Annotated in this window: 106 protein-coding genes and 1 pseudogene (1 of these 107 running past the window's edge); 48 read left to right on the top strand and 59 right to left on the bottom strand. The window is 37.0% G+C overall.

The annotated features are described in order from the left end of the window. From J4N46_RS07740 to J4N46_RS07690, 11 genes are all read left to right on the top strand, one after another. On the top strand, positions 1–48 hold the 3' end of the coding sequence (locus tag J4N46_RS07740; protein ID WP_095900794.1) for a hypothetical protein. It extends 267 nt beyond the left edge of the window; only the last 48 of its 315 coding nucleotides appear in the window; its start codon lies off the left edge, out of view; the stop codon is at positions 46–48. 128 nt (positions 49–176) lie between these two features. After that, a complete protein-coding gene (locus J4N46_RS07735; RefSeq protein WP_208058834.1) occupies positions 177–911 on the top strand; it encodes an ABC transporter ATP-binding protein in 735 nt (244 codons plus the stop codon). 16 nt (positions 912–927) lie between these two features. Beyond that, complete coding sequence (locus tag J4N46_RS07730; protein WP_208058833.1) at positions 928–2079, top strand: ABC transporter permease; 1152 nt, start codon at positions 928–930, stop codon at positions 2077–2079. Between the two features lie 140 nt (positions 2080–2219). Beyond that, positions 2220–3338 carry an ABC transporter permease gene (locus J4N46_RS07725; RefSeq protein ID WP_208058832.1) on the top strand — a complete coding sequence of 373 codons (1119 nt, stop codon included), beginning with the start codon at positions 2220–2222 and terminating at the stop codon, positions 3336–3338. A 243-nt stretch (positions 3339–3581) separates the two neighbouring features. Continuing rightward, on the top strand, positions 3582–4598 hold the full coding sequence (locus J4N46_RS07720; RefSeq protein WP_208058831.1) for a quinone-dependent dihydroorotate dehydrogenase: 1017 nt from the start codon (positions 3582–3584) through the stop codon (positions 4596–4598). Positions 4599–4757: 159 nt separating this feature from the next. Continuing rightward, positions 4758–7211, top strand: coding sequence for an endopeptidase La (lon, locus tag J4N46_RS07715; RefSeq protein ID WP_208058830.1), 2454 nt, complete (start codon positions 4758–4760; stop codon positions 7209–7211). Between the two features lie 35 nt (positions 7212–7246). Beyond that, positions 7247–7909 (top strand): GTP cyclohydrolase I FolE, encoded by a 663-nt coding sequence (gene folE, locus J4N46_RS07710; RefSeq protein WP_009414588.1) that lies wholly within the window; start codon positions 7247–7249, stop codon positions 7907–7909. A gap of 202 nt (positions 7910–8111) precedes the next feature. Continuing rightward, entirely contained in the window at positions 8112–10187 is a 2076-nt protein-coding gene (gene pta, locus J4N46_RS07705; protein ID WP_208058829.1) for a phosphate acetyltransferase, read from the top strand. Between the two features lie 31 nt (positions 10188–10218). Next, positions 10219–11424, top strand: coding sequence for an acetate/propionate family kinase (locus J4N46_RS07700; RefSeq protein ID WP_208058828.1), 1206 nt, complete (start codon positions 10219–10221; stop codon positions 11422–11424). A gap of 398 nt (positions 11425–11822) precedes the next feature. Next, on the top strand, positions 11823–13214 hold the full coding sequence (locus tag J4N46_RS07695) for a type III PLP-dependent enzyme domain-containing protein (RefSeq protein WP_208058827.1): 1392 nt from the start codon (positions 11823–11825) through the stop codon (positions 13212–13214). Between the two features lie 102 nt (positions 13215–13316). Next, positions 13317–14264 (top strand): DUF4421 family protein, encoded by a 948-nt coding sequence (locus tag J4N46_RS07690; protein WP_208058826.1) that lies wholly within the window; start codon positions 13317–13319, stop codon positions 14262–14264. Here the strand turns inward: J4N46_RS07690 and J4N46_RS07685 are convergent, their stop codons facing one another. The 13 genes from J4N46_RS07685 to J4N46_RS07625 are packed head-to-tail and all read right to left on the bottom strand — an operon-like array spanning position 14265 to position 30044. Then, positions 14265–14942: a hypothetical protein gene (locus tag J4N46_RS07685; RefSeq protein WP_208058825.1), complete on the bottom strand. Its 678-nt coding sequence runs from the start codon at positions 14940–14942 to the stop codon at positions 14265–14267. A 2-nt stretch (positions 14943–14944) separates the two neighbouring features. Further along, positions 14945–15595, bottom strand: coding sequence for a hypothetical protein (locus J4N46_RS07680; protein WP_208058824.1), 651 nt, complete (start codon positions 15593–15595; stop codon positions 14945–14947). A 9-nt stretch (positions 15596–15604) separates the two neighbouring features. Then, positions 15605–15994: a hypothetical protein gene (locus J4N46_RS07675; protein ID WP_208058823.1), complete on the bottom strand. Its 390-nt coding sequence runs from the start codon at positions 15992–15994 to the stop codon at positions 15605–15607. An 8-nt stretch (positions 15995–16002) separates the two neighbouring features. Beyond that, on the bottom strand, positions 16003–17472 hold the full coding sequence (locus tag J4N46_RS07670; protein ID WP_208058822.1) for a hypothetical protein: 1470 nt from the start codon (positions 17470–17472) through the stop codon (positions 16003–16005). A gap of 10 nt (positions 17473–17482) precedes the next feature. Continuing rightward, entirely contained in the window at positions 17483–18886 is a 1404-nt protein-coding gene (locus J4N46_RS07665; RefSeq protein WP_208058821.1) for a hypothetical protein, read from the bottom strand. A gap of 24 nt (positions 18887–18910) precedes the next feature. Next, a complete protein-coding gene (locus tag J4N46_RS07660; RefSeq protein WP_208058820.1) occupies positions 18911–19897 on the bottom strand; it encodes a hypothetical protein in 987 nt (328 codons plus the stop codon). Positions 19898–19901: 4 nt separating this feature from the next. Then, the gene (locus tag J4N46_RS07655) at positions 19902–21218 is read right to left on the bottom strand and encodes a S8 family peptidase (RefSeq protein WP_009414577.1); all 1317 of its coding nucleotides are present in this window, start codon (positions 21216–21218) and stop codon (positions 19902–19904) included. A 12-nt stretch (positions 21219–21230) separates the two neighbouring features. After that, positions 21231–21722 (bottom strand): hypothetical protein, encoded by a 492-nt coding sequence (locus J4N46_RS07650; RefSeq protein ID WP_208058819.1) that lies wholly within the window; start codon positions 21720–21722, stop codon positions 21231–21233. A gap of 2 nt (positions 21723–21724) precedes the next feature. Beyond that, positions 21725–22438 (bottom strand): hypothetical protein, encoded by a 714-nt coding sequence (locus tag J4N46_RS07645; protein ID WP_208058818.1) that lies wholly within the window; start codon positions 22436–22438, stop codon positions 21725–21727. A 1-nt stretch (position 22439) separates the two neighbouring features. Further along, positions 22440–25211, bottom strand: a complete 2772-nt coding sequence (locus J4N46_RS07640) for a virulence factor SrfC family protein (RefSeq protein ID WP_208058817.1) — start codon at positions 25209–25211, stop codon at positions 22440–22442. Positions 25212–25213: 2 nt separating this feature from the next. Further along, a complete protein-coding gene (locus tag J4N46_RS07635; protein WP_208058816.1) occupies positions 25214–28246 on the bottom strand; it encodes a virulence factor SrfB in 3033 nt (1010 codons plus the stop codon). A 22-nt stretch (positions 28247–28268) separates the two neighbouring features. After that, positions 28269–29240: a DUF805 domain-containing protein gene (locus tag J4N46_RS07630; RefSeq protein ID WP_208058815.1), complete on the bottom strand. Its 972-nt coding sequence runs from the start codon at positions 29238–29240 to the stop codon at positions 28269–28271. A gap of 15 nt (positions 29241–29255) precedes the next feature. Further along, positions 29256–30044 (bottom strand): tetratricopeptide repeat protein, encoded by a 789-nt coding sequence (locus J4N46_RS07625; RefSeq protein WP_208058814.1) that lies wholly within the window; start codon positions 30042–30044, stop codon positions 29256–29258. Positions 30045–30899: 855 nt separating this feature from the next. On the opposite strand from J4N46_RS07625, the gene J4N46_RS07620 reads away from it, so the two are divergent. The 4 genes from J4N46_RS07620 (at position 30900) to J4N46_RS07605 (ending at position 37750) form a co-directional block, all read left to right on the top strand. Further along, on the top strand, positions 30900–32321 hold the full coding sequence (locus J4N46_RS07620) for an L-serine ammonia-lyase (protein ID WP_208058813.1): 1422 nt from the start codon (positions 30900–30902) through the stop codon (positions 32319–32321). Between the two features lie 201 nt (positions 32322–32522). Beyond that, entirely contained in the window at positions 32523–35072 is a 2550-nt protein-coding gene (locus J4N46_RS07615) for an ATP-dependent Clp protease ATP-binding subunit (protein ID WP_009414569.1), read from the top strand. Positions 35073–35084: 12 nt separating this feature from the next. After that, positions 35085–35840 carry a C40 family peptidase gene (locus tag J4N46_RS07610; RefSeq protein WP_208058812.1) on the top strand — a complete coding sequence of 252 codons (756 nt, stop codon included), beginning with the start codon at positions 35085–35087 and terminating at the stop codon, positions 35838–35840. Beyond that, complete coding sequence (locus tag J4N46_RS07605) at positions 35837–37750, top strand: ComEC/Rec2 family competence protein (protein ID WP_208058811.1); 1914 nt, start codon at positions 35837–35839, stop codon at positions 37748–37750. Before J4N46_RS07610 ends, J4N46_RS07605 begins: the two co-directional genes overlap by 4 nt. Here the strand turns inward: J4N46_RS07605 and J4N46_RS07600 are convergent. Next, a complete protein-coding gene (locus J4N46_RS07600; RefSeq protein WP_009414566.1) occupies positions 37733–38437 on the bottom strand; it encodes a CDP-alcohol phosphatidyltransferase family protein in 705 nt (234 codons plus the stop codon). The genes J4N46_RS07605 and J4N46_RS07600 overlap by 18 nt on opposite strands. Then, positions 38437–39282: an FKBP-type peptidyl-prolyl cis-trans isomerase gene (locus J4N46_RS07595; protein WP_208058810.1), complete on the bottom strand. Its 846-nt coding sequence runs from the start codon at positions 39280–39282 to the stop codon at positions 38437–38439. Before J4N46_RS07595 ends, J4N46_RS07600 begins: the two co-directional genes overlap by 1 nt. Before the next feature lie 90 nt (positions 39283–39372). Here J4N46_RS07595 and J4N46_RS07590 point away from each other — a divergent pair, with 90 nt between their 5' ends. Then, complete coding sequence (locus J4N46_RS07590; RefSeq protein ID WP_009414564.1) at positions 39373–39774, top strand: RNA-binding S4 domain-containing protein; 402 nt, start codon at positions 39373–39375, stop codon at positions 39772–39774. Positions 39775–39789: 15 nt separating this feature from the next. Here the strand turns inward: J4N46_RS07590 and J4N46_RS07585 are convergent, their stop codons facing one another. After that, positions 39790–42162 carry an alpha-ketoacid dehydrogenase subunit alpha/beta gene (locus J4N46_RS07585; protein WP_208058809.1) on the bottom strand — a complete coding sequence of 791 codons (2373 nt, stop codon included), beginning with the start codon at positions 42160–42162 and terminating at the stop codon, positions 39790–39792. 288 nt (positions 42163–42450) lie between these two features. On the opposite strand from J4N46_RS07585, the gene J4N46_RS07580 reads away from it, so the two are divergent. Genes J4N46_RS07580 through J4N46_RS07525 form a run of 12 tightly spaced genes read left to right on the top strand, consistent with a single transcriptional unit; the run spans position 42451 to position 52219 of the window. Further along, complete coding sequence (locus tag J4N46_RS07580; protein WP_009414561.1) at positions 42451–43062, top strand: fumarylacetoacetate hydrolase family protein; 612 nt, start codon at positions 42451–42453, stop codon at positions 43060–43062. A gap of 7 nt (positions 43063–43069) precedes the next feature. Beyond that, positions 43070–43804 (top strand): endonuclease I family protein, encoded by a 735-nt coding sequence (locus tag J4N46_RS07575; RefSeq protein ID WP_208058808.1) that lies wholly within the window; start codon positions 43070–43072, stop codon positions 43802–43804. 6 nt (positions 43805–43810) lie between these two features. Next, positions 43811–45703, top strand: a complete 1893-nt coding sequence (locus J4N46_RS07570; RefSeq protein WP_208058807.1) for a RecQ family ATP-dependent DNA helicase — start codon at positions 43811–43813, stop codon at positions 45701–45703. Between the two features lie 52 nt (positions 45704–45755). Further along, on the top strand, positions 45756–46577 hold the full coding sequence (folP, locus tag J4N46_RS07565) for a dihydropteroate synthase (RefSeq protein WP_208058806.1): 822 nt from the start codon (positions 45756–45758) through the stop codon (positions 46575–46577). Beyond that, on the top strand, positions 46574–47353 hold the full coding sequence (cdaA, locus tag J4N46_RS07560; RefSeq protein ID WP_009414557.1) for a diadenylate cyclase CdaA: 780 nt from the start codon (positions 46574–46576) through the stop codon (positions 47351–47353). Before folP ends, cdaA begins: the two co-directional genes overlap by 4 nt. 16 nt (positions 47354–47369) lie before the next feature. Then, positions 47370–48011 carry an SCO family protein gene (locus J4N46_RS07555; RefSeq protein ID WP_208058805.1) on the top strand — a complete coding sequence of 214 codons (642 nt, stop codon included), beginning with the start codon at positions 47370–47372 and terminating at the stop codon, positions 48009–48011. A gap of 59 nt (positions 48012–48070) precedes the next feature. After that, the gene (locus tag J4N46_RS07550; RefSeq protein ID WP_208058804.1) at positions 48071–49255 is read left to right on the top strand and encodes a molybdopterin molybdotransferase MoeA; all 1185 of its coding nucleotides are present in this window, start codon (positions 48071–48073) and stop codon (positions 49253–49255) included. Then, positions 49243–49590 carry a winged helix-turn-helix domain-containing protein gene (locus J4N46_RS07545; protein ID WP_009414554.1) on the top strand — a complete coding sequence of 116 codons (348 nt, stop codon included), beginning with the start codon at positions 49243–49245 and terminating at the stop codon, positions 49588–49590. Before J4N46_RS07550 ends, J4N46_RS07545 begins: the two co-directional genes overlap by 13 nt. Further along, positions 49556–50110: a molybdenum cofactor guanylyltransferase gene (locus J4N46_RS07540; RefSeq protein WP_208058803.1), complete on the top strand. Its 555-nt coding sequence runs from the start codon at positions 49556–49558 to the stop codon at positions 50108–50110. The genes J4N46_RS07545 and J4N46_RS07540 overlap by 35 nt, the downstream gene beginning before the upstream one ends. After that, entirely contained in the window at positions 50107–50682 is a 576-nt protein-coding gene (locus J4N46_RS07535; RefSeq protein ID WP_208058802.1) for a non-canonical purine NTP diphosphatase, read from the top strand. Before J4N46_RS07540 ends, J4N46_RS07535 begins: the two co-directional genes overlap by 4 nt. Positions 50683–50690: 8 nt before the next feature. Next, positions 50691–51371 (top strand): ABC transporter ATP-binding protein, encoded by a 681-nt coding sequence (locus J4N46_RS07530; protein ID WP_009414551.1) that lies wholly within the window; start codon positions 50691–50693, stop codon positions 51369–51371. Continuing rightward, positions 51368–52219, top strand: coding sequence for a glycosyltransferase family 2 protein (locus tag J4N46_RS07525; protein ID WP_208058801.1), 852 nt, complete (start codon positions 51368–51370; stop codon positions 52217–52219). Before J4N46_RS07530 ends, J4N46_RS07525 begins: the two co-directional genes overlap by 4 nt. A 6-nt stretch (positions 52220–52225) precedes the next feature. Here the strand turns inward: J4N46_RS07525 and J4N46_RS07520 are convergent, their stop codons facing one another. After that, a complete protein-coding gene (locus tag J4N46_RS07520) occupies positions 52226–53140 on the bottom strand; it encodes a GYDIA family GHMP kinase (RefSeq protein ID WP_208058800.1) in 915 nt (304 codons plus the stop codon). Between the two features lie 68 nt (positions 53141–53208). Between J4N46_RS07520 and pdxA the strand changes: the two genes are divergently transcribed. From pdxA to hemW, 6 genes are all read left to right on the top strand, one after another. After that, entirely contained in the window at positions 53209–54267 is a 1059-nt protein-coding gene (gene pdxA / locus J4N46_RS07515; protein ID WP_208058799.1) for a 4-hydroxythreonine-4-phosphate dehydrogenase PdxA, read from the top strand. Between the two features lie 6 nt (positions 54268–54273). After that, positions 54274–55161 carry a Ppx/GppA phosphatase family protein gene (locus tag J4N46_RS07510; RefSeq protein WP_009414547.1) on the top strand — a complete coding sequence of 296 codons (888 nt, stop codon included), beginning with the start codon at positions 54274–54276 and terminating at the stop codon, positions 55159–55161. 28 nt (positions 55162–55189) lie between these two features. Then, positions 55190–56152 carry a KpsF/GutQ family sugar-phosphate isomerase gene (locus tag J4N46_RS07505; protein ID WP_208058798.1) on the top strand — a complete coding sequence of 321 codons (963 nt, stop codon included), beginning with the start codon at positions 55190–55192 and terminating at the stop codon, positions 56150–56152. Positions 56153–56335: 183 nt separating this feature from the next. After that, complete coding sequence (locus J4N46_RS07500) at positions 56336–56869, top strand: hypothetical protein (protein ID WP_034556437.1); 534 nt, start codon at positions 56336–56338, stop codon at positions 56867–56869. Between the two features lie 8 nt (positions 56870–56877). After that, positions 56878–57423, top strand: coding sequence for a crossover junction endodeoxyribonuclease RuvC (ruvC, locus tag J4N46_RS07495; RefSeq protein ID WP_009414544.1), 546 nt, complete (start codon positions 56878–56880; stop codon positions 57421–57423). Positions 57424–57427: 4 nt separating this feature from the next. After that, a complete protein-coding gene (hemW, locus tag J4N46_RS07490) occupies positions 57428–58579 on the top strand; it encodes a radical SAM family heme chaperone HemW (RefSeq protein WP_208058797.1) in 1152 nt (383 codons plus the stop codon). On the opposite strand, the gene J4N46_RS07485 is transcribed toward hemW, so the two are convergent. The 12 genes from J4N46_RS07485 to J4N46_RS07430 form a co-directional block, all read right to left on the bottom strand. Further along, a complete protein-coding gene (locus tag J4N46_RS07485) occupies positions 58553–59014 on the bottom strand; it encodes a hypothetical protein (RefSeq protein WP_208058796.1) in 462 nt (153 codons plus the stop codon). The two genes, hemW and J4N46_RS07485, sit on opposite strands and share 27 nt — an antisense overlap. Further along, complete coding sequence (locus J4N46_RS07480; RefSeq protein WP_208058795.1) at positions 59007–60128, bottom strand: exonuclease domain-containing protein; 1122 nt, start codon at positions 60126–60128, stop codon at positions 59007–59009. The genes J4N46_RS07485 and J4N46_RS07480 overlap by 8 nt, the downstream gene beginning before the upstream one ends. 76 nt (positions 60129–60204) lie before the next feature. Beyond that, positions 60205–60552, bottom strand: a complete 348-nt coding sequence (gene rplS, locus J4N46_RS07475; protein WP_034556431.1) for a 50S ribosomal protein L19 — start codon at positions 60550–60552, stop codon at positions 60205–60207. A 155-nt stretch (positions 60553–60707) separates the two neighbouring features. Continuing rightward, positions 60708–61328: a 16S rRNA (guanine(527)-N(7))-methyltransferase RsmG gene (gene rsmG / locus J4N46_RS07470; protein WP_208058794.1), complete on the bottom strand. Its 621-nt coding sequence runs from the start codon at positions 61326–61328 to the stop codon at positions 60708–60710. Between the two features lie 16 nt (positions 61329–61344). Continuing rightward, a complete protein-coding gene (locus tag J4N46_RS07465; RefSeq protein WP_208058793.1) occupies positions 61345–62502 on the bottom strand; it encodes a class I SAM-dependent methyltransferase in 1158 nt (385 codons plus the stop codon). Positions 62503–62536: 34 nt separating this feature from the next. After that, positions 62537–63625: a magnesium/cobalt transporter CorA gene (corA, locus tag J4N46_RS07460; RefSeq protein ID WP_208058792.1), complete on the bottom strand. Its 1089-nt coding sequence runs from the start codon at positions 63623–63625 to the stop codon at positions 62537–62539. Between the two features lie 262 nt (positions 63626–63887). Then, positions 63888–64175: a YciI family protein gene (locus J4N46_RS07455; protein ID WP_208058791.1), complete on the bottom strand. Its 288-nt coding sequence runs from the start codon at positions 64173–64175 to the stop codon at positions 63888–63890. Between the two features lie 22 nt (positions 64176–64197). Continuing rightward, the gene (locus J4N46_RS07450; protein ID WP_208058790.1) at positions 64198–64878 is read right to left on the bottom strand and encodes an SDR family NAD(P)-dependent oxidoreductase; all 681 of its coding nucleotides are present in this window, start codon (positions 64876–64878) and stop codon (positions 64198–64200) included. 63 nt (positions 64879–64941) lie between these two features. Continuing rightward, positions 64942–66396: a lipopolysaccharide biosynthesis protein gene (locus tag J4N46_RS07445; protein WP_208058789.1), complete on the bottom strand. Its 1455-nt coding sequence runs from the start codon at positions 66394–66396 to the stop codon at positions 64942–64944. Between the two features lie 5 nt (positions 66397–66401). Beyond that, a complete protein-coding gene (locus J4N46_RS07440) occupies positions 66402–67751 on the bottom strand; it encodes a tetratricopeptide repeat protein (protein WP_208058788.1) in 1350 nt (449 codons plus the stop codon). Between the two features lie 50 nt (positions 67752–67801). Next, positions 67802–70144 (bottom strand): ATP-dependent helicase, encoded by a 2343-nt coding sequence (locus J4N46_RS07435; protein ID WP_208058787.1) that lies wholly within the window; start codon positions 70142–70144, stop codon positions 67802–67804. 86 nt (positions 70145–70230) lie between these two features. Continuing rightward, the gene (locus J4N46_RS07430; protein WP_208058786.1) at positions 70231–70722 is read right to left on the bottom strand and encodes a helix-turn-helix domain-containing protein; all 492 of its coding nucleotides are present in this window, start codon (positions 70720–70722) and stop codon (positions 70231–70233) included. Between the two features lie 529 nt (positions 70723–71251). Between J4N46_RS07430 and J4N46_RS07425 the strand changes: the two genes are divergently transcribed. From J4N46_RS07425 to J4N46_RS07410, 4 genes are all read left to right on the top strand, one after another. Beyond that, on the top strand, positions 71252–72319 hold the full coding sequence (locus tag J4N46_RS07425) for a M14 family zinc carboxypeptidase (RefSeq protein WP_208058785.1): 1068 nt from the start codon (positions 71252–71254) through the stop codon (positions 72317–72319). A 98-nt stretch (positions 72320–72417) separates the two neighbouring features. Then, a complete protein-coding gene (locus J4N46_RS07420; RefSeq protein WP_009414524.1) occupies positions 72418–72897 on the top strand; it encodes an Lrp/AsnC family transcriptional regulator in 480 nt (159 codons plus the stop codon). Positions 72898–73187: 290 nt separating this feature from the next. Further along, a complete protein-coding gene (locus J4N46_RS07415; protein WP_236013882.1) occupies positions 73188–74888 on the top strand; it encodes an McrB family protein in 1701 nt (566 codons plus the stop codon). Continuing rightward, a complete protein-coding gene (locus J4N46_RS07410; protein WP_208058784.1) occupies positions 74889–76157 on the top strand; it encodes a 5-methylcytosine restriction system specificity protein McrC in 1269 nt (422 codons plus the stop codon). Between the two features lie 3 nt (positions 76158–76160). Here the strand turns inward: J4N46_RS07410 and J4N46_RS07405 are convergent, their stop codons facing one another. The 19 genes from J4N46_RS07405 to bshA all read right to left on the bottom strand — a co-directional run bounded on the left by J4N46_RS07405 (position 76161) and on the right by bshA (position 97053). Beyond that, positions 76161–76754: a hypothetical protein gene (locus J4N46_RS07405; protein ID WP_236013881.1), complete on the bottom strand. Its 594-nt coding sequence runs from the start codon at positions 76752–76754 to the stop codon at positions 76161–76163. A 14-nt stretch (positions 76755–76768) separates the two neighbouring features. Next, positions 76769–77827: a Fic family protein gene (locus J4N46_RS07400; RefSeq protein ID WP_208058783.1), complete on the bottom strand. Its 1059-nt coding sequence runs from the start codon at positions 77825–77827 to the stop codon at positions 76769–76771. Between the two features lie 14 nt (positions 77828–77841). Continuing rightward, on the bottom strand, positions 77842–78282 hold the full coding sequence (locus J4N46_RS07395; RefSeq protein ID WP_208058782.1) for a GyrI-like domain-containing protein: 441 nt from the start codon (positions 78280–78282) through the stop codon (positions 77842–77844). Between the two features lie 821 nt (positions 78283–79103). Continuing rightward, positions 79104–80141 (bottom strand): hypothetical protein, encoded by a 1038-nt coding sequence (locus J4N46_RS07390; RefSeq protein ID WP_208058781.1) that lies wholly within the window; start codon positions 80139–80141, stop codon positions 79104–79106. A gap of 90 nt (positions 80142–80231) precedes the next feature. Further along, entirely contained in the window at positions 80232–81851 is a 1620-nt protein-coding gene (locus J4N46_RS07385; protein ID WP_208058780.1) for an ABC-F family ATP-binding cassette domain-containing protein, read from the bottom strand. Positions 81852–81940: 89 nt separating this feature from the next. After that, a complete protein-coding gene (nirK, locus tag J4N46_RS07380) occupies positions 81941–83377 on the bottom strand; it encodes a copper-containing nitrite reductase (RefSeq protein WP_208058779.1) in 1437 nt (478 codons plus the stop codon). An 87-nt stretch (positions 83378–83464) separates the two neighbouring features. Continuing rightward, complete coding sequence (locus tag J4N46_RS07375; protein ID WP_208058778.1) at positions 83465–84100, bottom strand: ATP-binding cassette domain-containing protein; 636 nt, start codon at positions 84098–84100, stop codon at positions 83465–83467. An 11-nt stretch (positions 84101–84111) separates the two neighbouring features. Next, positions 84112–84786: a molybdate ABC transporter permease subunit gene (gene modB / locus J4N46_RS07370; RefSeq protein ID WP_009416303.1), complete on the bottom strand. Its 675-nt coding sequence runs from the start codon at positions 84784–84786 to the stop codon at positions 84112–84114. Further along, entirely contained in the window at positions 84786–85544 is a 759-nt protein-coding gene (modA, locus tag J4N46_RS07365) for a molybdate ABC transporter substrate-binding protein (protein WP_208058777.1), read from the bottom strand. The genes modB and modA overlap by 1 nt, the downstream gene beginning before the upstream one ends. Before the next feature lie 26 nt (positions 85545–85570). After that, entirely contained in the window at positions 85571–86728 is a 1158-nt protein-coding gene (locus J4N46_RS07360; RefSeq protein WP_208058776.1) for a porin, read from the bottom strand. Positions 86729–86890: 162 nt separating this feature from the next. Then, entirely contained in the window at positions 86891–87883 is a 993-nt protein-coding gene (moaA, locus tag J4N46_RS07355) for a GTP 3',8-cyclase MoaA (protein ID WP_208058775.1), read from the bottom strand. Next, a complete protein-coding gene (locus tag J4N46_RS07350; protein ID WP_009416307.1) occupies positions 87873–88172 on the bottom strand; it encodes a hypothetical protein in 300 nt (99 codons plus the stop codon). The genes moaA and J4N46_RS07350 overlap by 11 nt, the downstream gene beginning before the upstream one ends. A 16-nt stretch (positions 88173–88188) precedes the next feature. After that, complete coding sequence (locus tag J4N46_RS07345) at positions 88189–88719, bottom strand: QcrA and Rieske domain-containing protein (RefSeq protein ID WP_208058774.1); 531 nt, start codon at positions 88717–88719, stop codon at positions 88189–88191. Between the two features lie 31 nt (positions 88720–88750). Further along, positions 88751–89326, bottom strand: a complete 576-nt coding sequence (locus tag J4N46_RS07340) for a 4Fe-4S dicluster domain-containing protein (RefSeq protein ID WP_009416309.1) — start codon at positions 89324–89326, stop codon at positions 88751–88753. A 60-nt stretch (positions 89327–89386) separates the two neighbouring features. Then, complete coding sequence (locus J4N46_RS07335) at positions 89387–91651, bottom strand: molybdopterin oxidoreductase family protein (RefSeq protein ID WP_208058773.1); 2265 nt, start codon at positions 91649–91651, stop codon at positions 89387–89389. Positions 91652–91719: 68 nt separating this feature from the next. Beyond that, positions 91720–92775, bottom strand: a complete 1056-nt coding sequence (locus tag J4N46_RS07330; RefSeq protein ID WP_208058772.1) for an MFS transporter — start codon at positions 92773–92775, stop codon at positions 91720–91722. Positions 92776–92927: 152 nt separating this feature from the next. Next, complete coding sequence (locus J4N46_RS07325; protein ID WP_208058771.1) at positions 92928–94253, bottom strand: MFS transporter; 1326 nt, start codon at positions 94251–94253, stop codon at positions 92928–92930. Between the two features lie 32 nt (positions 94254–94285). Then, a complete protein-coding gene (locus tag J4N46_RS07320; protein WP_208058770.1) occupies positions 94286–95767 on the bottom strand; it encodes an MFS transporter in 1482 nt (493 codons plus the stop codon). Positions 95768–95922: 155 nt separating this feature from the next. Then, on the bottom strand, positions 95923–97053 hold the full coding sequence (gene bshA / locus J4N46_RS07315; RefSeq protein WP_208058769.1) for an N-acetyl-alpha-D-glucosaminyl L-malate synthase BshA: 1131 nt from the start codon (positions 97051–97053) through the stop codon (positions 95923–95925). Between the two features lie 192 nt (positions 97054–97245). Between bshA and J4N46_RS07310 the strand changes: the two genes are divergently transcribed. Together J4N46_RS07310 and J4N46_RS07305 are read left to right on the top strand one after the other, a co-directional pair. Then, the gene (locus J4N46_RS07310; protein ID WP_208058768.1) at positions 97246–99417 is read left to right on the top strand and encodes an endonuclease MutS2; all 2172 of its coding nucleotides are present in this window, start codon (positions 97246–97248) and stop codon (positions 99415–99417) included. Between the two features lie 75 nt (positions 99418–99492). Beyond that, positions 99493–102009 carry a TonB-dependent receptor domain-containing protein gene (locus J4N46_RS07305; protein WP_208058767.1) on the top strand — a complete coding sequence of 839 codons (2517 nt, stop codon included), beginning with the start codon at positions 99493–99495 and terminating at the stop codon, positions 102007–102009. A 3-nt stretch (positions 102010–102012) separates the two neighbouring features. On the opposite strand, the gene J4N46_RS07300 is transcribed toward J4N46_RS07305, so the two are convergent. Then, entirely contained in the window at positions 102013–102672 is a 660-nt protein-coding gene (locus J4N46_RS07300; protein ID WP_208058766.1) for a class I SAM-dependent methyltransferase, read from the bottom strand. 121 nt (positions 102673–102793) lie between these two features. Between J4N46_RS07300 and J4N46_RS07295 the strand changes: the two genes are divergently transcribed. The 8 genes from J4N46_RS07295 to J4N46_RS07260 all read left to right on the top strand — a co-directional run bounded on the left by J4N46_RS07295 (position 102794) and on the right by J4N46_RS07260 (position 110049). Continuing rightward, positions 102794–103531, top strand: coding sequence for an electron transfer flavoprotein subunit beta/FixA family protein (locus J4N46_RS07295; RefSeq protein ID WP_208058765.1), 738 nt, complete (start codon positions 102794–102796; stop codon positions 103529–103531). Between the two features lie 25 nt (positions 103532–103556). Further along, positions 103557–104504, top strand: coding sequence for an electron transfer flavoprotein subunit alpha/FixB family protein (locus J4N46_RS07290; protein WP_208058764.1), 948 nt, complete (start codon positions 103557–103559; stop codon positions 104502–104504). Continuing rightward, complete coding sequence (locus J4N46_RS07285; protein WP_208058763.1) at positions 104504–105502, top strand: DHH family phosphoesterase; 999 nt, start codon at positions 104504–104506, stop codon at positions 105500–105502. The genes J4N46_RS07290 and J4N46_RS07285 overlap by 1 nt, the downstream gene beginning before the upstream one ends. After that, complete coding sequence (gldI, locus tag J4N46_RS07280) at positions 105499–106071, top strand: gliding motility-associated peptidyl-prolyl isomerase GldI (RefSeq protein ID WP_208058762.1); 573 nt, start codon at positions 105499–105501, stop codon at positions 106069–106071. The genes J4N46_RS07285 and gldI overlap by 4 nt, the downstream gene beginning before the upstream one ends. A 21-nt stretch (positions 106072–106092) precedes the next feature. Further along, positions 106093–107211: a peptidylprolyl isomerase gene (locus J4N46_RS07275; RefSeq protein WP_208058761.1), complete on the top strand. Its 1119-nt coding sequence runs from the start codon at positions 106093–106095 to the stop codon at positions 107209–107211. 60 nt (positions 107212–107271) lie between these two features. Further along, the gene (gene creD / locus J4N46_RS07270) at positions 107272–108594 is read left to right on the top strand and encodes a cell envelope integrity protein CreD (protein WP_208058760.1); all 1323 of its coding nucleotides are present in this window, start codon (positions 107272–107274) and stop codon (positions 108592–108594) included. 76 nt (positions 108595–108670) lie between these two features. Further along, on the top strand, positions 108671–109189 hold the full coding sequence (locus tag J4N46_RS07265; RefSeq protein ID WP_009416324.1) for an inorganic diphosphatase: 519 nt from the start codon (positions 108671–108673) through the stop codon (positions 109187–109189). A 71-nt stretch (positions 109190–109260) separates the two neighbouring features. Next, positions 109261–110049 carry a lysophospholipid acyltransferase family protein gene (locus J4N46_RS07260; RefSeq protein WP_009416325.1) on the top strand — a complete coding sequence of 263 codons (789 nt, stop codon included), beginning with the start codon at positions 109261–109263 and terminating at the stop codon, positions 110047–110049. Here the strand turns inward: J4N46_RS07260 and J4N46_RS07255 are convergent. The 10 genes and pseudogenes from J4N46_RS07255 to J4N46_RS07215 form a co-directional block, all read right to left on the bottom strand. Beyond that, the gene (locus J4N46_RS07255) at positions 110008–111153 is read right to left on the bottom strand and encodes an MFS transporter (RefSeq protein ID WP_208058759.1); all 1146 of its coding nucleotides are present in this window, start codon (positions 111151–111153) and stop codon (positions 110008–110010) included. The two genes, J4N46_RS07260 and J4N46_RS07255, sit on opposite strands and share 42 nt — an antisense overlap. A gap of 34 nt (positions 111154–111187) precedes the next feature. Beyond that, positions 111188–111661, bottom strand: coding sequence for a 23S rRNA (pseudouridine(1915)-N(3))-methyltransferase RlmH (gene rlmH / locus J4N46_RS07250; RefSeq protein ID WP_208058758.1), 474 nt, complete (start codon positions 111659–111661; stop codon positions 111188–111190). A 45-nt stretch (positions 111662–111706) separates the two neighbouring features. After that, positions 111707–112072, bottom strand: a complete 366-nt coding sequence (locus J4N46_RS07245; RefSeq protein WP_208058757.1) for a hypothetical protein — start codon at positions 112070–112072, stop codon at positions 111707–111709. An 11-nt stretch (positions 112073–112083) separates the two neighbouring features. Beyond that, positions 112084–112329, bottom strand: coding sequence for a hypothetical protein (locus tag J4N46_RS07240; RefSeq protein WP_208058756.1), 246 nt, complete (start codon positions 112327–112329; stop codon positions 112084–112086). Then, a complete protein-coding gene (locus J4N46_RS13010) occupies positions 112274–112531 on the bottom strand; it encodes a DUF5675 family protein (protein WP_394369235.1) in 258 nt (85 codons plus the stop codon). Before J4N46_RS13010 ends, J4N46_RS07240 begins: the two co-directional genes overlap by 56 nt. Before the next feature lie 209 nt (positions 112532–112740). After that, the gene (locus J4N46_RS07235) at positions 112741–113274 is read right to left on the bottom strand and encodes a hypothetical protein (RefSeq protein WP_088593065.1); all 534 of its coding nucleotides are present in this window, start codon (positions 113272–113274) and stop codon (positions 112741–112743) included. A 12-nt stretch (positions 113275–113286) separates the two neighbouring features. Next, positions 113287–113484 (bottom strand): hypothetical protein, encoded by a 198-nt coding sequence (locus J4N46_RS07230; protein WP_208058755.1) that lies wholly within the window; start codon positions 113482–113484, stop codon positions 113287–113289. 183 nt (positions 113485–113667) lie between these two features. Continuing rightward, the gene (locus J4N46_RS07225) at positions 113668–114183 is read right to left on the bottom strand and encodes a hypothetical protein (RefSeq protein ID WP_208058919.1); all 516 of its coding nucleotides are present in this window, start codon (positions 114181–114183) and stop codon (positions 113668–113670) included. 37 nt (positions 114184–114220) lie between these two features. After that, on the bottom strand, positions 114221–114886 hold the full coding sequence (locus tag J4N46_RS07220) for a hypothetical protein (RefSeq protein WP_208058754.1): 666 nt from the start codon (positions 114884–114886) through the stop codon (positions 114221–114223). Positions 114887–114900: 14 nt separating this feature from the next. After that, positions 114901–115343 (bottom strand): annotated as a pseudogene (locus J4N46_RS07215) (IS1595 family transposase); the annotation flags it as partial.

Here is a 115343-nt window from a genome sequence, read left to right as displayed (position 1 = left end):
GATTGTGATAAAGAATATAACGGAAATTGGTATTATTATTATAAATAAAAAGCACTCCTTCAATCGCTATCAATCCCCTTTATAAGTTGTCCCCTTTGGGATTGTTGGCAGTTGCCGAGTAAGTGAGAGGGGGCAATTTACTAATTTTCACATTTACTAATTTGCTAATTAATAAGATGACAGCCATAGAATGTAACAACCTCACTAAGCAGTTCGGCGACTTCAAAGCCGTAAACAACATTTCTCTTACTGTTGAAAAAGGCGAAATCTTCGGCTTCCTTGGTGCCAATGGCGCGGGCAAAACCACTGCCATACGCATCTTCTGCGGACTTTCCTATCCCACCTCAGGGCAGGCGCGTGTAGCAGGCTTCGATGTTTATACACAGCAAGAGCAGATAAAGAAGCACATCGGTTATATGAGTCAGAAGTTCTCGTTGTATGACAATCTCACCGTACAGGAAAACATCACCTTTTACGGGGGCGTCTATGGATTGAGTCGCAAGGAAATCAAAACCCGCAGTGCTCACCTTATCACCAAGCTCGGCTTGCAGGCAGAAGCCAATAAACTCGTAGGGTCGCTACCGCTGGGCTGGAAGCAGAAGCTCGCCTTTTCGGTAGCTATCTTCCACCGTCCCGAAATTGTGTTCTTAGATGAGCCTACCGGTGGTGTAGACCCTATCACACGTCGTCAGTTTTGGGATATGATATACGAAGCCTCCGCGCAAGGCATCACCGTATTTGTCACCACCCATTATATGGACGAAGCCGAGTACTGCAACCGCATCAGTATAATGGTCGATGGCAAAGTAGCAGCCTTAGATACCCCCACCCACCTCAAAAAACAATACAACACCCATTCAATGGACGAAGTTTTCTATCAGCTCGCCCGCAATGCAAAACGCAATGAATAACCCCGTGTAGGGGCGAATGGCAATTCGCCCTTTAATCCCTAAGAACCTAATTACAAACCCAATGAAACAGCTTATAGCCTTTATACGCAAGGAATTCTATCACGTATTCCGAGACCGCCGCACCTTGCTGATACTCTTCGGTATTCCCATAGCCCAAATACTCCTATTTGGTCAAGCCCTCAGCAGCGAGGTCAAGAACATCTCAATCGCAGTCCTCGACAAGGCGCACAACACCTATACACAGCAAATCCAAACGCAAGTCGCTGCAAGTCCTTATTTCAAGGTGAAAGAGCCCTTGCTCAATTACGATGAAATAGAAACCCAATTCAAGCGAGGCACACTCAAAGCCGCACTTCTCTTCCCTCCTGATTTTGGTAAAGACCTATACACGCCCCAAGGCACTACCCTACAACTCATCACCGATGGAGCTGACCCCAATACCGCCAAAACGGTAGAAAACTACCTCAATGCCATATTGCTCAGCTACCAGCAAACACTCAACCCTACGGCGCAACCTTCTTATCAGATAGTGGTAGAAAACCGAATGCTGTACAACCCAGCCCAAAATGGTTCGATGAACTTCGTTCCTGGGGTGATAGCACTCGTCTTTATGATAGTAAGCACTGCCCTCACCTCAGTAGCAGTTGTGCGCGAAAAAGAATTAGGAACTATGGAAATCCTTTTAGTATCCCCCTTCAACCCCCTAAAAATACTCATAGCCAAAGCCACTCCCTACCTGATACTCTCGCTTATCAACTTTACTGTGATACTCTTACTCTCGGCTTATATGCTCGAAGTACCGGTGCGAGGCAATTTGCTACTGCTTTATGCCGAAAGTACTCTGTTCATCATCATCTGTCTATCTTTGGGGCTACTTATATCCACCATAACAGCCTCACAACAAACGGCGATGCTCATCTCAATGATGGGGTTAATGCTCCCCACCGCCTTCTTTACAGGCTTTATGTTCCCCATAGAGAATATGCCCCTTGTTTTTCAAGGAATATCCAAAGTCTTCCCTTCCAGCTATTATTATAGTATCGTAAAAAAAGTAATGCTTAAAGGGCTCAGTTTTGGTTATGTATGGCAAGAAACCCTAATTCTTATCACAATGGCAATCCTATTTCTAAGCCTTGCAATGAAAAAGTTCAAAGTCCGTTTAGAATAAGTTAGTGTTTAGTTGTGAGTTCAAAGCAGTGAGTCCTCAGCCACTACCGCAATTTTCCCTCCAAACCCTAATGTAAAACTTTCAAACCCTAATGTCAAACTTTCAACCCCTAATGTCAAACAACTAAACACTAACCTCTAATGAATACATTAAGCTTTATCCTCCAAAAAGAATTTAAACAGATATTCCGAGATAAAACCATCTTGGCAATGATGTTTATAGCACCAATAATGCAGTTCATCATACTGCCACAAGTAGCTAATTTTGATGTGAAGAACATCAACCTCGTGTATATAGACCACGACCAGAGCCCCTATTCGCAACAGCTATTACAGAAGATAACCGCCTCGGGTTATTTCCGCCTTATCAGTGCCCCTTTCACTTATGCCGAAGGTATTACGTATATAGAAAAAGGCAAAGCCGATGTAGTAGTAGAAATCCCTACCGATTTTGAGCGCAATCTCGTGCGCGAAGGGCGCCAGTCCATAGGCGTATCGATAGATGCTATCAACGGCAGCAAGTCCAGCTTAGGAGGAGCCTATTTGGCACAAGTAATACGCGATTTCAACCAACAGTTGGCTATCAATATCAAAGCCCCCAAACCTCTTGCTCGTACAGCCCAAATAACAATGGCAAGCACCTCTTGGTACAACCCACTGATGCAGTACAAATACTACATTGTGCCCGGCATATTAGCCATATTGCTCACCATTATAGGCGGTTTCTTATCGGCACTGAATGTGGTTAAAGAAAAAGAAATAGGCACCATAGAGCAGATAAACGTAACGCCTATCAAGAAGTGGCAATTCATTTTAGGCAAGCTCATACCCTTTTGGGTATTAGGTACGCTGCTTTTCACCTTGGGGCTTACCCTGATGTATGTAGTTTATGGCATCGCCCCAGCGGGAAGTTTGCTCACCCTATACACCTTTGCTGCAATGTATCTTATTGCCATTCTTGGCTTTGGGCTGCTGGTTTCCACCTTTGCCAATTCGCAGTTGCAAGCAATGTTTATCGCCTATTTCTTTATAATGATATTCCTGCTAATGAGCGGTTTCCTTACCAATATAGAGAGTATGCCCGCTTGGGCAATGACAGCATCGCAATTCATTCCCGTTACCCACTTTGTAAAAGCAATGCGCCAAATAGTCTTGAAAGGCAGTGCGCTATGGGAATTGAAGGCAGAGCTATTATACCTTATGGGCTTCGCAGTAGCGCTCAACAGCTGGGCAATTTGGAATTATAAGAAAACAAGCTAATTTATCCTTCGCTTATCCTTCGCTCAACCTTCGCTTACCACAGGGGCAAAGCCGCACCAGCAAGCACTAAGCAAAGAAAACACATTAGCCAAAAAAATATTCGTCAAAAAAATTGTACAGAATAAAAAAAAAGCTGTATATTTGCACCATAAAAAAGAATTATCATTAAGTGTTAGTATGATTTTAGGTTAGAGAGGAGGCACAAGCCGTTTTTCTAACCTTTTTTATATGTAAATTGAGATTATGTACAAAACCATTATTCGCCCATTACTCTTTTCGCTCGACCCCGAAAAGGCGCACCATTTCACATTCAGCTATTTGAAATTCATACACAAAATACCCCTTGTGCCTGCCCTTATAAGAGCTATTTATAAGGTAGAACACCCCTCACTACACCGTGAGGTATTCGGCTTGCATTTCAAAAACCCCGTAGGATTAGCCGCAGGGCTGGACAAAGACGCCAAGCTATACCAAGAGCTCTCCAATTTAGGCTTCGGATTTATAGAGATAGGCACTATCACCCCTAAACCACAACCTGGCAATCCCCCCAAGCGGCTCTTCCGCCTAATAGACGACCAAGGTATCATCAATAGAATGGGCTTCAATAACGAAGGTGTAGAAGCAGCCGTAAAACGCCTTAAAAAGAATAAAAATGTGCTCATAGGTGGCAATATAGGTAAAAACAAAATTACCCCTAACGACCAAGCCGTGAATGACTATCTCATCTGTTTTGAACAGCTGTTTGATTACGTAGATTATTTTGTAGTGAATGTAAGTTCGCCCAATACCCCCAATTTGCGCACCTTACAAGAAAAAGAACCCCTACAACAGCTGCTCAGTACCCTACAACACAAAAACCACGAGCATCCCAAACCAAAGCCCATACTGCTAAAAATAGCCCCCGATTTAACCGATGAGCAACTATTAGATATTATTGAGATTGTACAAAATACCCACATCGCAGGTGTTATAGCCACCAATACCACCATTGGCAGACAGGGGCTACACTCGCCTGCACAAAACGAAACAGGTGGACTTAGTGGTAAGCCTTTAAGACAACGTGCCACCGAGGTAATCCGTTTTCTATCAGAAAAAAGTAACAAAGCCTTCCCAATTATAGGCGTAGGAGGTATTTTTAGCGAAGAGGATGCTATTGAAAAGCTGAACGCAGGAGCCTCACTGGTGCAGCTTTACACAGGCTTTATATACGAGGGTGCAGGACTTGTAAAACGCATCAACAAGCGATTGATAAGACAATAACCCCACCCTCTGCACAAATTGGCACAGCAATTGCAATATATATACCCAAGAAAGCATTTACATTAGTAAAATGCACAATATCAAACTAATAACTCAATAAAGCCAACAGTAACTAAAAAAAGCGACTGACATATTGGCATATCTTGATTCAATAAGACAATGAAAATAGAAAATTTTGACAGCTTAGTGATTAGCAATATGGATGAGAATGCAGAAATCATACCTCTTTTCCCAGAGGAAGATGAGCAAGAAGTATCACAACAAGCAATCCCACAGATACTTCCCATATTACCACTAAGAAATACCGTGTTATTTCCAGGAGTAGTAGCCCCTATCAACATAGGGCGTGATGCCTCGTTGCAGCTGATGAATGACGCTAATGACACCGATAAAACCATAGGTATAGTAGCACAATTAAATGAAGATACCGAAAACCCCACAAGTAATGACCTTTACAAGCTGGGAACAGTAGCCCGTATCTTGCGTATATTCAAGCTTCCCGATGGCAATGCTACTATTATCATACAAGGCAAAAAACGCTTTCAGATAGACCATATTGTAGAAGAAAAACCCTATATAAAAGCCGCTATTACCGAAGTAGCCGATATAAAACCCGAACCCAACGACAAGGAGTTTGAAGCCACTATCGAGTCGGTAAGAGAAATGGCTATCAAGATTATCCAAGAAAACCCCAATCTCCCTTCGGAAGCAGCCTTTGCTATCCGAAACATCAACAGCGATGCTTTCCTAATAAACTTCATATCAGCCAATATGAATGCTACAGTATTGGAAAAACAAGCAGTATTGGAAATAGATGAGCTTAAGGAACGCGCTACAGAGGTATTGAAATACTTGCATATAGATTTCCAAAGGCTTACGCTTCGCAACGAAGTGCAATCTAAAGCCCGTTTTGATATAGACAAGCAGCAGCGCGAGTACTTTTTGCAGCAGCAGATGCAAACCATTCAGAAAGAGTTGGGCGGAGCTTCATCAGAAGCCGAAATAGAAGAGCTACGCGCTAAAGCCAAAGATAAAAAATGGGACAAAAAGGTGAAAGACCTCTTTGAAAAGGAAATCACCAAAATGCAACGCACCAACCCCAATAGTCCTGATTATAGCATACAGCGCAATTACATAGAAACGCTTTTAGAGTTGCCTTGGAATGAATACTCTAAAGACAATTTTGACCTGAACCGCGCCCAAAAGATACTCGATAAAGCCCACTATGGCATAGATGAAGTAAAGCGCCGTATTATAGAATACTTAGCCGTACTAAAACTGCGCAACGATATGAAGTCGCCCATATTGTGCTTTTATGGTCCGCCAGGGGTAGGAAAAACCTCTTTAGGGCGTTCTATAGCCAAAGCACTCAACCGTGAATATGTGCGAATGTCATTAGGAGGCTTGCACGATGAAGCCGAAATACGCGGGCACCGCAAAACCTACATAGGGGCAATGCCAGGACGTATATTGCAGCTATTGAAAAAGGCAAAGACCTCCAACCCCGTATTTGTATTGGACGAGATAGATAAATTAGGCAATAATAATTACCACGGCGACCCCTCATCGGCAATGCTGGAGGTACTTGACCCCGAACAAAATAAGGAGTTTTATGACAACTTTTTAGAGATGGGTTATGACCTCTCTAAGGTATTGTTTATAGCCACTGCCAACGATTTATCTACCATACAGCCTGCCTTGCGCGACCGTATGGAGCTCATCAACGTAACGGGCTATACTATTGAAGAAAAAGCCGAAATAGCCAAACGACACCTCTTGCCCAAGCAGCTGAAAGAGCACGGAATGAAATCATCTGATATACAACTGGGTAGGAAAGAAATAGAGCGTATTATAGAAGGCTATACCCGCGAATCGGGGGTGCGCGCCTTGGAAAAAGAAATAGCCAAAGTGGTGCGCTACGGAGCTAAAAACTTGGCTATGGAAGAGGCTTACGACCCTAAAATATCTGTTGAAGATATAGAGAAAATATTGGGTGTACCGCATTTTGATCGTGATAAATACGAAGACAACGATGTGGCAGGTGTAGTAACAGGACTTGCTTGGACGAGTATGGGAGGTGAGATACTATTTATAGAATCGGCACTCTCTAAAGGCAAGGGGGTACTGAACATTACGGGCAACTTGGGGCAGGTGATGAAAGAATCGGCTACCATAGCCTTAGAATACATCAAAGCCAATGCCGAGCGCTATGACCTAAACCCTAAGCTCTTTGAAAACTACGATGTGCATATACACGTGCCAGAGGGTGCTACCCCCAAAGATGGGCCTAGCGCAGGGATTGCAATGCTCACTTCGCTAATGTCATTATTCACCCAAAAACGTGTGAAAAAGCACTTGGCAATGACCGGTGAGATTACCTTGCGTGGCAAGGTGTTACCTGTGGGCGGACTTAAAGAAAAGATATTGGCAGGAAAGCGTGCAGGCATCAAAGAATACATACTGAGCAAAGATAACAAAAAAGATATACAAGAAATAAAAGAAGAATACCTCAAAGGGCTTACCTTCCACTACGTAACCGATATGGAAGAGGTTGTGCGCTTGGCTATAACTTCGCAAGACGCAAAACATAAAAAAGTTTTTACCTTTGAATAATTATTTGTACCTTTGCCCCATTATAATAAAAAACGATGAAAGAAGAAGATATTTTAGGAGAGAATCATATAGCCACTTCGGCAGAAACGCCTTTAAGGGCTGATGCTTTTGAGAAAAGTGAGGCTGAAAAGATAACCGAAATAGAAGGACACGTGCGTGCTATATTACACACATTGGGTATGGATTTAACTGACGATAGCCTAAAAGGTACGCCCAAACGTGTAGCGAAGATGTTTGTAAAGGAGATATTTGGCGGCTTATTGCCAGAGCGCAGACCTTCGATGTCTACTTTTAACAACTCATATCACTACGGCGAAATGTTGGTAGAGAAAAACATAGTGGTTTATTCTACCTGCGAGCACCATTTATTACCTATAGTGGGGAGGGCACACGTGGGGTATATATCCAACGGAAAAGTGCTGGGACTATCTAAAATGAATCGTATTGTGGAATACTATGCCAAACGCCCCCAAGTACAAGAGCGCCTCACCCTGCAAATAGTGCAAGAGATGCAACGAGCTTTGGGTACTGAAGATGTAGCCTGCATTATTGATGCAAAACACCTATGCGTAAATTCGCGAGGGATAGAAGATATAGATAGCAGTACAGTAACGGCTGAATTTGGTGGAAAATTTAAAGACCCTGAAGTGAGAAAGGAGTTTTTAGAATACATCAAATTAGAAACGAGATTTCATTAGTGTAAATTTTTTTGTAGGATTTTATCCTTATGGGGTAAAATCCTATTTTTATTATAGAATAAGGGTATCGTGTGATAGCCAAGCCAGCGAATGTATAGCGCTGGGTATGTAACGGCAAAAAAAATAATCAATAATTATTTGACAATTAAACATTATTTTGTACTTTTGCAATCTATACACTAAAACAAGTAAAATTAGAACAATGAATAAGTCAGTTTACATTATCCCCGTAAATGCCCACAGTGGTAAATCGGTAGTGAGCTTAGGTGTATTGCAAATGATAATGCGCAATACATCAAAGGTAGGCTACTTTAAGCCTATTATTGAAAGCAAGTCTGAAAAAGATATGCTTATAGAAACAGTGTTGGAGCACTTTAAGCTCAATATGAGTTATGAAGAGACTTATGCTTATACACGTAAAGAGGTAATAGCCCTTAAGAACCAAGGAAATATTGGTGAAGTGTATGATACCATCATCAAAAAGTACAAAGCTTTAGAAGAAAAGTTTGACTTTGTATTGGTAGATAGTCCTGGTATTGTAGGTGATAGCAATTTTGATACTGACTTTAACGCTTCGGTAGCACAGAGCTTGAATATTCCTGTGCTGGTAGTGCTAAAGGACAATTTTGCTTCGGAAGACGAGCTACTAAACCAAGTGCAGGTACAATTAAATTCGATTTTAGAAAAAGATGTGCAAGTGCTTAGTGTGTTTATCAACAAGGCTAAAAATGCGACAGAGGCTACCCAAAGCAAATTGGAACAGAAATTTAAAGATATTACATTTACTGTAATTCCGCGCAAAGAGGAGCTTTCACGCCCTACGATTCGCGAAGTAGCCAAAGCTTTAAATGCTGAGTTTTTGTACAAAGGCGATAACATAGATGTTATTACCAAACGTACGCTTATAGGAGCAATGCAATTGCCTAACTATTTTGCAAACCTTACTGAAGATACTTTGGCGGTAATCCCTTCCGACCGTACTGACCTGATTACGGGCTCATTAGTAGCTAACTACTCCAACTATTCAAACATCAAAGGAATTGTGCTATACGGAAACTTTGAGCTTGACAAATCTATTCACAAGATATTGGAGGGTATTCAAAAAAATATCCCGATAATGATAGCCAAGAGCAATACTTTTGAAACGGCAAACCTTATAGGGGCTATCAATCCTCGTATTTACCCAGAGAACACAGAAAAGATAAAACTACTACTTCAGTTGTTTGACGAAACTGTAGATGCTGAAAAACTAAACAAGAGCATTTCTTCATTTAAATCGGAAACCATAACACCGCGAATGTTCCAATACAATATGGTACAGAAAGCACGCCAAGGGCAAAAACACATTGTATTGCCAGAGGGTACCGATGACCGTATTCTTACTGCTGCTTCACAACTTGCCGAAGATGAATTGGTATACCTTACTATCTTGGGCGACCCCGAAGCGATAAAAACACGTGCTACCAATATATTGGGCTTGAAATGGAACGAAAAACGTATCAGTATTGTAAATCCTGCTAATAGCCCTAAATATGAGGCGTATGCTGAGAAACTATACGAGCTTCGCAAGAGCAAAGGTTTAGAGCTTTCGCAAGCTAAAGATTTGATGCTTGATGCTTCGTACTTTGGTACGATGATGGTATTTGTAGGTGATGCCGATGGTATGGTATCGGGTGCGGTAAATACAACAGCACATACTATTCGTCCGTCATTACAGTTTGTAAAGACCAAGCCAGGGGTAAGCACTGTGTCGTCAGTATTCTTTATGTTGTTGCACGACCGCGTATTGGTGTACGGTGACTGTGCGGTAGTACCAAACCCAACTGCGGAACAATTGGCTGATATAGCTATCAGCTCTGCCGATTCGGCAATTGCTTTTGGCATAGAACCTAAGGTAGCACTCCTCTCCTACTCTTCTGGTAACTCAGGCAGTGGTGCTGATGTGGATAAAGTGCGTGAAGCTACCGCTTTAGTAAAACAACGTCGTCCAGAACTATTGGTGGAAGGACCTATACAATACGATGCGGCAGTAGATCCTAAAGTGGGTAAACAAAAGATGCCTAATTCGCCAGTAGCAGGACAAGCTAATGTACTTATTTTCCCTGACCTTAATACGGGTAATAATACTTATAAGGCAGTACAACGCGAAACAGGAGGTTTGGCAATAGGGCCTATGCTTCAAGGCTTGAAAAAGCCTGTAAACGACTTGAGCAGGGGGGCACTTATTCCTGATATTTACAATACGGTGCTTATTACAGCCATACAGTCGGAATTTTAATGAGCTTATAAATCAGAAATTATAAAAGAAAATGGAAATATTAATTATTAATTCGGGGAGTTCGTCTCTAAAATATCAGCTTATAGATTCTAAAACAGGAGAATCAAAAGCCAAAGGGATTGTAGACCGTATAGGTATTGAAGGTAGCTTGATAAAATATGTTGCGGTAAAAGACGGTAAAGAAGTAGAAAGGAAGAAAGAAGTGCCTATTCCTACTCACGAGGTGGGTATGAACTTGGTAACTGAATTCCTCACCGACCCTGAAGTGGGAGTTATTCATAATCCTGAAGAAATAAAAGGGGTAGGACACCGCGTGGTGCACGGGGGTGAAAAATTGGTGCAGCCTACTGTAATAGATGATGCTGTTGTGGAAGAAATCACACGTATTATCCCACTATCGCCTTTGCACAATCCAGGACACTTAGAAGGTATTCGCGTGGCGCGTAAGCTTTTTAATAAGGCTACTCACGTGGCTGTGTTTGACACTGCATTCCACCAAACGATGCCTCCTAAAGCTTTCCGCTATGCAATTCCTAATGAATACTACGAAAAGTATGGTATTCGTTCGTATGGTTTCCACGGTACAAGCCATAAGTTTGTAGATGCTGAAGCGCGTAAATACCTCAATAATCCGCATATTAAGAACATTACAATTCACTTAGGTAATGGGGCGAGTATGGCTGCTGTGAACCAAAACGGAGAGTGTATAGATACCTCAATGGGCTTAACGCCGCTTGATGGTCTTATTATGGGTACGCGTTGCGGACAGATAGATGCCTCTGTAGCGTTCTTTTTGGGACAAGAATTGGGATTGAGCTTTGAGGAGGTGAAAACTATCTTTAACAAGAAGAGTGGTATGCTGGGGCTTACAGGCTATTCGGACGCTCGTGATGTGGCAGCTAAATACCACGCAGGCGATGCAAACGCTCAGCTTTGTTACGAGATGTACGGTTATCGTATCCAAAAATTTATAGGAGCTTATACAGCTGCTTTAAACGGGTTGGATTCGATTGTATTTACAGCAGGTTTGGGCGAAAACGATGCTCTTACACGCTCATTTGCTTGTAGGAATATGGATTTCTTTGGTATCAAACTTGATGAGAAGAAGAATGAAGAACTAAATCACCCTAAAGCACCTGTAGAAATACAAGCTGCTGATAGCCGAGTGAAAATATTGATAATACCTACCAACGAGGAATTACAAATTGTAAATGAAATTGTAGGATTGGTAAAATAAATAACAAAACAGCAGAGATAGCGATGTCTCTGCTGTTTTTTCTTATAAAACTATCATATTTGATAAAGATTTTTTTAAAACATAGCTGTTAATTAAAAAATAATGACTACCTTTGCAGCCGTATAGTCGTAACGTTGTGTCTATATAACATATAACAATTTTTATAACTTTTAATTATTGAGGTTATTACAATGAATATGAACGATTACATCATATTTTTAAGTTATTTTCACTCTGCTCACACACGTGCACAACAGATTCGTTGCAAGGCAAAAAGCCTTTCACCTCTTCGTATTTGAAAAATCAGCATTAGGAAGTAATAGCATTTTGGGCAATGGTGATGACTGTTGCTCACACTTCGCAAAAACATTTACTATTATTTTAATTACGCTGAACAAATGAAAAATAAATATATCGACTTAATTGACCAAACCTACTATTTTCCTCAAGATGAATTTACCTTGGAGGGTGATGAACTTCGCTTTCACAATATTGACTTAATGGAGCTGGTACGCCAATACGGAGCGCCGCTTAAGTTTATGTATTTGCCGAGAATTTCGGAGAATATACAGAGGGCTAAAAAATGGTTTGAAAAGGCTATTAAAAAGCATAAATACAAAGGGGCGTACAATTACTGCTATTGTACGAAGAGTTCGCACTTTAAACACGTAATGGTGGAAGCACTGAAGAATGATATTCATATGGAAACGTCTTCGGCTTTTGATATTAACATTATTAATAACCTCATCAATGAGGGGCTTATCACTAAAGAAAAGCATATTTTATGCAATGGCTTTAAACGCGATGCTTATATAGATGGTATCGCTGACCTTATCAATCGTGGATATGAGAATTGTATTCCTATCATTGATAACTACGAGGAAATTAACCTTTTTGAGGAGAAAATAAAGGGGACTTATAGTATTGGTATTCGCATTGCTTCGGAAGAAGATCCTCGCTCAGAGTTTTATACTAGTAGGCTAGGGATTGGCTATAAGAATATAGTGCCTTTTTACAATCGTGAGATAAAAGATAACGCAAAAGTGCGGCTGAAAATGTTGCATTTCTTTATCAATACAGGGATTAAAGATAATGCGTACTATTGGAATGAGCTTTTGAAGTGTTTGCGCGTGTATATTCAGCTGAAAAAGGTGGCTCCTGAGCTGGATAGCCTTAATATAGGAGGTGGTTTTCCTATAAAGACTTCGCTGGCTTTTGAGTACGATTACGCTTATATGGTAGATGAAATTATCCGCCAGATAAAAATTACTTGTGAGCAAGAGAAAGTGCCTGTACCGAATATTTTTACTGAATTTGGAAGTTTTACGGTGGGTGAAGCTGGGGGTGCTATTTATGAAATTATGTACCAAAAGCAACAAAATGACCGTGAAAAATGGGATATGATAAATTCATCATTTATCACTACTTTGCCTGATACTTGGGCTATCAATAAGCGTTTTGTATTGTTGCCTATTAATCGTTGGAATGATGAATATGAGCGAGTGCTTTTGGGCGGACTTACGTGTGATGGTGATGATTACTATAATAGTGAGCAGAATATGAATGCTATCTACTTACCTAAGTATAACAAAAACAAGCCTTTATACATTGGTTTTTTTAATACGGGGGCTTACCAAGACAGTATTGGAGGGGTAGGTGGTTTGCAACACTGCCTTATTCCACAACCTAAAATTGTATTGATAGACAAAGATGAGAAAGGAAATATAGTATCTCGGCTTTTTATGGAACAACAAAAAGCTGAGGATATGCTGAAGATATTAGGATACTAAAACAATTGTTAATTGTCAATGATTTGTAAAAAGACTGTTCAGAGGAGTTTTGTTGGACAAGTGAGACTTTTTTGAACGGTCTTTTTATTACTAAAAGTAAGAATGATGAGAATATTCTTTTTCTTTTTGTTTGTAGGAGTATTATGGGGGCAGGAAAATGATATGAAGTACTACCAATACAATCTGTGGTTGCGTCCGTCTATCAATATGGATTATCTGAGATTGGAAGTAATAGAAGCACCTGAAAATGAAAGTTTAAAAAATAAGAAGTTATTGCCTAATTACCCTGTAAACTTAGGGTTTAGTATGGGGATTTACAATACGTTTGTAACGGTGGGATATTCTAAAAGTATCGTGCCACTACGAGATACTGATAAATATGGTAAGAGTAAGTTTTTTGACTTTCAGGTGCATTCATTTTTTAAAGAACGATTTCTATTTGACCTTTATTATCAGGATTATAAAGGATTTTATTATACAGATAAGGCAAATATAAGGCTACTGAACGATACTAAAATACACCAAATAGGCAGTGAACTATTATACTTTAGGAACTTGAAGGAAATAGCTTTGGAACAATTATTAAACCACGGAAAAACACAGTTTGGGACGGCTTTTGGGTGGTATATAGGTGGAGGACTTTACTATCACAAAATTGATATTCCTGCACTTTCGTATGTTAATAGCAATGAGGTATTTAGACATATACAAGCTGGCGTGAGTGTGGGGGTAACAGGTAATATTAACCTTACGGATAACTTTACTGCTTTTACCCTGATGGGAATAGGAGGTTATTTTGGAGGTGAGATGAAGCCACTTTCTAAAATGAAACTAAATGGTTATAACAATTTCAGACTATTGCTATCGGGGGTGTATACTAAAAAAGATTGGACTTTTATTTTTACGGTGCAAGAGAATAACAAACAGCTTTATTATAGAAAGAATGAACAAATAGACATCAATAGTAGTAATATTGAAATTAGCTGTATAAGGCAGTTTCGTTTTCAAACAAAATACCGAAATAGAGTAATGGAACTTTTAGGAATGTGATTATTTGGCTTCCCTAATAGCTTCTTTAACCACTTGGTCGTATAAGATATTTTTATTGGAGTAATTCTCTTTGTAATTCTTGAGTTCTTCTAATACTTTTTTTCGGTCTTCTTCAGTAAAATTTCTTCGGTTTAGCTTCCATTTTCTATATTGTGCTACAGCTTTGTGATAAGCTAGCTCATAAGCAGGAATATACTCATTGCTGCTATACAAATCTACCAATCGCAGCACTTCGTCAAATTTTAGGAAGGTAGTAAAGGCTTTTTTTATATCTCTCAGTTGGGAGTCGGCAGCTTCTTGGTTTTTTGTAGCTACAAAATCGGTAGCAGTAAGGGGGTATTGGGCTAATTTGTTTTTCAGTTCTTTTACTTTTTCTACATTGTTGCTATTAGGATTAGCTATATAGTTATCTATATTTTGGCGTAATACTTCAAGACGCTGAAAGTCAAAGTTAGCCACATCATCACTATACATTTTGCTTATAACGGCGTATTCTGATTCTATCCATATATACAACATTTTATTGTCTTGGCGCAACTCAGGAGTATTGAGCAAACTTAATACTTTTTGATAGTTTTTATTTTTATAGGCTTTAATAGCTTCAAATATAGTGTCATTGGATTGTGCCCATACGCTTGCCGAAAAGAGTATGCTTAAAAAAAGATATATGATTTTCATTATTATAAATAGTTATAATTGTTCCAACTATCATAATGATAGCGTAATTTTTCTTCCATTTCTTCTTTTATTGATTTTATGCTTTCAAAATGCTCAAATTTAGGATTGATTTTTAGTTTGCTCATAAGCTTATCGTACTCTTCTTTTGAAAACTGTGCTATTGGAGTATGGATAAAGTTGTCTATTTGTTTGGGTAGTATACTCGTATAGAAAACGTACCATTGCCAATCTTTCTTTACTTCATTCACACTTGGGTCATTGGTTTTGATGGTAGCCCAATGGCTGATGTATTTCTTAACCTCATTTTTATCTATAGGTTCTTTTTGTAGTATTTGAGCAACTATAAAAGCCGATCTTTGGCTATAATTATCCTTCAGGGTTTCCAAATAAGTATCTTTTAAATCTTTAGTGATATCACCTTGGTTGTAATACCCTGTAATTTCAATAAGTAAATTGTTATAATCTTGAGGGGTAACTTGTATGCTATCCAGATTACTTATGGCAGTTTCTATAGTTTCTTGTACCGAAGAAGCTTCGGCAGTACTTTTACTAATGGGGGAAGATGAGCTTTTTTCGGAAAACCAAGTATAGAGAGCCACACAGCCTATAGCTACTAAGGCTGTAAGCATAAAATAGAGCGTTCGTTTATTCATTTTGTATGGTTATTTTTTATTGTTTTTAGGGTCTTTAGGGGTACTTTTTTTATTGTCTTGCGGCTTGTTATCATTAGGCTTTTTAGCAGGAGCAGCAGCAGGTTGTTGTTTAGCTTTAGGAGCTTGTGCAGTAGCTTTTGGGGCTATTTGTACAGGAATAGCTTTCTTTGTCTTTTCTACTTTGGCAATACTGTCTTTTTGCTGTTTTATTTGCTTTTTTTGAGCTGCCAACTCTTCGTTTGCCTTTGCAATCAAATTATCTTTTTCTTTGATGATTTCTTCTCTACTGCTGATGATTTTCTGAGTTTCAGTATCTACATAGTAATAACCAGCAGCAAAGCCTATAGCTAAACAACCTATAACTACTGCAAGTGTGATATATAAACTTTTCTTATTCATTTTTCTTATTATTTTGTGGTTTTTGAATTTGTATTGGTAGTTTTTGTGGCTACATTGGTAGTTTTTGTAGTGGTATTATTTGATTTTATGGTATTTGTTGTTGTACTTGTAACTGTTTTTGTTGCAGTATTGTTAGGTAGTATTTGAAAGCTATTGAGTTCTTTCTTTACTTGCTCATATTTAGCTTCTTTTTCTTGTATTTTTTGCTCTATAGCACTTATATCTTCTTCAGATGTATTGCTGCGGTAAAAATATCCTATAATACCCCCTACAAGCAACGACAATAGAGCATAAAGCAATATATCAATAACAGGACTTTTCTTGTTATCATTGATGGTTTGCCCTCTGTTAGGCAGATGTATTGACAGCGTTTTTATATCGCTGTTTACAGTTGTTTTTTTCCCTGCCTGTCCCACGATAGTATATTCTATTTTATCGGTCGTAAGGGCGTATATTTCAAACTTTTTACCTGTAGGAATAGGGAGTTCTTCACCATTTACCCATAATTTAGCCAAAGCGTTTTCACTATTCTCTACTATGAGTTTGCGGGTAGAAAGTTTAGCTGTTATAGGTAATGGTATTTCTTTGCCATTTTTCAATGTATAGTACAAAGTATCAGTAGCAAGAGCATACAATTCAAAATACGGTTGAGGTTTAACGGCTGTGTTATTAATTTTTAGAGATGTGATACACTTATCAGCATCATCAATAATTATAGCAGTAGTTTTTAGCTCATTAGTACCTGTTAGTTCTCGCTTTTCTTGTTGTCCTTTCAGTTGAAAGTATAGTTTTGCCCCTTGTAATGACAAAAGTTGCTTAGCAAATACAGGAATAGCGGTATTTTCAAGCCAAAGTTTGTCTAAGGCTTTCTTTTCATCGTTTATTTGCCACTTTACTACGCTTAGAGGGTCTATAGAGTGCAAGTGAAACTCTGCCAAGAGCTTGCTATCAATATTAGTAGTAAAAAGATAAAGTTTTTCCACAAACTCATTGCGTTCATCGGCAAAGAGTGCTTCTAAATTTTCAGCAGTAGCTATAGCGTAGTAAGTACCTTTCCTGATACTTTCTATATCGAAGGTATAACGTTCCTTTTCTATGATAGCTTTTTCATTGATTTGGGTAAGCAGGTCGGTATATTCTTGTGAGGGGGTATTGTTTTGTATAAAAAGCTCATATCGCTGAGCAATAGTGAGCAGGCAATCCTTTACATTAGTGAGTTTATGTGCCGAAGAGATAAATAGCCGTACAGCATAGAACCCAGCGCGTTTTTCACGGTCTAAAGCACGCTTTATAAATGAATAACACGTCCATTTTTCATTTTTAGCAAATGAGAATACAGGGTTCTCGGTAATTTGCATTACTACGCTACGCTCATCGGTTAAAAATAGCTTGTTGTCTAATTGAGCTATAGCAGGGTTGCTGGTATATTCGGTATTAAGTCCCGCAAAGGTGCGTTGTATTAATAAATGTACTTTCATAGTGTTATGATTAAAAACGTCTTAAAAATTTACCTAAAAATCCGCCCTCATCTACGATAAAGCTATCCGATAGTATTTGAGCAATGATATTTTTAGAGTATTCGGGGTGGTATTCTCTCAAAATCTTATCATATACCACCTCTCCTATTGAAAAAGGAAATACCTTTATCTTAAACTTGTTATTTCCGCTCTCTTTAGCGTTGATACAGTTGTTTAATAAGTTTCTAAACTCTTCTTTTACGAACTCATCGGCTATGGTAAGGTCTGATTGTTGTGTGCCTATACGTTCTTTCTTAATAAGGTCAAACTTATTCACTACCAAATACACCGCATCGGTCTTTTCCAATATACGGTGTTTTCTGAACATATTCAGGATACTGATATAAATATCACTTTGGTTGTAATCATTGTGATAATCAGCATCAAGTCGCTTCATATGGTCTAAGGCATCAAGTACAAAGATAAGTATTTTTCGGTTGTTGTTCTTAATGTGATTTACAAAATCTTTTACCTCATCATTCTCCAAACCATTTTCAAATATCTTGGCATAGTTTTCACCGGGCACTTCCACTATATTCAGTGGGTGTGTCTTGTTTTTTTCGTCTTTTAGTGAGGTAGCAATATAGTTATATGAACCTGATACCGTACCTTTTGCCAAAATACCTTTTTCTAAGTCCGATGTAATTTGAGCATCGTATTTTTCGCCTTCAGTGTTATAAGAGTCGGGGATACTGATACCCGCTTTTTTAGCGTAGAACAACAAGCCCGATAACATTACCGATTTTCCAGAGGCAGGAATACCTACAAAAAATACATCGGTACGCCCTTTATCCATTGGGGGCAACTCATCTACTGTAAAAGCCTTTATAGGTCGTTGTTTTTGCCAATGTTTGAATGAGTTAATCAGCTTTTTATCTACTCCTGCAGCCTCTAAATCGTCATAGCTATAAAGGTTGCGGTTTAGACAGTCGCGTATGTCTTCAATCCCTACTTCCTCATTTATCACTTTCTGGATTTCAGTAGTTTTATTAGCAGGAGGAGGGGTGATAATAGTAGTAGCTGTGGTAGGAGGTGGTGGGATAACGGTTGTGTTTTGGAAAATAGAGTTCAACGAGGTATCAAATATAGAGCTCCCCGATGAACTTCCAAAAGGATCAAAACTATTAGTAGTGTTTGTTGCAAAAGGCGATGCCGGAGCTGATGTTGTTGTTGCTTGGGGTTCATTTTCAGCAGTCAACCCTTCACGCTGGCGTTTGCGCCTTTCTAGCTCCTTTACCTTAGCAATCTCTAAATTGTATTGTTTAAATTCTTCAATTGTAATGTCATTATTTATGACAAACTCATCAAGCTTATCTATTGAGAAAAAAACTTCATTACAACTGTTTAAAATTTGTCTCTTCCTTACCTTATCCATTGTGTATTCTATTTATATTTCTGATTAATATTCGGTAGCCCCACCTATGCTTGAAGGGGTAGATTCATTGTCGTATCTTCTTACTTTATAAGTAATAAAAGGTATTAGAATAACCAAGTGTATCACAACCACTATAAGTATAGGCAAAAACCAATTGGGAGGATATACCTTATTCAGCTCACTAAAGCTATTCAAAGGCAACTGATGACTATCCATTTGGAAAAGTACCATATCTTGATGCATAGGGAGTTCCTCTAATTTTTCATTCAGTAGCTTGTAACTATCTGTTACAAAATCATTAGTAGTGTTATAGTTTTTGGCAACTCCCAAGAAATTCCAATTCTGGAAGTCCTGTCTGCGCCTTTCAGCTTCAGCCTCTACCTCCTTCAGTATTTTTGTATTCTCACTTACCTTATTGCGTATAGGGCTTAGGTTAGATTCTACAATTGAAGATAGGTTAGCCAATGTAGCTATAGCCAATGTTTGGTTATCTATAACGTATTTCCCTATTTGTAAAGAATCCTGAGTATTTCCTTTGTATTTTTTGCCACTCTTCCGGTTTTTTACATACGCCCTTAGCTTATTAGTAAGTGCACTCTTGTAGTTTTGTAAGTCCTTAGAAGCTTCCTCTTCGTAAATAGTTGATATGCCTATTACTTTGTTGATTTTCTCATTTACTTCTGCTTGCACCTTAGGCTTTACGTTATTTTCTATATTTAGAAAATGAACCAATAGTACAAGACTGAATAATGACAACCCTATAAAAGGTAAAAACCAAAGTGTAGCTGCACTTTTATAATTTTTGCTCGCCATAGCTTGCTTTTTGTTCTTCAGTACCTGCATAATAGCATAATAAATCACTAATACTAAGACAGTAATAGCTAAACTTATAGGCATTTTACCGTCTGTTAAGTAAAGTAATGCAAAAAAATTAGCTGTAGATAAGAAAAATATAAATATTAGTGATATGATATCTACAAATGTAAAGTTATCTTGTTTAAACTCGGTCATAATGTTAGAATGTTTTGTTATATAGTATTGTTAATTGATTTTGTTGTACTGTATTTCTTTTCAGTTCTTCAATAATTTGTGTACTAGTATATTGCGGATATTTACTTTTTAAAGCCGCGATAAAAGCACTTACTATAGGGGCTGAAAAGCTCGTGCCTTGTAGTATTTCAGTCTGTTGATTAGGGCTTGCTACCTTTACGTTTTCTCCTTGGGCATAAATAGTTGTTAGTGTACCATAGTTAGAAAAATCTGATTTTTGGTCGTATTCATTCACTGCGCCCACTTTTATTGTATTTTCGGCACGTGCCATTGGGTCAAAGCCTGTGAGTATGCCGTCATTTCCTGCGGCTAACACAATAATTGTCTTATTGTTTTCGGCATACGAAAATAGCTCTTTCCAAAAACTTTCTTCATCTTTAGCTCCATTTTTTATATAATCCTTTTGATAAGTTTCAGGAATAACAGCTGCGGCGTCCAATTTAGCTCCTAATGATAGGTTCACCACATCGGCTTGCTGCTTAATAGCGTAAAGCACCCCTTTTATAATGTAAGTAGAACTCATATAACCATTGGCATCCGATACTTTTATAGGAATTAGCTGTGCCGTAGGTACTATGCCCTCTATATCGTTAAACCTGTTCCCTACAATTATAGAGGCTACTGCGGTGCCGTGATTGATAGCCGAGGGGTGCACATCACTACTATTGTCGGTTGCGTTATAAGGGTTTATCCATTTGCCTTTCAGTGAAGGGTGTTGCAAGTCAAAACCGTTATCTACAACAGCTACTTTTATATTATTAGCAGTTATTTTTTGTAGCGGATAGAGATTTTCTCTATTCATATAGCGGTTGGTGGTCTGCATATCAAAAAGTGCTTCGTCCCATACCAAAAGCGAGTAATTAGGCAGTTTCTGCTTTACTTCTTGTTTAAAGCCCTCGCGGTCTATCTCATTAGCTACTTTCAGTTGTATATAGTTAATAGTACTATCCACATAGTTTATTTTATATTGAATTGTATCAAATTTTTGTATAAAATCCTGTAAGAAGTGTTTGGTTTGGTAGGTAGTGTCTTTAATAGCCACATTCAGCAAGTCGGCAACTATTTGCCGCTTGCCGATAGTGTCTATAATAATCTTATCACGATCTATAGGCTTTATAGTGTAATAGTTATTGGGCAATGAAGGTAAGGCAGTTGTGGGCAACGATGCAGCATATCCTCCCTGTCCCATACGCTCTTTTAGTACAAATATCCAAAAGAGTATACTTATTACTAAAGCTATAAACAAAAAAAGATAATAATGAAATGGATATTTATGTTTCATAACTCAAAAAGATTATTCAGGGCAATTCACACGATAAGTCCACGCAGTACCGTCTTCGGGGGCTTTCATTTCTACAATACATTCTTGGGGTTTTCCTTGTTCGGCTTTATAAGCAAATTCTACAGTACCATAACCACTCACAAGGTCTGAAGTAGTAGCTACTACTTTGCCATCGTAATATACCGTAAGCTGGTCGGGTACATCATACATATCATACTGCACCACTACTCTACCCGATTGGCTACCCAATAAATGTGGGGTACGTGTAAGCCCCTGTCCTCCCGAATTTACTTCGGTATCACAATTCACAGTAGCTCCTTGTGCAGGTGGCATTGTAGGGGGTTCGTTATCCATAGGTGGTGATGGGGTAGTAGTTACAGGGGGCTGGTAATAGTTATTATTGCATTTTGGCTTCCATAATATCGCATAAATGAGTAATCCCAGCAATAGGAAGAACAACAAGTAGTATAACCACCAATAACGATAAAAGAATTTATTTTCCATAACTAAAAGATGAGTGATTTATAAAAGAAAACAATACAGATAAGCACTAATAGCACAATTAACAACCACCAATAAGTAGCTGCAAACTCCTTTAGAAACTCCAAAAAACCTCTTTTTTTCTCAGGCACTACAGCTTCGGGCTCAAAAGCTATTACAGGTTCAGGCTCTGGTAGTGGTTCGGGTTCGGGCTCTGGTTCAGGCTCTAATTTAGGGCTTGGTTCAGGTGCTACTTCAGGCTCTGGTAGTGCTTCAGGTTCTGGTTCGGGCTCCAATAGTGGCTCGCTTTCCTCTTGTATTGTAGGGCGTTGTATCTTGTCGTTGTTAAACTGCCACCCCCATACGATGCATATATCTTTCCCATTGCTGAAAAGCTTATTGTCTTCCTGACTGAAAACCTTTTGTAGCAACCCTGCCCAGTTCTTGTTATTAGGGTCATTGCTCTGTAATAATTGCCCTATATGCTGTTCCAATTCGTCTCTAAAAGCAAAATATTGCCTTTGAGCTTGTATATCTACCGTTTCCTGCAATCCCTGATAGGGCGAAAACCAATTTACTACATAGTTTTGTAAAATAGGCTTTGCTAGTATATTTCGGTATTTATTAGAAATCCGTGTCCTTATAAAATTATTCACCAATTCATAGGTATTGAAAAGGTGCTTATTGTCGTGTGATATAGGCACGAAGGTATCAGTCGTAAGGGTATAAAACTTGTTCATATCAAGATTTTTGAATTGGATATTCAGTATATTTTTCTATAAGTGCTTTCAATGCGCTGTTTTCAGCCTCATCATAACTCACAAAACCACTATTGATAAGCAATGAAATACGCAATAGCTCTAACCATCTACCATATTTTTCAAAAGCTATGGTATTTACATCCATTTTGCTATTGTCAAATAAACTTGCTATAGTAGCTTCATCAGTCATCGGTTCTTTGCCAAAGTATTGCAAAGTCTTATCTTTGTACATCTCTTTTATTTCACGTGCCTCTTCACTACTTACAAATTGCATATCAAAATTGTAAATAATATCATTTAGCAATAAAGCAAAAGTCTCTGCCATAAACACCTCTTCACCTTGTATCCCCTTAATCTCCGATACCATATTGTCAAATACCTTTACTAATTTTTCTACTACATTTCGCTTTTTGATGATAGTCTGGTAGTGCGACAATATCTCATCTATATGGCTTTTGCTAATGTTATACTGTGTGAAATCATCATAGCTATTTTGGCTTACTCTTTCATACCAATTATCCAGCAATAGCTGTGTGTAATACTCCGTTTTAGACTTTGTTTTAGTAGGCGTAAACAAGTCGCTTAGCTTTACATTGCCCAAAGCCATTTCCACCTCTTCCTTGCTGTTTAGCCACATATTTCGTTTTAGTATATCTACAGCTTCTTCCTCCGTAGTAGCTTGTTTTAGCTCAGGAAACTGATTGTATAACAAGGAAGCTTCACTTAGGCTCTCATTGGTTTGTTCTTCCACATCTATGATGAGGTGTTCATTTAGCAAATTGTACAAATCTATGGGGCTCACACTTAGTTGCTCTATAAACTTGATAAACAACGAATAATCACTATTGATAGCCCTATTAAACTGCATTTGAAACTGATTTACCAACTGCATATTCTTTGCCCTCATTAGCGTTATATCATCAGTATGCACGTATTTTACAAGCGTATTTTTTAAGCTCTCTATCGTTTGGTTCAGTATAGCTATATAATGGTTTATCTTTATTAGGTTGTTAGATACCTTGGCAAGATTTTCTACTATTAAGCCAGAACCATCTGCGTTCACTTTCGCTGCCGCATCCCACGAGCGTTCAGGGCTCTCAAAGTGTTTTTGTACAAAATCAAACTCTATGAATGATTTTCTCAAAGCATTCATAAAATCCACCCGCTCAGCACGCAAATTAGTTTCCTCTTTGTTTGTCTCAAAACCATCAAAGGTATGCTTAGAGTAGTTAAAATCACGTAGTAAGTACATATTCTTAAAATAAGGCGACTGGTTGCTCCAGTGGGTATGCCAATTGCGTGATTTAGTTACAATCTCCCCTTCAAAGATAGCATTAAAACGAGCTATCCATTTGTGATTTAAGTTAGTATAGTCCTGCAAATAGTTATTGTCGGCACCGTCTTTGTAATACAATTGTTCATTGAAAAAAGTATAAATAACAAATAGCGGAGGCACAGGAGCATTTGCCAATGCCAATGTTCGTTTTTCTTGTGTATCGCCTATATTTTTTGCAATCCAGTTGAATAATAAGTAGGATAGTTCGTTTATTTCCAACTGCTTGTCGTTATTACAGAACAATAGGTTATTAATACTGTAATCATCAGAATATTTGTTGAATAAATACGATACCTTTCCTCGTATGAGCATCTGTTTTTGGTTGTCTTCATTGGCAATACCATCTTCTTCAATTGCCAAGCGAGTACGAGCTCCTGGGAAGTCTAATAAATCCGAGTTTTCCAAGAAAGGTTTCGTTTGTATCAGCGCTTCAGGAATTGAAAAAATGAGCTCCATTATCAATACCGATAAGTAGTTAAGGTCTATACTCACTTCCTTGCCTGTATTGGTTTTTACAATAGTATCTTTGTGCACCTTATCAAGCAGTTTGATGCGCTCTACATCAAGAATAGCTCCTTCATCGCGCAATACCGTATTAAACTGCAAATAAGCCTCTGTAGCGTAATCCAAGCAATGCAGTTTTTCTATAATACTATTAAATATACGAGTTAGATGCTCGTTTTTGTTCCATAACACCTCAAAAATAGCACTCCATTGGGTATAGTCAAATTGAGCTATTAGCTTACTGATACGCTGAAAAAAGCGCGTTTCTACAAGTCCCTCAAAGAGTATAGTATGCTTTGAAAGATGATTGTCAAAGTAATCTTTAATTTCTAATATATCAAACTCTGTAAGCACTTCTTGTTTAGGACTCCCCTCTTGCAATTCATATCGCTTGATATGTGCTTCCAAATCGCGCTTAGAGATAAACGAAGTAATTTTCTTAAGGTCTAAAAAGAAAGCATCTAATATCACTATTAGTATGTCTTTAGCACTAAGCAGTCTTACTTTTAGTGGAAAATTAGGGTATTTTACCTCTTGTTGCACTGTAAAACGCGTTACCAAGCCTGTACTTTCCTTACCACCAGCAGGATTAATGCGTTGCAAAAAATCATAGGCTTCATTACCGTTTTGTATCTCAAAAGCTCGTTTTTCAGTGCTTAATAAGTTCTTTATAAGGTATGATTTCCCCACCTGGCTTGCCCCAAACAATGCCATTACGGGCTTAGAATCTATATTTTGTAGTATTTTGTGAAAAGTATTGCTGGCATACTTTAGTTGCAGTAATACCTCATTGCGTTCTTCATATTTCAAATTCTTTTCTACCCACTGCACACTCTGCCTTACCAACGTTTCTTTTTCGCCGATAAACTTCTTTATAAGGGCTATATCTTCTTGTGAATAATTGGTTCTCATAACTATTTTACATTTAAGATAAACTCACACTTATCCAACCAATAACCTTTCTCATCTTCAAGGGTTTGATAGTGCATACTAAAGTATTTGTTTAATTTCTCATTCCCTTCAGCATCTTCCACACTCTCTATTATTATCACCTCTTTGCTCTCGTCATAATCCCGTTCTATTTGCATTTTTAGCGGTAAATTTTGCCTTATAGCATTCTTCTCCACCTCTATCTGTCGCTGTATATAATCTTCCGTTTGTGAAGGATATTTGCGGCGTACTTGTGCGGCTACTTCCTCTTCATTGATGCGGATACTGTACAAATCGGCATAAGGGTAGTTTTTAGATAAAAACTTAGAATACCCAAAATGAAAAGGCAAAGTACTTACTTCCAATTCATTGGCGTTCTTTTTCGGCGATAATATTACCTCTTTCTCACTGTTGTTAGTACGTACAATATAATCAGCTGTAGAAATCAGCTTTTGTGTAATCTCTTTGGTTTCTATTTTTAGATCTCTTATTTTAAACAGCTTGCCAGCCATTAATGCTACGATAGCCCCTACACTCACCACCGTTTTAGGGTCGTTTATAAAACCATTGCCATCAGCAAAAGGATACCAACGCCCTATCCAATAGGTATTTAAGTTGATTAGGCAGCTTGGCGATATGGTAAGGTATTTCCTAAAGAGTGCTTCAAAACTCTTTAATGAAGCTGGCTTGCCCGAAAGTACTACAAAATCACATTGGTATTGATTGAAAACGACACATATTTGCCTTATAAGTGTATCAAATACCGAACTTACTATCGTATTTACCCTATCTGCACTTATTTTCCATTGCAAATCAAGCAAACTAAAACCAAAATGACGCTCAAAATACTTTAATAACTCAGTATTTTGAAATTTTCTACCTATAATCTCTTCAAAAGTTTTAGTTTCTATAGGTGTATCTGTATTATTAGCATTCTTTAAGTAAGCTAATGCTATAGGGATTGCCACTTGTTGTACAAAAGCTTGTCGTATTACCCTGCCTTTGTAACTGATGTTGTTAGCATCTTCCCCAAAAAAATTATTGAGCAATTCCGACATATTGTTTATACCCTGCCCTATTCCGTGGTTTTGTATCACCCCAGTACAGCCCGCATCGGCTTCCGTTTTCACTTCGCCCTCAATAATAATCTTTTGTATTAAATCCTTTAGCAAATCATCACCTGCAAATTTAAAGCTATCCCAAAACAGAGGCGTAGGCGTTAGCAAGTCACTGTCTTTACCATTTTCTTTTAGTTGATATTGGTTGATAAGTATATCAGTAGTACCTGCGCCAATATCCACCGATGCTATTTTTAGCGTATTTTTCCCTTTAAATAGATAGTTGTCTATCACATAGTTATTGCCTTTCAGTTTCTTTACTATCAGGCTGTATAAGAAAACAAATTGGCTACAACTCGCCTCGTCATAACTCCAATCCACACGATCTTCCAATTGCGATAACGTTTTCTTAATATCGTTGGTAGAAGGAATAATTTCTGGCTTTTCAAACCAATATTCCCTATAATCTTCGTCAAAATAATAGTTGGCGTAATTTTTTAGCAATTCGCAAGCCTCCTCAGCAGCTTGGCGCAATGCCACCTGTTCAGCTTGTATCATTGCCGTAGGGCACGATATAGTAATACGTTTTAATGAGCGCGGACGCATCATTTGTCCGTGTTCTTCTCTAAATTCAAATGAGTTTATCTGTGCATAGGCGTGTACCAATATCTCTAAAAACACAAATTTCATTAGTGATTTACGTGAGAATAATGGTTTAGACATAAACATATCATTTGCCCTTACCAGCTCTCCGTCTGTTTTTAGCTGATTGGTAATCCCATTCAGATATACCTTTTTGATGTTTTTATAATCTTTAGGGTTAAATTCCCATTCCCTTTCCGAAGGGCTATCGTCCCACAAATAGCGTTTAGGGCTCGAATTATGCGTTTTTAATTCGTATCCTAAGCTTAAATCGGTTACGGTGGCATTTATTAGATGTTCCGCCTCCCAGCCTATTCGTACCAAGCTGGGTACAGTAAACTTTTTATTATCAGATGTATCGTTAATGTCCCCAAATTTAGATTCCGAAAAAATAATATTCATAGGGAAAGGCTCGTCATACTGTTTGTCGGGCTCTGTATAATCTTGAATAATAAGCTTTTTTACACTTTCAAAATCAAAAGTGTTGTCGTCTTTATTCTCAAAAAGCAACGCACAAGTAGCCGAGTTACCCACATCTATTACCAAATCTACCTCTTTCTTCTTTGTCCTATCAGTAAATAGTTGTATTTCAGGCATATTCATTAGGCTGCCCAACCATTTCACAAAGAGCAGGTATTTAGCAATATATTGTTTGTAAGGCTTTTCGTAACGAAGGTCTTCATTTTTGCCGTAATATACATCCGATAGATAGTCGTTTATCCAAGCCGAAGCAAATTGAGGGTCGCAGAGTACATTAGCTATATTCAGTGTAGATTGTTCCAATTTAAACACGTTTTCCTCAATGTTTAAACTCAGTTGCGGACCTGTTTTATCGTATTCATTCTGTGCTAATAAAGTGTCTACAGCAATAATTACTTTAGCATTTGTAAGTTCATCATCACAATCTATAAACACCCGTACCCAATCAGTGGGGTAAAGCACATCTTTATTGATAGAATTATCTTTAAAATAAGGTAGTGGTATCCATTTACGTTGGAAAGCTTTTAAGGCTTTTAATAAATTGCCCTCCTCTTCAGCTACCAATACAGGCTGAAGATTTGATAAGTCCATATCTTCTTTTATTCGCCCATTTACAAAGTAGTCTCCTTCATAAAGTTGCTGCCACCTATAAAAAACAGTATCCCCTTGTTTAGTATACTTAAACAAAGGGTCAAGCACAAACTCATTTGTATTGTTATCAAAAGGCTCGTGGTAATAAATTTTATTTTCTGGCTTCTTCCCGAAATCCTTGTCTATCTCAGTTTTAAACTTTATATATTGTATGCCCGAATTGGCTATCAAAGAAATCCTTTTCATTGTGCATTAGTTATAGTCTTGTTTATATTATTAGTTTTGCATATTTTGGCCATTGTTGTCGGTAAGTATTGGCAGCTCCAGAAGGTACGTAAATAGCCTGAAGTGCTTGCTCATTGTAAGCAAAATCACCCTCCAATACCGGCGGAACACTTCCCTCAAAAGTAAGCGTTGCAGGACAATCTTGGCCAAATAAGTTTTCACCTACAAATGCTACTTTACTCGGGAAAAATATTGTTTGTAAGCTGCTGCAACCATCAAAAGCGTATTTCTGAATAGTAGTCAGCCCTTCAGGAAGTGTAATTTGCACAATATTATCACAATCGTAAAACACATCCTTGCCTATTGTAGTAACGCTTTTAAGCACAGGATCATTGTTCATCTTTATCATTTTAGATTGGTTATCAAACCATTTCATTAGCGTTTTTCCATCACTACTCAGTATGTAATAGTTAGCAGGAATAGCCTTAGCGGTAGTTGTAGTTGCAGGAGGTGGTGCATCTTCATCTTTCACATATTGTGATTGTTGTTCAGGATTGGTAGTATAATTTGTACTTTTTGTAGTTTTTTCAGTGGTTGTTTCATCGGGAGTAGTTTCTATCGTTGTAGCTTCTATAGTAGTGTTGAAAGTTTCAAATAAGTTTGCTCTACTTTTAGGGTCTTTGCCGTATTTGTTATCCCCTCTAGTGCCGTCAATAAGCGTAAGTATAAAAGGATTAAAGATAGGAATAATAGTTACCCAGCCTGTTATACCTATATCGTGGGCACGGCGCACCGATTGTATCATAAAGAATACAAAAACAGCAACAGTCCATATTCCTTGCAAGAATACAAAAACAGCAGCAGTCGTCCCTATTCCTTGCTGAAATAATCCAACAAAATCTGTAATAAAAAAATCTAAGATATAATTACCTATTTGATAACAAATATAAGTCAATACCCAGCACAACAAATAATGAGACCTCCTTAAACGACCTTTAGTAGAAAATAAATTCATAATTTAACATCAAGATTATCTATTAAACTTTTTTAAGTACTCACAAGCACGTGTATTATAATTCTTACACGACTTTTCTATCCAAAAAATAGCCTTAGCTTGTGATCTATCGGTACCTTTACCTTGTTCGTAGCACAATCCCAAGAGCATTTGCGCTTCTTTGTCTCCTTGCTGTGCCGCACGCTCATACCACCCTATCGCCTTTTCGTACGATTGGTCTACGCCTTTCCCTTGAAAATAACAATTACCCAAGTCGCGTTGGGCATCAATGTCTCCTTGCTGTGCGGCAAGTTCAAACCAAGCAACCGCTTCCTCGTCAGACTGTCCTACGCCTTGTCCCTTCAAGAAAGCATAGCCCAACAAGCTTTGCGCTTCACCATAATTTTGCTCAGCAGCTTTTTGCCACCATTCCACCGCTACTACATCCGATTGCGCTACGCCTTGCCCCTTGTAATAGCAAATCCCTATTTTCGTCTGTCCTTCAGCATATCCTTGGTTAGCAGCCCGTTCAAACCATTCAGCAGCTTTTTTGTATGATTGAGGTACCCCTTGCCCTTTGTAAATCAGTAGTCCTAATTTAGTTTGAGCTTTAGCGTGCCCTTTGTTAGCAGCACTTTCGTACCACATAGCCGCTTTTTGATATGATTGAGCTACCCCCGTCCCCTTCTCATAGCACAGTGCTAAATAAGCTTGAGCTTCGATATCCCCTTTGCTTGCCTTTGCTATAAGTGTTTTTATATCAGCATTTTGCGTATAACTTCTGATACATAACAAAAAGCAAAATAGCAATGTAATTTTTTTCATAGTATTGTTTTCTAATTAGTATTATTAATGAGATAGTAGCATTAAAAACAATATAATATGTTGCTATAAAAGTCTTATAATCTATTTTAATGCGGCAAAAATAAAACATTTTGACGAAACATACAATAGATAATAATTTTTTTTTATTCAAAGCATATTTTTTTTTATAAATTACTACCCAATCAATCAATTAAAATTTTATTACACTAAATTTGAGAATTATTATTTTTTCTCCTTTTTTTTTTCGCTGCAAAATTACGACTTTTTCCCCTATCACAAATAGCATATTTTGCCAAAATATATACATAATCAGACATTATTATTGCTCTTTTTTTAATTATTAATTTGCAAAATCTGCCATTACACCCTCTGCAATCCCTTATCCTATAACGGTTTTACACTGTCACCTGAATTCGTCAAAAGTTTGCAAACTCAGTTACACACCACACAGAGGTTGTCCGAAAAGTTTTAAAAGCACGATTACGACACACTTTGACAAACTTTAAGAGTTTGTCAAAGTTTATAAACTGATAATCAATCCTTTTTATTCATAAAACTTTTCTGTTACCCTTTTAATTCAAAATTCAAAATTCAGAATTCAAAATTAAATATATTGATAATCAATCCTTTTTATTCATAAAACTTTTCAGTTACTCTTTTAATTCAAAATTCAGAATTCAAAATTCAAAATTAAATATACAGATAATCAATCCTTTTTATTCATAAAACTTTTCAGTTACCCTTTTAATTCAAAATTCAAAATTCAAAATTAAATATATTGATAATCAGTATTTTTCAGTTTAATCATTATTTTGTACCTTTGCCCCCCGAAAAAGATAAAACTATAAAAATTATATGGAACAAATAAGTGTTTTCGATATGCTAAAAATAGGCGTAGGTCCTTCAAGTTCACATACTCTTGGTCCTTGGCGGGCTGCCGAAGCTTTCCTTAAAGAATTAAGAACTCATAACTACTTGCTCAAAACCAATCACTTGCGTGTAGACCTCTACGGCTCTCTTTCTCTCACAGGTAAAGGACATGCTACCGACCTTGCTACAATGCTCGGACTCAGTGGTGCCGACCCCGAATATGTACCTATTGAAAGTTTAGATGTTATCATTACAGCTATTACCAATAACCAAGAACTTTATTTAGGCAATGAACATATGATTAAATTTAATCCCAAAGAAGATATCGTCTTTAATCGTAACTTCTTGCCTTTCCACGCCAATGGTCTCTCTTTTACAGCGCAAGGCGATGACTTTAGTTATACCTCTACGTTCTATTCCGTAGGAGGTGGTTTTATTGTAAAAGAAGAACAAGAAAGAATTACTACCGATAATGTAAAAGATGTGCTTTTCCCCTTCCCTACCGATAATGCCAAAGAATTATTAGAACATTGCAACAACCAAGATAAAAAAATATCACAAATTGTCTATGAAAATGAAAAAGTATTGCGTAGTGAGGAAGAAATACACCACCAACTGATGCGCATTTGGAATACAATGCTGGAATGTACTTACATAGGCTGCCATACCGAAGGGGTACTACCAGGGGGGCTACACGTGCGCCGAAGGGCTTATAATATTCACAAAAATTTGATAGGGGTAGTAACCTATGACAGCCCTAAAAACTGGCTTAATGCCATCAAAAAAACAGATATAAAATTTAGAGAAATACTTAAATGGGTAAGTTGTTTTTCATTGGCAATCAATGAAGTAAATGCTTCTCTTGGGCGTGTAGTAACCGCTCCTACCAATGGTAGCGCAGGGGTAATACCTGCCGTACTGCTTTATTACCTCACCATAGAAAATCAAGAGGCTGGCGATGCCGAAATTATACAGTTTTTATTAGTAGCTGGCGAGATTGGCAGCTTGTTTAAAAAAGGAGCTACCATCTCAGCTGCTATGGGAGGGTGCCAAGCCGAAATTGGAGTTTCTTCAGCTATGGCAGCAGGGGCTCTTTGTGAGCTTTTAGGAGGTACAGCCGAGCAAGCGCTTATCGCTGCCGAAATAGCTATGGAACATCATCTTGGGCTCACCTGCGATCCTATCGGAGGTCTCGTACAAATCCCTTGTATAGAACGCAATGCAATGGGTGCTATCAAAGCTATCAACGCAGCCGAACTCGCCCTTGAAACCGACCCTAAAAATGTTAAAGTGCCCTTAGATAAGGTCATCGACACTATGTGGCAAACCGCAAAAGATATGAATTCCAAGTACAAAGAAACTTCTGAAGGTGGATTAGCCGTAGCTGTAAACATCGCTGATTGTTAGTCATTTTCTGATTGTTGAAAAATATTTTGTTTTAAACATTTCTATTGTATTATTTTTTTTACTACCTTTGCACAAATTCCAACGACCTATTGAGCCTATACTTATAGCAGACTTTGCTCTTAGGTTTCCCTTAGGTTCCCCTTACATACACACTAAAAAACTTAATACAAAAACAAATAAAAAAGGACGAATTACTGAACTATGAGTGATAACTTTTCAGAGAGAGTTAAAAGAATCTTTAATTATAGCAAAGAGGAAGCTATTCGGTTAGGACAATCTACTGTCGGTACCGAACACTTTGTATTGGCTATCATACAAGAAGGGCAAGGAAGTGCTATCGAGCTATTGCAGGATTTAAGAATAGATATGGAAAGGTTACGCCAACAAATTCATACTCTTACTTCTTCTCGAGGACTTAATCCACCAAACTTTAATGCTATACACTTTACAGTACAGGCAGAACGCGCTATGCAATCTACATATTTAGAGGCTAAGCGTGCTCACTCTCCTTATGTTAATTCGGCACACCTTTTGCTTAGTATATTACGTAATGACAACGATCCTACTACCAAAATATTCCACAAATTAGGAATTACATATGCAATGGCACGTGATAAGTATCATACAGAAGCTGAAAGTCAGCTCGCCGATACTGCTACTACCACCACAAATAGCGTAGCCCCCCCTGATGAGTACGACCGCAATTACCGATTGCCACACGAAGGGCGTATACCCCGCGTGCCACAATCTCCCAACCAAATGGGAGGCCAGCCTCGCAAACTAACAGTATTAGATAATTTTGGTAGAGATTTAACCACCCTTGCCGAACAAGGTTTGCTAGACCCTGTAGTAGGACGCGAAAAAGAAATAGAACGTGTATCGCAAATATTAGGTAGGCGAAAGAAAAACAACCCCTTACTCATAGGAGAACCTGGTGTGGGTAAAAGTGCCATTGCCGAAGGTCTTGCTTTGCGTATCGTACAACGCAAAGTAGCACGTGTGCTATACAACAAACGCGTAGTAACTCTTGATTTGGCTTCTTTAGTGGCTGGTACTAAATACCGAGGTCAGTTTGAAGAACGCCTTAAAGCTATAATGAATGAGCTTGAAAAGAATAGAGATATTATTCTTTTTATTGATGAAATTCATACACTTGTGGGTGCAGGTGGTGGTACAGGAAGCTTAGATGCTTCCAATATGTTTAAACCTGCTTTAGCACGAGGCGAAATACAATGTATCGGGGCAACTACCCTTGATGAATACAGACAATCTATTGAAAAAGACGGTGCTTTAGAACGCCGCTTTCAGAAGATAATCGTAGAACCTACCAATGTAGATGAAACAATACAGATATTGCGAAATATCAAGGCTAAATACGAAGAATATCACAACGTGATTTACAGCGATGAGGCTATAGAAGCTTGTGTAAAACTCACAAATAGGTATCTTACAGATAGATACTTACCCGATAAAGCTATTGATGCCCTTGATGAAGCAGGATCTCGTATTCATATTACCGAGTTTAAAGTTCCAAACTATATCCTTGAAGTTGAAGAAAAATTAGAAAAAGCTACTCGTGCTAAGAACGTTGCTGTTTCACGGCATCATTTTGAGGAAGCTGCAAATCTAAAAAATGAGGAAAAGAAAATAGAAATGTCATTAATGGAGCTTACGCGCCAATGGACTGAAGATGCTAAATTGCACCGCGATGTAGTTACTGAAGACCATATAGCCGATGTAGTTTCTATGATGAGTGGTATCCCTGTAAACCGTATTGCTCAAACTGAAATGAGCAAATTAGCAAACCTCTCCGAACAGATGAAATCTAAAATCATCGGGCAAGATGAGGCAGTAGAAAAGGTTGTAAAAGCAATTAAGCGTAATCGTACAGGGCTTAAAGATCCTAACAAACCTATAGGCTCATTTATTTTCTTAGGACAAACGGGAGTAGGGAAAACCCAATTAGCAAAAGTACTTTCTCGTGAATTGTTCGACTCCGAAAATGCTATGGTACGTATTGATATGAGTGAGTATATGGAGAAATTCTCTACAACTCGCCTCATAGGAGCACCTCCTGGTTATGTGGGCTATGAAGAAGGAGGACAACTTACCGAAAAAGTACGTCGTAAGCCTTATTCAGTAGTATTACTCGATGAAATTGAAAAAGCTCATCCCGATATTTTTAATATGCTCTTGCAAGTCTTAGACGATGGTTTCCTAACAGATAGCTTAGGCAGAAAAATTGATTTTAGAAATACTATCATCATAATGACTTCCAATATAGGAGCTCGCCAAGTGAAAGAGTTCGGACAAGGAGTAGGCTTTGGTACTTCGGCACGCTTAGCTCAAACTGAAAAGAATGAAAAATCTATAGTAGAAAACGCTTTAAAAAAGGTATTTGCTCCAGAGTTTCTAAACCGTATAGATGATATCATTACTTTCAAAGCTCTTAGCAAGGAAGATATCTTTAAGATTATAGATATAGAGTTATCAAAACTCTACACGCGAGTAAATGATTTAGGCTATACGATACAACTTACTGAAAAAGCCAAGACTTTCATAGCCGATAAAGGTTATGATAAACAATATGGAGCACGTCCACTAAAACGTGCTATACAGAAGTATATAGAAGATATATTGGCAGAAGAAATTGTATCAAACCTATTGCACGAGGGAGATAATATAGAAATCGATGTAGATGATAAGGGAGAAAACTTAATGGTGAAGGCAAGAGAAAGTGTATTTATTTAAAATGATAAAAATATGTATATTTCAAAACTTTTAGGTTCTTTGTTATTGGTGTTTTGTTTGTTATCTTTTTCAAACTGCGCCAGTCAGTCAAAAACCAAGAAGACTACAACAACTACAGCTATAAAAGGCAAAAGTAATAATAAGAAAAAAGTAGCTACTACAGCACAAAAAAAGAAAAAGAATACTGCTAAAGCAATAGTAGCTAAAACACCTAAAAAAAGGGCAACTACTTCTTCTAAAAGGAAAGTAGCTACCTCTTCTAAGCGCAAAAGAAACACTAAAAAAAGAGTGCAATACGCTGATAATAGAGCTCCTGCTGCCTCAGAAATAGAAAGTGATGAAGATTTAGTAGAAGAAGAGGTACTTGCAGAAAATGCTGTAGATATGGACGTTCAGAAGCTTTTATTGGATACTGCCTTTTCTTATTTGGGAACACCTTATAAACACGCAGGGGTTACTCGAAAAGGAATGGATTGTTCAGGCTTTGTAAGCACTACTTTTAAGGCTATTGATGTGCCGTTATCGCGTTCCTCTCAAGAGATGGCTACACAAGGTAAAAGAATAAAACTTAAAAATGTACGTGTCGGCGATTTACTCTTTTTTAAAACTTTAAGACATAACCGAATTTCACACGTAGGTATGGTAGTTGATGTGCAAGATGGAGAAGTTAAGTTTGTCCACGCTTCCTCCAAAAGAGGAGTGGTTATCTCATCTCTTAGTGAAAACTACTACAAAAAGGCATTTAGAATGGCAAAGAGAGTAATGTGAGATATGTAAATCTAAACATATTAATTATATTATTAGGTATCATAGGAGGTATCAGTATCACAAGTATACTGTTACCTCCTTTTTATGTTACCTTCATTATTGCACTCTCCTTGTTTTTATCCTTTGCTATACACCTATACTTATACCTCAAAAAATACATTTTTAGATACGGATTTGTATGGCACACCCTTGCTTGTTCAGTAGCGGTAGGGGCTTTGGTAACCGTGGTGCATACTCCTACAGCCTATCCCTCTCATTACACGCACCTCCTCACCCCCGATGACTATTATGTATTACAGGGTAATATTGTAGAGCAAGTCTCCCAAAAAGACTATGGTACTACTTATTGTGTTAAACTATCAGTAGCTAATAAGCAAAGTGTAACAGGTGATATTTTGTGCTTTTTTCCTTCTAAACTTACCGATAGCCTCCTATCTCATAATACTCCGTTGACATTCGTTGCAAAATGTAATCCTATACCGCCACCCAAAAATCCTTACCAATTTAATTATAAGCAGTATATGGAGCGTAAGGGAGTATATTGGAAAGCCAATGTTATAAAGTACCAAGCACAACCTATAAATTCTCATCAAATGAGTGATTATATAGAACGTGCTCGCAATTATTTGAGTTCCACCATCAATCATACTTTCAATAAAGATACAGCCCCCCTACTAAACACACTTTTATTAAGCAAGCGGAGTGAATTAAGCGAAGAACTTTATCAAAGCTATATAGATGCAGGTGCTGTGCATATATTAGCTATTTCGGGCTTGCACGTAGGGATTATTACTATGATACTCTTATTTTTGTTACAAAAGCTCCCCTACGCTACACTTCCTTATCAGTGGTTGCGATATATATTGTTACTAGCTGGCTTGTGGGCTTTTGCACTTATAGCAGGTGCTTCGGCTTCGGTTCTGAGAGCTACTGTAATGTTTAGTTTTATAGGGCTATCATTCTTGTTCCGCAATAGACAAGGACGATTTGACGCCCTTCTCGTCTCAATGTTCTTCTTGTTGCTCTATAACCCTTATTATTTATATGATGTAGGTTTTCAGCTCAGTTATGCAGCTGTTTTTTCCATACTTACCTTTTATCCGCCTATATTGCGATGGTGGTATCCTAATAATAAGTATCTAAACAAAGTGTGGTCGTTATTTATCATAGGATTTACAGCACAAATAGTAGTATTACCTATTAGTTTGTATTATTTTCATCAGTTTTCTATACTATTTTTTGTGTCAAATTTAGTAGTAGTGCCTTTATTGTCGCCACTTCTTGTAGTTAGTATCTTATCATTGGTAATTATGGCTATAGGTTTGCAGCTGCCTTACCCATTTATATTTATAACCGAAAAGTTAGTATGGCTAATGAACGCTCTTGTGCAAATCATCGCACAGCAAGAGCCTTTTATCGTTAGGAATATCTATTTCAATATACCTTTGCTTATTTCCTGCCTATTAATAGTAGCAAGTGTGGTGTATTTTCGTCATTACCGAAGTTATAAGGCTATAATGGCTATTTCGCTTAGTATTCTTCTTTGGCAAGGAGTTCGTTTTTACAATAAATACCATATAGAAACTGCCGAAGAGATGCTCATTTTCAGTAAATATAACGATAAAGTTATTACCATTAGGCAAGGCAGCAATCTTACTGTGTACCAAAATGATACCCTACAGTTAGATCCTATAGTGATGAACTATTTAAAAAACAGCGGTGCTGATAATATCCACTTACAGAAAATGCCTTATACCTTGCGTTTTAAAAATAAAAACTACTTGCTGATGGATACTTTAGGCGTATATCCCAAATCTAAGCAAGTAGTTATTGATAGTGTTATTTTCACTCAAAAGATACCTAAAATCAATTTAGATAGAATGAAAGAAGATTTATCGCTTCGTTACTAATGATAAGGCTATGTATAACAATATAACAATAGGGATAGCACTTATTTTTAGTAGTATTAAAAGTACAGCACTCACTGCTAAAAACAAATACTTTATTCCGTTATTCTTCAGTGAATAATCTTTAAATTTCAGTGCAAAAAGAGCAATTTCAGCATTTAGCAGATAAGCACTCAGCAAGGTAATACCTATCAGTACCCATACATTCTGCAACATAGATATCATCCACTCAGTAGGTTCATATTGTAAGATGAGGGGTAATGAGAGGATTAGTAGCGTATTAGCAGGTGTAGGCAACCCTATAAAACCTGTAGTTTGGCGAGTATCTATATTGAAGTTTGCCAATCTATAGGCTGAGGCTAAAGTAATTACAAAGCCTATATAAGGCACAAAGCCCGCTATTGCCGTTTCATTTTCCACTACCCAAGTACTTCCCTTCAGTAGCTGATACATTGCAATACCAGGTACCACCCCTGCGGTTACCATATCTGCTAAGGAATCTAGTTGTAATCCCAAATCCGACTTCACATTTAATAGTCTGGCAAAGAAACCATCAAAGAAATCAAAAAAGATACCTAAGCCTACAAATAAGGCTGCCCAGTCCAATCGGTTTTCTACTGCCAATACTACAGCAATAGTACCACAGAAAAGATTAGCAAGGGTAATACTATTGGGAATGTATTTTTTCATCAGTCACAGTTTTTAGGGTCTAAATAATCGGGCTTATAAACAGTTTCTTTTGCAGCATTACAATTAGGAAAAGTAACAATACCATAATTGTCGCGTCTTATTTCATTTATAGAAGGGATACCGTCACTATCGTGGTCGGCACGTGTAGTACCTATGAGCTGCACTGTATAAATAAGCGGTGAATAAGCAGGTATTTTAGCCTGATTGGCATTAAAATAACCCAACCCAGAGGGAATAAAGAATACTCCTATACCACAATCAGAAGGAGGTACTAAAAATCCTCCACTTCCATTCTCTAAGCTATTTCCTGATGAGGCTTTCAATAACGAAACTCCTTCAGCAAAACCTTTTATAGTTCCATTCTTTTTGTTATCAGTAATATCACCTATAAGGTCAATCCAATTGCGTTGAGATAGTGATACAGTTTCGTCAAACACGCTTAAGTTTAGCAATTGTCCTTTGTAATTCACATACACCAAATCAGCTATAGTCGTAGTTGTCCCTGTGCCTTGTTGTAGTATCATATAATACAACTTATGGCGTATTTTGTTATTATTATCGTCATACACATCCAATTCCAACGTTTTTAAGTCGCTATTACCCCATATAGCATTAGTAGTATTGGTAGTGGTTGCAAAGGTAACCTTTGCGTCAAAAGAAGCTGTAGATGAGTAAGTAAGTGAGTGTGTTTTTAAAAAGTTTTCTATAGCTGCATTGTTTTCATTTCTCACTTCAGTTACATCGCGTGGAGGCGTTGCTGTAGGGCTGTTGTTATCGTTTTTCTTGCACGAAACTATTAGTAATGTACTTATAAGGCTGATACCGAATAAAAATTTGTTGAGCATATTATATAATTGTCTTTTTTTATTGTGCGCCAAAGTTACAAAATTATTTGTACTTTTGTGCCCACAGATTGTTAAATAATTTAATTTGTTATGCGAATAGATAAGTATTTATGGTGTGTGCGTTATTACAAAACGCGCAATATAGCCACTGAGGCTTGCAAAAAAGGTCATATCAAAATCAATGGTGAGCAGGTGAAGCCCTCTCGTGAGGTTTATAAAAATGATAAGATTATCGTCCGTAAAAACCATATCAATTACCAGCTGGAAGTCCTCGATATTCCTCTTAGCCGTGTAGGAGCTAAATTGGTCGACCTTTATAGGCAAGATAATACCCCTAAAGAAGCCTTTGAGCAAGCCGAATTACAGCAGTTAGCTCAAGATTATTACCGCGAAAAAGGCGAAGGTCGCCCTACCAAAAAAGACCGCCGTGCTATTGATAATCTTCTAAACGACTTCCAAGAAGACCTCGATGATGACGATGATTTGCTATAAGCGTAGAAAAAACGCTTATAGCAATCTCGGATATTTTGCAGGATTTGCCTCGTGCATAATGCTGTATATCTTCTCTATAATACTATCAGCATTAGGTTTAGAAAAATAATCCCCATCGGTAGCATAAGCAGGACGGTGGTTGCCCGCAGCCAAAGTTTGTGGAGCACTATCCAAATACTGATAAGCTCCCTGTTCTTCTACTATTTTTTGCAATATATAAGCAGAAGCCGCTCCTGGCATATCTTCATCTACTACCAATAATCGGTTTGTTTTTTGCACACTCTTCACTATATCGTGGCGAAGGTCAAATGGTGCTAATGATTGAACATCTATAATCTCTATATCAATCCCCATAGCGTAAAGCTCATCGGCTACTTCACTTACAATACGCAAGGTAGAACCGTATGACACTACAGTTATATCTTTCCCTTCTCGTACGGTTTCTACTACCCCTATTGGTGTTTTAAACTCCGTAAGGTTCAGCGGTAAGCCTTCTTTTAGTCGGTAGCCGTTTAGGCACTCTATTACCACTGCAGGTTGGTTGCACTCCAATAATGTATTGTAAAAACCAGCTGCTTTCACCATATTGCGAGGCACCAAGATACAGATACCTCTCAGGGCGTGTAGTAATACACCCATAGGCGATCCGGCGTGCCATATCCCTTCCAAGCGATGTCCGCGAGTGCGCACAATCAGTGGTGATGATTGTCGCCCAAAGGTGCGATAGTGCATTGTTGCCAAATCATCACTAAGGGTTTGCAATCCATAAAGTATATAGTCCAAATATTGTATTTCAGCTATAGGGCGCAGTCCACGCATTGCCATACCTATCCCCTGCCCTATGATAGTACTTTCGCGTATTCCCGTATCGCCCACTTTTATAGCTCCGTGTTTCTTTTGTAAGCCTTCCAATCCTTGGTTTACATCGCCTATATTTCCTGTATCTTCACCAAATATTAGTAAGTTAGGATATTTTGTAAGCAAAGCATCAAAGTTTTCACGTAGTACGATACGCCCATCTACCAGCTCTGCGGTAGGGTCATATTCAGGCAACACTTCATCCACTTTAGTAGCACTATAGTTGCTTTCAGTGTAAAGGTATTTGCTGTATTTAGGTTCGTTATTCTCCAAATATTGTGTTATCCATTGGCGTAGTGGGGCAGTAACCGCTTCATTTTCTTTCACTATTAAGCGCAGTGCCTTTCTTGCAGCATTGCTCACTACTTTGCGCAAGAGTGTAGGAACATTGTTCAGCTCGTTTATAACATTTTTTACAGCAGCTTGAGTATGCTCATCAGCTATAGGCAAAGAATTCATTAGTTGTACAAGTGCCTTGCGCTCGTTTTCTATAGGAGTGATATAAGCATCCCACGCTTTTTTTCTTCCTGCACGCACTTGTTTTTTAGCGTCTTCTTCTATAGTGTCCAGCTCTTCTTCTGTAGCATAACCTTCAGAAAGTATCCACTCCCGCATCTTAGCAATACAATCAAAATCTTTTTCCCATTGCAATCGCTCTGCACTTTTGTAACGCTCGTGCGACCCCGAAGTCGAGTGCCCTTGTGGCTGAGTAAGCTCTTTTACGTGCACAAGCACGGGGGTGTGTTGCTCGCGCGCTATTTTAGCAGCCTTTTGGTAAATATCGTATAGCGCAGGGTAGTCCCAGCCGTTAGCTACAAATATCTCTATTCCTTTGTGGTCTTTGTCCCTCTGGAAGCCTTTTAGCACTTCCGATATACTTTCTTTGGTAGTGTGGTATTCTTTAGGAACTGAAATACCATACTCATCGTCCCATACCGACATTACAAGCGGTACTTGCATCACTCCTGCCGCATTTATCATTTCAAAAAAATGCCCTTCGCTGGTACTTGCATTGCCTATGGTGCCCCAAGCTACTTCGTTACCTTTGTTAGAAAATCCCTCGCTTTGTGCTATAGGCAATTCTCTATATACTTTTGAAGCCTGTGCCAAACCTAACAAACGAGGTATTTGTCCTGCCGTACAAGAAATATCACTAGCACTGTTTTTTTGTTTTAGAAGGTCTTTCCAGTTGCCATTCTCATCAAGGCTATGGGTCGTAAAGTGCCCGCCCATTTGTCGCCCTGCGCTGGTAGGGTCAGCTTCTATATCAGCGTGAGCATAGAGTCCCGCAAAAAAGTGAGTCACGGTATGTACCCCTATAGCCATCATAAAAGTTTGGTCGCGGTAATAGCCACTACGGAAGTCTCCATCTTTAAAAGCGCGAGCCATAGCCACCTGCGGCACCTCCTTACCATCACCAAAAATACCGAACTTAGCCTTGCCTGTAAGTACCTCACGCCTACCCATCAAGCTACATTCTCTACTTACTACCGCAATACTATAGTCCTGCAAAATATCTTCTTTATTCATTATAATATGATCTAATGTTTTTAAGTTGATGTTATTTTAATATTTATAAAACTTGTGCAAATATACAACTTTTTTTAAGATTGACTAACATAATACAAAATTTATTTTTATCTTTGCACCTCACTTCTCCCACCGAACCTCGAGCGAAGGTTGAGCGAAGGTTGAGCGAAGGAAAGTCGGCGAGCTGGTGCAGCCGAGTATGTGACGAAGGATAAAAGCCCGTGCAGCTTGGCACAGCTAACCAAAACTCCAATCACTAAAGACTAACAACTAAATAATAATCATACTATGAAAATCATTTGTGTAGGAAAAAATTACCTCGACCATATCAAAGAATTTGATGGTGAAATACCAAAAACAATGGTACTCTTTATGAAACCCGATACAGCAGTTCACAACCCCGAACTACCCTTCTATATCCCCGATTTTACACAAAACCTTCATTATGAGCTGGAAATAGTGCTCAAAATCAACCAAAACGGAAAGTGTATTGCCGAAAAATTCGCTCATAAATACTACGATGAAATTACCGTAGGTATTGATTTTACAGCACGCGACCTGCAAAAGCAATTAGCCAGTAGCGGACTCTCGTGGGAAAGAGCCAAGGCTTTTGACGGCTCTGCCGTAATAGGAAAATTTATAGATAAAAATTCATTGGGCAACCTCGATGCACTCAGCTTTAGTATGAACAAAAATAACCAACTTGCCCAAATAGGAAATACAAACCAAATGCTTTGGAATTTCAACCAAATTATAGCAGAAGCTTCTCAGTACTTTACACTTCGCAAAGGCGACCTTATCTTTACGGGTACACCCAAAGGTGTAGGCAAAGTAACCGAAGGCGATGTTTTTGAAGGCTTCCTGAACAACGAATCTTGCTTTAAAATCAACGTAAAATAACCTTATTATGAAAAAATTAACCTTTTTACTTTTTCTTACCATCTTTGTAGCTTGCTCGTCAGCCCAAAAATCGGCTAAAACGGCTATCAAAGTGCCCGATGCGCTTAAATCTTATTACAAAGAAATCGATTTTACCAAAACAGGCAAGGCTCTCTATGACGATTTAGCAGTGCTTACCATTAGCAAGCATACCCACTTCCTCACCTATAAACAGCGTCATAAGTACCTATACAAGTGCGATGCAAGTCTTACCCATCCCGAAAACGTAGTGCTGGTATATACGGGCGAAGAACGCTTCTGGAAAGAATATGAAGGCAACAAAAACTATGAACCCACTACTTTTAATACAGAACATATCTATCCGCGCTCTAAAATTGTAACCGAAGCAGTTACCGACCTCCATCATTTGAGGGTATGCGATAAAAAAGTAAATACAAGGCGTAGCAACCACCCTTTTACTGAAGGAAAAGGAGCTGCTAAGTTACACCACAAAGCTTGGTACCCTGGTGATGAGTGGAAAGGCGATGTAGCCCGTATGATTTTCTACCTCAATTTGCGATATAACGAAGAAATAAACGAAGATATTAGCACTGGCGGACTTGATTTGCTCCTGAAATGGAACGAAGAAGACCCCGTATCCGACTTTGAACACCAGCGCAACAACGTGATAGAAGGGGCTCAAGGCAATCGCAATCCTTTTATAGATTTCCCTCAGTTAGCACGCACTGTATTTCAACATTAGTGATTAATGCAAACACCTTTACAGATACTTAAAAAATATTGGGGCTACGAGGCTTTTCGCTATCCACAAGAAGAAATTATCAACTCTGTACTCCACAAGCACGATACCATCGCCCTGATGCCTACAGGCGGAGGTAAATCGCTCACTTTTCAGGTGCCTGCTATGTTGTTGGAAGGAATTTGCTTAGTCATTTCTCCGCTCATAGCCCTTATGACCGACCAAGTAAATGCGCTAAACCAACGCAATATCAAAGCACTTTCACTTGCAGGTAACCTCTCTCTTCCCGATTTAGAACGCCTATTAGGCAATGCACTTTATGGACAGTACAAATTCCTATATATGTCGCCCGAAAGGCTACAACACCACACAGTACAACAATTCCTTAAAAACCTACCTTTAAACCTTATTGTCATTGACGAAGCTCATTGTGTGTCTCATTGGGGGAAAGACTTTCGTCCTGCCTATTTGCAGTGTGGCTCGCTCAAAACTGATTTTCCTCAAGTACCTTTATTGGCTCTTACTGCTTCGGCTACGCCTAAAGTACAGCAAGATATACGCCAACTGCTCAATATCCCCAATGCCAAGGTGATAAGTACTACACTACAACGCCCTAATATTGCCTATGATGTATATCAAAGTAATGACAAATTGCCGTTGTTATTCTCTTTTTTGCGAAAAAATGAAGGAAGTGTGATTATTTATCTCCGTAGCCGCAATGGTACAAGTTATCTTTCTTCTATACTCAATACCGAAGGCTTTACAGCTACTTTCTTTCACGGCGGACTTACTACTGAAGAGAAAGAAAAACGACTACAATTGTGGTTGCAAAACAAAGTCCGTATAATGGTAGCTACTAATGCTTTCGGAATGGGAATTGATAAACCCGATGTACGCTTGGTGGTTCATTGGAATCTCCCTTCTACTTTAGAAGACTATTTTCAAGAAGCAGGACGTGCTGGGCGTGATGGTAAGCCCGCCAAAGCCGTTCTTATCTATAACCCCAACGACCTCGCTACTGCCAAAAAACTATTAGACGATTATCTTATAGATATTTCTTTCCTAAAACATTTATATAAAAAACTGAATAGTTATTTTCAAATAGCTATTGGGCAAGGTGCTGGTCAAACTTATAGTTTCCTCTTTCCTGAATTTTGTAAGCGTTACCAATTGCCTACCCTCAAAGCCTACAATGCTCTATTGGTGTTAGACCGTTTTTCAGTAATACACCTAAACCAACAATTTCACAATAAAATCACCTTACAGCTAAACGATGCCAAGCTACTGATGAACTATATACACACCCATAGGCATCTCAGTGCTCTTTTGTTTTATTTAGCGCGTACCTATCCCCTTATTTATACCCAACCTGTAGTGATTGAAACCGCTAAAATTACCGAACGAACCGATTTGGAACACTATCAGCTCTTAGATTATTTGCAACAGCTACACCGCGATGGTATGGGGACACTCAAAAACGAACAAGCCGATATAGAGCTTACTTTTTGTGTAATTCGCGATGACGATCGCACTATTAACTATATCAGTAAAAACGTAAAAGAATACAATCGTACTAAGCTTACCCTGCAAGAGCAAGTATACAAATATTTAGCAGACCAAAACACTTGTCGCTCGGTACAACTATTACACTATTTTGGCGAAACTAATGTTCAGCCTTGTGGTATTTGTTCTAATTGTGAAGCCAAAAAAGCCCCTCCTAAAATTGACGAACAACAATTGCGTAATGACCTTTGGCAATTGTTGTTACAAAAACCCATTACTCCTTATGAAGTTTTGCAACAACTACCCTATCCACAAAAAGCCATTCATATTATTTTACGAGAATGGCTCACAATGAATAAAATCATTTTCAATGAATGCAATGAAATAATTGTAAAATAAATTGCAGAAATAAATATAAATACCTACCTTTGTACCTATAAATAAAAGTAAAATGACTATTAATTGTAAAGGAGAATTGCTTTCTCTTCATACCCCTCGTGTAATGGGTATCCTCAATCATACCCCCGATTCGTTCTATGCAGGTAGCCGCGTTACCGAAAATAATGCCTTAGCACGTGCTGAAGAAATGCTATTACAAGGTGCCGATTTTATAGATGTAGGTGGCTATAGTACACGTCCTAATGCAGCTGAGGTATCTGAAGAAGAAGAGCTTAAAAGAGTAGTGCCTTTAGTGCGCAGTTTGGTACAGCACTTCCCACAAGTACGTATCTCAGTAGATACCTTTCGTGCCGAAGTAGCCAAGCAAGCGCTGTCAGAAGGGGCAGCTATTGTAAATGATATTTCAGCAGGACTTTTAGATGAACAAATGTTGCCTTTGGTAGCTCAATGGCAAGTGCCTTATATAGCAATGCATATGGTAGGTACACCTCAAACTAAGCAGCAACACACCTCATACAAAAATATCATTACCGATATGCTCTATTATTTCTCTGAACGCAAAGCAAAAGCCTTGCAATGGGGTATCAACGATTTTATAGTAGATGTAGGCTTTGGTTTTTCTAAAACTTTAGAACAAAATTACCAAGTGCTCAAACACTTAGAAGCATTTCACAGTTTAGAATGCCCGTTATTAGTAGGTGTTTCCCGTAAATCTATGCTTTATAAATTGTTAGATACTACCCCTGCCGAAGCGCTCAATGCCACTACCTCAGTACACACAATTGCCCTTATGAAAGGGGCTCATATATTGCGTGCCCACGATGTGAAAGAAGCTAAAGAGTGTGTAGCTATCATCAATGCCCTACGCCTATGAAATTATTTGATATCCTAAACTTTAGCATTACCGATGTAATTGATATACTGCTATTTGCATCATTGTTATACTACCTTTATAGGCTTATAAAAGGTACTGTAGCTATCAATATATTTATGGGAATTGTAATGATTTACCTAATGTGGAAAATTACCGAAGCCCTACAAATGCAGCTGCTTAGTAGTATATTAGGTCAGTTTATTGGGGTGGGCGTATTTGCTTTAATAGTTGTATTTCAGCAGGAAATACGTCGCTTTTTGCTCACTATAGGTACTACCAATATTACAGCACGTAATAAGTTACATAGTATATTTAAATTTTTTAAACAGAAAGAAACACTCCTAAATATAGAAAGTTTAGTGAATGTATGCGAAAAACTTGGCAGTAGCCATACAGGAGCTTTAATTGTGTTGGAACGCAACGTGCCACTAAACTTTGTAACCGAAACAGGAGATAAAATGAATTTGGAGTTCTCAGAACCTATTATAGAAAGTATATTTTATAAAAACAGTCCGCTACACGATGGTGCTATTGTGATACGTGATAATAAAATTGTCGCTACAAGGGTTATCCTTCCTATAGCTGCCGAAGATACTTTGCCTAAAAGCTACGGACTACGCCACAGAGCTGCAGTCTCTATTACCGAAAAAACAGATGCTACCGCCATAGTGGTCTCAGAAGAAACAGGGCATATATCTTATTTTAAGAACGGAACATTTGTAAATTTTAAAGGGAAAGAAGAACTTATTACTCTTATAGAAAAAGATTTTAAATAACCATAATTCAATATCTATGAAAGCATTGCACATACCTTTAGTTTTATTGATAAGTAGCCTATTACCTTTAGGTTGCAACAGCCCTAGCACTACCAATAATAGTACAGTTACTACCACCACCACAGTAACTACTCAGGAAAACAATAACGCTTTTTCAGACCTTTCTATCTATAACCTCCCCGAAGTATGGACAACCCAAAACGGAGACGATATAGCTCTTAAAGAACTGAAAGGCAATGTGCTGGTAGTAGTAATGATTTATACCTCTTGCAAAACTGCTTGCCCTATACTCATCAGGGATATGCGTGAAATACGCAAGCAGGTTGATACCCAAATACCCAAAACAGCCAAAGGAGTAAAATACCTCTTGGTGAGCATAGACCCCGAAACCGATACTCCAGAACACCTGAAAGCTTTTGCCAAAGAAAACAATATGGACGATGACCAATGGCTCTTTTTGCGTTCTAATGAAGAACAAACCCGTGAGTTTGCAGCAGTTTTAGCTGTCAATTACAAGCAAATATCTCCTGTAGATTTCTCTCACTCCAATATCATTAGTGTTTTCAATAAAAAAGGTGAATTAGTATCTCAACAAGAGGGCTTGGGTATTGATTATGAGAAAACAGTTTCCGAAGTAAAAAAACAATTGGCTATGTAGTTTGGTAATATGCCATATTTTCACTACTTTTGCAAAATATTATATTAAACATCAAAGAAATGGTTACTGCAAGTACAGCAAAAAACCTCATTGAGGCACATATCCGTACAACTACACCTATAGAAGTGCCTATTATACAAGCTATAGGAGCTTATTTGGCATCGCATATTTTTGCGCCTATAGATATTCCTTCGTTTGATAATTCAGCTATGGACGGTTATGGTTTCCGTTTTGCCGACCTTGAGAAATACGATTCTTTCCAAGTAATAGGCGAAGTACCCGCTGGTAAAACTACCGATTTTTCATTGGCAGCAGGTGAGGCTATACGTATCTTTACAGGGGCACGCGTTCCTAATGGGGTAGATACTATTGTAATACAAGAAAAAATAACACGCAATGGCGATACAATTACCTTTGATAAAGCTGAGGTAAAATACGGAGCTAATATCCGTAAAAAAGGCGAGCAGACCGAAAAGGGTTCTTTAGCAATACACGAAAATACACCTATCAATGCTGGTACTATTAGCTTTTTGGCAAGTTTGGGTATTGATAAATTAACTGTTTTTTCTAAACCTCGTATAGGCTTACTATACACAGGTGATGAGCTTGTAGAGCTTGGTACCCCTCTTGAAGATGGTAAAATTTATAATTCCAACTCATATACCTTGCAAGCTGCTTTGGCTGAAATACATCAGGAACTTGCAGTAGTAGAACATATAGCCGATACCCAAGAAGCTACAGAAACGGCTATTCGTAAAGCTTTGCAAGAAGTAGATATACTACTCCTTTCAGGCGGAATCTCTACAGGTGATTACGATTTTGTACGCAGCGCATTGCAAAATATAGGTGTAAAAGAAGTTTTTTATAAAATACAACAAAAACCTGGAAAACCACTTTATTTTGGTACATTAGGTGATAAACGTATATTTGCTTTACCAGGCAATCCTGCATCGGTATTTACCTCATTTCATATCTATGTAAAACCTTTTATATTGGGCTGCTATGGGCGTAATAACTTCCAAAGCGAAATGGATTACGCATTCATTACTCACGATTCGGAGAAGAAAAAAGCCGAAATAACATTCTATATGAAAGGCTATGTAGATAAAATGAAAGTAATGGCACTCCCCTCACAAGAATCTTATAAATTAGATTCATTGCCTGTGTGTAACTGCTTTATAGAGTTCCCTGCCAATGAAGAAAAAATAGCAAACGGACAAAAAGTAAAAATATGGAGAATTTAACAATTAACGGACATATATGGTTTGAAACCAATAACGGCTTACGTGTGGGCGCAGGTCGTGCCGAACTTTTAGAACAAATAGACCTATTGGGTTCTCTTTCAGAGGCAGCTCGTACGCTGAAAATACCTTATCGCCGTGCGTGGGGCATCATACGTGATATGAATAACAATTCACCTGTAGAATTGGTAATAAAAGAAGCGGGTGGCAAAAATGGAGGAGGCAGTCGTCTTACCGATGAGGGTAAAAAGTTGGTAGTTCTTTATAAAAAAGTAGCTGCTTGCTTTAAAGAATTTTCAGCAGATGAAAGCAGTCGTCTTAGCGGGGGGAAAGAGTAGCCGTATGGGCGAAAATAAAGCTTTATTACAGCTACAAGGTGAAACTTTTATTAGCAAAATAGGCAAGACACTATCAACTATATGTCCCAAAGTGTATATTTCGGGACAAGATACAGCCTATAATGCACTCCCCTACCCTCAAATTCCTGATATTTATACCGAAAAAGGTCCTTTAGGAGGTATTTATTCGGCGTTGGCATTCTTGCGTGATGATATTTTAGTATGCAGCTGCGATATGCCTTTTATCGCTCCTAAAGTATTGCAATATCTGCTTTCGCAAGTCACCCCTCAGCATATAACAGTACTGAGTTACCAACAGAAAATCTTTCCTGTGGTGGGATACTACCCTTATGCGCTCTTAACTGACTTAGAGACGTATATAAATCAAGATATGCTGAAAATGCAAGTGATTATCAAAGAACTTAATGCCAAAGTAATAGCTTACCCTAATGAGGATACTTTGGCTTTTACCAATATCAATACACCCCAGCAATGGGCTCTTATTAATAATACAAAATGACTTTAGTTTTTGCTACACACAATGCTCACAAGCTAAAAGAAATACAAGCCTTGTTGCCCACTACCATCAAGTTACTAAGCTTGACGGACATTAATTGTAATGAGGATATACCCGAAACAGCTACTACTATTGAGGGAAATGCTTTATTGAAAGCACAATACATCAAAGAAAAATATGGTTATGATGTATTTGCTGATGATACAGGCTTAGAAGTGGTAGCACTAAATGGAGCACCAGGAGTTTATTCGGCACGATATGCAGGAGCTCAGAAAAATGATGCAGATAATGTAGCACTACTTTTACAACAAATGGAAGGCAACCCTGAACGCAGAGCCCAATTCAGGACAGTAATTGCTTTGTGCTTAGGAAAAGAGACTTATACCTTTGAAGGAATTGCTAAAGGTAGTATCTGCCAAGTACCTATAGGCAATAATGGTTTTGGCTATGACTCTATTTTTGTACCCGAAGGCTATACTCAAACCTTTGCGCAACTTTCACAAGAAGAGAAGAATAACATAAGCCATAGAGGAAGGGCTTTTGAAAAGTTATTGGTATTTTTATCAAATAGTTAGTTACAGCTATGAGTTTATTAGAAGTTAGGAATATAAAGCGCGATTTTAGATTAGGAGCAGAAGTGCTACACGTGCTAAAAGGGATCAATCTAAATATAGAAAAAGGTGAATATGTAGCTTTAATGGGTCCGTCAGGTTCAGGAAAATCTACCCTAATGAATATTTTAGGTTGTTTGGATACGCCTACTTCAGGCGAATACATACTCAACGGTAAAGATGTGAGCAAAATGAGTGATAGTGAGCTTGCCGATATTCGAAATAAAGAAATAGGGTTTGTTTTTCAAACTTTTAACCTAATGCCCCGAACTACAGCTTTAGATAATGTAGCTCTACCAATGGTATATGCAGGAGTAAAAAAAGAGAAAAGGCACGAGCGTGCTAAAGAAGTACTCAGCCTAGTGGGCTTAGAAGATCGTATGCTGCACAAGCCTAATGAATTATCAGGAGGACAACGCCAAAGGGTGGCAGTAGCACGCGCCTTGGTAAATAATCCTTCTATTATCTTGGCTGATGAACCTACAGGAAATCTTGACTCTAAAACTTCCTACGAAATAATGAATCTTTTTGATGAAATTTACAGCAAAGGCAACACGGTTATCTTAGTGACTCACGAAGAGGATATCGCCAATTATGCTAAACGTATCATCAGACTAAAAGATGGACTTATAGAAACTGACAACAAACAATGAATTTTGGAATCATCATACCTGCTTATAACGAGGCTGATAGCATTACCCTCACTCTTGAATCCCTGCTTAACCAAACTTATCTTCCTTATCAAATAATAGTAGTAGATGATGGTTCTACTGATGATACTGCGTTGAAAGTACAACAAATAGCTGCTAAAAATTCTATAGTACATTTGGTGCAACGACATAAAAAAGGGGTACACTTACCTGGTGCTAAAGTTGTGCAGACTTTTAATACAGGATTACCCTATTTAAAACCTGAAGTAGAAGTTATTTGTAAATATGATGCCGATCTTATCTTTCCTCCCCAATACTTAGAAGTAATGAATCATCAGTATAGTAACAATCCTACTTTGGGAATGTTTGGAGGATTTTGTTACATAGAGAAGAATGGACAGTGGGTGCTGGAAAATCTTACTAATAAAGATCATTTGCGCGGAGCTGTAAAATCGTATAGAAAGGCTTGTTTTGAGGCTATCGGCGGACTAAAAGAGGCTATGGGGTGGGATACAGCTGATGAACTACTCTGCCGCTATTATGGTTGGAAGGTACTGACAGATGAAACGTTACAAGTAAAACATTTACGCCCTACAGGGGCAGGTTATAACAACAAAGCACATAATCTACAAGGGGGGGTGTTTTATACTCTGCGTTATGGATTTATACTTACACTACTTGCTGCGGGCAAACTTGCTGTTAAAAAACGAAATTTTAAGCTATTGATAAGTTATTTAAAGGGGTATTGGCAAGCAAAAAGAGCACATAAACCTTATCTTTTATCAGTAGAAGAAGGTAAATATGCTCGTAATTATCGTTGGAAGGGTATATGTAAAAAGTTTTTTGCGTAGTACTATTTATTTTTTAGGAGTGATTATTAATTCTTTATAGGGGATACAAGTATTGTATCCTTTTTTGTTAAAATAAGAAGGAATATCTTCATATTCTGAAATAGCTAAAACAAAATCGCCTCCCCAAGCTCCTAAACTTTTTATAGTACCATTAAAATCGGGGAATAAATGTTCTTTTACAGGAGAAATACCCAAATAATCACCGATGAGTTGCTCGTGTTGCTCCAAAAGATAGCAAAAATCATCGATAGTGTACACTAATACAAGTCGTTCGGTGATACGTGTAATACTATCAGCTAACTTCTGTTTGCTTTTTTGTATACTGCGGTAGTGTGTTATCCCTTCCTTACTATTTTGCTTGTTGTTTAGGTATACAAAATAAATGCTATCGGTATGTGGAAAAAGGAATCGTAAAGGGAAGGTTTCTGGCTTACCATCTTTTAATCGATATAGTAATGGCGTATTAGTTTTGGCACAAGCTATATCATAACCACTACCACCAAAACTTTTAAAAAGTAGTTCGTAAGGATTTACTTCAGCCCATTGGGCAATATTATTAATAAGTGTGGAAGAAGTACCTAATCCCCAGTGGCGAGGAAAAGTAAGCAAGGTTTGCACAGCACAATGCGGATATAAACTAGCAAAGTGAGGGTTGAGAGTAGCGGCAGTAGAGAGTATATTTTGTAACGTATGTAGTACTTTTTCATCTTCTCTACTATTGATAGATAAGCTACTGAACCAGCACTTTCCATCAGCATCAAAGGCTTCCCAAGAAAAGGCATTTTGTGAGGGTTGTACGATTAATTTTTGTCCTAATGAGGAAGGGAGTGCTAGGCTAAGTGCCCCATTTAAGACGGCGTATTCACCTGTAATTAATAATTTTCCGTTACTATAATAGTTTGTAGATTGTGTGAAATTCATATTTTTTTTATACCTTTGCGTTTTGAAAGGACAAAAGTAAGAATTTTTACTATTTAGTAATCTATTTTATGAAAGAAAAAATGATAAAAGTGGGTATCTCGGTGGGAGACATCAATGGTGTGGGGCTTGAGATTATCTTGAAAACCTTTGAGGAACATCAGATATTAGAACTTTGCACACCTATTATATTTGCCTCAAACAAATTGGTTTCTTTCCAAAGAAAACACTTCAATATAACTACTAATTTTCAGGGTATAGATACATTAAATGCAGCTATTGACGGGAAGCTAAATGTGCTAAACTGTTGGAAAGAAACACCTACAGTTGCCTTTGGACAAGAAACTGAAGAAGGAGGAAGATATGCTTTCTTATCACTGCAAAAAGCTGTTGAGGCTCTCAAAAACAATGAGATAGATGTATTGGTAACAGCACCTATTAACAAAAACAATATACAATCGGACGAATTTCATTTTCCTGGTCATACAGATTATTTAGCACAACAGCTGGAAGGTAATAGCCTGATGTTTATGGTGAGTGAAGACTTAAAAGTTGGCTTAATGACCGACCATATTCCGCTAAAAGAAGTGGCAACTACTATTACAGAAGAGCTTATGATGCAAAAGGCACGCTTGATGAATGAGTCGCTTATAAAAGATTTTCGCTTGCAACGTCCTAAAATAGCAGTATTGGGTATCAATCCACATTGTGGTGATAAAGGAGTTATAGGCAAAGAAGATGAAGATGTATTGCGACCTGCACTTAAAAAGCTGTATTTTGATGAAAATATATTAGTATTTGGTCCTTTTGCTGCCGATAGTTTCTTCGGTTCACAAGCTTATCGCAATTACGATGCGGTGCTGGCTCCTTATCACGATCAGGGGTTGATAGCTTTCAAAACACTTGCTTTTGGTAGTGGGGTTAATTATACAGCAGGACTTAACAAGGTACGCACCTCACCCGATCACGGTACGGCTTACGAAATAGCTGGCAAAGGTATTGCAGACCCTGAATCGTTTAGACACGCTATTTTTATGGCTATAGATATTTTTAGAAACCGAGAAGAGTATGTAGAATTGACGAAGAATCCTCTGAAAATTCGTACTTTGGAATTGGATAAAGAAAAATAAACTATTATGGAAATCAAAAAATTAGGCGCTATTGACATAGGCTCTAACGGGGTTCGGTTACTAATATCGAATGTATTGGAGACAGAAGGAGAACCTGCTAAGTTTACAAAAGCAAGTTTGGTGCGTGTGCCTATACGCTTGGGAGCTGATGTGTTCTTAAACGGGCGTATTTCAGAAGAAAATACAAATCGGCTGGCGGAGGCAATGCAAGCTTTTAGTTTGCTGATGAAAGTATATCAGGTGGAGGCTTATCGGGCTTGTGCTACTTCGGCTATGCGAGAGTCGCTTAATGGTAATGAGGTAGCGGCAGAAGTGCTGAAACGTACAGGAGTGGCTATTGAAATTATTGATGGTAGTGAGGAAGCTAATATTATTGCTTCTACTGATATTTCTACACTTATTGGGACAGATAAAAATTATTTGTATATAGATGTAGGAGGAGGTAGTACTGAATTTACGGTATTTTCTAATGGAAAACAGAAAAAATCGCGTTCTTTCCCAATAGGTACGGTACGCTTGCTTGATAATAAAGTGAGTGATGAAATGTGGGAAGAGGTAAAACAATGGATTGAAAAACATACGAAAGATTGTCCTCATATAGAAGCGATTGGTTCTGGAGGTAACATCAATAAAATCCATAAGAATGCGAATGTATTAGAAAATGCACCTCTTACGTATGAATATTTAACTGATTATTACAACTATGTATCGGGCTTTACCTATGATGAGCGAATTAAATTGCTTGGCTTTAATCCTGATCGTGCCGATGTAATTTTATATGCACTTACGGTTTTCATCAATGCGATGAAATGGTCGGGAGCAAAGATTGTGCACGTGCCTCGTATAGGTTTAGCAGATGGTATTGTAAGGAGTATTTATAAAAAAGGATTATAGTTATTATAGGGCTATAATCATATAGATAATGAACAGAGAAGAGATTATTAACACAGCACGGCAAACGATAGCTAAAGAAGCCGAAACGGTGGCTCAACTTGCTGGATATATAGATGATGAGTTTGTAACAGCAGTTACTTACATTATTAATAGCAAGGGGCGTGTAGTGATTACGGGTATAGGTAAGAGTGCTATTATAGCCAATAAAATTGTAGCTACGATGAACTCTACAGGTACGCCTGCAATTTTTATGCACGCTGCAGATGCTATTCACGGTGATTTAGGAATTATTCAGGCTGATGATGTAGTGATTTGTATTTCAAAAAGTGGAAATACGCCCGAAATAAAGGTATTGGTACCTTTGTTAAAACGCGGTAATAATAAATTGATAGCAATTACTTCCAATAAAAATTCGGTTTTAGCACAAGCTGCGGATAGTCTGCTTTATGCCTATGTGGAAAAGGAGGCTTGCCCTAATAATTTAGCACCTACTACAAGTACTACTGCACAGCTGGTTTTAGGAGATGCTTTGGCAGTTTGCTTATTGGAAATGAAGCACTTTGGGAGTGAGGATTTTGCTAAGTACCACCCAGGAGGGGCACTTGGTAAGCGACTTTATTTGAAGGTTTCGGATATTGTAGGTAATAATCAAAAACCCGAAGTGAGTATCCAAACCGAAGTGAAACAGGTAATAGTAGAAATATCGGCTAAGATGCTTGGGGCAACAGCTGTAATTGACAACGGGAATATTGTAGGAATTGTAACTGATGGAGATATTAGGCGAATGCTGAGCAAGACAGATGATATCAGGGGACTTACTGCGAAAGATATTATGAGCCTAAACCCTAAAACTATTGATAGAGATTGTTTGGCTATAGATGCACTTAGTTTGATGGAAAAAAATAAGATTACGCAGTTGCTTGTAACTCATAATGGGCGTTATGAAGGGGTGATACATCTACATAATTTAATACAAGAAGGTTTGCTATAAAAAGAGAAGTAGAGGATTAAATTAATAGTCGTTAAGTATTAATAATCATTACTTTAGGATATAATTAGTAATTTAGGCTTATTGTTATTATAAAAATGAAATACAAAAAAAAGATAATTATATTTTTGTAAATCATTTTTTTGTAGTACTTTTGAGCCGTAAAACATAATAGTAACAATAATGATGAAAATTTATTTTTGTTTTTTAGGGTTAGCATTGGCACTTGTAGCCTGCAAAAAAAACACGAATGAGCTTACTGCGGAGCAAAAAGAAGCTAAATTGCAACAACAATTAGATTCGCTTGCAAATATAAAGTTTTTAGAGGTAGTGAAAGAAGAGGTGGATTCGTATCCTATATTTAAAGGGGTGTGTGATACAGCTACTACCAAAGTAGGACAGAGAGAATGTTTTGAGAAGACATTTGCTGCTCAGTTTCAGGAGCGTCTTAAAAAAGGGCACTATGAGGTTACAGAACCCGTTACAGATCGTATTTTCTTAAATATTAAAGTAGATAATACGGGAAAAATAGTACTCTTGGATATGAAAGCCGATGATAAGACAAAAGAGTTGCTGGCTACTGAAAGTGAAAGTTTTGAAGATGCTTTGCGTGCTAATCTTTCTGAATTATCAGATAATGATAGTATAGAACCCGCAAAGAAAAATGGACAGAATGTGAGTACACAGTTTGAGCTTCCTATAGAAATAAACGTAAAATAAAGCACTTCGTGGAGCGTATTATTTTAGGAGTAGATCCTGGTACTACTATTATGGGTTTTGGACTAATAGGTATAGAAAAAGACCAGATGAAACTACTACAGCTAAATGAATTACAATTAAGCAAATATAGTAATCATTATCTGAAATTGGGGGTTATATTTAACCGCACAATTGAGCTTATAGAAACCTATAAACCCGATGAGTTGGCTATTGAAGCTCCTTTTTTTGGGAAAAATGTACAATCTATGCTTAAATTGGGGCGCGCACAAGGAGTTGCTATGGCTGCAGCACTTTCACGTGAAATACCTATTACTGAGTATGAACCTAAGAAAGTGAAAATGGCTATAACAGGTAATGGAAGTGCTTCTAAAGAACAAGTAGCTAAGATGCTACAACAGTTATTAGATATTAAAGAGTTGCCCAAGCATTTTGATGCTACTGATGGATTAGCAGTGGCTGTATGTCATTATTTTAATGGTGGTAGAGCTCAAAAACAACAACATTATAGTGGTTGGGAGGCTTTTATCACTCAAAATCAGGAGCGATTGGCTTAATATTTTGTATAGTTTATATATTCATATTCCTTTTTGTAGGCGAGCTTGCCACTATTGTGATTTTCATTTTTCAACTACGTTACGGCGTAAAGGTGAGATGATAAATGCAATATGTAGTGAGCTTTTTTTACGCCAGAATGAGGCTAAAGGTAGTACACTACAAACTATTTACTTAGGAGGTGGAACTCCTACAGTGCTTTCGTTTGATGAATTACAACAGCTCTTCAATACAATTCATCGTTGTTATAATGTAAGTGCTACTGCCGAAATCACTATTGAAGCTAATCCTGATGATTTTTTTAAAGATAGAGAACCCGAAGTATTTTTAGCACAATTACAATCTTTAGGAATCAATAGATTGAGTATAGGGGTACAATCTTTTTTTGAAGAAGATTTACAACTGATGAATCGTATACATACAGCATTACAAGTAGAGCAATTGCTACCTCTTGCTTCTTCATATTTTGATAATATCACTATCGACTTGATTTATGGTATCCCTACTATGAGTAATGAACAATGGCTACAAAATATAGAAAAAGCACTTAGTTTTGGAATACCTCATATTTCAGCTTATGCTTTAACGGTTGAAGAAAAAACAGCTTTGCATAGGTTTATTAGTGTTGGTAAAATCCCTCCTATAGATGACCAATTATCATATACCCATTTCCAGCTACTTATTGATAGATTAGAACGAGAGGGGTTTGTGCAATATGAGTTTTCTAATTTTGGTAAGGAAGGATATTTTAGTAAGAACAATACAGCTTATTGGTTTGGAAAACCTTATATGGGAATAGGACCTTCAGCACATAGTTTTAATGGTAGTATTCGTAGCTGGAATATAGCGCATAATATTAAATATATCAAAGAAATAGAGCGAGGAGTATTACCTAATGAAGAAGAAGTACTTACAGTAAATAATCAGTATAATGAGTTGATAATTACACGTATCAGAACAATGGTAGGAATTGATATAGAAGAAGTAGCGGTACGTTTTGGCACTGATTATCAAAAGTATCTATTACAACAAGCACATAAATACTTAGATGAGGGACTATTACAAATAACAAAAAACCACCTGAAAGTTACTCGCAAAGGAAAGTTTCTTTCAGATGGTATAGCCTCCGATTTATTTAGGGTGGATGACTTCATCTAAAGGGATAAATACAGGATTTTGGTTGCCATCTATGTGGTATTGTAGAAGTAAGTCGCCCCAAACTTTCCCGTCTGTAAATTCACAAATTACCCATTTCTCATTTAGTATCCTAATTTTATTAATCAAAAATTTTTCGTTTGTTTCTGCTTTTATATAAGGATTTTTTTCTTGTAGGTTACTTTCCATTAAGGCATTAGTAACTATTTGTGTAGGGTTATTAATTTTCAGTTCTTCAAAAAACAACTGCGATAATTCATTACTTTCAAGACTAAAACTTAAAGCTTCATCACGCTGTGTTGTAAGTGATGTTATAGAGTCAGTAAGTTTGGCGATAGTTTTGGCAGTATCATTAGCTATTTCTACAGACTGTTGATGCTGCTGGCAACTTATAGTAAGGGTACTACAAAGCAAGGTAATAAAAATATACTTATTCATTGTTAAAAGGTTTTTGTTCATTCAAGTTTAATACTTTTAAGTAAGGATGCAACAACCAATAGTCCGATATAATACGTCTATTAGCAGCTGTATTACATATAGGAGTAATCAAGTTCTCTAAAAACATCAATTTTGTAAATTGAAAGTTCAAACTTACAAAGCCATATCCCTTAATATCTCCATCTATAATCAAAACTACACTCTTTTCACCCACACGCCTACCCTTTCCAATAAGTGCTATGCTCTGCTGCTGCCAGCGATAAGTGGCTGGTTCTCCTATTTCGTTATCTTTTAAAGGTCTACTATTACACTTAGGCTGGTGTAAGTAAATAAATTCCGAATATTTCAAGTTAGCAATAAGCATATTTCCTGTTTCTTCATAAGTAACCCTATGAGTATGCCTTTGCAAATAACGTTCTTGTTTTGCGTTTGTAGTAAATATCTTATTTACGTGTTGTTTTATATTCTTGTGTTTTCCTACAAAGATAATTTTTCCCTCTTCATTATGCATATAGAAAACGCCTAATTTTTCAGGAAGTTCATCAAGTATTTTCAAATGGCGAGAGGCTGTCTCTATACGAGTATCATTTTTTACAGAAGTAATAATAATATTCTTTTGAGTATCTTTTTCAAGTAAATATTTAAACAAATGGAGCGTAGCCAAGGCATCTCCCGAAGCTCTATGCCGCTCACTCATAGGAATACCCAACGAATGTACCAATTTACCCAAACTATAAGTTTCACGTTCTGGTAGTAATTGCTTTGCTAATTCCACTGTACATAAAGTTGTCTTTACAAAGTCATACCCCAAGCGTCTGAATTCTGTTTGCAGTATTCTGTAGTCAAAACTTGCATTATGAGCAACTATAATACAGCCCTCAGTAATTTCAACAATTCTTTTGGCTACTTCGTAGAATTTAGGTGCGTTGCGCAACATACGGTTATTAATACCTGTAAGTTTAACAACAAAATCCTGTATAGGTCGTTCAGGGTTAATAAGCGAAATGAATTGGTCTGTTACCTCGTGCCCATCAAAACGGTAGATAGCAATTTCTGTAATACCCTCTTCATCGTATTTTCCACCTGTAGTTTCTATGTCGATGATTGCGTACAATTTAGTAAATGATAATTAAAAAAGCAAAGAGATAAGATAACTCAACTCTTTGCTTTTATGAAATTGTTTAACTGAATTAGCGAACTTCTTTGATACGAGCTTTCTTACCTGTAAGTCCTCTAAAATAGTAAATACGCGCACGTCTTACTTTACCTTTCTTATTTACTTCAATTTTTTGAAGTGCAGGCATATTCACAGGGAATATACGCTCTACTCCTACTGTCCCCGACATTTTACGAATTGTAAAAGTAGCAGTCACTCCGTGTCCTTTGCGTTGTATTACAACACCCTTGAAAAACTGAGTACGCTTTTTGTCCCCTTCTTTAATTTCGTAATACACGGTGATAGTATCACCTGCCGAAAACTCAGGAAATTCTTTCTTCTCAATAAAGTTGTCCTGTACGTATTTTAATAATGGTTCCATAAAAAAATAAATAATTATGTTATCAATGGGCAACATACACGACTCTCGTCAGAGGTTACTCCAAATCGGTGGCAAAATTAATACTTTTTCTTATACTAACAAAATAATAAATAAAAAATATTCCAAAAAATATACTTTTTGCCAGCTACTAATTACTAACTGTTTGATAAATAGACTATTTTCTTCGTTTCAAAAAAAGACTCCTCAAAATATTTACTAATATCTGTTACTACTGCCCGCTCAAAAGATACCAATTCTTCCGTCAAATCTCCTCCTTTTAGGTAAAGTATCCCATTAGCCAATTCATTATGCGATTGTTTTTTAAACTTTCCTCTCACCCAAGGTACAAAATCCTTCATCTGTGTAACTGCCCTACTTACTACAAAATCGTAATTACCTTTCAGCTCCTCAGCTCTTATTTGCTTTGTAATTACATTTTTTAGTCCTAAGGCATTCACTACTTCTTGCACTACTTTTATCTTTTTTCCTATCGAATCTACCAAAGTAAAACTACATTTAGGAAAATATACAGCCAAAGGAATACCTGGGAAACCTCCTCCTGTACCCACATCCAATATTTCAGTACCTTTAGCAAAAGTAATCCGTTTAGCTATCGCCAAGCTGTGTAGTACGTGTCTTTCATAAAAATCACCCATATCCTTGCGCGAAATAACGTTTATTTTAGCATTCCATTCCTCATAAAGAGGCTTTAGCTCACTAAATTGCTGTTGCTGTTCTTCACTCAATTCTGTAAAGTATTTATGTATGATTTTCATAGTTACTAAAATTGTATTATTTCTCGATTTCCCGCCCTAAAAGTAGCTCCATTCCCGAAACAGAACGGGTAAATATCAAATATTCAGTACCACCTTCCTCAAGGTGGTATTTTTTTTTGACTTCTGCTACCGAAAGCGGATAATTCTTCGTGATAATATTATAATGTGTCTTTTTCTTTATTTGCTTAGGATGTGTTTGTGCTACTTCCAATATTCGTCCCGCAAAATTATCAATAAGTTCGTCCGAAGTATAAAGATGCGTATTCACCTCCAACTTTTTCAGCCCGTAATAAGTAGCTATATAGTTAAATGCCCCCGATTTTAGCAAAGCATTATTAGGAATATACAAATATCGCCCTGGAGTACCATAAGTAGCTTGTGTCCCTTGCAGTTCTTTAGCGTTGAATGATAAAATAGGGTCTTTACTTTGTAAGTTTACACAACGTATTTCTACATCCTCAAGGCTACTCGCTGCTTCTTGTATCACCAAAACCTCTTTTACCTCATTGCGTAAAGCTATAATCTCAATATGTGTTATATTATTAAGAGTATGTAGTAAATAATGTATATCAATCAAAGGAGAAAGTTTTGTAATCACCTTAGCCGATTTCTTCAATAATAACTCCTGCAATTCCAATATATTAGGCGATAAATCCTCCAACAAGAACTTCTTTTGCAGCTGATGATCCCTACGCGCAGGGTCTATATAAATCACATCGTAATGAGCAGTAGTCGCTTGCAAAAAGCTTTCTGCATCGCTATCTACAAAAGTAGCCTTTCGCCCTAATACTTTCCAGTTTTGGGTTACCAATTGTAGTAATTCAGCATCTTGTTCCACCAAAGTAACCTCTTCAAACGATTGCGAAAGAAAGTAAGCATCAATACCAAATCCTGCCGTAAGGTCTAAAAAGTTTTTCCCTTGTAACAATTTAGCTTTGTAGGTTGCTGTAGCCTCCGATGATGTTTGTTCCAAATTTAGTTTTTTAGGAAACTGTATCCCCTCAGCTAATAATGAAGGAAACTTCCTTTGGGCTACCTTATATCCTTCAATTTGTTGAGCCAGCACACTATTGCTTATTGTAGCAAAAATAGGCTTCTTTAGTAGCAATTGGGTAGTATCTATATCCAAATGCTCTTTTATAAATGCTTGTATTTCTTTGTATTGTAAATCCATTCAGGGTGCAAAAATAGTAAACTTTCTGTATATATCAAAGCCATTTTTTTCTTCTGAAATAAATTATCATTGCTACCGAAATAGCAAGCATCACCACCCATACCACAGGGTATGCCCACCACAACTCTAATTCGGGCATATACTTAAAATTCATACCATATACACCCACAATAAAGGTAAGCGGAATAAAAATAGTAGAAATCAAGGTTAGCAAACGCATAATATTGTTCATCTTATTACTCATTGCCCCCATATAGGTATCCGTAAGCCCCCAAAGTATATCACGATAAGTGCTGAGAGTATCCACTATTTGCACAGTATGGTCGTGTAGGTCTCTAAAATAATGCTTAGTATCAGCCTCAATAAGATGATGAGGCGTTTTCTCTATCCGATTTACTACCTCTCTTGCTGGAATCATAGTCCGTTGCAAAAATACAATAGACTTCTTCTTCAAATCTTGTATTTCTGATATCATCTCCTCACGTGGGTGGGTGATAATCTCGTCTTCCAATGCTTCTATTTTATCACTTACACTGTCCGACACTACTAAATAATTGTCTATTATACTATCTAACAAACTGAATAACAGATAGTCTACCTTCTTTTTTCGCAGACTACTATCAGCAAACTGCAATCGTTTGCGTACAGGTTCAAATACATCATCACCTTCACTTTCTTGAAAAGAAATTAAGTAATTTCTACCGAGTAATAAGGCTAAATGTTCTAATACCAATTCCTCTTTGCTATAGTATAACATCTTGATAATTACTAATAAACTATCTTCCAAAAGCTCTACTTTTGGGCGATGTTCCGTGTCTAATATATCTTCTAATAGTAAGTCGTTCAGTTGGGTATAAGCTCCAATCTTTTTAATTTCAGCTATATTGTTCAGTCCGTTGATATTTATCCAAGTAAGATGATTTTCACCTATACAAGCAATAGCCTCTTCTGCCGTACCCACTTTTTTCACCTGACAGAACCCCTCGCTATAAGTGATAATATCTATATGAATTTCTTTCTCTTTATTGCCAAAATATACCAAACTTCCAGCAGGTAACCCCACCTTCTTTGCACGATTGGCTCTGCGTTTTTTCTTAGTAGCAGCAGTAATATTTTTACCCATATATTATTATTGTATTAAAATACTGATTATAAAACATTTATATAAATATTTTAAAGTGATAATATAAATAACGAAACCCATACGAAATACTTGGTAATCTTTATTTATAGTGCTTTCGTTTTCTTAAAAATAGTATATAAATATTTGATTATCAATGTAATTGAATTATTTTTACTACAGAATAAAGGCTATAAACAAATATATTATTAAATAAATACTTTATATTTTCTATTGTAAAATATTTTATTTCAGTATAATACATTTATAAAAATACTTTACCAAACTCCTCAGAATATTTCGTAGGAACAAATTCAATAATCTGATAGGTTGCTATCTGGTGTTCGTGAAAAGGGTCTTGAGCAATGACTGTCTCTACCTCTCCCCTACTATTAGCTTTACACAAAATCACCCCACCCTTGCGAGGTACTTGTGCGCCTGATGCAATAAAATGTCCTGAAGCGTAATGCTTATCTAAATAAGTGCGATGTGCTTCTAAGTGTTTTTCAACTTCTGAAAGCTCTTTCTGATACGTTAAAATAATGATGTACATATTTTATTAGTTTTTAGTTATTTTACGGTGTTGTATTAGCGACTTGTAGCACCTTTCCATTAAATACTTTACTACCATTAAGCGCAAAATCAGCAATATAACGCGCCATTTGCTGCGGACTAATATTTGCTTTATAATCTGGGAAAGCCTCAGCAAGCATTTCCGTCTGTACCGCTCCTAAAGCTAAAGTATTAAAAATAATACCTCGTTCTTTATATTCTTCTGCCAAAAGCTCCGATAAGGTAATAAGAGCGCCTTTAGAGGAACTATAAGCTGCCAAACCGCCAAACTTCAAACTACCTTGTATACCTCCCATACTACTGATGCTCACCACGTGTGCGCCCTTCTCCATAAAAGACAATAGTTGTTGTGTGAGGTGTGCTACCCCAAATACATTTACCTTATAAACTTCCCAAAAGTCCTCTTCAGTAAGCTCCTCAAAAGGTTTATTGATGAGTCTTCCTGCATTGTGAATTAGTATATCCACTTGTTCCCATTGCTCTTTCACAAAGTGAGCAACTGCCTCTCTATCAGTTTCAAGGGTAATATCAAAAGGAATACAATGTACATTAGGCAGATTAAGTGCGTCTATAGTAGCACTATGCCGTGAAAGGGCCAAGATGTTATGCCCTTGCGATGCCAACTGTTGTACCAGTTCAAAGCCTATCCCTCGGCTGGTACCTGTTATGATGATATTCTTCATTGCTTTTAAAAGATGTGCAAATATACAATTTTATTTCTTTTCTGACGCCATTTTATTACGTTGCTAATTTCTAAATTTGCCGATTAATTTTATTAATTCCTTTGATAGTTTCCATCTTAGGAGAAAAAAAACACTCAGCCCCCCTACTAGTAATGATTTTAAGCTGATATTTACAATAGGGTGAAATGGAAAATCCCAAAAGAAAAAAACTCCTATCGCTACGATACCAAAGAGAGTAGTCTGTAACGTTTCCTTATAAAAAGGCTGTAAGCTGTATTTGCGATACACAAATCCTGACTTGAGTAGATTGTACGAACTAAAAGCAATTAGAGTCGCTATTCCCGCCCCATTAATGCCATAAAGGGGAATGAGCCACATATTCATCAAAACAGTGCCTATAACCAAAAAAACGCCCAAAAATAGTACGGTACGATAGTAAGGCGAATTGAGTAATACCGCATTGTTAAATCCCACTAAAGCGTCAGAGAGTTTTACTACCGATATGATGATGAGCACCCCAAGCCCTGTGCTGTAATCTTTATCAGGCAATAAGGCATAACACTGCTGGGCATTCACAATGATAAGTACACAAATAACCATACTCACAAAATAAGTATTTATTGTACTGCGTTTGTATAAGTCCGATAGCTCCTCTGCCTTACCTTGATTCATAAATTGTGCTGTGAGCGGACTTACAATCTGATACATACTTCGGTAAGGTATGGCAATCACAGTAGCCGTAAAAATAGCCACATTATACACAGCAATTTCACCAATAGGCAGATATTGGTTCAGCATAAACTTATCAATATCCATCAACAACGAAGCTACCGAGCCTGATAAAATAATAAATAAACTGTACAAAAAGACTTCCTTTTTACCTTGTGGCAATCCCCATACAAAGGTAGGTCGCCTCACATAGAAAGCGGTAACCGTCATCAAGAGCATACGCAAGGCATACACCCAGAACACTCCCCACATTAGCTGATGAAAATCAATAACACCAAAGTAAATGGCTACTAATAAAAGCATCACCCCTACCCTATGAAATACTTCTTTTAGAAAATTGCCAAAGACCGTTTTGAGTTGTACCCGCATCCACGCATAAGCTATCTCAAAATAAGCCATTGCTACCGCTGTAAGAAAGATAAGCCACACATACGGACGCACTTCTGCATTCTTTGCCGAAAGCCACTGAACAATTTGCTCATATGCCATACTCCCCAAAAGAGTAGCAGGGAGAATCACCAGTAGCGGCAAAAGACAAAGCATTAGGTTGAGTTTGCCTTGTTCCTGCCTATCGGTGTAAGCAGAGTAATAGCGCACCCAAGTATTATGTACACCAAACGAAATAAACGGAGAAAGAATAGTAGCGGTGGAAGTAACATAACTTACCAAGCCGTATTGTGCTTTAGAGAGGAAGTAAGTAAATAAGAAAAGGGTATTCAGAGCCCCTATGGCAAACCCAAAATAAGTAGCCACTACATTCTTAAACGATTGTCGGAGTACGATACCCATAATGACTACATCTTAAAATTAAACTTGCTTTCAAAAAAAGACTGCCATTCTGGTACTTGCTGTACCCCCAGCTGATAATATTTATAGGCTAATTCTTCTTTTCCCAAACCGTGATATGCTAGGGCAAGCCTATAGTAATTACATAACTCATACGGAAAAATATCTACTATATCAATAATAATAGGCAATGCATCTCCATATTGTCGTGTCAAAAACATCAAATCTACCCAATCTATAAGAGCTGTATACGAATAATCACCATTTTGTACTGCCTTTCGGTAGCCATATTCTGCTTCTTCAAGATTATGCAACTGAAAATAATTAATTTCAGCATATCTACGCCAATAATAAGGCTCATTAGGCTCTAATGTAAGTACTTTTTGTATATATTTAAGTGCTTTAGTATGATTTCGCCGCAAATAGTAAAAGTCAGCTAAGGTAATCCACGCTTTGTCTAATTGTGGGTCTTCGTGTATGGCTTTAAAGTAGTAAATCTCAGCTTTTTCATCGTTTAGCATCTTCTCATAGCAACGCCCTATATGAAGATATACCAATGCGGAAGGGTCATCTAGGGTAAGAGTAATTTTATAATTTTCAATAGCTCTTTCATAGTCGCCTATCGTTTCAAGTACCCTTGCTTTTTCAAAGTAAGCACCTGTAAAAGTATCATCACTTACAATTGCAAAATCAAAACAACGAATCGCATTTTTACTGTCATTTTCTGATAAGTACAATCGTCCAAGATAGTACCAAGCCACCTCACAATAAGGATTTTGGTCTAAATAGTCATTCAAAAAGCTCATAGCTTCTTGCGTTTCGTCCAAAACCTCATAGCAATACAACAATTGTTGTAGTGAAGTATAGTCTTGCGGGTCTTTTTCCACACTTTTTCTAAAATAAGTACGTGCGTTGGCATACTCATCTATGAGCAAGTACTCCATACCTATAAGTGCAAAAATACTCGGTACATCATCTGTGAGTGTTATGGCATATTCTAATAATTCAATAGCGCGGCGGTGTTTGTTGAGTTTTGAATACAAGTTTGCTTTTTGTACATATACTTCTGCATTCAGAGGCTCTGTATGAGTGAGCTCCTCTAATAGCTGAGTAGCCTCATTCAGCTGGTCTTCAAAAACTAACTGTTCTGCATAAAGTAATTTAAGCGAAACTGCTGTAGGGTGCTGTGATAGTCCCAGCTCTAAAGCTCGTTTTGCCTTATGCGTACGCCCGTTCTCTATATAATATTCTACAATATCTTCAAATTCATCTACATCAAAAAAAAGCGTATTATTCTCCCGCAGCATCAGTTCAAATTTGCTTACAGCATAGTTCTCTTCGTTATCTTCTAAAAACATCGTATTTTTATATCTTGTTCTTTAATTTATGAAATATAACCTATTGAATATCAATCTATTAAAGTCAGCTTTGCAAAACGCAATAATATATTCTTCAAGCCCCCTGTATCAAAGTTTACCTGCGCCTTTTTGTCATTCCCCGCGCCTTCTAAGGCTATTACCACTCCTTGCCCAAAACGCTCGTGTTGCACCCTCGCCCCCACTCTCAGTTCGTTATACAAACTTTTATCATTAGCGGCAGGCATTGCATTTATAGGTTTTAGCTTGCGCAATTTTGGCAACTCATCTGCTGTAGGCGTATTCTTAGCTGGCGGCGTACCGCTAATAGGCTTTTGTAATCGCAGTTTGCTTTTGTCCACTTCACCAAATATATCTCTATCTATCAAAGGCTTATAACGATAGTTAAGCTGTGATTGTATAGGGGTAAGATACTTTAAGTGTGCTTCTTTTATCTCTTCTATAAATCTACTCGGTTCAGTATCTTGCGAACTACCAAAACGATAACGCTGTTCAGCATAAGTTAGGTATGCTTGTTTTTCAGCACGGGTAAGTGCTACGTAAAACAAGCGGCGTTCTTCCTCAAGTTCTTCACGTGTTTGTATACTCTTTGCCGAAGGGAAAAGGTCTTCCTCCATACCCACTATATACACATAAGGAAATTCCAATCCTTTTGATAGGTGAATCGTCATCAGTGCTACACGATCATCATCGCCTATGTCTTTATCCATATCCGTAGCCAGCGATACATCTTCCAAATACTCCGTTAGGCTACCCTTGCTATCGGCTACATCTTCTTGCCCCTTCACAAAATCCTTCATACCGTTTAGCAACTCTTCTATATTTTCTATTTTTGCAATTCCTTCTGGTGTTGCATCTTTCTTGTATTCTTGTAGTAAGCCAGTGCGTTTCACCACCCGTTCTGCTATTTCATAAGCATCAAGTTCCTTGCTCAATACCTGTAAATTCAAAATCATCAATACAAAATCTGAGAGTTTTTGCTTGGTAGTCTTATTGATGTGCAAATCGGGCAAGTTGTTCAGGTTATACATCACCTCAAATACCGATTTTTTATATTGGTTAGCTGCCAAAGTAAGTTTTTCCATTGTAGTATCACCAATGCCGCGTGCAGGAAAGTTTATCACGCGCATCAAAGCTTCTTCATCGTTAGGGTTTACCAATAACCTGAGATAAGCAAGCATATCTTTTACCTCTTTACGTTGGTAGAACGAAAGTCCTCCATAAATGCGATATGGAATGTCCCGCTTGCGCAAAGCATCTTCTATAGCACGCGATTGTGAGTTAGTACGATACAGTACTGCAAAATCTCCATTAGGCAATTGGTGTTGCATCTTATTTTCAAAAATAGACCCCGCCACAAAGCGCCCTTCATCAGCATCGGTAGCACTTCTATGCACTTTTATAGGCTCTCCCAATTCATTTTCAGTAAAAACCACCTTGTCTAAGCGCACCTTATTGTGTTCAATCACACTATTTGCTGCCTCTACTATGTTTTTGGTAGAACGGTAATTCTGTTCTAGTTTATATTCTTTGGCATTACGATAATCACTCCTGAAATTTAGTATATTATTGATATTAGCTCCTCTAAAAGCATAGATACTTTGTGCATCATCTCCCACTACGCATATATTCTGAAAGCGGTCTGCCAAAGCCTTAACTATCAGATACTGAGAGTGGTTTGTATCCTGATACTCATCTACCAATATATACTGAAATCTATTTTGGTATTTAGCTAACACATCTGGGTATACATTTAGCAACTCGTTGGTGCGAAGCAATAAATCGTCAAAATCCATTGCTCCTGCTTTAAAACAACGGTCTACGTACTCCTGATAAATTTCTCCAAAACGAGGCTGGCGGCGTACAGCATCTATCTCTATCAATTCAGGATTGCTAAAGTATGCCCTTACTGTTATAAGGTTATTTTTTAGAGATGAAATGCGTTGGTGTATTTGCTTGTATTTATACACATCTTTGTCCAAATCCTTTTCTTTGATAATAGCACTCACCAGCCGTTGTGAATCCTGTGTATCGTAAATCGTAAAATTTTGCGGATAGCCTAATTTATCAGCTTCTACACGCAACAATTTAGCAAAAACCGAATGAAAAGTACCCATCCACAAATTTTTACCCTCATTGCCCACAAGTTCCGTAATACGTTTTTTCATCTCATTAGCCGCCTTATTGGTAAAGGTAAGTGCCAAAATATGAAACGCATCTACCCCCTCACGCATAAGGTTAGCAATACGATAAGTTAGCACACGCGTTTTTCCCGAGCCAGCCCCCGCTATTACAATGATAGGACCCTCCTTCTGAAGCACTGCAGCACGCTGCGGTTCATTAAGTTTGGCAAGATCTTGTAAAAATATATCCATTATGTAGCTATTTTTTTTAAGGGTACAAAGATACAAAACTCACCATAATTAACAACCATACTCCTACAAATTCTTTAGCCAAACCATTATTTATCATTGTCAAAAACCTCAAAATGATTATCTTCATAAAAAAAGATAATACGTCTAATTTTTCGTTCGGTATTCCCTGTTATAGTTCTTTCCGCAGCCTTTGTTGTTTCAGCAATGGTTGTAGCTGTCAGTACAGCCATATCAGCCGCTGTTGCTGTTGTGTTCACAGTTTTTTGTGGTGCTACAGCAGGCGTAATATCAATTTCAGGCACTTCACTGAATAAATCAGGCTGTACTCTTGCTTTGGGTGTTTTTTCATCCTTTTTAGGAAAACTACCCTTGCCTTGCGTAATCCAATACATATCCACTTCTGGAAATTTTTCAATCAGTTTCAGTATAAAATCCAAACTTGGTTTATTGCGTTCCGATAACAAATGTGAAATCCCCGAACGCTGAATTTCTAAAGCATCAGCAAAAGCCGTAGCATTCATACCGTAATAATCCATCACCTGTTGCAGGCGTTGTGTAAAATCAGATGTGTTTAACATTGTAACTTCTAATTAAATTATTAATACAGCACAAATGTAATCATTATTTCTTATATACACAACTCTAAACACAACTATTTTTATAAGTAATAAAGTTTATATTGAATATTATAATAACAATCATCTAAGAATCAATCATATATAATTCACTATAAATTTTGATTATACCAATAAAAAATCAGTATTATTACAAATAAAAACAATAAAAACGCAATAAAACATCTGTAACAGCATAAAATAGATACTTGTAGATTTTTCACTTTTGTAACCTATTGGATTTGGTTGTTACTTTTGTAAATTGACTATGACTATTATTATTTACACCTTGTCGTTTATCATTATATTTTATTATCTTTGCACCATCAGTCTATTGTATACCTTCAGCGAAGGATGAGCGAAGGATAAGCGAACCTTGAGCGAAGGATAAAAGCACGTGCGGCTCGCACCGAGCTGCCGCAGCCGAGTATGTGACGAAGGATAAGCGAAGGATAAAGACCCGGCTCACACCGAAAGATAAATAATAACAAATATGACAATAATAAAAGAACCTACATTAAGCGGGCGTTATATCAATTACGATATGATAGCACCCCTATTAACTACTTATTATTTTGATGAAATAATACCATTAGGGCATTCTGTATTACAAACACCTATCAATCTTTACAGAATAGGAAAAGGCAAAAAAAAAATACTCCTATGGTCGCAAATGCACGGCAATGAATCTACTACTACCAAGGCACTCTTTGATGTGCTAAACTCATTAAAAGGTAGCCCCTTGCTTAGCAAACTCTCTCTTTATTGCATTCCTATGCTCAACCCCGATGGTGCCAATGTGTTTACACGTGTAAATCACAACCAAACCGACCTTAATCGTGATGCTTTTCAACTCACACAACCCGAAAGCCTCTGTTTGCGTAAAGCCTACGAACTCGTAAATCCTGATTATTGCTTCAATTTACACGATCAGCGTTCTATTTTTAGTGCAGGAAAAGCAGCTCACCCTGCTACAGTATCATTTTTAGCTCCTTCTTATAACGAAGAGCGTACTATCAATGAGGTTCGTAAGCGTGCTATGGAAGTTATTGTTGTAATGTATCGAAAGTTACAATTGTATATACCTAACCAAATAGCTCGTTTTGATGATAGTTTCAACATCAATTGCACAGGCGACTATTATACTGCAGCTGGTACACCTACAATTTTGTTTGAAGCAGGGCATTTTCCTAATGATTACAATCGTGAACAGACGCGCAATTGTATTGCTACAGCTATAAGTACAGCTTTAGAATACATCGCTTTAGAAGAAGTTACAAGTGTAAATTATAAAGATTATTTCAATATTCCCGAAAACGACAAACTCTTTTATGATATCCTCTTGCGTGATGATACGCACAGCGGCAACGATGTAGGTATTTTATACCAAGAAGTATTGCAAGACAACCATATCAATTTCCAGCCCTATATAGCCGAAATAGGTGATTTGTCACACAAATTCGGACACCAAGAAGATAAATTGTCTCATTTTCTTACCCCACCCTATAGCAAGGACTTAATAGAAAGTACCTTAGATTTAAATAAAATGAAGTATATATAAAATATTGATAAAATATTTTTAAAGATTTATCCATTTTATTTGGAATATTCAAAAAAAAATAGTTACTTTGCCACCCAAATAATAAAAACAATACCATTATGGCAAAATATAAGTTAGACGAAATCGACCACCAAATCTTAGATTTACTGATTGATAACACCCGTACCCCTTTCACCGATATTGCTAAGCAGCTTGATATCTCAGCCGGAACTGTACACGTACGTGTACGAAAAATGGAAGAAATAGGCATTATCAAAGGCTCTACCCTCACCGTAGATTATGATCGCTTAGGTTATACATTTATAGCCTATGTAGGTATATTTTTAGAGCGTAATCATCAGGCGCAGTTTGTGTTGGAACGATTAGAAGAAATACCTTTTGTAACAGTAGCACATATCACTTCAGGCAAATACAATATATTTTGTAAAATACGCGCCAAAGATACCAAACACGCCAAAGAGGTTATTTATATGATAGACGAGATACAAGGCGTATCGCGTTCCGAAACAATGATCTCTATGGAAGAAGCTATCAACGACAAACGCCGTTTATTGCACAAAGCCTTCCGCGAATTGTAAGTTTTTTTGAATCATATTTAAACACTTTGCCAGAGGTCGTAATTTATGACTTTTGGCAAAGTGTTTTTTTTGTACAGACATTTTTCTCCTGCTTACTTACTCTTTACATTCGATATAAGATGGATATAGAATGGATACAGGAAGAGCGAAGGATGACCGAAAGAAAGTCGGCGAGCTGGCGCAGCCGAGTATGTGACGAACAATAAACGAAGGGTAAGCGTCTTTTTTTTGTATATTCTAAAATAAATCGCTACCTTTGTTGCTTTAAAAATATGATAGTCTATCAAAATATGAATAAAGAAAATGAAGATACTAAACATTATTGGTTGTATAGTCCTGGTGAACAAGCTGTTAAATGGGAGGAGTTTTATAACGAAGATATTATGGCTATTGGCTGGGACAAATTGGGAGATTTGGAAAATTACACGGATAGAAAATCTATTCTTAAAGCCCTAAGAAACAATTATGGAGGAGGAAAAGACCAACGTAATAACGTTTCTGCTCTTGATGATTTTTGCAGCGGAGAAAATAAAATAAATATAGGCGATATTGTCATTGCTAAAAAAGGAAAAAATACTTTATTAGGCTATGGCAAAGTAATCTCTGATTATTATTTTGATGAAGAAAGAGCTGCATACAAGCATTGTCGTGAAGTTAAATGGCTAAAAAAAGGAGTATGGGATGCTAATAATAATCTACCGATTAAAACACTTACTGATGTCACTACTTATAACTCTGATATTGAAGGAATTAAATATGCTAAATACTTACTAAATATTATGAACGGAAATACACAAGCTCAAGAGGACAACCTCGTTATTAAACTTTTAAAATACAAACCTCAAATTATCCTACAAGGACCTCCGGGTACAGGTAAAACCCGCGAAGCCAAACGCATTGCCAAAGCATTATTAGGTTTAGGAGAAAATGATACTTTAAACAACAATGAGCAATTCAAACTTATTCAGTTTCACCCCAGTTATTCCTATGAAGATTTTGTAAGAGGTATTGTGGCTGAACCTAATGAAGAGGGAGATGGCATTGTTTATACTGCTGAAAACAAAATATTAGGAACTTTTGCTAAAGAAGCATTAGATAATTGGCATAAAGCCCAACAAAGCACTCAAACTTTAAAGGAAGAAGAGATTTTTAAAGCTTTTATAGAACACATAAAAGATGAGTTAGCCAAAAGTGAAGATTACAAATACCCTCTTACTGAAGCTGTTTATCTTTTTGATGCTGATGACAAACGATTCAAGTACAAAGGTGATAATTGGGAAGTTCACAACAAAGGTTTAAATATGAACTATGCTGAAATTAAAAGTATTATTAGTTCAGGCGTAAAAGACAGACAAGGGGTTACCAAACTAACAACTATAGGCGGTCAAGCAAGACGACATGCTTCTTATTTTATTAGAATTGTAGAAAAATACTATGAGTTTAAAAATTCTTATAAACCTATAGTAGCTGATAAAATACCGCTTAAAAACTATGTCCTTATCATCGATGAAATCAATCGTGCAAACCTATCAGCTGTACTAGGCGAACTTATCTATGCTTTAGAATATCGAGGCGAAGCCGTTCAAAGTATGTACGCTATCGAAGGCGACAGCTCCCTTACCCTACCCCCAAACCTCTACATTATAGGTACAATGAATACCGCCGATCGCTCAGTAGGGCATATAGACTACGCTATCCGCCGCCGCTTTGCCTTTGTAAATATCCTACCTAAAGACCTTACTAATGAATTAGGTAATAACTTTGCCAAAAGCCTATTTGATAGTGTAGCCAACTTATTTAAGGATAATTTATCTCCTGAATTTAAGAAAGAAGAGGTACAATTAGGACACTCTTATTTCATTACAAAACATACGCCTATTAACATCCGTTGGGAGTACGAAATTAAGCCTATTTTACTTGAATATGTGAAAGATGGCGTACTCATAGGACAAGATATTGAAGACAAAATAAATGATTTAAAACCTCTTTAAATGCCTATCCTTCTATCCGAACATAAAGATTACATCGTCAATACAGAAAATAATCCTCTTTTTGAAATGCTCAAAACAAAGTCTGTAAGAGTATTCAAAACAGAAAGAGGACAAACTATTTATCCTTTTTCTTTGATAGTGAATGAAAATTCAGTTACTCTAAAAGCCGATTACTATATAGGTATTGATTGGCTTGCAGGACAAGAATTTGTATATGTTGAACCCAAAATGAACTATCAAGAGCAGGAACTAGAAATTAACTTCCAAAAAATGCTATTTGATATTTACGCTGCTAATATAGATCCCAAATACACTCAGAATCTTATCAAAATCTATTGGGAGGAGCCTCTAATAACTATTGAACAACAGAAAGATAGGCTCACACCTTTTCTAATAATACAGTTTTTATTATTACTAAAACATATTGTACGTAAAGGACTAAAAAAATCTTACTACATAGTAGAGAAAGATTTCAATAATCGTATTAAAGGGAAAATACAACTTAGTAAACAGCTCAAGCAAAATATCTTTAAAAACAAGTATACTACACATTTATGTCAATACCAAGAATTTGGAATTGATAATCTTGAAAATCGTTTTCTGAAGAAAGTATTGCAGTTTGTTATCAGCTTTAAGAATACCCATCCTAATTACTTTGCTGAAAATGATAGAGATATACAACAGCTTATTAACCATTGTATTCCCTACTTTGAGTTGATATCAGATGAAATACCCTATAAAACACTTAAAAATATAGCTACAAATCCATTTTTTAAAGAATATGAAGAAGCCATTCGTATCGGAAATCATATATTGAAACGTTTTTCTTATAATATAACCCAAACATCACAGCAAAAAGTAGCTATTCCTCCTTTTTGGATAGATATGCCTAAACTTTTTGAGTTATATGTATATAAAAAATTACAAGAAATATTTTCTAAGCAAGAAATATTTTATCACTTCACCGCCGATTATACCGAATTAGATTTCTTACTCAACAGCCCTAAATACAAAATGGTCATCGATGCTAAGTACAAAACCATTTATAAAGAAGGAAAAGTAATAGACGATATTCGCCAAATAAGTGGTTATGCCCGCTTAAAAAATGTTTATAAAACATTAAAAATAGATGATGATAGATTGATAGATTGCCTTATTATTTACCCTTCTTTAGTGAATAGTGACAATTTCAGTATAGAAGATAAAGAAGAAATTTCTGAATATAAAAATCTCTATAAACTAGGCGTTTCATTACCATTAATCATTTGATTCCTAAATATATTTAGGGGCAAAATCATAGATAAAAGCACATACTTCAGCCATAGTAAGGTCGTTTTCAATACGGAAGTCATTCCACACACGGCAAAACTCCAAATAATACAATACCCGTTCTTTTACGTCCTCTCTTGAGGGTAAAGGAGGCATTTCTACGCCAAAAGTCTCTGCTATTTTCTTTAATTTTTTAAAATTGCGGTAAAAAAGATAAGGAATGTAGCAATCGTTATCCTCTACTCTATCCAAGCCATAAAGTGCAATAGAAAGAGGAATCATACGTGGTATAAGAAAATCATAATTTTCAGGATAAAAAATATCAAAATCAAGCTTACACTCTACTATATACCCTTTCAGTCCTCTATCAAGTATATAGTTAAAAAGATCTTTTATAGGCACATCATAAGGAATTAGTGAATTTTCAAATACATTAGTGATAATGTGTATATAGGCAGGAAATTGGGCTGCAGCTTCTTCTTTTACAAAAGCTGCAAGAATACTATTCATACTCCCCTCTTCAAATATCTTTATAATTTTTTTTGCCTCTTTAGTTTCTTTGTAGTTGTTCCAGTTCGTTAAATCTGTAGTTTTCATTGTTTTATTGTTTTTTAATTTGTTTTCACTTCCCAGAAACCATTACGTTTTCCATTTTTGCGCTCAATAAGTCCTTTTTCTACCAAATTTGCAGTAATAGACTTTACAGTGCGTTCCGATTTCCCTATATGATTGGCTATTACCTTTTGGGTAGCGGTAGGGTATTGTTGTAAGTATTGTAGCACTGCCATTTCTTCCAAAGTGCAATTCAAAGTGCAAATTTTACCCTTTGGAATTTTCTCTTTTGCACTTTGAATTTCTTCACCTACTAATAAATACCTATTTTTAAGCTCATTTTCTTCACCTAAAATTAGGTTTCTAAAGAAGCGTTCTATATATTCGGTAGTTGCTGTTATTCCTTTAGCAAGATTGTTGTAGTTGGCACGTACTAAGGCGTTACGAAAATACCAAGAATGATAGGCAAAGGCTTCATTGCTCATTGCAAAGCCAAAAGTACGCAAATATTGAATTGTAAAAACTGCTGTTGTACGTGTATTCCTCTCACCAAAAGGGTGTATTTGCCACAAACCTGACACAAATTTAGCTATATGCTTAATCGCTTCCTCTACCTGCAATCCTTGATAAGAAAAACGCTTTTCCTGCTCAAAATCATAGTCCAAAGTCTCACGTAAATTGTGCGCACTAGCGTAGAGGACTGTATCTCCACTCAGTACCCACTCCTTCTTGGTAATATTGTAATCGCGTAAATTGCCTGCAAACTTATAAATACCTGTAAATAACTTCCTATGAATACCTATATATGCTACTGGGGAAAAGCTAAAAGCCGATTCGGTAAGTAGTTCAGTGATGCGTGCAGAGACTTTGTCGGCTTCTTCAGTGCGTTCTTCTGTATTGTCAAGGCGTAAGGTTTTGGATTGGTAGTAACTATCAATGAGATGTTTAGCCTCTTCAATGGTAATATCCCCCTCAATATGTTGTTTAGCCGTTTGAACAAGATAAGCTGAAGGTTTCAGTCCGTCTACCGCCTGCAAGCCAATAGCCGTCTGCCACGCCTCGCCTTTTTCACGCCGATGAGGTTCAGTTTCCCTTATATATTGCTCAAAGTCATTCATTGTACTACTTTTTATTAATCCTTTATGCCTATAAAAATATCTACTTCGGAAGCATCTCCTTGCTGCGACTTCTCTGTGTAGCGTTCATAGTCATATAGATAAGTGCGATTGAGCGTGGTGTCGTTGTCCCAAATATATTGCCACATCGCCCCTACTGCCTGAGGCATTGCACCCTTGGCTACAAACTTTTGAAAGGTTTGTTCAGGAAATTCCCTACCTTCTAAGCCATTGGGAATTGTGCTGAGCGTGGTAACTTCCACTCCTATGATACAAGTGTAAGGCTCGGTATAGTCCTTTTGGTAATCAGTGTAAATGCTATAAATAGCATCGCTTACCTTATTGGGTATTTTTGCCAAAAGTTGCTCACTAAAAAAGCGTTCCCAAAGGTTTCCGATGTCTTGCATCGCTTGTCCATTCTGATTGGTAGTGCGCACGCTGATTCCTATTATTTTCATTTTCTATATGTTTTTATTCTTCAAAAAATCTCCTCTAATTCGTTACAAACTTGCAATACTTTCTAAAAGTTGGGGTTATTTTTTCTCTTTTATAGTTATAAAAATATCTACGGAGGTATCGCCTTGTTGAGATTTCTCGCTGTAGTGCTTATTGTTGTATAATTAATTTTAGTTATAAGTATTAATTAGTGAAATTATAATTTTGTCTTACCATCTAATACTCCTTTCATATATTCTCCTAATGCACCTAATAAATAAAAAATGAAGACAAATAAGCGAATAACTAAAGTTATTATTATAATTTTAAATGTGATTATAAAGAAATTCTTTACTCCTATTAAAATACTATTCTTACTAATTGTTACAAATCTATATTTCATTATATCAATTATAAAAAAATCATTAAACATTACTATAAGTAATAGTAGAACAATTAGAGTAAAACATATTAATAATGATTCTAATAGAATAAAAATAAACTTTCTACTAAAATTTTTAGTTCTAATAAACTCATCTTTATTACTAATTCTATTTTCTTTATTTTCAATATTTTTCCTAAGAATTTATCAAATATTAAAGTCAATGCTGGGACTATAAAACAAATCAGAATAGAAAACAGAGTTATAAGAAAAGTACTTATTTTTTCATCCTTGAATAAGTTCTTTACAAAAAGAGAAATAATAATAGCAAATATTATATAGTAAACATTTGACTTAAAAATATTTTTGAAAGTTAATTCTAGAGGATTATTGTTTTCTTTTTCTAATAGGTTTCTATTTCGCCATTTAAAACTTTCTTTCAAAATTAGGATTATATTCTTTCTAATCTTCATCTATAAAATCTTCAGGATATACTTCAGGTATTACAATTTCTTCCAATGTTTTTAATGCAAAATCTTCCAAATCTTTCCATATTGGAGTATAGTTTTCTTCTAATCTTATATAATTCTGTAAAAATATAGTAGGTTTTATTTTTATTGAATCATCATCTAAAACAAATCGAGTAGGAGTAGATAAGGTACTTCCTCCTTTCCTTATATAACCATATTGTTTATTGAATGTATCTAAAGATCGTGCTTCTCCTTTAGAATTTATTATTTTAAAATCTTTAATTTTTTTCTTCCAAAAAGATAGAGAAAGAAGATTTATATTTTTACTCTTAGAAAGTATATTTACCTCAATTATAAAGTTTTCGGAGGAATGTGTATCTCTATCTAAATCATCTATTAAATATTCATTAGAAAAAGTAAACTTTTCAATTATACCATTCTTTTTGATTTCTTTTTGCATTTCAATCGGCATAAAAGATTTAAGAATAGCTTTCAAAGATAAGTTATCAATTTTGAATAAGTCCCGAATAAAAGGTAAGAAAACATCCGAAATTTGATCTGACGTATAATTTTGTAAAATAAGAATACCTTTACTCTTATCTAAAGGAGTAAAAAGTAAAAAGTAAAAATCATCTAAAAGTACAGATGTATTTGAAAGTTTGTTTTTCTTATCAGGATTTTTCAAATCTCCTTCTTCTTTTCCAGTATCATATTCTCCTCCTTTAATTAGTCCATGAATAATATGTTTTTCAGATAGAAACTTAATATTTTTATTTAAATTCTTCTTTTTTTCTTTCTCAATATAAAAAGCTTTCTTCTTTTCATTATCAACCTTATACTTACCACTGATTTTATCAAAAATATATTGTAAGAAAGTATTCATTAAGATACTATTGTCTATATTATCTCTCGTATTCTTACTTTTTTTAATACTATATAGCTCAGTAAATAAGTCTCTAAATGTAGGTTTTTCTTTCTTGTAAGAGTTTATGTTTATAATAAAAAACTCTATCTTAGGATTTTTAGCCATAATTACAATTTGTTTTTCTAAAAAGATTCTTAAAACACTCTGGCAAAGCTCATTTTAATCAAATGACCTTTGCCAAAGTGCTATTAGTCACTATCCTCGGTACATCTTTTCCCTCAATTCCTGAATATTCTTGTCGTCCATATACTCATCAAAGGTCATATAGCGGTCAATAATGCCACTAGGGGTAAGCTCGATGATACGATTAGCAACAGTTTGCGAAAATTCGTGGTCGTGAGTGGTGAAAAGCACAGTGCCTTTGAAGTTTTTCAATGAGTTGTTAAAGGCAGTGATGCTCTCCAAATCTAAGTGGTTAGTAGGTTCGTTCAGCATTAGCACATTAGCGCGCAACATCATCATACGGCTAAGCATACAGCGCACTTTCTCGCCTCCTGAAAGCACTTTGCAGTTTTTGAGGGCTTCCTCGCCACTGAAAAGCATCTTGCCCAAGAACCCACGCACGTATACTTCCTCGCGCTCTTCCTCTGTTTTTGCCCATTGGCGCAACCAATCCACCAACGAAAGGTCTTGGGTGAAGAAATCGGAGTTATCCACCGGCAGATAAGATTGTGAGGTGGTGATACCCCACGCAAAAGTACCCGCATCGGGCTTAAGGTTGTTGTTCAGAATCTCATAAAATGCAGTGGTGGCACGAGAATCCTTAGAAATCACAGCTACTTTATCGTCTTTGGCAAGGTTAATATCCACATTCTTAAACAATATTTGTCCGTCAATAGACGCAGCGAGGTTTTCCACGTGTAGAATTTGGTCACCTGCCTCGCGGTCGCGGTCAAAGATGATAGCAGGGTAACGGCGAGAAGACGGTTTAATTTCCTCAATATTAAGCTTTTCCAACATCTTCTTACGAGAGGTCGCTTGTTTTGATTTTGCCACGTTAGCACTAAAGCGCGCAATAAATTCCTGCAACTCTTTGGCTTTCTCTTCTGCCTTTTTGTTCTGTTGCGCACGCTGACGGGCTGCCAACTGACTACTTTCGTACCAAAAAGTATAATTACCCGAATAATGGTTGATTTTTCCAAAGTCAATATCCGAGATATGAGTACAAACAGCATCAAGGAAGTGACGGTCGTGAGACACTACAATCACCGTATTGTCATAGTTTGCCAAAAAGTTCTCTAGCCAACCTATAGTCTCAAAGTCGAGGTCGTTGGTAGGCTCGTCCATTATAAGTACATCAGGGTTGCCAAAGAGAGCTTGCGCAAGAAGCACACGCACTTTGAGTTTGCCGTCCATTTCCGACATCATAGTGTAATGCATATCCTCAGCAATACCCAAGTTAGAGAGCAAAGCGGCAGCATCACTTTCGGCATTCCAGCCATTCATCTCATCAAACTGCATTTGTAGCTCACCAATACGCTCAGCGTGCTCATCAGAGTAGTCAGCATAGAGGTCATCCATCTCTTTCTTAATTTTAGAAAGGACTTTGTTACCCATAATCACAGTGTCGAGTACAGTGTAATCGTCATAAGCGTAGTGGTCTTGCTCAAGTACCGACATACGTTTGCCTGGTTCGAGGATGACACGCCCCGAAGTAGGCTCTTGCTTGCCTGAAAGGATTTTAAGGAAAGTAGATTTGCCTGCTCCATTGGCACCGATGATGCCGTAGCAGTTGCCTTGTGTAAAGGTTACGTTCACCTCATCAAAGAGAACGCGCTTGCCGAATTGTACGGATAAATTGGATACTGATAACATTATTAATAATGAATGTTTAATGATTAACGTTTAAAATGCAAATATACGAAATATTTTGTAATATTCCGTATATTTTTTTGATAGTTAGTTTATTTTTTCTGAGACTTTACCTTCCGTACTTGTTCTTGCGTTACGATTGTTTTATTGTTGTCCCAATTGTTATACACATAGGTAAGTACATCGGCTATTTGTTCATCATTAAGTTGTTGTGGTGGCATTACACCATTGTAGCTTTGTCCATTTACGGTAATCCCTCCAGAATGCCCTTTTACTACAAATTCTATAGCTCTATTCACATTGGCATTTAGGTAATCGGCTTTGGCAAGAGGCGGATAAGCTCCCGTAAGTCCTTGTCCTTGTACCTGATGACAAGCTACACAAGTTCGGCGATATACTTTCTGTCCGTCTTCTAATTGTTCTGCTAAAGTTTTATTTTTAGCAGTTTGTGGGGTGTTAGGTTCTGTCTTTTGTACTTTCACATCAGTAGCTTGATAAGGTTTAGGTGCTTCTCCTCCAAAAATAGTAGGGTTTTCCATTCCTTGTGCTACTAATAATCCTAAAGCACCTTTGTTGAAAGCTCTAAAAATAGAATGATCTACAAGCACATATACACCAGGCACTTCCACCTTAAATTCAACAATAGCAGCTCCTCCCGCAGGTATCATTGTAGTTTGTACATTTTCATTGATGAGCGAACCGCCTTCTACCCGCACTCTGTCAAAAATCTCACCTATCACGTGGAATGATGACACCAAATTAGGACCCCCATTCCCTACAAAAAGTCTCACTGTTTCACCTGGGTTGGCTACCAAAGCTCTTTCATTAGTAAGTGCTCCTACTTTACCATTAAAAACTACATAATCTGGAGTTTCTGCCAAAGCTTTTTCTTGGCTAAATGCCTGAGTACCTCCAGCACCATGCCCTTCAACAGTATAGAAATCACCTTGCATTACGTAATATTCCCTATCTACAGGGGGTAACCCTCCTTCGGGTTCTACTAGTATAAGCCCGTACATACCATTGGCAATATGCAATGGCACAGGCGACTGAGCGCAATGATAAACAAATAATCCAGGATTAAGACATTTGAAAGTAAAAGTACGTTGTTGTCCAGGAGCTACCAATGATACTGCTGCACCGCCCCCTGTTCCTGTAACAGCGTGCAAATCAATATTATGTGGCAGTTTATTATCAGGATGATTTTTAAGCGTAAAAACTACTTCATCACCCACACGAGCTCGTATAAAGCTACCAGGTACTGTCCCTCCAAATGTCCAAAATAAATATTTAGTACCGTCTACTATTTCGCCTTCTTTTTCAATAATATCTAAGGTTACGTAAAGACGCGTTGCTTTACGATTGCCTATAGGTGCAGGAACTTTAGGAGGTGAAGTAAGTTCTGCTTCCATTTCACCTTCTACTACAATATCAGTAGCAGGGATAGAAGTACTGTTGTTGCTACAAGAAGTAGCTATAAATGAAGTAAATAAAGCAAAAGAAAAGAGTTTTGTAATGTGCTTTTTCATCTTAGGTAGTCGTTTTTAGTTGGTACAAAAGTACAAAAAAATATAATAAGCACAATAATAAGATGATAATTTTATCTTAATTCTTTTTTAGGTATATAAAGCTCCTGTTACATTGATGATTTGAGTGGCTTCTTCTCTAAAATCTTCGGGGGTATGACTTATAATAAATACTGTAGCTTTCGTTGCCTCCTGATGTTTTAAAATTACCTCTTTCATCACATTTTTCATTGTAGCATCTACCGATGATAGTGGCTCATCAAGCAATATAATAGGAGCTTTTTGTGCCAAAGTACGTGCCAAAGCTACCCTTTGTTGCTGTCCTCCAGAAAGTTGAGTTACTTTTCTATTTTTAAGTTGCTCCATATCAAAGGCTTTTAGCAATTGTTGTATGTATGCATCATCTTTTTCCTTTTGAGCAAAAGCAATATTGCCCCACACCGTCATATTAGGAAACAAAGCATAATCCTGAAACATAAAAGCCACATTACGCTGTTGTGGAGGCAAATTAATACGCTGTTGAGTATCGATAAAAACCTTATCATTTGCGTTTATGTAAGCTCGTTCAGGAGTGATAAGTCCTGCTATTACCCTAAAAAGAGTAGTTTTTCCAATGCCAGAAGGACCATACAAACACACCAAGGCTCCATCAGCAACTGTTTCATTTACTTCCAATTTGCGCTCACCTTCCGATGTAAAAATAGTATGTGATAGTTTTATAATCATCAAAAAAGATTTTATGAATTAAGAATTTTATTTTTTTTATTTACACTGAAAATAATTAGCAGAATAAGAAACGAAATAGCAAAAAGTATAAAAGCATATTGGTTAGCAAGATCGTAATTCAAAGCCTGCACTTGGTCATATAGTTCAATTGATGCCACTCTTGTCTCGTTAGGAATGCTTCCTCCTATCATCAGTACAACGCCAAATTCACCTATACAATGGGCAAAAGTAAGTGCAATTCCTGTAATTACAGATGGTTTGATATTAGGCAACAACACACGCCAAAAGGTCGTCCATCGGCTCTTTCCCAAAGTGTAAGCCGCCTCTCTAAAACTCTTGGGCAACGCCATAAAACCGTTTTGTAACGGCTGAATCATAAAAGGCAAATTTGCTATAATACTCACCAATACTACTCCCTCAAAAGTAAAAGCTAATTGTATATCAAAATGTTCACTCAAAAATGCACCAAAACCGCGTGTCGGACTGATAAGCAACAAAAAGTAGTATCCCATTACTGTTGGAGGAAGTACCATTGGCATACACAATAAGGCTTCAAAAATTACTTTTAGCTTAAATTTTGAGTAAGCCAACCAATAGGCTATTGGCAAACTTAATACAAACAAGACGGCAGTTGTAATTACTGCCATCTTGCCTGTAAGTAATAAGGTATTTACGAAACTTTCCATTATTTTACTTCATATCCGTGTTTTTTCCAAATAGCGGTAGCCTTGCTACTAGTAATATATTTAAAAAACTTATCAGCGGCAGCCGTATTCTTACCTTTTATTACCACGCCTGCCTGAGCTATAGGTTGGCATTCTTCATTTTTCAAAACGTAGTACTTACCTTGTTTACCTTTCATTTCAGGTGCCAAAATAGTTGAAAGTGCTACAAATCCCACTTGTGCATTCCCTGTCGATACAAACTGTGCTGTTTGGTTGATGTTCTCACCCCATACAATTTTAGGCTCTACTGTCTCATATAAGCCCAATCTTTGAAGTGTTTCTACTGCATTTTTACCATAAGGTGCCAATTTAGGATTAGCAACAGCTATACGATTCACTTTAGGGTTAGATAGGGTAGCTTTTATGCCTTTTTTCACATCAATACTCATACTCCACAAAGCTACTTTGCCATAGCAGTATACTACTGAGCTACCTTCACCAAAACCTTTAGCAATCACTTCTTCAGGAAATTTAGTATTAGCAGCCAAGAAAAGGTCAAAATTAGCTCCATTCACAATTTGTTGTGTAAGCGTTCCCGAAGCTCCAAATACTATCTCTATTTCTGCACCCTTATTTTCTTTAAGGTATTGTTGTTTTAGTTCTTCCAATACATAACGTAAGTTAGCCGCAGCAGCAATTGTTATTTTATCTGCTGCAAAGCTGAAACCACTTGTAAGCATTAAAGCTACAACAAGCACAAATTTAAATATTTTTCTCATATGATAATCGTTATTTTTCAGTTTTTTTAAAAGTTAATCATTACACGCCCTTGTAGTATACCTATGTTTTTGTCGTTTTTAACTTTACTAGTAAGATTAGTGTGTGTATATGAAAGCATTAGTTGAGCGTGTTTATTCACTACATAGTTAGCTCCTAAAGTATAGCTGCGCATTTGCACTCCTTTTTTTACACCTGCTATGTTTTCACCATTGTAAAGGTCTGCCCAGCTTGCTCGTGCTACTGCTTCCCAGTTACCTGCTTTGCTAAGCCCTTTTAGTACAGCTTTTTGTGCATCATACTTATAAGTAGCTCCGTTAAAGGCATATCCTGCTTCTACGTATCCTGCTTGATAAGTACCTGTACCCGAAGTCTTTTTATTTACAAAAGTTTTCATATATTCACCACGAACAAAGAAGTTTTCGTTATGGAACATACTTTCTACCCCAAAACGATAACTACTTCTAGGGTTTTCTATTGTCATTTCTGCACCCAAAGCTGCAGCTTTTGGATTTATGTTAGTTTCTAGCGGACTGCTAATGGTCAATGTAGGATAAGTTCTGATGTAAGCAAATCGTTGGCTAGTACCAAATTGGAAAGTGCTTGTCTCATTAGCTATTGCTTTGAAAAGGTAACGTCCTGATAAAACAACACCAGAATCTCCTGAAGCTTGGTCGTTATAAGGACGCTCACTAAATATACCTGTGTGAGTGAAAAATTTAGGATTTACATAGTAGTAAGTAACACCTAAAAGACGTGCCCCACCCAATGTATTGTGAAAATTAGGACGTTGTATAAAGTGATACGCCATACGTCCTGTATTGGTTGTCATTCCAAAAGGTTCCCATTGGTAGCCAAAACGAGTAGCTTTGTACACCCCCTCTTCATTTTTATGAGTGTAACGTACCCAAAGGTCACGTGTGCGATTAGCTCCTGAAGGCGCTGCAAAATCAAAATCTGCATACGCATCCCAGTTGCCTGTCTTAAAACCAAAACGAGCACGTGCTTCAGTAATTTTTGTACCTGAAGTTAGTGGTGTAACATCATCTACGTAATAAGCAGCATCAGCCATAAAACGCATCCCTATAGTTGCTTTTATATCACCACTTGTAAATGAAACTTGCGCCGAAGCAGTAGAGAAGAGCCCTAATACTCCTCCAGCTAATAATAAAAAATGTTTATTCATATAAATTGAATTATTAATAAATTTCGTTATGATAATTATTACTACACGATAAGCCTAAAAAAAGGCTACTTATGTGCCTCTAAATAATTCTCTAAAATTGGGTGCAAAATTATTAAAAAAAAATAACATACAAAACATTTTCTTAAAAAAGTTTTAATTTTTTTACCCTCCTATTTTTATCATACTCCTATTTACCAATTTATTATTATCAACAGTATTCATTTCAGAGAACTGTCCTCCTTTTTCTTTATGTTTTCGCCATATACCTTCTTTTATAAGAGCTGTCAAATCTTCTCCTTTTCGGTACAGAGATAACAAGTCAAACTCTTCAGCTCCAAAAAGACAATTTTTCATCTTCCCATCCGAAGTGAGTCGTATACGGTTACACCCCCCGCAAAAAGCATTACTCATTGTAGATATAAACCCAAAAATTCCCCTACTCTCTTCGCTCAATTTATATTTTCGCGAGGTATCGTGTTTTTCGTCATTAAGTTTTATGCAGCTATATGATTTCTGAATCTCCAAAAGCATCTCATTTATAGAAATTACTTTGTTACGTTCCCACGCATTACCGTAAAAAGGCATAAATTCAATAAAACGCATCTCAATAGGATAGCTGTGCGATAAGCCTACCAATTGCAATAGCTCATCATCATTCACGCCTCGCATTATCACAGCGTTTAGTTTCACCTTAAATCCTTCATCTATACTGCGTTGTATATTTTCCCATACTTTGGGTAGCAAGTCGCGTTTAGTAATTTGTTTAAAACGCTCATTATCCAATGAGTCTATACTGATATTCAAATTCTGAACCCCATTATCTTTAAATAACGTGAAATATTTGTCTAACAATACCCCATTGCTCGTCACGCCCAACGACACATCAAGTGTAGCCAATTTCTTAATAATCTCAGCAAAATCGTGTCTTACTAAAGGTTCTCCCCCCGTAATACGTATTTTCTCAATACCGTAATTATCTACAAATACCTTCGAGATGCCAAAGATTTCATCACTATTCATCAATTTGGCATTAGGGGTACTGCCAAAAGGTTCATCTGGCATACAATATAAACAACGAAAATTGCAGCTATCTGTAATAGATAGCCGCAAATATGTATGTTTTCGTCCGAATGAATCGATTAAATTAGTACTCATATTCTTCTTCTTTTTCGTCTCCTTTCAAAATCTTACCTGTTTTAATCATCGGGATATAACGAAGAAAGAATAACAAGCAGCCAAAAATGACTACTGAACCTATAGCCGACCATGTAGCAAAATTTTGTACATCAATTTCCGTATTATACAAGTACAATGCCTTATTGATAGTACCAAATAGTAGCCACATTTGCATACCTGTAAACATTATATAGATCGCTATAATAAATCCCAACATATCATTGATACGTGAGGTTACTTTCTGAAGTGGTTTTTTTCTTATTGCCATAATTCCATTTTTTTAATTATGAGTGTGCCTTATGATTAATTTGCTTTTCATAAGTATAGTCTTCCACGTATATTTTGTCGTCTTTCACAATCACATTCAATCGTGGTAATGGGCGTGGTGGTGGTCCTTGTAACACCTTCCCATCCTTAGCATCAAAAAAACCGTGATGACAAGGACACTCTATCATCTGATGTTCGTGATCGTAAATCACAGCACAAGATAAGTGCGTACATTTTTGCTCATATACGCGCCAATCATTCTCACCCATCCTTATGAGCATATAAGGATTACGATGATCTCCATCCACATAAAACGTTTTTTGCGTACCTATCTTTATGTCCGAAACATTGCACACAAAGTAATCTTTAATTGTTTTTCTTTTATGAAAAAAATTAAAAACCGGTATAAAAACGTTAGCTACAGCCATAATTCCCGAAAAAAGTGTAATCACTTTCAAAAAATCACGCCTTGCTACATAACCTGCCTCTGTCCTTTTAATTGGAAAATCTGCTTTCCAATCAGGAATATCTTTATATCTGTCTGCCATTTGTTGTTAGTCTTTTTAGTGTTTTTAGCTTTTAAAATACCTTTATCTCTTCGCTACCTTTTGGCATCATCAGGTTTACTTTAGTAGTAACTACCTCTTCGCCAAATATAAACTTCTTAATAGGTGTACTATTAGGTCGTTTTTTAGCCACATTTTCTTTTGTATCAAAAGTCAAAGCTCCACTTGGGCAAACAGTAGCACACATAGGCTTTAACCCTACGCTTGTACGGTCGTAGCACATATTACATTTTTGCATCAATAGTGCATTTTGGTCTGGTATTTTAGGCACCCCAAATGGGCAGCTAAGCACACAGTTTGCACAACCTATACATTTAGATACATCTGCTGAATGTACAATACCATATTCGTCTTTCACTATAGCATCTGCAGGACACACATTCGCACAAATAGGATCATCACAGTGCATACACACTTGTACAGTAGTTTGTACAGTCTCCCGTCTGTCTATATAGTGAATATGAATCATTGTCGTTTCTCCGTTGGTTTCACACTCTGCACACGCCATCTCGCATGAGTGACAGCCTATACAGCGCTGCATATCCAAGAAAAACTCCATATCATTGAATTTCTCAAATTGTTCTGCCATTTTGTTTTACTCTTTTTATTTTACTCTTAGTAATTTTGTTGTTAGTATCAGTAATACTAGTTATTCCACTACAGTATCACCATCTTTGTACAATACATCACGGCTTCTGTAAGCGTACTCTGCCGAATCTTTTGCCTTTCTCTCGCCTGTTTTTTCTATTTTACAAGCACATACCTTAAATTCAGGCATTTTTGATATAGGGTCAAGACCATCCAAACCTACTGTCAATTGGTTTGCCGCATTTACACCACCCCAGTGATAAGGAATAAATATAGAGTCTTTACGTATGGTCTCTACCACATTAGCAGGAAATACTGCATTATTGCGACGAGTAATAACACGCACCAAATCACCTTCTTTTATACCGTATTTGGCTGCCAACTCTGGGTGTATTTCCATCAAAGGTTCTGGATATATATCTATAAGCTTTCCAATACGCCTTGTTTGTGTACCACTCAAGTATTGGCTTACCACACGTCCTGTAGTGAGCACTATAGGATAATCTTCATCTGGTTCTTCTACTGGTGGAATATAAGGGGTTGGGTTAAAGTGTGCTTTGCCGTCATTCGTTTTGAATTTCCTATCTTCCCATAGGCGTGGGGTTCCTGGGTGATCCAAACTTGGACAAGGCCAAAATACTCCCATATTCTTTTCTACTTTTTCGTAAGTAATACCGTAATAATCAGCATATGAACCCTTAGATATATGACGAATTTCGTTAAAAATATCCTCACTGCAAGAGTAGGTAAATTTATCCTCTTGCCCAAGACGTTTTGCCAATTCTTTAAGGATTTCTATATCGCTTTTTGCTTTCCCTGGAGGATTTACAGCCCCCGAAATACGCACTACTCGCCCTTCCGAAGTTGTTGTTGTACCTTCTTCTTCTTCTTGTAGCGACCCTGCCAATACAATATTTGCGTGACGTAGCGTTTCAGATAAGAAGAAATCTATACCTGCATAAAACTCCAATTTTTCTAAAGCACTTTTTACATATTTGTTATTAGGCAATGAAACTATAGGATTAAAGCAGATAGAGAGCAAACCTTTTATTTCCCCTTTATTGATAGCGTCAATAATTTCATAGGCACTTAGTCCTTTTCTTGGTAGCTCTTCTTCTGTAATACCCCAAAAATCAGCTACTATTTTACGGTGTTCTGGGTTTTCTATATCACGGTTACCAGGTAGCTGGTCGCATTTATGTCCGTGTTCACGTCCTCCTTGTCCGTTACCTTGTCCGGTAATAGTACCATAACCGCAGTAAGGTTTTCCTATACGTCCTGTAGCCAACACCAAGTTGATACAGCTCAGTACGTTCATCACTCCTTTGCGGTGTTGTTCTATACCACGAGCGTGCATCAAGAACGATGTTTTAGCCTTGCCCCACATTTCGGCAGCTTTATAAATCAGTTCTTTAGGTACACCTGTGATTTTCTCACCCCATTCAAGGGTGCAGTGTTCCACTTCTTTGGCAGTTTCTTCCCAGCCCGAAGTATAGTTATTTATAAAGTCGTGATCAAGCCAATCATTATCAATAAGCACCTTTAGCATAGTACTCATTAGTGCCGTATCAGTTCCTGAGCGCATAGGCAAGTGAATATCGGCAGTACGTGCTATAGGGGTTACACGTGGGTCAATTACAATCAGTTTTGCACCATTATCACGTGCTTCCCAAACTCTATAGGTAAGCACAGGAAAACATTCCGATACGTTAGCTCCTGTAATGATAATCACTTCAGCGTGAGCCAAATCAGCCCACGAGTTAGACGACCTATCCATACCAAATGCTTTCTTATTACCAGCACCAGCGCTCACCATACATAACCTACCGTTATAGTCTAAGTTAGCAGTTTTTAGTGCTACGCGAGCAAATTTACCTACCAAGTAACTCTTTTCAGTAGAAAGTGATACGCCCGAAAGCATTGCAAAGGCATTTCTACCATAAGTCTCTTGTATGCGTTTAATTTCGCTTACTACAGTGCTGTAGGCTTCTTCCCATTCTATAGGCACAAAGCCTACACCTTCTACACGTTTAATAGGTTGTAATAGGCGGTCTGGGTGGTTATCTTGCATATAACGTTGTACTCCTTTAGGGCACAAACGACCTTCATTGAAAGGAAACTCACGCCAAGGTTCAAAACCTACTACTTTCTTATTCTTTATTTTCAGTTTGATACCACACTGCAAACCACAAAAGCAGCAGTGGGTTTTCACTAGTTCATCTGGTGTCTGTGAAGCACGCGCTTTAGCAGTTTCTTTTGTCATATAGTGCTTATGCGGCCCCCACTTTGCTATAATCTCATCTACGGGTACGGGTAACGTTGCCATAATATTACGAGTTATCTTTTTTAGTTGTTGAATATATTATTAAGTTACTTTAAGTAAAATTTTTTTTATTAACCAAAGTAACGTCCATCCGCTTGTCTTGCCTTTAAGTGTGCTTTAGCAAGCATACAGCGTTTCCCTTCAGGACTGTACTCCAAATAGCTCATTCCTTCACTATTTTCAAGTTTAAAACCAAGCTCTTTGGTTACCTCCTTAAGGTCATTAATTTGCATTTTAGTAGCATATTCCTCTTCTGTGTGTGGGCACACTTGCATTCCTTCTTTAGCACCTTGTATACGATATACATTTGCTCCTATTTGGGCAGGGCGTTGAAAGATATGGAAGAATTTACCAAAAGGTATCCACATAAGGAACATCGCTACTGCTATAGCGTGCGTAATAGCCATAAACTGACTCATTTTACCTTCCAAAAATGAATAGTCAAACCAAATACCCAATCCTGTTACCGAAACTACAATAAGTAATATTAGTGGAATCCAGTCGCGTTCAAACCATTGGGTTGCCAACTGTCCCTCGTCTATCATTCGTCTGTGCATCATTATTGCACTACCTATGATTACCATTATAGCTGTCCATACAAGTATATGAAATAAAAATAATGCTACAATAGTACCTAATTTAAATTCCATCACATTGAATCCCATCATATGAGTTTCATAAGTATCCGTAGTACCAGGAACCAAAGTAAAGTGCATCCATCCAAAAGTAAGCCCAAAGGTTACCCCAAAAGATATTAAGCAACCTACAGAGAGCAAAAAGTGCCCTAGCCAACGCATCTTACTACGTGGCATTAAAAACTTCTGAAGTAAAAGATTTTTAAATGTTAATCGCCCGTAGTCCTTCAATTGGTTCCAATAATCCTTGCTGCGTAACAATTGCCAAGTACGTTGCCAATACTTTTTGGTAGGTGGGCGTTGTAGCCACATCGTGTGTCGATAGGCTATACCAAAAGTCATACTGATGGTACCAAAAAAGTAAATCATCAGTGCAGCATCATAGTTCTGCAGATTTACAGAACCTATCACAGTAATAGCTATAACCCCCAAAGTGGCTATAACTGCATTACGAAATGCTTTCTTGTTTATTCTGGTGAAAATTCTGAACATAATATTTGTTTTACTCGCTGCAAATTTACAACTAAAAAGTGAATTACAAAAGTTCTTAATGTAATTTAGAACGTTTCGTAATTCACTTATTTTCTTAAACCTATTGAAATATAAGGCTTTTATGCCTTGATTAGTTTCTTTCTAATTTTTTACTAGCTTGGGCGTTCACATCCTTTGCGTGTATAGAAGTACCAATTTATCCAAGTAGCAACTATACATAATGCAAATACACTCCAAAAGAATGCATTAGAATTACCTGTAAGTTGGTTTGATTGACTGATAAGAACACTAAATATAAAAGGCCCAAAAGCAGCCACTGCAGCTGTCCAACCTATTACTCCTGCCGACTTACGAGGCGAAGCCGCAAAAATCGTAGGATATTGCTTAAAGGTTGCTGCATTACCAACCCCTGTAAAGAAGAATATAGTCAACATTATAGCAAGGAACATTGGAAATTGATCCGCCGAAGTAGGTGTCAAATAACCTCCTAATATAAGTACTGCAAATAGTATTGTCATTGCAATACCTGTAATATGTGTAAGAATAGCACCTCCAAATTTATCAGCTACTTTACCAAAAAGCACTCGCATTCCTGAACTTATCATCGGCCCCAAGAAAGCGTAATGCAATGGGTCGATACTACTATCAAGCTTACTGTACAAACCTCTAATCAGCAACGGAAAAGAAGCTGAAAGACCCGCAAAAATACCAAAAGTCATAATATAAGTAATCGTGCAGTACCAAGTGTGTTTATCACTAAAAATATCCAATTGCTCTTTAAAAGACGCTTTTACAGGAATACTCTTCAGTGAAAACCACGCCCAAATACCCACCAAGAAAAGTGGTAATACATAAATAAAAGCCACATTCTCTAAGTAGATAGTTTTACCAGCTTGCGCTACAATCTCGCCTCCGCCCATAAAAGAAAAAATACTCAAACTAATAACAATAGGCGAAAGCAATTGTACCAAACTCACCCCAAAGTTACCTACCCCTGCTTGAATACCCAAAGCCGTCCCCGACAAACGTTTAGGGAAAAACAATGATGTAGAAGGCATATATGATGAGAAATCACCACCACCAATACCAAGCAAGAAACCTATCACCATAAAATATCCATAAGATGATGAAGGATCCATTACCGCAAATCCAAGCATCAACAACGGAATAATCTTCAATAGAGCACTAATAGATACTACCTTTTGTGTCCCAAAAATAGGAATCAAAAAAGTATTCAATATACGCAAAAGCCCACCTGCCAAACCTGGCATAGCAGCCAACCAAAACAATTGGTCTTCATTAAAATTAAAACCTATTTGAGGCAATTTAATAACCACTGCACTATACAAAAACCAGCACGCAAATGAAAGTGTAAGTGCTATTGTCGTAATCGTAAGCGTATTATTTGCTATTTTTTTACCTGTAGAATGCCAAAACTCTTCGTTTTCAGGCTCCCATTTTTCTAACCATTTACTCATTTGTAATCAATTATTAATTATTTAGTCTTTAATTATTCTATCTTATCTTGCAACTCTGGGGCTGCTTTCTTATTTAGTTTGTTAATTGTACGGTGCATCCAATACAAGCACGCTGCCGAAGTAAGGAATACAAATATCCAAGAGCTTGTCCATAAGCCAGAGAAATCAAGCAAGTAACCAAACAAAATAGGTCCTATGAATCCTCCAAGACCCCCTATCAGGCCTACCATACCTCCTACGATACCTACCTCATTAGGGAAGTATTCTGGTATATATTTGTATACAGCCGCTTTACCTATTCCCCACATAATACCAATGAGGATTACCAAAATAGTATATACCCATATATGAGCCTCAAATTTAATAAGTGTAACCCCTTGCGCTATCACCTCTTTTTTCTTCACCGCTTGGTTATCTTTCACCAAAGCTTCTTGCCAAGAGTATGATTTAGGAAATATATTATTCTCATCGCGTATTTCGGGCTTTTCTTTTAAAACAAAAGGTTTATCCACCCCTTGTAAGGTAATACTATTGTTTTCTACTTTTTCTACTGTCGTATTTTTAGGCGAAGCAACCCCCTTACCTGGAGTTAGAATCTCCATCTTGGGAAGCATCAACAAGCCTCCAATAACAAGAGATGAAAGCAGTACCCAATGCATTACTGCACGTGCCCCAAATTTATCTGATAAGTAACCTCCTAAAGCTCTAATCACCCCACTTGGCAAACTAAATGCAGAAGCAAGCATACCTCCTAATATCAAAGAAGTACTGTATACATTGATATAATAAGGTAACAACCATTGTGAGAAAGCTACAAACAAACCAAATACCAAGAAATAGTACAACCCAAATCGCCATACCCTTGTTGATTTAAGTGGTGTAAGCATCTGATGTACAGATTTAGGAGCTTGTGCTGCCTTCTTATTCTTAGTAAAAAGTAAAAAAGCCAAGCCCATTACCAAAATTACAATACCATAAATTATAGGTAGCCAGCGCCACCCTTCTAAATTCTCATTATTATCTGTAAGCCACTTTAAAAGTGTAGGTGCCAAAAAAGTAGTAAGTGCAGCACCAGCATTACCCATACCAAAAATACCCAATGCACGCCCTTGCCAGTTTTTAGGATACCATACTGAGGTGAAAGCTACCCCTACTGCAAAACCTGTACCCACCATACCAAAAAGAATACTCAAAATAAAGTACATCCAATAGGAATTTACGAAGTACATTAAAAAGAAAGGAATTGCACAGAAAATAAGCAATGTACTAAATACAGGTTTTCCACCGTATTTATCTGTTAGCATTCCCATTAAAGGACGGAATATAGATCCTGATAAAATAGGTAAGCCCAATAGCCAACCTGTTTCTACTACACTCCAATTAAAAATACCATTATCTACCAAATAGGTAACCAACACTCCATTAAGTGTCCAACAGGCAAAGCAAATGGCAAAAGCTAATGTGTTTAGCGTAAGTACAAAATGTGACGTACGCAGTGATGTCTCAGAACTCATTATTTATTATATTTTAAAATTGAATTTTCAGGCAAATGTATTAACTTTTTTTTATTCTCAAAAATAAAAACGAAAAAAAGAGAAATAAAAATTGATTTTTTTAATAAGCTATTTTTTATACATTTGATTATCAATAATATATAATATTTATAATACTATTGTATCTTTTTATGTATAACATCAAAATACAATGCCTCATACATCGGAACAATCTTTTCCTCATCAAAACGTTTTGCTACCTCAAGAGCTCCTTTTTTAAACTCCTTCAAACGCGCTTCATCTTCAAGTATATACAAAGCTCGTGCTGCCATTGTATCTATATCACCCACCTCGCACAAAAAGCCCGATACTCCCTCTTCATTCACTTCGGGGATACCCCCTGCATTACTCGATACCACTGGCACCCCTGCTACCATAGCCTCTAAAGCCGACAAACCAAAGCTCTCCGACATTGAGGGTAACAGAAACAAATCAGAAAAACACAATATTTGCTCTATATCCGAAGTATTACCCAAAAACAATACACGTTTCTTAATCCCCAAATTCTTACACAATTGGTCTGCTATTTCACGATCAGGCCCATCACCCACCATTATGAGTTTAGCAGGTATTTTTTCTTGTATTTTAGCAAATACACGCACCACATCCTCCACTCGCTTCACCTTTCTAAAATTACTAATATGAGTAATAATACGCTCATCAGGGTGTGCCATTACCGAACGTTTACACTCTTTAGGCTCTGTATGTTTCTTCAAACTAATAAAATTTGGGATAACATCTATCTCCCTATCTATATTGAACAACCTAAGCGTATCACGCTTCAAACTTTCCGATACTGCAGTTACTCCATCAGATTCGTTAATACTAAACGTTACCGCTTCTTTGTAATTGGGGTGACTACCCACCAAAGTAATATCTGTACCGTGAAGCGTAGTTATCATCGGAAGTTCAATCCCCTCCCGCTTCAGCATCTGTTTTGCCATATAGCCAGCATAAGCGTGCGGAATAGCATAATGTACGTGCAATATATCTATGTTATAAGTTTTTACTACATATACCATTTTCGTAGAGAGCGCCAACTCATAGGGTTGATAGTGAAACAGAGGATATTCCTCTACGTGTACCTCGTGAAAGTGAATATTCACCTCCAAAAAATCCAACCGCACAGGATAACTATAAGTAATAAAATGTACTTGATGTCCTTTGCGGGCTAAGGCAAGCCCCAATTCGGTAGCTACTACACCACTTCCCCCAAAGGTAGGATAACATACAATGGCTATATTCATCGTTTAATATTTTTTCGGCAAAGATACAAAATAATAACAAATGACCGCCAATTCAAATTTCATAATTCACAATTTTTCCAATTGTTCTCTACCGAACCTTCAGCGAAGGATGAGCGAAGGATGAGCGAAGGTTGAGCGAAGGATAAAATTAAACATTATTTTATATCTTTGCAGCCCAAATTTGACTATAAAATGAATAAAAAAACATACGAAGATTTAGAATTCAACACAGTACTCTCACAAATAGCCGAACTTTGCACTACCTCACTTGGTAAAAAATACGCCTTGCGCATTCAGCCTTTTGATGACGAAGATGCTCTGCTCCTTGCCCTTGATCAAACTAATGAGTATGCTTCTTCGTTTGAAAATAACAATACCATACCCTCACATTACGCAGAGAGTATCATCAACGAAATCAAACTATTAGCTATAGAAAACGCTATCCTCGAAACTCAAGCTATCCAAAGAATACACCGCATTAGCGAGGTAACTCACACTCATATCACTTTTTTCCGTAGGTTTGATGACCTATACCCTACCCTATGGGAAACTTCTGATAGCATTCAGTACGCCCCCGAAATTACCGAAGCTATTGAAAAAATAATAGATAAATACGGCGAAATAAAAAATGATGCTTCACCAGCTCTTACCGAGATACGCCATAGTCTGAGCGTGTTGAAAGGTAAAATAAACGACAGCTTTAATCGTGCTTTAGCCGAATACAACGCCGCTGATTATCTTGATGATATACGCGAAACTATAGTAGATAACAAGCGCGTTCTAGCTGTAAAAGCTATGTACCGCCGTAAAGTGCAAGGTACACTATTGGGGAGCTCAAAAACGGGAAGTATTGTATATATAGAGCCTCAACAAACGGAACACTATTCACGCGAATTATCAAACTTGTTGTATGATGAGCATCAAGAAGTGCAACGCATTCTACAAGAACTTACGGCTTTCTTAAGTGGCTTTACACAAGTGTTAAAGGACTATCAACGCTATATCACAGCTATTGATATTATCTATGCCAAAGCAAAATACGCTCACCAAATGCACGCTATTTTGCCCGAAATCACTCAAGAACGTGAACTTGTATTACGTGATGCCTACCACCCTTTGCTATACCTTAGCAATGCCAAAAAAGGAGCTACTACTTACCCACAAACCATTCGCTTGAACGATGAAAATCGCATCATCGTAATTTCAGGACCTAATGCAGGTGGAAAGAGTATCACCCTGAAGACAATTGGGCTATTGCAGCTAATGTTGCAAAGCGGAATGTTAGTACCCGTACATTATCGCTCCAAAATGTGTTTATTCCAATACGTACTCACCGATATAGGCGACAACCAGTCTATTGAAAATCACCTCAGTACTTATAGCTACCGACTAAAAAATATGAACTACTTTTTGAAAAAGTGCAACAATCGTACTCTATTTTTGATAGATGAGTTTGGTACAGGTAGCGACCCCGAATTAGGTGGTGCTTTAGCCGAAATATTTTTAGAAGAATTTTACGACCGCAAGGCTTTTGGCGTAATTACAACCCATTACACCAATCTGAAAATACTTGCCGATGAACTTCCTCACGCTTCTAATGCCAATATGCTCTTCAACGACAAAACTTTAGAGCCTATTTACAAGCTTATCATAGGTGAAGCGGGTAGCTCGTTCACCTTTGAAGTAGCACAGAAAAATGGTATTCCTTATGCGCTTATCAACCGAGCTAAAAAGAAAATAGAAAAAAGCAAAGTGCGTTTTGATGCCACTATTGCCAAGCTACAAAAGGAACGCTCTCGTATGGAAAAAACAGCCGAAACCCTCAAAGATGAAGAAGTTAAAGCACGCGAAGAAGCCAAACGATTAGAAGAGCTCAATAGCAAAGTAAAAAACAAGCTCATCAATTATCAAGAGTTATACGACCAAAGCCAACGTATGATTACACTAGGTAACAAAGTAGACCAGTTAGCCGAACGATATTTTTACGATGGCAAACGCCGACCGCTAATAGCCGAAATATTACGCTTGATAGAAACCGAAAATGCTAAACGAAAAGCGGTGGACAAAGAACAACGCACCCAACAAAAAGAAGAAAAAAAGGCTACTGAAAAAGAAGTGCATCAGCAAATGGAAACTATCAGGCAGCAGCGCAAGGAAGAAAAGAAAGAGCGTCTTGCCCAAGAGCGCGCCAGCAAAGAAAAACTACAGCGTGCCCTTGCCGTTGGCGACCGCGTACGCATAAAGGACAGCAAGAGTGTAGGGACTATAGATAAAATAGAAAAAGGAAAAGCCTTGCTAAACTACGGAATGTTTACCACTACAGTAGCCATAGACGAGCTGGAGCTGGTTCAAAAAATAAAATAAAAAAATCTTTTCAACTTGTAGATTCAAATTAAATTGTTAATTTTGCACCATTCTAAATTAACAAATTACAATCTTATGTTTAAAAAATTATCATTAATGGTTATGCTTGTGATAAGTCCTTTGTTATTTGGGCAACAGCACAAGATAAAAGGAATGGTAACCGATGAAACCAAATTTGCAGTTGCAGGGGTAATAGTACGCTTGCAACAGCAGCCCAACATTACGGCTTATACCAATGAGCAAGGTGCCTACTCATTGAGTTTTACTCCCGAAGGAAAAGAGGTGATATTGGAAATCATCAAAGAAGGTTTTGAGAAGCAGACGGTAAAAGTAGTGCTTCAGAACAATGAAAACCGCATTACCTATGTAGATTTGTCGTTACCCAAAGAAGCCATCACCCTTGATGAAGTGGTAGTGAGCGACAATCCTAGCTTGATAGCCAATTCGGAAGCTCTTTCGCGCAAAAAATTAGACAAAGTACCTGGAGGTACTAACATTGCCAACCTGAAAGATTTATCAGAAAAGCGTTCGCAAACCCTTAAAGATGCCTTAGTACGTCAGCCAGGGGTTATTATACAAGAGTTTTTTGGCGGTAACGACCAGCCACGCCTTAACATCAGAGGGTCAGGAATACAAAGTAACCCACAATCAAGAGGGGTAGCCTTATACCAAGATGGTATTCCTATCAACTTTGCCGATGGTTCGTACATTATAGGCGTATTAGAGCCTCAAGCTTCTAATTTGGTGGAAGTGTATCGAGGAGCTAATGCTATGGAATACGGAGGGGCTACGCTTGGAGGGGCTATGAACTTCGTAACCAAAAACGGCTATAACGCTTCACCACTAAGTGTAAAAATGGAAGCTGGTAGCTTCAATTACTTCAATAGTAGCTTGTCATCAGGTTTTACATCGGGCAAGAATGACGGTTTTGTATCTACTTCTTACAGCAAAAGCAATGGTTATCGCACCTACAATAGTTCTAAGCGATTTAATGCTTTGCTAAACGTAGGACGACAATTTACCCAAAAGTTTGAAAGCCGTTTATACGCCTCATTCACCGATTTGTATTTTGATATACCAGGTCCACTTACTCGCCAACAATACGAGAGCAATAGTCGACAAATAAACGCAGCACCTAAACTCACTGCTCCTTATGCTTTTGGACCTAATGTGGTACGCGACAAACCCAACCGCAGTAGTAAAATAGCGAGATTTGGCAGCAAATCGGCTTATCGTTTTAGTCCTAACAGCTTGCTCACAGCCACCTTATACTATCAATACGCCGATGACGCTTTTGTGTACCCTATAGCTACCAATATACGCCACGATTACAACAACGATTATGGTATTCGCCTTACCTACGAATACAATACATCTAAAAATGACTTATCAGTGGGCGTACATCTTAGTCAGGGAAAAATGCACCAGCTGCGCAACATCAATGAGCAAGGCAATTTTGGGGCTTTGTTTGCTAAACAAGACCTTTTGTCAGACCACGCTGTAGCACATCTTTCAGATGTATATCGCATTACTGATAAGTTTTGGGTAAATGCAGGAGTACAAGCTAGCTATGATACACGCAAAATAGAAGACCTATACGACGCCTCTTCACGCCCTATGTCGTTTTTTGCAGGGAATAACCTACGCCGCGTGCAAAGTCCGGCACCTGTAAGAAAATTAGATAACAAATATAAATATAGTGCAGTAAACCCCAAGGCAGGTATTATTTACAAATTTAGCGAAAATGCACAAGTGTATGGCAATTACAGCTGGAGTTATGAACCTCCTACATTCTTAGAAATCATTCGCCTCACAGGGGGAGCAACAATGAGCGGTACCCGTGTGCTCTTCCCTAATAGTAGCAATGCCAACTCAAGTGCTAAAGACATAGGAGCTTTTGAGCTAAAAGCACAAAAAGCACAAACTGCCGAAATAGGCACTAAAGGTAATATTACAGATGTTTTTGTGTGGAATGTGAGTGCATATTATTCTTGGGTGAAAGATGAAATATTCACCCTTACCGATGGTGAAATAGGCATTAATGGTATTACCGTAAATGCTCCTTATGGTACAGTACACCGAGGGGTAGAAGCTGCTCTGCAATCTACCTTTGCGAAAAACATATTTAGCAGCAAAGGCGATAGCTTTACGCTTTTTGTAAATTATAACTATAGTGATTTCATTTTTGACGGAGGAGCCCTAAAAGGAAACCAAATAGCAGGTATCCCCACCCACTACCTTTATGGAGCGTTAGACTATAAGCACCCTACAGGCTTTTTTGCCGAAGTGAATGTAGAAGCACTGCCCACCAAAACTCCTACAGACCATAAAAATACTTACTATCAAGACCCTTATGAGCTATTAGGGGCTAAAATAGGACTTAAGAGAGGTAATTGGACACTGTTTTTCCAAGCCAATAACTTATTAGACAAGGTATATGCCTCAAGCTACCTGATACAAGACCAAGTTACACCACCTCCAGCACGTATGGGAATGCGAGTATTCAATCCACGCCCTACAATTGCTGATAAAACAAACTTTATTCCCGGTGTAGGGCGTAATTTTGTAGGAGGTATTACTTACACTTGGTAAGATTTATTTATCACCCGTTACTACCCAATAGTAGCGGGTGATTTCTTTACCGCTTTTGGTAGGTAACACTTCCTGAAAAGATTTTTGAGTAACAACCTTAAAACCCACTTGCATAAATAATTGAGCTATTTCTTCAGGAGTATATAGCCGAAAACCTTCTTTAGCAAAAGGGGCTTTCTCTAATACAGCTTTATCAATAAAAGTAAATGTTATTCTACCCCCAACAGCAAGCAGTTGATAAATATCCGCACAATAGCTCAGCAAATCATCAATAAAGTAAATTGTATTTACTGAAAAACACAACTCAAAAGGAGCTTCCTGCATAGGTAGTTCATCAGGAGCAGTTTGACAAAAAGAAACACGCCCCTCTTCCATCCTTTGGCGATTATTAGCAATAGCTTCAGCTACCATAGCTACCGAAATCTCAACCCCTAAATATTGTAAATCAGCTTCTTTAGCAAACAAATAAGGCAAGTGTTTGCCATTGCCAAAACCTATTTCGAGCAGCTTTATATTAGGATGAAGAATCAAACTATCAATAGTAGTATAAATCATTTGGCTATTAGAGGCGAAGAGATAATCGCCCACTTCTTGCGCTTTTTCGCCTATAGGGCATCGCAATAATTGCCCTAAAAGGCGCATATCATCAACAGGAGGGTTCATTGCTTTATATTAGATTTTCAATTAGTTAGGCTGCAAAGATACATTTTTTTTATAAAATAGTTTGTTCATTAGCGCAAAAAGCTGTAATTTTACCCGTTCAAAACTAGTAGTATTATAACATATGAAAATATTAGTATGCATCAGTAGTGTCCCCGATACTACTTCTAAAATAAACTTTACAAGTGATTTACGCAAGTTTGACCCGTCTGGGGTACAATTTGTCATCAACCCCAATGATGAGTTTTGCCTTACAAAGGCAATCTTACTAAAAGAAAAATTAGGCGGTAGCGTAACTATAGCCAATGTAGGTACTGCAGAAACCGAACCTGTATTGCGCAAAGCCTCAGCAGTGGGTGCTGACGATATTATACGCGTAGATGCCTCACCCACCGATGCTCTTATGGTGGCTACCCAATTGGCAAAAATAGCCAAAGAGGGTAATTATGACCTTGTTTTGGCAGGAAAAGAGTCTATTGATTACAATGGTGGTAAAGTAGGTGGGTATATAGCAGCTTTGCTAAATTATCCATTTATTAACCAATGTGTAGGATTGGAAATAGAAGGCAACACTGCCACTGCCGAACGCGAAATAGATGGTGGTAAAGAAAAGATAAAAGCAGCCCTACCGCTGGTAGTTGGCGGACAAAAAGGGATTACCCTTGAGCGCGACCTTCGCATTCCTAATATGCGTAACCTAATGGCTGCCCGCACTAAGGTGATTAATGTACTACCTGCCGAAAGTGCTCCAGAGCGTGTAACAACTGAAGGTTTTGAAAAACTACCAGCCAAACAAGCTATCAAAATGATTGATGCTAATGATATAGATACTTTGGCAGAAGTAATTTTGAGCAACAGATAATTAACAACATTCAAAAATAGAAAAGATGATTCTTATATATATAGATACAGAAGAGGGGAAGATAAAAAAAACTGCCTATGAGGTAGCTACTTATGCCAAAACACTCGCTACTGAGCAAAATACAACAGTAGCTGCCATAACTATCAATGCTAATGATACTGAAATATTAGGCAACTATGGAGTAGATAAAATATTTGCAGTAAAGGAGCCACGTTTGGTACACTTTTCGGCTAAAGCCATAGCGCATATACTTACCCAAGCTATTGAACAAACACAGGCTACAACGGTGATATTCAGTAGTTCGTTAGCCGCTAAAAGCATTGCACCGCTATTGGCTATCAGGCTACAAGCTGGGTATGCCAATAATGTAATTTCACTACCCGATAGTAACTTTGTACTGAAGTGTAACGCTTTTAGCAATAAAGCCATCACACTTGAAAAAATTACAACACCTATAAAAATCATAAGTCTTGCCAACAATGCTTTTGCTCCCCAGCAAAATACTGCTGAAGCTACGGTAGTACCCTTTGCTCCTACCCTTACAGCAGAGGATTTTGATATAGAAGTTATTGCTACCGAAAAGTTGGGCAATAAAATATCATTAGACGATGCGCAAGTAGTAGTATCAGGAGGTCGTGGACTAAAAGGAGCTGAAAACTGGAAAATGATAGAAGAGTTGGCACAAACATTAGCAGCAGCTACAGCTTGCTCTAAACCCGTAGCTGATATGGGCTGGAGACCTCATTCTGAGCACGTGGGACAAACAGGAAAGCCTATTGCTCCTAATTTGTATATTGCAGTAGGTATTTCAGGAGCCATTCAGCACTTAGCAGGAGTAAACGCTTCTAAAGTGAAATTGGTTATCAATACCGACCCTGAAGCTCCTTTCTTTAAAGCTGCCGACTATGGTGTTGTAGGTGATGCTTTTGAAATAGTACCCAAACTAATAGAAAAATTAAAAGCTAAATTATAATGAACTCTACTAAAATAGCTGCTGTAAAAACACTCTTACAGGCTCAACCTAAAATAAGCATTATTCCTCATAAAAACCCCGATGGTGATGCCATAGGGAGTTGTTTGGGGCTTTGTATTTACCTAAAAAACAAGGGATATGATGCTACTGTAGTATCTCCTAATGATTTTCCAAACTTTTTGAAGTGGTTACCTGCAGCTCAAGAAATTGTAGTGTATGACAGTACCCCCGAAAAGGCACAGCAACAATTACAAAGCAGCTCACTTATCTTTACACTCGACTTTAATAATCTAAAACGTGCTGATGGGCTTACACCTTTGTTAGAAGAGCACAAGGCTGCTTTTGTAATGATAGATCACCACTTAGAGCCCGATGACTACGCGCAAGTAACTTTTTCATCTCCTGAAGAAAGTTCTACTTGTGCAATGGTTTATGCTTTTATAGAAGCTATGGGTGATAAAGAACTTATTGACAGTAATATAGCTACTTGCCTATATACAGGCTTGATGACCGATACAGGTAATTTTAAATATCCCACTACTACCAGCGAAACTCTAAGAGTAGCGGCTGCCCTTGTAGATAAAGGAGCTGATAACAGCCTTATAAATACTAATGTATATGATACCAACTCTTATGATCGTTTACAGCTATTAAGTGTAGCACTGAAGAATTTGATTTATTTGCCTGAATATCACACAGCCTATATAACCCTTACAGCTGACGAATTACAACAGCATAACTTTAGGAAAGGTGATACAGAAGGGTTTGTAAATTACGGACTTACTATTAAAGATGCAGTATTGGCTGTTATCTTTATTCAGGAAGGAAACTACGTAAAGATGTCATTGCGTTCTAAAGGAGATGTAGATGTAAATATTTTGGCGCGTGAACACTTCAATGGAGGTGGGCATCAGAATGCTGCAGGCGGTAGATATGACGGCAATATGGCTGAGGCAGTAGCTTATTTTAGAAACGTATTACCACAGTTTATTAAATGAATATATTAAAAAAAATCATCTTAGGAAGTGTAGTTACCCTCGCACTGAGTGCTTGTGGTGATCATCAAGCACGACACCCCATAACAAAAAAGACAAGTACTTTTTTGAAGGAATCGGCAGCTAAAAACAAAGCCTTATTGGCATCAGAACAAGCTCAAATAGAGGCTATTATAGCTAAAGATACCATACATACTTTTATAGATTCACAACACGGTTTTAAGTTCTATTACCTTACCAAAAATGCAACTGCTACTTATACAGCACAGTTTGGTGACATAGTTACTTATGACTATAGCCTTTCTGATTTGGAAGGTAATGAGTTGTATCAGGAAAAACCAGATGGAGAATATAAATACTATGTAGATAAAGAAGAACTCTTTCAAGGTTTGCGTTCGGCATTAAAATTGCTGAAAGAACAAGAAAGTGGTGTTTTCTTTTTTCCTTCTAGTGTGGCATATGGTTATCGTGGCGATAAAGATAAAATTAGTTATAATCAGCCTATCATAGCCAAAATAGAGGTATTTAAGATAGAAAAGAACCAAGAGAAAGTACTCCCCCGGCCTGAATAAGTAATAATTAAAAATAAGCATATGAGAAGAATGAATTTTATTGCATTGCTATCAGCAATGTTTGTGTTTTTTAGTTGTAGTTCGCAGAAAAAAGCATACAAAGACTTAGGTGATGGGCTTTTTGCTGATATAGAAACTACTGAAGGAAACATAGTAGTAAAACTAAATTACAAAGAAGTTCCTGTAACAGTGGCAAATTTTGTAACTTTAGCCGAAGGCAAAAACAACTTCGTAAAAAAGGAATACAAAGGGAAACCTTTTTATGAAGGTACTATCTTCCACCGTGTGATAGACGGCTTTATGATACAAGGTGGCGACCCTACAGGTACAGGTATGGGCGATCCTGGTTATCGTTTTGAAGATGAGTTTGACCCTAACTTAAAACACAGCAAAAAGGGGATTTTATCTATGGCTAATTCTGGAGCTGACACTAATGGTAGCCAGTTTTTCATTACCCAAGTACCTACCCCACACTTAGATGGTAGACACGCTGTTTTTGGAGAAACTGTAAAAGGCGATGAGGTGATAGATATTATTGCTAAAGCTCCTCGCGATGAAAGAAATCGTCCTAAAAAAGACATTAAAATCAAAAAAATTACTATTATAGCAAATGGTAAAGACGCTAAAGCGTTTAATGCTGTAGAAGTGTTTAACAACTACTTTAAAATCATAGAGGTACGAAAATCAAAAGGTATTGAGGCTGCAAAAATACTTAATGAAGAGTTTAAAAAACAAGAAGCCGAACTAAAAGCGTTGCCTTCAGGAATCAAAATACTAAGTGTAGTACAAGGCAGTGGTGAAAAACCACAAAAAAACCAATTAGTTTTAGTAAATTATGCTGGGTATTTGCAAAATGGTACTCTTTTTGATTCGAATATCAAAGAAGTTGAAGAACAATTTGGTAAATACAACGCATTGCGTGACAGACAAAATGGTTACAAACCTATACCATTCCCTTACACTCCATCAGCAGGACTTATACCAGGCTTTAAAGAAGCACTTCTCACAATGAAAGTAGGTGATAAAATACGTGTATTTATTCCATCATCTTTAGGTTATGGCGAAGCAGGGGCAGATGGTGTTATCCCTCCTAATAGCAACTTAGTATTTGATATAGAAATTACTGATATTGCAAAATAATCTACCAAGAGGCTGTTGGTTTTGTATTGACAGCCTCTTATAATTTTAATTCTTCATATTATGGATACAGATAAAACAACAAACAATTTATTCCAGTCTAATACCTTTAGACTGATACTTATAGGCTTATTAACCTTAGTATTGCTTATTCCGCTTTTATTCGTACAGAACTTAGTAAGCGAACGCAAAGAAAGGCAAGAATCGGTAGTGAATGAAATTGCTAATAAATGGGGAGGCGAGGTTTTCTTCTATGGTCCTATCTTAAAAATCCCTTATAAAGTATATGATAATAACACATTTGAAATAAGATATGCTTATTTCTTTCCCGAAGTACTAAAAAATACATCAAACGTAAAAACTGAAACAAAAAAGCGCAACAACTATGAAACAGTAGTTTTTAATGCTACTATGGATTTTTCGGGTAATTATATAGCCCCCGATTTTAGCACTAAAGGAATCGCTAATGAGCATATTGAGTGGAACAAAGCAACTATTCTTATCAGAACTACCAACTTGGCAAGTATTAAAAATGGTGTTACTATCAAATTAGGTGGCAAAGACTACCCCTTTGAACCTATTTACGAACAACGCAATAATGATGAGCGCTATTACGATGATAATAATGACGATGTAGCATCCTTAGAAACAGGATTTATCAACTTCCAAGAGTTCTTAGCCAATCCTTCATTTGAATTTTCAATACAATACGATGGAAGCAAAAAAATAGCAATAGTACCTATAGGAAAGACTACCGAGAGTACCCTTAGCTCTAACTGGGCAAACCCAAGCTTTATGGGCAATTTCTTGCCTTATGATAAGCAAATTAATGCCAATGGTTTTACCGCTTCGTGGCGCGTGTTGCACATCAACCGACCATTTGCACAACAATCCTTTGGCACGTTACCCAGTATAGCACCATACACTTACGATGTAGATTTTATCATCCCTGTAGATGAGTATCAACAAAACGAACGTGTTGCTAAATATGGTTATTTGGTGATATTTCTCACTTTCTTAATCTTCTTCTTAATACAATCTATCAGCAAAATAAAAATACATATTTTTCAGTATACGATGATAGGCTTAGCACTTGTGCTGTTCTATACACTCCTTATTTCAATTACTGAACATAGTAGCTTTTCATTTGCTTACTTTATATCTTCTTTGATGACTGTAGGGCTTATTAGTTTGTACTCCATTTCAATACTGAAGAATAAGAAGTTCCCCACTTTTATATTTGCATCATTGGCAGCGCTATACGGTTTTATTTACGTGATTATTCAGCTTGAAAATTATGCCTTATTAGTAGGAAGCATTGGGCTATTCGCTATTTTGGCAACAGTGATGTACGTATCACGCAAGGTAGAATGGTCAGCTCAATAATAAAAAAACATTATAATAATTGTTAATTGCTAATAATTTTGTATTTTTGCAGCAATAAACACTAATTAAGAATAAAATGTCAGACAAAAAAGAACTATCATTTGATGTTTTGATTGAGATTCCCAAAGGAAGTAGAAACAAGTATGAGTACGATTTTATCTTGCGCAAAGTGCGTTACGATCGTATGATATTCTCTTCAATGATGTACCCAGCCGATTATGGTTTTGTACCAGAATCATTAGCTTTAGACTCCGACCCGTTAGACGTGTTGGTCTTGGTTACCGAACCCACCTTCCCAGGCTGTGTGATGGAAGTAAAGCCTATAGGCGTATTCCATATGGCAGACGAAAAAGGACCTGATGAAAAGGTAATATGTGTGCCCGTATCAGACCCTATTTGGAACAAAATGAACGACCTTAGCGACCTAAACCCGCACCTTATCAAGGAAATTGAACACTTCTTTAGTGTATACAAAGACTTAGAAAAGAAAAAGGTAGCTATACACGGTTGGGGTAATGCTGAAGAAGCAATAAAAATATACCACGAGTGTAAAGAACGCTATATTGGTAGCCGTAAAAACTTCTCAATTAACTAAAAACAGTAAAGTTGCCAATGTACAAAAATATGTGCATTGGCATTTTTATTAATATAATAAGGATACTTCAGATGGTTTTATTCAAAAAAGACCCTTTTGGGCATTTCCTCTTCGTTAAAAAATGGCTTATACGCATATTTGGAATTATAACCCATAGTCGTTATGATGGTTTCAATCAGCTAAAGATTGAGGGGTCGGACATTATACGTGCTTTACCCCCTCAGAACGTAATGTTTATATCAAATCACCAAACATACTTTGCCGATGTTACCGCTATGTATCACGTGTTCAACGCAAGCCTAAAAGGACGCAAAGATACCCTTGATAATATGTTTTATTTATGGAATCCGAAGCTAAACATCTATTACGTAGCCGCTTCTGAAACGATGAAATCGGGGATATTACCCAAAATATTAGGCTATGCAGGCGCTATTCCTGTGAATAGAACGTGGCGTGAAAAAGGTAAAGAAATACATCGTGAGGTACGCCAAAGCGATGTAGAAAACATAGGCATTGCATTAGCTGACGGCTGGGTGATTACTTTCCCACAAGGTACTACCTCTCCTTGGAAACCTATCCGCAAAGGTACTGCGCACCTCATCAAACAATACAAACCCATAGTAGTGCCTATAGTGATTGATGGGTTTAGGCGTTCGTTTGATAAAAAAGGCATCAATATAAAAAAGAAAGGGGTTCAACAATCTATGATTATTAAACCTCCTTTACAGATAGATTATGAAAATGATACCGTAGAAGAAATCGTTACTAAAATAGAAATAGCTATAGAACAACACGAATCATTCTTAAAAGTAAAAAAATTAGAACCTAATAACGCGCCACAAGTAGAAAGTAAGCAATAATCCTATAGTAGCCAAGCCAGCACCCATCAGTGAAGGATAGTTAGTACTAAGCCCATAAAGCAACGGCAGTCCGCCCACATAAGCACCAACAGAATTAGCCGTATTAAAGCCTGCTTGCATAAAAGCGGCACCCATCATCTCTGATTGTGGTGCGCAGCGAAAAATAAGCATATTAAGCGGCGAACCTAATGACATCGACATTGCACCACATACAAACGTAAGTACCCACGCTATAGGCTGTATATGCGAAAAAAAGAAAACCAACAACAAAACACTAATAAGCAATAACGAGATATAAATAGTAGCTTTGATAGGCGATAAGCGGTCGGTAAGCCACCCTCCCAATAGGTTACCTACCACCATTCCCGCTCCAGCTACAATCATCACTACCGATTTCATATCAGAGCTTATATGAGCCGTCTCCAACATCAAAGGCTGTATATAACTAAACCACGCAAAAAGACCACCGCAACCAAAAGCCGTAATAGCCAACACCAATAAAGACCTCGGATTAAAGAACAAACGTACTTCACGTTTCACACCAATATCTCTTTTATGCTCTACATTAGGTAAGAAGAAAAATATAGACAACATCGTAAGCAGCCCTAAAGCCGAAACACAGCCCATCGCCATACGCCAGCCTATTATAGCACCCACATAAGTGAGTAACGGCACCATTACCAAATTGGCAACCGTAAGTCCTGCAAACATAATTGAGATAGCAAAAGCCTCTTTACCCTTAGGAGCTAATTGCTTGGCAACAATAGCCCCCACCCCAAAGAAAGCACCGTGAGGCAAGCCCGAAAAGAAACGAGCTAATAACAAAGTAATGTAATTGGTAGAAAAGGCTGAAACCCCATTGAAGAGTGTAAAGAGTATCATAAACAATAATAGTATCTTCTTAGGGTTGTACGAAGCAGCCAGTGCAATGAGCGTAGGAGCCCCTACCACTACCCCTATAGCATATGCCGAAATAAACCTCCCCGTAATAGCATCCGTCAAGCTCATATCTTCACCTATTACACGCAATAAACCCATAATTAGAAACTCGGTAGCTCCTAAAGCTAAGCCTCCTATAGCTAAAGGCCACAATTTTTTTATCATTGTTTTTATTTTTAAGCGGGCAAAAATACAAAAATTATTGATGATGATAAGGCTCATTCCTCAAAATAGTAAAAGCACGATACAATTGCTCTATAAAAAAGAGCCGTATCATTTGGTGTGAAAAAGTAAGTTTAGAAAGCGATAACTTACCATTAGCCCTATTATATACCTCCTGAGAAAAACCATAAGGACCCCCAATAACAAAAGTAAGCTGTTTAATACTTGTATTCATTTTCTTCTGAAGTTCATCAGCAAAAGTTACTGACGTATATTCTTTACCACGCTCATCTAAAAGAATTAGGTAGTGAGAAGACTCTACATTACTAAGAATGAGCTCCCCCTCTTTTATTTTTTGCAGCTCCTCAGTGAGCGATTTACTATTTTTAATATCAGGGAGTAACTGTAGTTCAAAATTAATATAGCGAACCAATCTTTTTTCGTAAGTACTAATAAGCTGCTGTAATGCAGCACTATCGGTTTTTCCTATAGCTATAAGCTTAATATTCATTTAATTTTTCTAATATTTTTTTATTACTATTCATTACTAGCTTTCTTATCTTTTTGCTCCTTGAATTTTTCCTTCAAAAAGTCTTGTATTCTTTCCTACTATAGTTTTACCTTTTGCTAAGTAAATACTATCATTTATTTCTGATTTAGATATTTTTAAAAATTTAACATCTATTCTTCTTTTAATCTTTGAATCTATAAAACCTAAATAACGAATAGGTTTAAAGAAAATAAAACCTATATTGATGTTTTTTAAATTTAGTTTCCCCTCCATAAAATCTTTTTCTTTTGCGGGAAATTCATTTTTAATAAAACTGTCAAAATCACATTTCTCCTGAGAGTGAGAGATTATAGTTATAATAAATAGGGTAAAAAAAATATACACACGTTTGTCCATAATATTTATTTTCAATCATTAAATTCTTAATTCTTTTTCTTAGGTTTAGGAGGTAATGGGTTTTCAATACTTTCTACAAACTCAATATCATATGTATCTTCAATTTGATTTTTGAAGGTTACATTTATTTTTTCTATACCTTTTATTTCTATTTTTTTATCAATAAATTTGAAAAACATAGACCTACTATTAACCAGAGATATTATCTTATTCTCTTTATTTTTTACCACACTTGTTCCAGGCAAAAATACATCCCACAGAATGTTTTCCAACAGTGCCAGAATGTATTAAAATTCCTCTCGTTTCAGGGACATTCTTATTATATAGCTTTGGGAATCCATTTTTGAGTATTTTTGGACTATATTTATATTTAGGAAAATTATCACTTATGTGCCAGACTAATTTATATGTTCCTTCTGGAATACGTTTATCGAGTTCCTTCCTTGTTTCATCAGGACCAGAAGGTTCACATATATATCCTTCTAAATGATCAAAGGTAAAAACTCTTTATCAGCTTCAATTTTCTTTTCCTCTTCTTTTCTTTTACTATCACCTATTTTTACAGGGCTGTTGCCGACTTCAAATTGCATACTTTCAAAGCTAAGTTCAAAAGTACCCGATTCTTTCTTGCCTGCGTAGGCTTCTACTTTTATGTAATAATTTTGTGTTTCTGAATCTTCTTTTTAATCCACTTGATCTTCATAGGTATAATACTTTAATCCTGAATCTTTTACTTTTTCTTTTTCAATATAAACATCTGAATTATCTGGTATTGCATCATTTGTTATAGATAAATACTTGCCTTTTCTTTTGATATAATAAATATGTCTATTACTATATATCTTACCAAATTTATATAGTATAGGGTCATCTTCATAATCAGATTCTTCTCCTATGTATATATTTATTACTCCTGAAACTGTATCTATTTTATTAATTTTTAAAAGAAACCAATCCATAGATATTTTATCTATTAAAAGACTATCTTTAATCTCTACATAAGTAAGAGTATCTATTTCAAAACTTCTACAATCTTCATTAAAGAGAACACGATAATACAACTTTGTTAAGTTATACTTAGTTTTTTGAGGTATAGGACTTTTATATGGTTCTCTTATTGTATCTTCTTCTGTTAAGTAAGTTGAACTATCATAATTTACTCTGTTTTTACAAGATATTATTGAGATTGCAACAAATAGTATTATAATTCTTTTCATAGTTTCTTTAGTTTATCTAATGTTATTAATCCTTCCATTAATTATCGCTTTTGAAGTTCTTGCACATCCCGTACTATCTTTTTGATTTTGAAAAGTCATCTTACTTGTCAAATCAATATGCTTTTTACGACAATATGGGCAAGCCCCTTCTTCTAATGGTTCTTCTTTCTTCCCTTCTCCAACCTCTACTTTTACAGGGCTTTTACTCACTTCAATTTGCTTACTTTCAAAACTAAGTTCAAAAGCACCCGATTCTTTCTTACCTGCATAGGCTTCTACCTTTATATAATAGTTTTGTGTTTTTGCATCAGGGTCTAAATAATTTAAATCTATTCCTTTCTTAAATAGGGTTTCTGTTATCTTTTTTTTTTTAGAACATAACTGAGATATAAATCATAGTATCCACTCTGCTTTTACTTTTCTCACACTATTACTCTTTAAAGAATCTATTAAAATATAAGTCGTATCTCTATCCTTTCTATATAAAATACCTTTTTTTTCATTATAATTAAAATAAAAAGTATCTTGAGTTTCTGGATACATCATTTGTAAGTGATAGATTAAAAGAGAATCTTGTTGGGAAACCCTTTCTATTTTCCACTCATATGGTTCCATAATATTCCAACCATCAATAAGCATTGAGTCAGTAAAAATAATTTTAGCCATATCATAATCGTCTTCAAGATATGGGTATACAGCAAGAAAGAGTTCTCCATCATCTTCATCTTTATATAAATAATAAAACTTTTTGTTCGCTAGTGGATTGTTTATTTTGGTATCAGATTCGATACTTAATGATTCATTTAGTGGATCTTTTTCAGTGTTATTATTAACAACATTTTCACAAGAACTCACTGTCCCTATTAAAAATAAACTAATAAGTAATAATTTCATTTTTTGTTTTTTCATTTGTTTTTTAAGATATTTATGCAATATAAAATAGAATTTACCTTTGTGTTATTATTTTTATTCCATTAACTTGATGATCAAAAAATTTAAAAAATATGGTATGTTCGTCTTTCCAAAAATATTCTTTTATTTCTTTTTTTGTGGTAATTTTTGCTATTAGTTCTATATTCTTGTTTACAAGATAAAGATATACATTAGGAAGTGAGTCATTCTCAGCAAAGGGAGTATGAACATAGGTAAATAAAAGTTGCCCTTTGGTAGAGATATGAGGAATATTATCTATTTCTTTTTGTACTCCAGTTTCTTTACTATAGAGAAAAAAACTACGATCTTCATAAGCATTAGACTCTACAATAAAAGAATTAATATTTTTTGAATAACCCTTGTAAGTATAATGAACTCTATCTTCATCATAAGGTTCTCCTATATTATCTTTTAAAATTGTTTTTGTATTATTATCAAATCTTAGCAATATACTTAGAGAGTCTATCTCTACATAATTACTAAACATTTTATCCTCATTATGATCTTTAGTAATATCTTGCCATTCTATTTTTTTATTTCGGGAATTAATAGTTTTTATTTTAATTTTTTCAGTTTTGTAATTATCTACCTTTATAATATTAGTATCTTCTTTATCTAATGTTATACAACTGCGTAATAAAGTAATTGAGCAACAAAAAAATATGATAAGTTTGTTCATTTTGTTATAATATTTGGTTTATAGCCTTTCCATTCATCAGTCGTTATATAAGCTGTCTTATCAATGTGTTTATCAAATATTGTTCGTAATGATTTTGAGGAAAAATCAGGTATTTTTAGTGCGTAAAAGCGCTTTACTTTGCCTCGGTCAGTAAGTTCCATTGCACAAAGAACTTTCTTTTTCTTTGTGTCATAGCTTCTACCTTGTTTTCCTTCCTCTTTTCCTCCTATGGTAAATTCATCAACCTAAACGCTATCATCCATTTTCTGTGACTCACTGGATTTCATAGCTTCACGAAGTTTTTGCATAAAATAATGTACTGTTTGTCGGCTAATTTCATAACGACGAGCAACTTGTGAGGCTGATAACCCTTTAGTTGTAGTTGTCATTTCAAAACATATAAAAAATGCTTTACGTAACCCAAATTTTAGTCTATGAAATAGTGTTCCAGCAGTAG

It is taken from the genome of Capnocytophaga bilenii, from assembly GCF_017565765.1.
Lineage (GTDB): Bacteria > Bacteroidota > Bacteroidia > Flavobacteriales > Flavobacteriaceae > Capnocytophaga > Capnocytophaga bilenii.
This window is presented reverse-complemented; position numbering and strand designations above follow the sequence as displayed.

What these genes read in the sequence shown, in the direction of transcription:
- J4N46_RS07735 (WP_208058834.1), top strand. Translation starts at nt 177, where the DNA reads ATGACAGCCATAGAATGTAACAACCTCACTAAGCAGTTCGGCGACTTC.
- J4N46_RS07730 (WP_208058833.1), top strand. Translation starts at nt 928, where the DNA reads ATGGCAATTCGCCCTTTAATCCCTAAGAACCTAATTACAAACCCAATG.
- J4N46_RS07725 (WP_208058832.1), top strand. Translation starts at nt 2,220, where the DNA reads ATGAATACATTAAGCTTTATCCTCCAAAAAGAATTTAAACAGATATTC.
- J4N46_RS07720 (WP_208058831.1), top strand. Translation starts at nt 3,582, where the DNA reads ATGTACAAAACCATTATTCGCCCATTACTCTTTTCGCTCGACCCCGAA.
- lon (WP_208058830.1), top strand. Translation starts at nt 4,758, where the DNA reads ATGAAAATAGAAAATTTTGACAGCTTAGTGATTAGCAATATGGATGAG.
- folE (WP_009414588.1), top strand. Translation starts at nt 7,247, where the DNA reads ATGAAAGAAGAAGATATTTTAGGAGAGAATCATATAGCCACTTCGGCA.
- pta (WP_208058829.1), top strand. Translation starts at nt 8,112, where the DNA reads ATGAATAAGTCAGTTTACATTATCCCCGTAAATGCCCACAGTGGTAAA.
- J4N46_RS07700 (WP_208058828.1), top strand. Translation starts at nt 10,219, where the DNA reads ATGGAAATATTAATTATTAATTCGGGGAGTTCGTCTCTAAAATATCAG.
- J4N46_RS07695 (WP_208058827.1), top strand. Translation starts at nt 11,823, where the DNA reads ATGAAAAATAAATATATCGACTTAATTGACCAAACCTACTATTTTCCT.
- J4N46_RS07690 (WP_208058826.1), top strand. Translation starts at nt 13,317, where the DNA reads ATGATGAGAATATTCTTTTTCTTTTTGTTTGTAGGAGTATTATGGGGG.
- J4N46_RS07685 (WP_208058825.1), bottom strand. Translation starts at nt 14,942, where the DNA reads ATGAAAATCATATATCTTTTTTTAAGCATACTCTTTTCGGCAAGCGTA.
- J4N46_RS07680 (WP_208058824.1), bottom strand. Translation starts at nt 15,595, where the DNA reads ATGAATAAACGAACGCTCTATTTTATGCTTACAGCCTTAGTAGCTATA.
- J4N46_RS07675 (WP_208058823.1), bottom strand. Translation starts at nt 15,994, where the DNA reads ATGAATAAGAAAAGTTTATATATCACACTTGCAGTAGTTATAGGTTGT.
- J4N46_RS07670 (WP_208058822.1), bottom strand. Translation starts at nt 17,472, where the DNA reads ATGAAAGTACATTTATTAATACAACGCACCTTTGCGGGACTTAATACC.
- J4N46_RS07665 (WP_208058821.1), bottom strand. Translation starts at nt 18,886, where the DNA reads ATGGATAAGGTAAGGAAGAGACAAATTTTAAACAGTTGTAATGAAGTT.
- J4N46_RS07660 (WP_208058820.1), bottom strand. Translation starts at nt 19,897, where the DNA reads ATGACCGAGTTTAAACAAGATAACTTTACATTTGTAGATATCATATCA.
- J4N46_RS07655 (WP_009414577.1), bottom strand. Translation starts at nt 21,218, where the DNA reads ATGAAACATAAATATCCATTTCATTATTATCTTTTTTTGTTTATAGCT.
- J4N46_RS07650 (WP_208058819.1), bottom strand. Translation starts at nt 21,722, where the DNA reads ATGGAAAATAAATTCTTTTATCGTTATTGGTGGTTATACTACTTGTTG.
- J4N46_RS07645 (WP_208058818.1), bottom strand. Translation starts at nt 22,438, where the DNA reads ATGAACAAGTTTTATACCCTTACGACTGATACCTTCGTGCCTATATCA.
- J4N46_RS07640 (WP_208058817.1), bottom strand. Translation starts at nt 25,211, where the DNA reads ATGAGAACCAATTATTCACAAGAAGATATAGCCCTTATAAAGAAGTTT.
- J4N46_RS07635 (WP_208058816.1), bottom strand. Translation starts at nt 28,246, where the DNA reads ATGAAAAGGATTTCTTTGATAGCCAATTCGGGCATACAATATATAAAG.
- J4N46_RS07630 (WP_208058815.1), bottom strand. Translation starts at nt 29,240, where the DNA reads ATGAATTTATTTTCTACTAAAGGTCGTTTAAGGAGGTCTCATTATTTG.
- J4N46_RS07625 (WP_208058814.1), bottom strand. Translation starts at nt 30,044, where the DNA reads ATGAAAAAAATTACATTGCTATTTTGCTTTTTGTTATGTATCAGAAGT.
- J4N46_RS07620 (WP_208058813.1), top strand. Translation starts at nt 30,900, where the DNA reads ATGGAACAAATAAGTGTTTTCGATATGCTAAAAATAGGCGTAGGTCCT.
- J4N46_RS07615 (WP_009414569.1), top strand. Translation starts at nt 32,523, where the DNA reads ATGAGTGATAACTTTTCAGAGAGAGTTAAAAGAATCTTTAATTATAGC.
- J4N46_RS07610 (WP_208058812.1), top strand. Translation starts at nt 35,085, where the DNA reads ATGTATATTTCAAAACTTTTAGGTTCTTTGTTATTGGTGTTTTGTTTG.
- J4N46_RS07600 (WP_009414566.1), bottom strand. Translation starts at nt 38,437, where the DNA reads ATGAAAAAATACATTCCCAATAGTATTACCCTTGCTAATCTTTTCTGT.
- J4N46_RS07595 (WP_208058810.1), bottom strand. Translation starts at nt 39,282, where the DNA reads ATGCTCAACAAATTTTTATTCGGTATCAGCCTTATAAGTACATTACTA.
- J4N46_RS07590 (WP_009414564.1), top strand. Translation starts at nt 39,373, where the DNA reads ATGCGAATAGATAAGTATTTATGGTGTGTGCGTTATTACAAAACGCGC.
- J4N46_RS07585 (WP_208058809.1), bottom strand. Translation starts at nt 42,162, where the DNA reads ATGAATAAAGAAGATATTTTGCAGGACTATAGTATTGCGGTAGTAAGT.
- J4N46_RS07580 (WP_009414561.1), top strand. Translation starts at nt 42,451, where the DNA reads ATGAAAATCATTTGTGTAGGAAAAAATTACCTCGACCATATCAAAGAA.
- J4N46_RS07575 (WP_208058808.1), top strand. Translation starts at nt 43,070, where the DNA reads ATGAAAAAATTAACCTTTTTACTTTTTCTTACCATCTTTGTAGCTTGC.
- J4N46_RS07570 (WP_208058807.1), top strand. Translation starts at nt 43,811, where the DNA reads ATGCAAACACCTTTACAGATACTTAAAAAATATTGGGGCTACGAGGCT.
- folP (WP_208058806.1), top strand. Translation starts at nt 45,756, where the DNA reads ATGACTATTAATTGTAAAGGAGAATTGCTTTCTCTTCATACCCCTCGT.
- cdaA (WP_009414557.1), top strand. Translation starts at nt 46,574, where the DNA reads ATGAAATTATTTGATATCCTAAACTTTAGCATTACCGATGTAATTGAT.
- J4N46_RS07555 (WP_208058805.1), top strand. Translation starts at nt 47,370, where the DNA reads ATGAAAGCATTGCACATACCTTTAGTTTTATTGATAAGTAGCCTATTA.
- J4N46_RS07550 (WP_208058804.1), top strand. Translation starts at nt 48,071, where the DNA reads ATGGTTACTGCAAGTACAGCAAAAAACCTCATTGAGGCACATATCCGT.
- J4N46_RS07545 (WP_009414554.1), top strand. Translation starts at nt 49,243, where the DNA reads ATGGAGAATTTAACAATTAACGGACATATATGGTTTGAAACCAATAAC.
- J4N46_RS07540 (WP_208058803.1), top strand. Translation starts at nt 49,556, where the DNA reads ATGAAAGCAGTCGTCTTAGCGGGGGGAAAGAGTAGCCGTATGGGCGAA.
- J4N46_RS07535 (WP_208058802.1), top strand. Translation starts at nt 50,107, where the DNA reads ATGACTTTAGTTTTTGCTACACACAATGCTCACAAGCTAAAAGAAATA.
- J4N46_RS07530 (WP_009414551.1), top strand. Translation starts at nt 50,691, where the DNA reads ATGAGTTTATTAGAAGTTAGGAATATAAAGCGCGATTTTAGATTAGGA.
- J4N46_RS07525 (WP_208058801.1), top strand. Translation starts at nt 51,368, where the DNA reads ATGAATTTTGGAATCATCATACCTGCTTATAACGAGGCTGATAGCATT.
- J4N46_RS07520 (WP_208058800.1), bottom strand. Translation starts at nt 53,140, where the DNA reads ATGAATTTCACACAATCTACAAACTATTATAGTAACGGAAAATTATTA.
- pdxA (WP_208058799.1), top strand. Translation starts at nt 53,209, where the DNA reads ATGAAAGAAAAAATGATAAAAGTGGGTATCTCGGTGGGAGACATCAAT.
- J4N46_RS07510 (WP_009414547.1), top strand. Translation starts at nt 54,274, where the DNA reads ATGGAAATCAAAAAATTAGGCGCTATTGACATAGGCTCTAACGGGGTT.
- J4N46_RS07505 (WP_208058798.1), top strand. Translation starts at nt 55,190, where the DNA reads ATGAACAGAGAAGAGATTATTAACACAGCACGGCAAACGATAGCTAAA.
- J4N46_RS07500 (WP_034556437.1), top strand. Translation starts at nt 56,336, where the DNA reads ATGAAAATTTATTTTTGTTTTTTAGGGTTAGCATTGGCACTTGTAGCC.
- J4N46_RS07485 (WP_208058796.1), bottom strand. Translation starts at nt 59,014, where the DNA reads ATGAATAAGTATATTTTTATTACCTTGCTTTGTAGTACCCTTACTATA.
- rplS (WP_034556431.1), bottom strand. Translation starts at nt 60,552, where the DNA reads ATGGAACCATTATTAAAATACGTACAGGACAACTTTATTGAGAAGAAA.
- rsmG (WP_208058794.1), bottom strand. Translation starts at nt 61,328, where the DNA reads ATGAAAATCATACATAAATACTTTACAGAATTGAGTGAAGAACAGCAA.
- J4N46_RS07465 (WP_208058793.1), bottom strand. Translation starts at nt 62,502, where the DNA reads ATGGATTTACAATACAAAGAAATACAAGCATTTATAAAAGAGCATTTG.
- corA (WP_208058792.1), bottom strand. Translation starts at nt 63,625, where the DNA reads ATGGGTAAAAATATTACTGCTGCTACTAAGAAAAAACGCAGAGCCAAT.
- J4N46_RS07455 (WP_208058791.1), bottom strand. Translation starts at nt 64,175, where the DNA reads ATGTACATCATTATTTTAACGTATCAGAAAGAGCTTTCAGAAGTTGAA.
- J4N46_RS07450 (WP_208058790.1), bottom strand. Translation starts at nt 64,878, where the DNA reads ATGAAGAATATCATCATAACAGGTACCAGCCGAGGGATAGGCTTTGAA.
- J4N46_RS07445 (WP_208058789.1), bottom strand. Translation starts at nt 66,396, where the DNA reads ATGGGTATCGTACTCCGACAATCGTTTAAGAATGTAGTGGCTACTTAT.
- J4N46_RS07440 (WP_208058788.1), bottom strand. Translation starts at nt 67,751, where the DNA reads ATGTTTTTAGAAGATAACGAAGAGAACTATGCTGTAAGCAAATTTGAA.
- J4N46_RS07435 (WP_208058787.1), bottom strand. Translation starts at nt 70,144, where the DNA reads ATGGATATATTTTTACAAGATCTTGCCAAACTTAATGAACCGCAGCGT.
- J4N46_RS07430 (WP_208058786.1), bottom strand. Translation starts at nt 70,722, where the DNA reads ATGTTAAACACATCTGATTTTACACAACGCCTGCAACAGGTGATGGAT.
- J4N46_RS07425 (WP_208058785.1), top strand. Translation starts at nt 71,252, where the DNA reads ATGACAATAATAAAAGAACCTACATTAAGCGGGCGTTATATCAATTAC.
- J4N46_RS07420 (WP_009414524.1), top strand. Translation starts at nt 72,418, where the DNA reads ATGGCAAAATATAAGTTAGACGAAATCGACCACCAAATCTTAGATTTA.
- J4N46_RS07415 (WP_236013882.1), top strand. Translation starts at nt 73,188, where the DNA reads ATGAATAAAGAAAATGAAGATACTAAACATTATTGGTTGTATAGTCCT.
- J4N46_RS07410 (WP_208058784.1), top strand. Translation starts at nt 74,889, where the DNA reads ATGCCTATCCTTCTATCCGAACATAAAGATTACATCGTCAATACAGAA.
- J4N46_RS07405 (WP_236013881.1), bottom strand. Translation starts at nt 76,754, where the DNA reads ATGAAAACTACAGATTTAACGAACTGGAACAACTACAAAGAAACTAAA.
- J4N46_RS07400 (WP_208058783.1), bottom strand. Translation starts at nt 77,827, where the DNA reads ATGAATGACTTTGAGCAATATATAAGGGAAACTGAACCTCATCGGCGT.
- J4N46_RS07395 (WP_208058782.1), bottom strand. Translation starts at nt 78,282, where the DNA reads ATGAAAATAATAGGAATCAGCGTGCGCACTACCAATCAGAATGGACAA.
- J4N46_RS07390 (WP_208058781.1), bottom strand. Translation starts at nt 80,141, where the DNA reads ATGGCTAAAAATCCTAAGATAGAGTTTTTTATTATAAACATAAACTCT.
- J4N46_RS07385 (WP_208058780.1), bottom strand. Translation starts at nt 81,851, where the DNA reads ATGTTATCAGTATCCAATTTATCCGTACAATTCGGCAAGCGCGTTCTC.
- nirK (WP_208058779.1), bottom strand. Translation starts at nt 83,377, where the DNA reads ATGAAAAAGCACATTACAAAACTCTTTTCTTTTGCTTTATTTACTTCA.
- J4N46_RS07375 (WP_208058778.1), bottom strand. Translation starts at nt 84,100, where the DNA reads ATGATTATAAAACTATCACATACTATTTTTACATCGGAAGGTGAGCGC.
- modB (WP_009416303.1), bottom strand. Translation starts at nt 84,786, where the DNA reads ATGGAAAGTTTCGTAAATACCTTATTACTTACAGGCAAGATGGCAGTA.
- modA (WP_208058777.1), bottom strand. Translation starts at nt 85,544, where the DNA reads ATGAGAAAAATATTTAAATTTGTGCTTGTTGTAGCTTTAATGCTTACA.
- J4N46_RS07360 (WP_208058776.1), bottom strand. Translation starts at nt 86,728, where the DNA reads ATGAATAAACATTTTTTATTATTAGCTGGAGGAGTATTAGGGCTCTTC.
- moaA (WP_208058775.1), bottom strand. Translation starts at nt 87,883, where the DNA reads ATGAGTACTAATTTAATCGATTCATTCGGACGAAAACATACATATTTG.
- J4N46_RS07350 (WP_009416307.1), bottom strand. Translation starts at nt 88,172, where the DNA reads ATGGCAATAAGAAAAAAACCACTTCAGAAAGTAACCTCACGTATCAAT.
- J4N46_RS07345 (WP_208058774.1), bottom strand. Translation starts at nt 88,719, where the DNA reads ATGGCAGACAGATATAAAGATATTCCTGATTGGAAAGCAGATTTTCCA.
- J4N46_RS07340 (WP_009416309.1), bottom strand. Translation starts at nt 89,326, where the DNA reads ATGGCAGAACAATTTGAGAAATTCAATGATATGGAGTTTTTCTTGGAT.
- J4N46_RS07335 (WP_208058773.1), bottom strand. Translation starts at nt 91,651, where the DNA reads ATGGCAACGTTACCCGTACCCGTAGATGAGATTATAGCAAAGTGGGGG.
- J4N46_RS07330 (WP_208058772.1), bottom strand. Translation starts at nt 92,775, where the DNA reads ATGTTCAGAATTTTCACCAGAATAAACAAGAAAGCATTTCGTAATGCA.
- J4N46_RS07325 (WP_208058771.1), bottom strand. Translation starts at nt 94,253, where the DNA reads ATGAGTAAATGGTTAGAAAAATGGGAGCCTGAAAACGAAGAGTTTTGG.
- J4N46_RS07320 (WP_208058770.1), bottom strand. Translation starts at nt 95,767, where the DNA reads ATGAGTTCTGAGACATCACTGCGTACGTCACATTTTGTACTTACGCTA.
- bshA (WP_208058769.1), bottom strand. Translation starts at nt 97,053, where the DNA reads ATGAATATAGCCATTGTATGTTATCCTACCTTTGGGGGAAGTGGTGTA.
- J4N46_RS07310 (WP_208058768.1), top strand. Translation starts at nt 97,246, where the DNA reads ATGAATAAAAAAACATACGAAGATTTAGAATTCAACACAGTACTCTCA.
- J4N46_RS07305 (WP_208058767.1), top strand. Translation starts at nt 99,493, where the DNA reads ATGTTTAAAAAATTATCATTAATGGTTATGCTTGTGATAAGTCCTTTG.
- J4N46_RS07300 (WP_208058766.1), bottom strand. Translation starts at nt 102,672, where the DNA reads ATGAACCCTCCTGTTGATGATATGCGCCTTTTAGGGCAATTATTGCGA.
- J4N46_RS07295 (WP_208058765.1), top strand. Translation starts at nt 102,794, where the DNA reads ATGAAAATATTAGTATGCATCAGTAGTGTCCCCGATACTACTTCTAAA.
- J4N46_RS07290 (WP_208058764.1), top strand. Translation starts at nt 103,557, where the DNA reads ATGATTCTTATATATATAGATACAGAAGAGGGGAAGATAAAAAAAACT.
- J4N46_RS07285 (WP_208058763.1), top strand. Translation starts at nt 104,504, where the DNA reads ATGAACTCTACTAAAATAGCTGCTGTAAAAACACTCTTACAGGCTCAA.
- gldI (WP_208058762.1), top strand. Translation starts at nt 105,499, where the DNA reads ATGAATATATTAAAAAAAATCATCTTAGGAAGTGTAGTTACCCTCGCA.
- J4N46_RS07275 (WP_208058761.1), top strand. Translation starts at nt 106,093, where the DNA reads ATGAGAAGAATGAATTTTATTGCATTGCTATCAGCAATGTTTGTGTTT.
- creD (WP_208058760.1), top strand. Translation starts at nt 107,272, where the DNA reads ATGGATACAGATAAAACAACAAACAATTTATTCCAGTCTAATACCTTT.
- J4N46_RS07265 (WP_009416324.1), top strand. Translation starts at nt 108,671, where the DNA reads ATGTCAGACAAAAAAGAACTATCATTTGATGTTTTGATTGAGATTCCC.
- J4N46_RS07260 (WP_009416325.1), top strand. Translation starts at nt 109,261, where the DNA reads ATGGTTTTATTCAAAAAAGACCCTTTTGGGCATTTCCTCTTCGTTAAA.
- J4N46_RS07255 (WP_208058759.1), bottom strand. Translation starts at nt 111,153, where the DNA reads ATGATAAAAAAATTGTGGCCTTTAGCTATAGGAGGCTTAGCTTTAGGA.
- rlmH (WP_208058758.1), bottom strand. Translation starts at nt 111,661, where the DNA reads ATGAATATTAAGCTTATAGCTATAGGAAAAACCGATAGTGCTGCATTA.
- J4N46_RS07235 (WP_088593065.1), bottom strand. Translation starts at nt 113,274, where the DNA reads ATGAAAAGAATTATAATACTATTTGTTGCAATCTCAATAATATCTTGT.
- J4N46_RS07225 (WP_208058919.1), bottom strand. Translation starts at nt 114,183, where the DNA reads ATGAAAAAACAAAAAATGAAATTATTACTTATTAGTTTATTTTTAATA.
- J4N46_RS07220 (WP_208058754.1), bottom strand. Translation starts at nt 114,886, where the DNA reads ATGAACAAACTTATCATATTTTTTTGTTGCTCAATTACTTTATTACGC.